This window comes from Pseudomonas sp. H26/SER47-MNA-CIBAN-0231, assembly GCF_040310465.1.
Taxonomy (GTDB): Bacteria; Pseudomonadota; Gammaproteobacteria; order Pseudomonadales; family Pseudomonadaceae; genus Aquipseudomonas; species Aquipseudomonas atacamensis.
Window position 1 is genome coordinate 113,812 of sequence record NZ_JBEOPW010000011.1, and the last position, 81,176, is coordinate 194,987.

General features: G+C 59.8%; 69 protein-coding genes (1 of these 69 running past the window's edge). 38 read left to right on the top strand and 31 right to left on the bottom strand.

The window, feature by feature from the left end; translation table 11 throughout:
- The 4 genes from AAEZ10_RS17760 to AAEZ10_RS17775 all read left to right on the top strand — a co-directional run.
- On the top strand, nt 1-175 hold the end of the coding sequence (locus tag AAEZ10_RS17760) for a CynX/NimT family MFS transporter (RefSeq protein WP_350570306.1). 1,130 nt of this gene lie to the left of the window's left edge; the window shows 175 of its 1,305 coding nt (coding positions 1,131-1,305); its start codon lies off the left edge, out of view; it ends in the stop codon at nt 173-175.
- A 190-nt stretch (nt 176-365) separates the two neighbouring features.
- Entirely contained in the window at nt 366-836 is a 471-nt protein-coding gene (locus AAEZ10_RS17765) for a nuclear transport factor 2 family protein (protein WP_071174467.1), read from the top strand.
- A gap of 40 nt (nt 837-876) precedes the next feature.
- The gene (locus AAEZ10_RS17770) at nt 877-1,179 is read left to right on the top strand and encodes a GIY-YIG nuclease family protein (protein WP_122747666.1); all 303 of its coding nucleotides are present in this window, start codon (nt 877-879) and stop codon (nt 1,177-1,179) included.
- Nucleotides 1,180-1,263: 84 nt separating this feature from the next.
- The gene (locus AAEZ10_RS17775) at nt 1,264-2,199 is read left to right on the top strand and encodes a glutathione S-transferase family protein (RefSeq protein ID WP_110600239.1); all 936 of its coding nucleotides are present in this window, start codon (nt 1,264-1,266) and stop codon (nt 2,197-2,199) included.
- Between the two features lie 83 nt (nt 2,200-2,282).
- On the opposite strand, the gene AAEZ10_RS17780 is transcribed toward AAEZ10_RS17775, so the two are convergent.
- Together AAEZ10_RS17780 and yejK are read right to left on the bottom strand one after the other, a co-directional pair.
- Nucleotides 2,283-2,633: a glutaredoxin family protein gene (locus AAEZ10_RS17780; RefSeq protein ID WP_071174469.1), complete on the bottom strand. Its 351-nt coding sequence runs from the start codon at nt 2,631-2,633 to the stop codon at nt 2,283-2,285.
- On the bottom strand, nt 2,633-3,637 hold the full coding sequence (gene yejK, locus AAEZ10_RS17785) for a nucleoid-associated protein YejK (protein WP_016771572.1): 1,005 nt from the start codon (nt 3,635-3,637) through the stop codon (nt 2,633-2,635). The genes AAEZ10_RS17780 and yejK overlap by 1 nt, the downstream gene beginning before the upstream one ends.
- A 395-nt stretch (nt 3,638-4,032) precedes the next feature.
- On the opposite strand from yejK, the gene AAEZ10_RS17790 reads away from it, so the two are divergent.
- Nucleotides 4,033-4,314, top strand: a complete 282-nt coding sequence (locus tag AAEZ10_RS17790) for an HU family DNA-binding protein (protein ID WP_003221909.1) — start codon at nt 4,033-4,035, stop codon at nt 4,312-4,314.
- A 201-nt stretch (nt 4,315-4,515) separates the two neighbouring features.
- Here the strand turns inward: AAEZ10_RS17790 and rlmF are convergent, their stop codons facing one another.
- The 5 genes from rlmF to AAEZ10_RS17815 all read right to left on the bottom strand — a co-directional run bounded on the left by rlmF (nt 4,516) and on the right by AAEZ10_RS17815 (nt 11,185).
- On the bottom strand, nt 4,516-5,535 hold the full coding sequence (gene rlmF / locus AAEZ10_RS17795; RefSeq protein ID WP_016771571.1) for a 23S rRNA (adenine(1618)-N(6))-methyltransferase RlmF: 1,020 nt from the start codon (nt 5,533-5,535) through the stop codon (nt 4,516-4,518).
- A gap of 233 nt (nt 5,536-5,768) precedes the next feature.
- Nucleotides 5,769-8,615 carry a valine--tRNA ligase gene (locus tag AAEZ10_RS17800; RefSeq protein WP_282384220.1) on the bottom strand — a complete coding sequence of 949 codons (2,847 nt, stop codon included), beginning with the start codon at nt 8,613-8,615 and terminating at the stop codon, nt 5,769-5,771.
- 198 nt (nt 8,616-8,813) lie between these two features.
- A complete protein-coding gene (locus AAEZ10_RS17805; RefSeq protein WP_056783087.1) occupies nt 8,814-9,200 on the bottom strand; it encodes a hypothetical protein in 387 nt (128 codons plus the stop codon).
- A gap of 8 nt (nt 9,201-9,208) precedes the next feature.
- On the bottom strand, nt 9,209-9,637 hold the full coding sequence (locus AAEZ10_RS17810; protein ID WP_350570312.1) for a DNA polymerase III subunit chi: 429 nt from the start codon (nt 9,635-9,637) through the stop codon (nt 9,209-9,211).
- A 57-nt stretch (nt 9,638-9,694) separates the two neighbouring features.
- Nucleotides 9,695-11,185: a leucyl aminopeptidase gene (locus AAEZ10_RS17815; protein ID WP_039759172.1), complete on the bottom strand. Its 1,491-nt coding sequence runs from the start codon at nt 11,183-11,185 to the stop codon at nt 9,695-9,697.
- Nucleotides 11,186-11,481: 296 nt separating this feature from the next.
- Between AAEZ10_RS17815 and lptF the strand changes: the two genes are divergently transcribed.
- The 8 genes from lptF to pdxJ all read left to right on the top strand — a co-directional run bounded on the left by lptF (nt 11,482) and on the right by pdxJ (nt 19,887).
- Nucleotides 11,482-12,603, top strand: coding sequence for an LPS export ABC transporter permease LptF (lptF, locus tag AAEZ10_RS17820; protein ID WP_016771566.1), 1,122 nt, complete (start codon nt 11,482-11,484; stop codon nt 12,601-12,603).
- Nucleotides 12,596-13,657, top strand: a complete 1,062-nt coding sequence (lptG, locus tag AAEZ10_RS17825; protein ID WP_073473630.1) for an LPS export ABC transporter permease LptG — start codon at nt 12,596-12,598, stop codon at nt 13,655-13,657. Before lptF ends, lptG begins: the two co-directional genes overlap by 8 nt.
- Nucleotides 13,658-13,830: 173 nt before the next feature.
- Nucleotides 13,831-15,627, top strand: coding sequence for a translation elongation factor 4 (lepA, locus tag AAEZ10_RS17830; RefSeq protein ID WP_016771564.1), 1,797 nt, complete (start codon nt 13,831-13,833; stop codon nt 15,625-15,627).
- Between the two features lie 9 nt (nt 15,628-15,636).
- On the top strand, nt 15,637-16,491 hold the full coding sequence (gene lepB / locus AAEZ10_RS17835; protein ID WP_016771563.1) for a signal peptidase I: 855 nt from the start codon (nt 15,637-15,639) through the stop codon (nt 16,489-16,491).
- Nucleotides 16,492-16,660: 169 nt separating this feature from the next.
- Nucleotides 16,661-17,350: a ribonuclease III gene (gene rnc, locus AAEZ10_RS17840; RefSeq protein ID WP_024011703.1), complete on the top strand. Its 690-nt coding sequence runs from the start codon at nt 16,661-16,663 to the stop codon at nt 17,348-17,350.
- The gene (gene era / locus AAEZ10_RS17845; protein WP_007909024.1) at nt 17,343-18,245 is read left to right on the top strand and encodes a GTPase Era; all 903 of its coding nucleotides are present in this window, start codon (nt 17,343-17,345) and stop codon (nt 18,243-18,245) included. The genes rnc and era overlap by 8 nt, the downstream gene beginning before the upstream one ends.
- Before the next feature lie 166 nt (nt 18,246-18,411).
- Nucleotides 18,412-19,101, top strand: coding sequence for a DNA repair protein RecO (recO, locus tag AAEZ10_RS17850; RefSeq protein WP_041479514.1), 690 nt, complete (start codon nt 18,412-18,414; stop codon nt 19,099-19,101).
- Between the two features lie 39 nt (nt 19,102-19,140).
- Complete coding sequence (pdxJ, locus tag AAEZ10_RS17855) at nt 19,141-19,887, top strand: pyridoxine 5'-phosphate synthase (protein ID WP_016771560.1); 747 nt, start codon at nt 19,141-19,143, stop codon at nt 19,885-19,887.
- Between the two features lie 80 nt (nt 19,888-19,967).
- Here pdxJ and mltF read toward each other — a convergent pair whose 3' ends face one another.
- Nucleotides 19,968-21,428, bottom strand: coding sequence for a membrane-bound lytic murein transglycosylase MltF (mltF, locus tag AAEZ10_RS17860; protein WP_024011704.1), 1,461 nt, complete (start codon nt 21,426-21,428; stop codon nt 19,968-19,970).
- A gap of 285 nt (nt 21,429-21,713) precedes the next feature.
- On the opposite strand from mltF, the gene purL reads away from it, so the two are divergent.
- The 3 genes from purL (at nt 21,714) to AAEZ10_RS17875 (ending at nt 27,110) form a co-directional block, all read left to right on the top strand.
- The gene (gene purL / locus AAEZ10_RS17865; protein WP_024011705.1) at nt 21,714-25,610 is read left to right on the top strand and encodes a phosphoribosylformylglycinamidine synthase; all 3,897 of its coding nucleotides are present in this window, start codon (nt 21,714-21,716) and stop codon (nt 25,608-25,610) included.
- A gap of 5 nt (nt 25,611-25,615) precedes the next feature.
- Nucleotides 25,616-25,927 carry a YqfO family protein gene (locus tag AAEZ10_RS17870; protein ID WP_122747661.1) on the top strand — a complete coding sequence of 104 codons (312 nt, stop codon included), beginning with the start codon at nt 25,616-25,618 and terminating at the stop codon, nt 25,925-25,927.
- Between the two features lie 829 nt (nt 25,928-26,756).
- Nucleotides 26,757-27,110 (top strand): DUF6124 family protein, encoded by a 354-nt coding sequence (locus tag AAEZ10_RS17875; RefSeq protein ID WP_073473621.1) that lies wholly within the window; start codon nt 26,757-26,759, stop codon nt 27,108-27,110.
- A 63-nt stretch (nt 27,111-27,173) separates the two neighbouring features.
- Here AAEZ10_RS17875 and AAEZ10_RS17880 read toward each other — a convergent pair whose 3' ends face one another.
- The 8 genes from AAEZ10_RS17880 to AAEZ10_RS17915 form a co-directional block, all read right to left on the bottom strand.
- A complete protein-coding gene (locus AAEZ10_RS17880; protein ID WP_350570319.1) occupies nt 27,174-32,891 on the bottom strand; it encodes a membrane-targeted effector domain-containing toxin in 5,718 nt (1,905 codons plus the stop codon).
- A 129-nt stretch (nt 32,892-33,020) separates the two neighbouring features.
- Nucleotides 33,021-34,736 (bottom strand): N-acetylglucosamine-specific PTS transporter subunit IIBC, encoded by a 1,716-nt coding sequence (gene nagE, locus AAEZ10_RS17885; RefSeq protein WP_130930003.1) that lies wholly within the window; start codon nt 34,734-34,736, stop codon nt 33,021-33,023.
- Between the two features lie 23 nt (nt 34,737-34,759).
- Nucleotides 34,760-37,273, bottom strand: coding sequence for a phosphoenolpyruvate--protein phosphotransferase (ptsP, locus tag AAEZ10_RS17890; RefSeq protein ID WP_350570322.1), 2,514 nt, complete (start codon nt 37,271-37,273; stop codon nt 34,760-34,762).
- Between the two features lie 34 nt (nt 37,274-37,307).
- Nucleotides 37,308-38,330: an SIS domain-containing protein gene (locus tag AAEZ10_RS17895; RefSeq protein WP_095180442.1), complete on the bottom strand. Its 1,023-nt coding sequence runs from the start codon at nt 38,328-38,330 to the stop codon at nt 37,308-37,310.
- Nucleotides 38,311-39,417: an N-acetylglucosamine-6-phosphate deacetylase gene (nagA, locus tag AAEZ10_RS17900; protein WP_071174482.1), complete on the bottom strand. Its 1,107-nt coding sequence runs from the start codon at nt 39,415-39,417 to the stop codon at nt 38,311-38,313. Before nagA ends, AAEZ10_RS17895 begins: the two co-directional genes overlap by 20 nt.
- A 24-nt stretch (nt 39,418-39,441) precedes the next feature.
- Nucleotides 39,442-40,173, bottom strand: coding sequence for a GntR family transcriptional regulator (locus tag AAEZ10_RS17905; RefSeq protein ID WP_016771550.1), 732 nt, complete (start codon nt 40,171-40,173; stop codon nt 39,442-39,444).
- A gap of 283 nt (nt 40,174-40,456) precedes the next feature.
- Entirely contained in the window at nt 40,457-40,972 is a 516-nt protein-coding gene (locus tag AAEZ10_RS17910) for a L,D-transpeptidase family protein (RefSeq protein ID WP_024011712.1), read from the bottom strand.
- Between the two features lie 76 nt (nt 40,973-41,048).
- Nucleotides 41,049-41,600 (bottom strand): NUDIX hydrolase, encoded by a 552-nt coding sequence (locus tag AAEZ10_RS17915; RefSeq protein WP_016771548.1) that lies wholly within the window; start codon nt 41,598-41,600, stop codon nt 41,049-41,051.
- A 147-nt stretch (nt 41,601-41,747) separates the two neighbouring features.
- Here AAEZ10_RS17915 and AAEZ10_RS17920 point away from each other — a divergent pair, with 147 nt between their 5' ends.
- The 5 genes from AAEZ10_RS17920 to purT all read left to right on the top strand — a co-directional run bounded on the left by AAEZ10_RS17920 (nt 41,748) and on the right by purT (nt 45,028).
- Complete coding sequence (locus AAEZ10_RS17920) at nt 41,748-42,347, top strand: CoA pyrophosphatase (RefSeq protein WP_016771547.1); 600 nt, start codon at nt 41,748-41,750, stop codon at nt 42,345-42,347.
- 39 nt (nt 42,348-42,386) lie between these two features.
- Entirely contained in the window at nt 42,387-42,911 is a 525-nt protein-coding gene (locus AAEZ10_RS17925; protein ID WP_016771546.1) for a gamma carbonic anhydrase family protein, read from the top strand.
- Entirely contained in the window at nt 42,908-43,123 is a 216-nt protein-coding gene (locus AAEZ10_RS17930) for a DUF1289 domain-containing protein (RefSeq protein ID WP_071174484.1), read from the top strand. Before AAEZ10_RS17925 ends, AAEZ10_RS17930 begins: the two co-directional genes overlap by 4 nt.
- A gap of 155 nt (nt 43,124-43,278) precedes the next feature.
- Nucleotides 43,279-43,746 carry a VUT family protein gene (locus tag AAEZ10_RS17935; protein WP_016771544.1) on the top strand — a complete coding sequence of 156 codons (468 nt, stop codon included), beginning with the start codon at nt 43,279-43,281 and terminating at the stop codon, nt 43,744-43,746.
- 100 nt (nt 43,747-43,846) lie between these two features.
- Nucleotides 43,847-45,028, top strand: a complete 1,182-nt coding sequence (gene purT / locus AAEZ10_RS17940) for a formate-dependent phosphoribosylglycinamide formyltransferase (protein WP_024011715.1) — start codon at nt 43,847-43,849, stop codon at nt 45,026-45,028.
- A 118-nt stretch (nt 45,029-45,146) separates the two neighbouring features.
- On the opposite strand, the gene AAEZ10_RS17945 is transcribed toward purT, so the two are convergent.
- From AAEZ10_RS17945 to AAEZ10_RS17955, 3 genes are all read right to left on the bottom strand, one after another.
- On the bottom strand, nt 45,147-46,463 hold the full coding sequence (locus tag AAEZ10_RS17945; RefSeq protein ID WP_071174485.1) for an MFS transporter: 1,317 nt from the start codon (nt 46,461-46,463) through the stop codon (nt 45,147-45,149).
- Between the two features lie 232 nt (nt 46,464-46,695).
- The gene (locus tag AAEZ10_RS17950) at nt 46,696-47,937 is read right to left on the bottom strand and encodes a CNNM domain-containing protein (protein ID WP_207809054.1); all 1,242 of its coding nucleotides are present in this window, start codon (nt 47,935-47,937) and stop codon (nt 46,696-46,698) included.
- 12 nt (nt 47,938-47,949) lie between these two features.
- Nucleotides 47,950-48,762, bottom strand: coding sequence for a cytochrome C assembly family protein (locus AAEZ10_RS17955; RefSeq protein ID WP_016771539.1), 813 nt, complete (start codon nt 48,760-48,762; stop codon nt 47,950-47,952).
- 210 nt (nt 48,763-48,972) lie between these two features.
- On the opposite strand from AAEZ10_RS17955, the gene ffh reads away from it, so the two are divergent.
- The 5 genes from ffh to rplS all read left to right on the top strand — a co-directional run bounded on the left by ffh (nt 48,973) and on the right by rplS (nt 52,543).
- On the top strand, nt 48,973-50,349 hold the full coding sequence (gene ffh / locus AAEZ10_RS17960) for a signal recognition particle protein (RefSeq protein ID WP_007967791.1): 1,377 nt from the start codon (nt 48,973-48,975) through the stop codon (nt 50,347-50,349).
- Nucleotides 50,350-50,598: 249 nt separating this feature from the next.
- Nucleotides 50,599-50,850: a 30S ribosomal protein S16 gene (gene rpsP, locus AAEZ10_RS17965; protein ID WP_003185073.1), complete on the top strand. Its 252-nt coding sequence runs from the start codon at nt 50,599-50,601 to the stop codon at nt 50,848-50,850.
- 5 nt (nt 50,851-50,855) lie between these two features.
- Nucleotides 50,856-51,392, top strand: a complete 537-nt coding sequence (gene rimM / locus AAEZ10_RS17970) for a ribosome maturation factor RimM (RefSeq protein ID WP_016771538.1) — start codon at nt 50,856-50,858, stop codon at nt 51,390-51,392.
- A 2-nt stretch (nt 51,393-51,394) separates the two neighbouring features.
- Nucleotides 51,395-52,147, top strand: a complete 753-nt coding sequence (gene trmD, locus AAEZ10_RS17975) for a tRNA (guanosine(37)-N1)-methyltransferase TrmD (protein WP_038860625.1) — start codon at nt 51,395-51,397, stop codon at nt 52,145-52,147.
- Nucleotides 52,148-52,192: 45 nt separating this feature from the next.
- Nucleotides 52,193-52,543 (top strand): 50S ribosomal protein L19, encoded by a 351-nt coding sequence (gene rplS / locus AAEZ10_RS17980; RefSeq protein WP_003175895.1) that lies wholly within the window; start codon nt 52,193-52,195, stop codon nt 52,541-52,543.
- A 166-nt stretch (nt 52,544-52,709) separates the two neighbouring features.
- On the opposite strand, the gene AAEZ10_RS17985 is transcribed toward rplS, so the two are convergent.
- Nucleotides 52,710-54,518: a cation:proton antiporter gene (locus AAEZ10_RS17985; protein ID WP_016771536.1), complete on the bottom strand. Its 1,809-nt coding sequence runs from the start codon at nt 54,516-54,518 to the stop codon at nt 52,710-52,712.
- Nucleotides 54,519-54,626: 108 nt separating this feature from the next.
- Between AAEZ10_RS17985 and xerD the strand changes: the two genes are divergently transcribed.
- From xerD to AAEZ10_RS18020, 7 genes are all read left to right on the top strand, one after another.
- Nucleotides 54,627-55,523: a site-specific tyrosine recombinase XerD gene (gene xerD, locus AAEZ10_RS17990; protein ID WP_273528282.1), complete on the top strand. Its 897-nt coding sequence runs from the start codon at nt 54,627-54,629 to the stop codon at nt 55,521-55,523.
- A gap of 366 nt (nt 55,524-55,889) precedes the next feature.
- Nucleotides 55,890-56,621 carry a bifunctional protein-disulfide isomerase/oxidoreductase DsbC gene (gene dsbC, locus AAEZ10_RS17995; protein WP_016771534.1) on the top strand — a complete coding sequence of 244 codons (732 nt, stop codon included), beginning with the start codon at nt 55,890-55,892 and terminating at the stop codon, nt 56,619-56,621.
- A 131-nt stretch (nt 56,622-56,752) separates the two neighbouring features.
- On the top strand, nt 56,753-58,057 hold the full coding sequence (locus AAEZ10_RS18000; protein ID WP_024011722.1) for a homoserine dehydrogenase: 1,305 nt from the start codon (nt 56,753-56,755) through the stop codon (nt 58,055-58,057).
- A 107-nt stretch (nt 58,058-58,164) separates the two neighbouring features.
- Nucleotides 58,165-59,574: a threonine synthase gene (gene thrC / locus AAEZ10_RS18005; RefSeq protein ID WP_110646993.1), complete on the top strand. Its 1,410-nt coding sequence runs from the start codon at nt 58,165-58,167 to the stop codon at nt 59,572-59,574.
- Nucleotides 59,575-59,694: 120 nt separating this feature from the next.
- Nucleotides 59,695-61,068, top strand: a complete 1,374-nt coding sequence (locus AAEZ10_RS18010; protein ID WP_110600197.1) for a transporter substrate-binding domain-containing protein — start codon at nt 59,695-59,697, stop codon at nt 61,066-61,068.
- Between the two features lie 117 nt (nt 61,069-61,185).
- Entirely contained in the window at nt 61,186-61,593 is a 408-nt protein-coding gene (locus AAEZ10_RS18015; protein ID WP_110646994.1) for a response regulator, read from the top strand.
- Between the two features lie 162 nt (nt 61,594-61,755).
- Nucleotides 61,756-62,037, top strand: coding sequence for a DUF3509 domain-containing protein (locus AAEZ10_RS18020; RefSeq protein ID WP_016771530.1), 282 nt, complete (start codon nt 61,756-61,758; stop codon nt 62,035-62,037).
- A 222-nt stretch (nt 62,038-62,259) separates the two neighbouring features.
- Here AAEZ10_RS18020 and AAEZ10_RS18025 read toward each other — a convergent pair whose 3' ends face one another.
- Nucleotides 62,260-63,459 (bottom strand): CaiB/BaiF CoA transferase family protein, encoded by a 1,200-nt coding sequence (locus AAEZ10_RS18025; protein WP_024011725.1) that lies wholly within the window; start codon nt 63,457-63,459, stop codon nt 62,260-62,262.
- 146 nt (nt 63,460-63,605) lie between these two features.
- On the opposite strand from AAEZ10_RS18025, the gene AAEZ10_RS18030 reads away from it, so the two are divergent.
- From AAEZ10_RS18030 to AAEZ10_RS18040, 3 genes are all read left to right on the top strand, one after another.
- The gene (locus tag AAEZ10_RS18030; RefSeq protein ID WP_007908961.1) at nt 63,606-64,148 is read left to right on the top strand and encodes a YaeQ family protein; all 543 of its coding nucleotides are present in this window, start codon (nt 63,606-63,608) and stop codon (nt 64,146-64,148) included.
- 54 nt (nt 64,149-64,202) lie between these two features.
- Nucleotides 64,203-65,912 carry a single-stranded-DNA-specific exonuclease RecJ gene (recJ, locus tag AAEZ10_RS18035; protein ID WP_350570336.1) on the top strand — a complete coding sequence of 570 codons (1,710 nt, stop codon included), beginning with the start codon at nt 64,203-64,205 and terminating at the stop codon, nt 65,910-65,912.
- A gap of 266 nt (nt 65,913-66,178) precedes the next feature.
- Complete coding sequence (locus tag AAEZ10_RS18040) at nt 66,179-67,285, top strand: NADH:flavin oxidoreductase/NADH oxidase (RefSeq protein ID WP_324174969.1); 1,107 nt, start codon at nt 66,179-66,181, stop codon at nt 67,283-67,285.
- A 177-nt stretch (nt 67,286-67,462) separates the two neighbouring features.
- On the opposite strand, the gene AAEZ10_RS18045 is transcribed toward AAEZ10_RS18040, so the two are convergent.
- Nucleotides 67,463-69,091: a glucan biosynthesis protein D gene (locus AAEZ10_RS18045; protein ID WP_110646996.1), complete on the bottom strand. Its 1,629-nt coding sequence runs from the start codon at nt 69,089-69,091 to the stop codon at nt 67,463-67,465.
- A 403-nt stretch (nt 69,092-69,494) separates the two neighbouring features.
- Between AAEZ10_RS18045 and AAEZ10_RS18050 the strand changes: the two genes are divergently transcribed.
- Nucleotides 69,495-69,680, top strand: a complete 186-nt coding sequence (locus tag AAEZ10_RS18050) for a hypothetical protein (RefSeq protein ID WP_016771524.1) — start codon at nt 69,495-69,497, stop codon at nt 69,678-69,680.
- A gap of 178 nt (nt 69,681-69,858) precedes the next feature.
- Complete coding sequence (locus AAEZ10_RS18055) at nt 69,859-70,581, top strand: tellurite resistance TerB family protein (protein ID WP_350570340.1); 723 nt, start codon at nt 69,859-69,861, stop codon at nt 70,579-70,581.
- Between the two features lie 124 nt (nt 70,582-70,705).
- Here the strand turns inward: AAEZ10_RS18055 and AAEZ10_RS18060 are convergent, their stop codons facing one another.
- From AAEZ10_RS18060 to AAEZ10_RS18100, 9 genes are all read right to left on the bottom strand, one after another.
- Nucleotides 70,706-71,050 (bottom strand): hypothetical protein, encoded by a 345-nt coding sequence (locus tag AAEZ10_RS18060; protein WP_071174496.1) that lies wholly within the window; start codon nt 71,048-71,050, stop codon nt 70,706-70,708.
- Nucleotides 71,051-71,234: 184 nt separating this feature from the next.
- Nucleotides 71,235-71,444 carry a barstar family protein gene (locus tag AAEZ10_RS18065; protein WP_323168296.1) on the bottom strand — a complete coding sequence of 70 codons (210 nt, stop codon included), beginning with the start codon at nt 71,442-71,444 and terminating at the stop codon, nt 71,235-71,237.
- A 178-nt stretch (nt 71,445-71,622) separates the two neighbouring features.
- Nucleotides 71,623-72,807, bottom strand: coding sequence for a hypothetical protein (locus AAEZ10_RS18070; protein WP_258717442.1), 1,185 nt, complete (start codon nt 72,805-72,807; stop codon nt 71,623-71,625).
- Between the two features lie 39 nt (nt 72,808-72,846).
- The gene (locus AAEZ10_RS18075) at nt 72,847-73,137 is read right to left on the bottom strand and encodes a hypothetical protein (RefSeq protein WP_122706122.1); all 291 of its coding nucleotides are present in this window, start codon (nt 73,135-73,137) and stop codon (nt 72,847-72,849) included.
- Nucleotides 73,137-73,391 carry an HYD1 signature containing ADP-ribosyltransferase family protein gene (locus tag AAEZ10_RS18080; protein ID WP_350570343.1) on the bottom strand — a complete coding sequence of 85 codons (255 nt, stop codon included), beginning with the start codon at nt 73,389-73,391 and terminating at the stop codon, nt 73,137-73,139. The genes AAEZ10_RS18075 and AAEZ10_RS18080 overlap by 1 nt, the downstream gene beginning before the upstream one ends.
- Nucleotides 73,392-73,488: 97 nt before the next feature.
- A complete protein-coding gene (locus AAEZ10_RS18085; RefSeq protein ID WP_122706125.1) occupies nt 73,489-73,890 on the bottom strand; it encodes a hypothetical protein in 402 nt (133 codons plus the stop codon).
- Nucleotides 73,887-78,542 carry an RHS repeat-associated core domain-containing protein gene (locus AAEZ10_RS18090; protein ID WP_350570345.1) on the bottom strand — a complete coding sequence of 1,552 codons (4,656 nt, stop codon included), beginning with the start codon at nt 78,540-78,542 and terminating at the stop codon, nt 73,887-73,889. The genes AAEZ10_RS18085 and AAEZ10_RS18090 overlap by 4 nt, the downstream gene beginning before the upstream one ends.
- Nucleotides 78,542-79,279 carry a DUF4123 domain-containing protein gene (locus AAEZ10_RS18095; RefSeq protein WP_350570347.1) on the bottom strand — a complete coding sequence of 246 codons (738 nt, stop codon included), beginning with the start codon at nt 79,277-79,279 and terminating at the stop codon, nt 78,542-78,544. The genes AAEZ10_RS18090 and AAEZ10_RS18095 overlap by 1 nt, the downstream gene beginning before the upstream one ends.
- A partial coding sequence (locus AAEZ10_RS18100; RefSeq protein ID WP_350570349.1) for a type VI secretion system Vgr family protein occupies nt 79,269-81,176 on the bottom strand: 1,908 nt, incomplete at its 5' end. The genes AAEZ10_RS18095 and AAEZ10_RS18100, both read right to left, overlap by 11 nt.

The window sequence follows — 81,176 nt, forward strand, 5'->3', positions numbered from 1 at the left end:
TTTTGGCTACACCCTGGCGTCCATGGGGCCTTTCGCCGTGGGTGTGGTCCATGACTGGACCGGCGGCTGGAATGCGCTGGGCTGGATTTTCGGCATTATCGGCGCCGGTGCAATCCTCGCCGGGCTGGGTGCCGGCCGGGCGCTGTATGTGCAGGTGCAAAGCGAAAAGATCTGAATGCACTGACTGCAAATGTGGGAGCGAGCCTGCTCGCGAAAGCGGTGTTTCAGTCAACATGGATGTTGAATGTTGAATTGCCTTCGCGAGCAGGCTCGCTCCCACCAGGGTTTTGCGTAATGCCGATAGTGTTTCTGCGCGCGGCAGATTATGGTGCTGGCAATCTGTATATCTTTCTTTGGAGATTGCCTTGAGCGAAGCCCATAGCGCCCTGATCACCCGCTTCTACCAAGCCTTTCAGCGCCTTGACGCCGAAGCCATGGCGGCCTGCTACACCGATGATGTGGTCTTCAGCGATCCGGCCTTCGGCGAGTTGCGCGGGCGCGATGCCGGCGACATGTGGCGCATGCTCACTACCCGCGCCAAGGATTTCTCCCTGACCTTCGACAACGTCCGCGCCGACGAACGCAGCGGCGGAGCACACTGGGTCGCGACCTACCTGTTCAGCCAGACCGGCAACATCGTCATCAACGATATCCAGGCGCGATTCGTGTTCCGGGACGGCAAGATCTGTGAGCACCACGACCACTTCGATCTGTGGCGCTGGTCGCGCCAGGCGCTCGGTTTCAAAGGCCTGCTGCTGGGCTGGACGCCGCTGGTGCGCAACGCCGTCCGCGCCCAGGCGCGCAAGGGACTGAAGGCATTTCAGGCCGGGCGCTGATAAGATCGCCGCCTGTTTTCCTACACGTTCAGATCCCGAAGTGACCAGTCCTAGCGAACAATCCGTCGATGCTGCCGAGCCAGTGAGCAAATCCTGGTTCGTCTACCTCGTGCGTGCCGCCAATGGCTCGTTGTACTGCGGAATCAGCGACGACCCGGTGCGGCGTTTCGCCAAGCACCAGAGCGGCAAGGGCGCGCGGTTCTTTCTCTCCAGCCCGGCGATGGCGCTGGTCTACACCGAACTGTGCCGCGACAAAAGCGATGCTTTGCGCCAGGAACGGCTGATCAAGAAGCTGCGCAAGAGCGCCAAGGAATGCTTGGTGGCGTCTTATCAATCTGACTGATTGGTTCCCATCAGGCAGATCTGTAGGCTGCTAATCAAATGCACGCTAAGCTGCGGGCTCACTATCTGAGCGGCGGAGCCGAGCATGTCCGAGTTGATTCTGCACCATTACCCGACCTCTCCATTTGCCGAAAAGGCCCGCCTGCTGCTGGGCTTCAAAGGCCTGTCCTGGCGTTCGGTGCACATTTCCCCGGTGATGCCAAAGCCGGATCTGACGGCATTGACCGGTGGCTACCGCAAGACTCCAGTGTTGCAGATCGGTGCTGACATCTATTGCGACACCGCACTGATCGCTCGACGCCTGGAACAGGAAAAAGCCCTGCCGGCGTTCTTCCCCGAGGGTCAGGAAATGACCAGCGCCAGTTTTGCGGCGTGGGCCGATTCGGTGGTGTTCCAGCACGCGGTGAGCCTGGTGTTCCAGCCGGAATCGGTGGCGGTGCGTTTCGGCAAATTGCCGCCGGAAGCGATCAAGGCATTTCTGGCGGACCGCGCCGGTTTGTTCAGCGGTGGCAGCGCCACGCGTCTGTCCGCCGAGCAGGCCAAACATCAGTGGCCGACGATCATGGCGCGACTTGAGCAGCAGTTGCAGCGCGAGCAGGGCGACTTCCTCTTCGGCGAGCCATCGATTGCCGACTTCGCCCTGGCGCATCCGCTGTGGTTCCTCAAGGCGACCCACGTCACGGCGCCGCTGGTGGATGAATATCCGGCGGTCGCGGCGTGGCTGGGTCGGGTGCTGGGGTTCGGCCATGGCGCGGCGAGCGAGATGTCTTCCGCCGAGGCACTGGAGGTCGCGCATAACGCGACGCCAGCGGCATTGCCGGATGAGCGGTTCGTTGATCCGAACGGCTTCAAGGCGGGCCAGCAAGTGGCAATTGCCGCTATCGATTACGGCGTTGATCCGGTGGTGGGCGAGTTGTTGTTTGCCGGCAGCGAGGAGTTGATCATTCGCCGTGAAGACGAACGTGGCGGCGTGGTGCATGTGCACTTTCCGCGTTTTGGGTTCCGTATCGAAGCGCGCTAAAAGCAAAAGATCGCAGCCTTCGGCAGCTCCTACACCGATCTCATGTAGGAGCTGCCGAAGGCTGCGATCTTTTGATCTTGATTTTATTTCAGGGCAGCGAGGATTTCTTCCGGATCGAACCCGCGAATCAAGGTGCCGTTCACATCAATCAGCGGAATCCCGCGTCCACCCAATGCCTCATACGCCTTGCGCGCATCGGCATCCTTCTCGATGTCGAACTCCTTGAACGGTATGCCCTTGCTGTCGAGAAAGCGTTTGGTCTGTTTGCAGTAGCCGCACCAGTCGGTGGCATAGAGCACGACATTGGCTTGCGCCCGGGTTTGCTGCGAGACCATCTGCGAGGGATTGAACACTCGCTCGATCTTGCCCCAGTTCTGATAGACCACGACCACCAGCAGCACCAGGGCGACTTTTTTCAGCACATTGCCGAGCATCAGTTACGCCGCTTCAGCTGGTCGGTCAGCGAAGTCGGCAGGCCTTTGATGATCAGGGTGCCGTTCTCTTCGTCGTACTCGATCTTCGAACCCAGCAGGTGCGCTTCGAAGCTGATCGACAGACCTTCGGCGCGGCCGGTGAAGCGGCGGAATTGGTTGAGGGTACGTTTGTCCGCCGGGATCTCCGGCGACAGGCCATAGTCCTTGTTGCGGATGTGATCGTAGAAGGCTTTCGGGCGTTCTTCGTCGATCAGCTCCGACAGCTCCTCAAGGCCCATCGGTTCGCCGAGCTTGGCCTGGCTGCTGGCATAGTCGACCAGAGTCTTGGTTTTCTCGCGGGCCGAGTCTTCCGGCAGGTCTTCGCTCTCGACAAAGTCGCTGAAGGCTTTGAGCAGGGTGCGGGTCTCGCCGGGGCCGTCGACGCCTTCCTGGCAGCCGATGAAGTCGCGGAAATATTCCGAGACCTTCTTGCCATTCTTGCCCTTGATGAACGAAATGTACTGTTTGGACTGCTTGTTGTTCTGCCACTCGGAAACGTTGATCCGCGCTGCCAGATGCAACTGGCCAAGGTCGAGATGGCGCGAAGGCGTTACGTCGAGCTCGTCGGTCACCGCCACGCCTTCGCTGTGGTGCAGCAGGGCGATCGCCAGGTAGTCAGTCATGCCTTGCTGATAGTGGGCGAACAGCACGTGGCCGCCCACCGACAGGTTGGATTCTTCCATCAGCTTCTGCAGATGCTCGACCGCCACTTTACTGAACGCGGTGAAGTCACGGCCGCCGTCCATGTACTCCTTCAACCAGCCGCTGAACGGGAATGCGCCGGATTCCGGATGGAACAGGCCCCAGGCTTTGCCCTGTTTGGCGTTGTAGCTTTCGTTGAGGTCGGCGAGCATGTTTTCGATGGCGGCGGACTCGGCCAGTTCAGAGTCACGGGCGTGCAGAACTGCGGGCGTGCCGTCGGGTTTTTTGTCGATCAGGTGGACGATGCAATGACGGATCGGCATGGGCTTCTCGGCTGTTGGAAGGGAGGAGGGCAGGCTCCCCCGAAAAAGCGCTCAGTGTACCGCAACCACTGGTTTTGGCGCGGGTTGCAGGGCAAAACCGGGGCGCGCACCCGGCCTTAAGCGGTTTTTTACCGATTTAGCGCAATAAAGCTGACCAAATGGGTAGCTAGAGGCGGATATTTCCTTGTCGCTGTGCTAGTTTTGCCCGGTCTTACGCGAAGTCACTGCGTTAAGCGTGCATTCAGCATTTGTCAGGTCGAACCAAACCCTGATTTCGGCATCTATAACCCGACTCGTCGTGGTTATCGCCGAGGGTGCCAGATCCAGAAGATCGGGCTCGATGGCTGACACTGCACTCTGCAATCCATATGAATTTGATAGGGAAGGAACACTACATGGCTCTTACTAAAGACCAACTGATCGCCGACATCGCTGAAGCTATCGACGCGCCGAAAACCACCGCGCGTAACGCTCTGGACCAACTGGGCCAAATCGTTGCCGATCAGCTGGAAAACGGCGGCGAAATCACCTTGCCAGGCATCGGCAAGCTGAAAGTGACCGAGCGTCCTGCCCGCACCGGCCGTAACCCTTCGACTGGCGCTGCCATCGAAATCCCTGCAAAGAAAGTGATCAAGCTGGTTGTGGCCAAAGGCCTGACCGACGCTGTGAACAAGTAAGACGCAGCGATAAAAAAAACCGTGCTTCGGAGTGATCCGGGGCACGGTTTTTTTGTGTCTGCGATTTGGCGATTGACTCATGAATGCCATAAACCATTGTGGGAGCGAGCTTGCTCGCGAAAGCAGTGTGTCAGTCAACTTCAATGTCACTGATATACCGCATTCGCGAGCAAGCTCGCTCCCACAGCGATCTGCTGTGTCTTAGCGCACCCAGCGCTCACGCCGCCAGATCTGCTGCTCGGACTTGGTCTGGAAGGTCCAGGCGACAAAGCGGCTCTGCTTCTGGCCCTGCGACATCTCCACGACCTGGCTTTCCAGCACGCCGGCCTTCTTCAGTGCCGTCTCGATGGCCGGCAGGTTCGAGGCCTTCGACACCAGCGTGCTGAACCACAACACCTTGTGCTGGAAGTTCGCGCTCTCGGCAATCAACTGCGTCACGAAGCGTGCTTCACCGCCTTCACACCATAGCTCCGCCGATTGCCCGCCGAAGTTCAGCACCGGCAGCTTGCGTTTCGGGTCGGCCTTGCCCAAGGCGCGCCACTTGCGCTCGCTGCCCTTGGTCGCTTCTTCCATCGAAGCGTGGAACGGCGGGTTGCACATGGTCAGGTCAAAACGCTCGCCCGGCTCCAGCAAGCCGATAAGGATGTGCTTGCGGTTTTCCTGCTGGCGCAGCTGGATCACTTTGCTCAGATCATTGGATTGCACGATGGCTCGCGCCGCCGCCACGGCTGTCGGGTCGATCTCCGAGCCGAGGAAGTGCCAGCGGTATTCGCTGTTGCCAATCAGCGGATACACGCAGTTGGCGCCCATGCCGATGTCCAGCACATTGACGATCGCGCCGCGCGGCACCTTGCCGTCGTTCATGCTCGCCAGCAGGTCGGCGAGAAAGTGCACATAGTCGGCACGCCCCGGAACCGGAGGGCAGAGGTAGTCGGCCGGGATGTCCCAATGCTGAATGCCATAGAACGCCTTGAGCAGCGCCCGATTGAACACCCGTACCGCGTCGGGGCTGGCGAAGTCGATGCTTTCCTTGCCGTACGGGTTGGTGATCACGTACTTGGCCAGTTCCGGCGTGGTCTTGATCAGTGCCGGAAAGTCGTAACGACCCTGATGGCGATTGCGCGGATGCAGGCTGGCCTTCTCGCGCGGCTCGACGGCTTTGCTCGGGGACGCGGCGTCAGGCTTCTTGCGCGCAGGTTTGGGTGTGCGGGGGGCGGTCATGGGCGTGGTCGATTCGGGTATGGCTGAAAGTGGCGGGCATTGTCCCACATCTGAAGGCAACACCGTTCAAACTGTGGGAGCGAGCCTGCTCGCGAAGGCGGTTTCACATCCGGCAGATTTGTCGGCTGACACAGCGCTTTCGCGAGCAGGCTCGCTCCCACAGGGGACTCGAGGTTTTGCAGGAATAAAAAAGGGAGGCCACTTGGGCCTCCCTTTTTCAGTGCGGTTTGCCGTTACAGACTGGCAATCCGCGCATGCTGCTCGGCCAGTTTGCCCAGGGCCTGTTCGGCCTCGGCCAGTTTGGCGCGTTCCTTCTCGATGACTTCGGCCGGGGCCTTGTCGACGAAACCTGCGTTGGAAAGCTTGCCGCCAACGCGCTGGACTTCGCCCTGCAGACGCAGGATTTCCTTGTCCAGACGCGCCAGTTCCGCGCCCTTGTCGATCAGACCGGCCATTGGTACCAGCACTTCCATCTCGCCCACCAGTGCGGTAGCGGACAGCGGTGCTTCTTCGCCAGCGGCGAGCACGGTGATCGATTCCAGACGCGCCAGCTTCTTCAGCAGCGCTTCGTTCTCGCTCAGGCGGCGCTGGTCTTCAGCGCTGACGTTCTTCAGGAAGATCGGCAGTGGCTTGCCCGGGCCGATGTTCATCTCGCCACGAATGTTGCGCGTGCCGAGCATCAGTTCCTTGAGCCATTCGATGTCGTTTTCCGCCGCCGGATCGATGCGCTCTTCGTTGGCCACCGGCCAAGGCTGCAGCATGATCGTTTTGCCCTGAATACCGGCCAGCGGCGCGATGCGCTGCCAGATTTCTTCAGTGATGAACGGCATGAACGGATGCGCCAGACGCAGCGCCACTTCCAGCACGCGTACCAGCGTCCGGCGAGTGCCGCGCTGGCGTTCGACCGGCGCGTTCTCGTCCCACAGCACAGGCTTGGACAGTTCCAGATACCAGTCGCAGTACTGGTTCCAGATGAACTCGTACAACGCTTGCGCGGCGAGGTCGAAACGGAACTGATCCAGTTGACGGGTCACTTCGGCTTCGGTGCGTTGCAACTGCGAAATGATCCAGCGATCAGCCAACGACAGCTCGTAGGCTTCGCCGTTCTGGCCGCAGTCTTCGCCCTTGTCCAGAACGTAACGCGCGGCGTTCCAGATCTTGTTGCAGAAGTTGCGATAGCCTTCGACGCGACCCATGTCGAACTTGATGTCGCGACCGGTCGAGGCCAGCGAGCAGAACGTGAAGCGCAGGGCGTCGGTGCCGTAGCTTTCGATGCCATTGGCGAATTCTTCGCGGGTGGCTTTCTCGATCTTCTTCGCCAGTTTCGGTTGCATCAGGCCCGAGGTGCGCTTCTGCACCAGGGTTTCCAGGTCGATGCCGTCGATGATGTCCAGCGGGTCAAGGACGTTGCCCTTGGACTTGGACATCTTCTGGCCCTGGCCGTCGCGTACCAGACCGTGTACGTACACAGTCTTGAACGGAACCTGCGGCGTGCCGTCTTCGTTCTTCATCAGGTGCATGGTCATCATGATCATCCGGGCAACCCAGAAGAAAATGATGTCGAAACCGGTGACCAGCACGTCGGTGGAGTGGAATTTCTTCAGGAACTCGGTCTGCTCAGGCCAGCCCAGGGTCGAGAAGGTCCACAGGCCGGAGCTGAACCAGGTGTCGAGTACGTCGTTGTCCTGTTGCAGCGCAACGTCCGGGCCGAGGTTGTGCTTGGCACGGACTTCGGCTTCGTCGCGACCGACGTAGACTTTGCCCGACTCGTCGTACCAGGCCGGAATCCGGTGGCCCCACCACAGCTGACGGCTGATGCACCAGTCCTGGATGTCGCGCATCCACGAGAAGTACATGTTTTCGTACTGCTTGGGCACGAACTGGATGCGACCGTCTTCAACGGCAGCAATCGCCGGCTCGGCCAGAGGCTTGGTCGATACGTACCACTGGTCGGTCAGCCACGGCTCGATGACCGTGCCGGAGCGATCGCCTTTCGGCGTTTTCTGGTTGTGATCGTTGACACTCACCAGCAGGCCGGCGGCGTCGAACGCGGCGACGATCTGCTTGCGCGCTTCGAAACGCTCAAGGCCGGCGAACTCGGCCGGAATCTTGCCGTCGATGCTCTCGTTCAGCGTGCCGTCGAGGTTGAACACCTGGGCGGCAGGCAGCACGTTGGCGTTCTTGTCGAAGATGTTCAGCAGCGGCAGGTTGTGGCGCTTGCCGACTTCGTAGTCGTTGAAATCGTGGGCTGGGGTGATTTTCACGCAGCCGGTGCCGAATTCAGGATCGCAGTAATCGTCGGCGATGATCGGGATGCGGCGGCCAACCAGTGGCAGCTCGACGAATTTGCCGATCAGCGCTTTGTAGCGTTCGTCGTTCGGGTTAACCGCGACGGCGGAGTCACCGAGCATGGTTTCCGGACGGGTGGTGGCGACGATCAGGAAGTCATCGCCCTCAGCGGTTTTTACACCATCGGCCAATGGGTATTTCAGGTTCCACAGGAAGCCTTTCTCTTCGTGGTTTTCCACTTCGAGGTCGGAAATCGCTGTGTGCAGTTTGGTGTCCCAGTTGACCAGACGCTTGCCGCGGTAGATCAGGCCGTCTTCATGCAGACGCACGAAAGCTTCCTTGACCGCTTCCGAGAGGCCGTCGTCCATGGTGAAGCGCTCGCGGCTCCAGTCGACGGACGAGCCGAGGCGACGGATCTGCCGGCTGATGTTGCCGCCGGACTGATCTTTCCATTCCCAGACTTTTTCGAGAAATTTTTCCCGGCCCAGATCGTGACGATTCTGGCCCTGGGCTTCGAGCTGACGCTCCACCAGCATCTGCGTGGCGATACCGGCATGGTCGGTGCCCGGTTGCCAAAGGGTGTCGCGACCCTGCATGCGGCGGAAACGGATCAACGCGTCCATGATCGCGTTGTTGAAACCGTGACCCATGTGCAGGCTGCCGGTGACGTTCGGCGGCGGGATCATGATGGTGTAGGACTCGCCCGCGCCTTGCGGGGCGAAGTAGTTCTCGGACTCCCAGGTCTTGTACCAGGAAGTTTCAATGGCGTGCGGCTGGTAGGTCTTATCCATGCGCGGCGGGACCCTATTGGCATTTATTCAGGAAAAGCCGGGAAGTATAGCGGGGCATGGTGCCGAGGGCGAGCGGGGGAGGTCTGGCGGAGATCTAAATGTAGGAGTGAGCCTGCTCGCGATGCAGGCACTGCGGTTTTTCAGGAAAACCGAGGTGATGCCATCGCCAGCAGGCTGGCTCCTACAGAGGATTGGGGCTTATTCGTACTGGCTGAGCAGCCGCTCCATCCGCGCATCGAGGCGGCGTTTGATTTCGGTTTCGATGTGCGGGGCGAAGTCGTCGATCACGTCTTGCATGATCAATTGCGCGGCGGCGCGCAGTTCGCTGTCCAGGTGCAGCAAGGCGTCCGGGCCTTTATCGACCGGTGCGGCAGCCGGGGCAGCCGGCGGCGCTGGTGGCGGCTCGACGGCCGCCGGCTGATTGCCGACGGAATCGAACAGCATCGGAATCTGTTCCTGTTCGCCGTCATCGACCGTATCGGTCAAGAGCGGCGGTTGCAGGTTGTCATCGCCGAGCAACTGGCGGATCGATTCAAGATCGTCCAGCAGATGTGCGGACTTCTGTTGCGGTTTCGGAGTGTCCATTGGAGTGCTCAGAGTCGCTGTAAACGGTGGTCTTGCAGAGAATAGCCCTGTTCGCGGTAGAAACGGAAACTCTCCCGCGCCGCTGCGCGGATGGCTGGATCTTCCACCACCACTTCCGCCACGCGGGCGAATTTGCTGGCGAAGGCCGGGACTTTCAGGTCGAGATTGACCAGCAGATCGTGATGCTCACCGCAGTCGTCTCCAAGTCCCAGCACGATCAAACCGTCCGGTTCGCTGTCGGCCGGGCCGTGGGGCACGAAGCTTTCATCCTTGAATGCCCACAGACGCGCATCGAGATCGTCGCGCTGGGCCGCATCGCTGCAATGCAGGTAGATGCGGTGGCCCATGCGCCAGGCTTTCTCGGTGAGCTTGCAGGCGAAATCCAGGCGCGCTGAAGGATCGGCGCTGGGCAGGATATAGAAGTCGACTTTGGTCATTGCGGTTCCAGAGCGGCAAGCGGCGTCACCCGAGAGTGACGCCACCTTTCAGCGGTTTCAGGCCTTGGCGCGATCCAGCAGGTACTGGGTCAGCAGTGGAACCGGACGGCCAGTGGCGCCCTTATCCTTGCCGCCGCTGGTCCATGCCGTGCCGGCGATGTCCAGGTGCGCCCAGTTGAGGTTCTTGGTGAAGCGCGACAGGAAGCAGGCGGCAGTGATGGTGCCGGCCTTCGGCCCGCCAATGTTGGCGATGTCGGCGAACGGGCTGTCCAGCTGCTCTTGATACTCGTCGAACAGCGGCAGTTGCCAGGCGCGGTCGTCGGCAGCTTTGCCGGCGCTGAGCAACTGGTCGATCAGTTCGTCGTTGTTGCCCAGCAGGCCGGACGTGTGTGCGCCCAGGGCCACTACGCAAGCGCCGGTCAAGGTGGCGATGTCGATCACCGCTTGTGGCTTGAAGCGCTCGGCGTAGGTCAGCGCATCGCACAGCACCAGACGGCCTTCAGCGTCGGTGTTGAGGATTTCCACGGTCTGGCCGCTCATGGTGGTGACGATATCGCCCGGCCGCGAAGCATTGCCGCTTGGCATGTTTTCGGCGCAGGCGAGGATGCACACCAGATTGATCGGCAGTTTCAGCTCAAGCACAGCACGCAAGGTCCCGAACACGGAGGCAGCGCCGCCCATGTCGTACTTCATCTCGTCCATGCCGGCGCCCGGCTTCAGGCTTATGCCGCCAGTGTCGAAGGTGATGCCCTTGCCGACCAGCGCGTATGGCTTCTCGGATTTCTTGCCGCCGTTGTATTGCATGACGATCAGGCGCGGCGGCTGGGCGCTGCCCTGGCCCACGGCGTAGAACGAGCCCATGCCGAGGGATTTGATCTTTTTCTCGTCGAGTACTTCGACTTTCAGATCCTTGAACTCTTTGCCCAGGTTCTTCGCCTGTTCGCCCATGAAGGTCGGGTGGCAGATGTTCGGTGGCAGGTTGCCAAGGTCGCGGGTGAAGGCCATGCCGTTGGCGATGGCGGTGGCGTGGTTCACGGCGCGCTGCACTTCGGCTTGCGCAGCCTTGATGGTCAGCAGGGTGATTTTCTTCAGGGCGCGCGGTTCGGCTTTCTGGCTCTTGAACTGGTCGAAGGTGTAGCCGCCGTCGACCAGGGTTTCTGCCAGCAGGCGAGTCTTGCCGTAGCTGTCGCGACCTTTGACGATGACTTCATCCAGCGCCAGCACGGCGTCACCGCCGCCCAGGCCTTTGAGGGTGTTGAGGATGCCGGCAACGATTTTGCGGAACGGACGGTCGCCCAGTTCTTCGTCCTTGCCCACGCCGACCAGCAACACGCGCTCGGCTTTCAGGTTCGGCAGGCTGTGCAGCAGCAGGCTCTGACCGACCTTGCCGGCCAGGTCGCCACGCTTGAGCACGGCGCTGATCGCACCACCGCTCGACTCGTCGACCAGTCTGGCGGCGACACCGAGTTTGCGGCCTTCGCCGACGGCAACCACCAGGGTGGCGGTTTTCAACGTTTCTGGGCTAACGCTTTTTACAACCAGTTCCATGTCCGGATCCCTGAATGAATGGTCAACACGCAGGCGTTCGACGTTGTCCGCAGTCGCCTGCTTATAGATAGAAGAGGCGCAGGCCAAAGCCTGCGACAAGGGCCGCAGTTTGAACCTCGCTCCCCGCGCCTGACAACCCTCAGCAAAGGATTACAGCGATGGATGAGTGTGCGCAGTGACAGGCGCACCCAATCACAGGATAATGCCGCATCTTTTTTCGACCGCTCTGCATGGCGGGCCGGTCGATGTGTTTGCTTGTTTGGCCGCCTTAGCCTGACAACCCTGGAGTGTCTGGTTTGATCGTCTTCCGTTATCTGTCCCGCGAAGTCCTGTTGACCCTCAGCGCCGTAAGTGCCGTGCTGCTGGTCATCATCATGAGCGGTCGCTTCATCAAATACCTGGCGCAGGCTGCGGCCGGTCAGCTCGATCCGGGCTCGCTGTTCCTGATCATGGGCTTTCGTCTGCCGGGTTTCCTGCAACTGATTCTGCCGCTGGGCCTGTTCCTCGGGATCCTGCTGGCCTACGGTCGCCTGTACCTCGAAAGCGAAATGACCGTGCTCTCGGCCACCGGCATGAGCCAGCAGAAGCTGTTTCGCATGACCCTGTTTCCGGCAACGCTGGTGGCACTGGTGGTGGCGTGGCTGAGCCTCGGCCTTGCTCCGCAGGGCGCCAACCAGTTTCAGTTGCTGCTGAACAAGCAGGACGCGCTGACCGAGTTCGATACCCTCGAACCGGGCCGCTTCCAGGCCTTGCGTGACGGTACTCGGGTGACTTACACCGAAACCCTGAGCGACGACCGCGTCAATCTCGGTAGCGTGTTCATTTCGCAGAAGAACCTCGGTGCCGATAAGAAGGACCGCGGGATTTCCGTGCTGGTGGCCGAGTCGGGCCGTCAGGAAATCCGCCCCGATGGCAATCGCTACCTGATCCTCGACAACGGCTATCGCTATGACGGCAGCCCGGGGCAGGCCGATTACCGCGCCATTCATTACGAAACCTACGGTGTGCTGCTGCCCAAGCCGGATGTCAGCGAAGAAGTCACCGATCGCGATGCAATGCCGACTTCGTCCCTGTGGGGCAGTGATGACATCCGTTCGAAAACCGAACTGCAATGGCGCATGTCCCTGCCTTTGCTGGTGTTCATCGTGACCCTGATGGCGGTGCCGCTGTCGCGGGTGAATCCGCGTCAGGGGCGTTTCCTCAAGCTGCTGCCGGCGATTCTTCTTTATATGGCTTACCTGACCATCCTGATTGCCGCTCGCGGCGCCCTCGAAAAAGGCAAGATCCCGCCGGCCCTCGGCCTGTGGTGGGTGCACGCGATCTTCCTGGTGATCGGCCTCGGCCTGCTGTATTGGGAGCCGCTGCGCCTGAAACTGGCCAGCCGTCGCAGCGCCGCGCTGGAGGTGGCCCGTGGTTAAACTCGACCGCTACATCGGCAGCAGCGTGTTCATGGCGATCATCGCCGTGCTGGCGATCATCCTCGGCCTGGCGACGCTGTTTGCCTTCATCGATGAAATGGGCGACGTCAGCGACACCTACACCCTGGTCGACGTGCTCGGCTTTGTATTGCTGACCGCACCGCGCCGGCTCTATGAAATGCTGCCGATGGCCGCATTGATCGGCTGCCTGATCGGTCTCGGCAGTCTGGCCAGCAGCAGTGAGCTGACGGTCATGCGCGCTGCTGGCGTGTCGATCGGCCGTATCGTCTGGGCTGTCATGAAGCCGATGCTGGTGCTGATGCTCGCCGGCGTGCTGATTGGCGAATACGTCGCCCCGGCCACCGAAAGCATGGCCCAGGCCAATCGCTCGCTGGCCCAGGGCAGCGGCGATGCGCAAAGCGCCAAGCACGGTATGTGGCACCGTCAGGGTGAAGAATTCATCCACATCAACGCGGTGCAGCCGAACGGTCTGTTGTACGGCGTGACGCGCTATCACTTCGACAAGGAGCGCCATCTGCTCAGCTCCAGCTTCGCCAAGAAGGCTGAGTTTGACGGCACCAAGTGGCAGCTCACCGACGTTGCCACCACGCTGTTCCACGAGCGCAGCACCGAGGTCGTCAATGCCCCGAGCGAGGAGTGGGACGTGGCGTTGAGCCCGCAATTGCTCAGCACCGTGGTCATGGCGCCGGAATCGCTGTCGATCAGCGGTCTGTGGGGCTACATCCACTATCTGGCCGAGCAGGGCCTGAGCAATGGCCGTTACTGGCTGGCATTTTGGGTCAAGGTGTTGCAGCCGCTGGTGACCGCCGCGCTGGTGCTGATGGCGATCTCGTTCATCTTCGGCCCGCTGCGTTCGGTGACCCTCGGTCAGCGTGTTTTCACCGGCGTGCTGGTGGGCTTCACCTTCCGCATCGTCCAGGATCTGCTGGGGCCATCGAGCCTGGTGTTCGGTTTCTCGCCGCTGTTTGCGGTGCTGGTGCCGGCCGGCGTGTGCGCGCTGGCGGGTGTCTGGCTGCTCAGACGCGCGGGCTGATGAACAAGCTTTCATTCAGCGCTTGAACCATGAAAACGCCTCGGTCGCAAGACCGGGGCGTTTTTGCATGCGATCCGGGTGACAGGCGAACGTGACGCTTGCGCCGTGTATCAGGTACAATTCCCGGCTATTTTTCGGCGGGCCAAGCCTGCAGCCTTTTTGAGTGTTGATCCGTGAGTGATTTGAGTCATATCCGCAATTTCTCCATCATCGCCCACATTGACCATGGCAAGTCGACGCTGGCTGACCGTTTCATCCAGATGTGCGGCGGCCTGGCCGAGCGTGAAATGGAAGCCCAGGTACTGGATTCCATGGATCTTGAGCGTGAACGCGGGATCACCATCAAGGCCCACAGCGTTACCCTCTATTACAAAGCCAAAGATGGCATCACCTACCAGCTGAACTTCATTGACACCCCGGGCCACGTCGACTTCACCTACGAAGTCAGCCGTTCCCTGGCCGCGTGCGAAGGTGCCTTGCTGGTGGTCGATGCGGGGCAGGGCGTCGAAGCCCAGTCCGTGGCCAACTGCTACACCGCCATCGAGCAGGGCCTGGAGGTCATGCCGGTCCTGAACAAGATCGACCTGCCCCAGGCCGAGCCGGATCGCGTCAAGGACGAGATCGAGAAGATCATCGGCATCGACGCCACCGACGCCGTCACCTGCAGCGCCAAGACCGGCCTGGGTGTCGACGAAGTGCTCGAGCGTCTGGTGCACACCATCCCTGCGCCGACCGGCAATATCGAAGATCCGCTGCAAGCGTTGATCATCGATTCCTGGTTCGACAACTACCTGGGCGTTGTTTCCCTGGTACGCGTGCGCCACGGCCGTGTGAAGAAGGGCGACAAGATTCTGGTCAAGTCCACCGGCAAGGTGCACCTGGTCGACAGCGTCGGCGTGTTCAACCCGAAACACACCGCCACCGTTGATCTGAAGGCCGGCGAAGTGGGCTTCATCATCGCCAGCATCAAGGACATTCACGGTGCGCCGGTCGGTGACACCCTGACCTTGAGCTCCACGCCGGACGTGCCGGTGCTGCCGGGCTTCAAACGCATTCAGCCACAGGTTTACGCCGGTCTGTTCCCGGTCAGTTCCGACGACTTCGAGGATTTCCGCGAAGCGCTGCAGAAGCTGACCCTGAACGACTCGTCGCTGCAGTACACCCCGGAAAGCTCCGACGCCCTGGGCTTCGGCTTCCGTTGCGGCTTCCTCGGCATGCTGCACATGGAGATCATCCAGGAGCGCCTCGAGCGCGAATACGACCTGGACCTGATCACCACTGCGCCGACGGTAATTTTCGAGCTGGTGCTGAAAACCGGTGAAACGATTTACGTCGACAACCCGTCGAAGCTTCCGGACGTGTCGGCGATCGAGGACATGCGCGAGCCAATCGTGCGCGCCAATATCCTCGTACCGCAGGAACACCTGGGCAACGTGATCACCCTGTGCATCGAGAAACGCGGTGTTCAGGTCGACATGCTGTTCCTCGGCAATCAGGTGCAAGTGACCTACGACCTGCCGATGAACGAAGTGGTCCTGGACTTCTTCGACCGTCTCAAATCCACCAGCCGCGGCTATGCTTCGCTGGACTACCATTTCGATCGTTACCAATCGGCTAATCTGGTGAAACTGGACGTGCTGATCAACGGCGACAAGGTCGATGCCCTGGCATTGATCGTGCACCGTGACAATTCGCACTTCAAAGGTCGCCAGTTGACCGAGAAGATGAAAGAACTGATTCCTCGTCAGATGTTCGACGTGGCGATCCAGGCCGCCATCGGTGGTCAGATCGTGGCCCGGACAACTGTCAAGGCGCTCAGAAAGAACGTATTGGCCAAATGCTACGGCGGTGACGTCAGTCGTAAGAAGAAACTGCTCGAGAAGCAGAAGGCCGGTAAGAAACGCATGAAACAGGTCGGCAATGTGGAAATTCCACAGGAAGCCTTCCTCGCCGTGCTCAGGTTGGAATAATCAGGTCCTATGTCGCTAAATTTCCCGCTGTTGCTGGTCATCGCCGTGTTCGTCTGCGGCCTGTTGGCGTTGCTTGATCTGCTGTTCCTGGCACCGCGTCGGCGTGCTGCCATTGCCTCTTATCAAGGCAGTGTCAGCCAGCCCGAGCCTGTGGTGGTCGAGAAGCTGAACAAAGAGCCGCTGCTGGTCGAATACGGCAAGTCGTTCTTTCCGGTGCTGTTCATCGTGCTGGTGCTGCGTTCGTTCCTGGTGGAGCCGTTCCAGATTCCGTCCGGCTCGATGAAACCGACCCTGGACGTCGGCGACTTCATTCTGGTGAACAAGTTTTCCTACGGCATCCGGCTGCCGGTGATCGACAAGAAGATCATCGAAGTCGGTGACCCGCAGCGCGGCGATGTGATGGTGTTCCGCTACCCGAGCGACCCGAACGTCAACTACATCAAGCGTGTGGTCGGCCTGCCCGGTGACACGGTGCGTTACACCGCCGACAAGCGTCTGTTCGTCAACGGCGAATCGATTGCCGAGAAGATGGTCGGCGCCGAAGCGGGTTCGCTGGGCAGCGCGGAGCTCTATCAGGAAAAACTCGGCGCAGCCGAGCACCTGATCCGCAAGGAAATGAGCCGTTACCGCGCCACCCCGGACCGTTCGTGGACAGTGCCTGCCGGGCACTACTTCATGATGGGCGACAACCGCGACAATTCGAATGACAGCCGCTACTGGGATGATCCGAACATTCCCAAGGATCTGCTGGGCATGGTTCCCGACAAGAATATTGTCGGCAAGGCCTTCGCGGTCTGGATGAGCTGGCCGGAGCCGAAACTCAGCCACCTGCCGAATTTCTCGCGGGTTGGCCTGATCAAGTAATCAAACACGGCGCTGTTGACCACAGCGCCGAATGCATTTCTGGAGCCGGCACAATCGGCTTCGCAATCGCCAGGATTTATTTTTTGAACACAGCGTTAATTGTCCCAGGCCTGCGCCGTACCCCGGCGATGGCAGTGGAAACCAGCCACGAACTCAGCGTGGGTAAACCGTGAGCGTTTCTCTAAGCCGTCTCGAGCGCCAGCTCGGTTACACCTTCAAGGATCAGGAGCTGATGCTGCTGGCCCTCACGCACCGCAGTTTTGCCGGGCGCAACAACGAGCGTCTGGAGTTCCTCGGTGATGCCATCCTCAACTTCGTCGCTGGCGAGGCGCTGTTCGATCGCTTCCCGCTGGCCCGCGAAGGCCAGTTGTCGCGTTTGCGCGCACGGCTGGTAAAAGGTGAGACCCTGGCCGTACTGGCTCGCGGTTTCGACCTCGGCGATTATCTGCGCCTGGGTTCGGGCGAACTGAAGAGCGGTGGTTTCCGCCGTGAATCCATTCTGGCCGATGCCCTCGAAGCGTTGATTGGCGCGATCTACCTCGATGCCGGCATGGACGTCGCCCGCGAGCGCGTGCTGGCCTGGCTGGCCGGCGAATTCGAAGGCCTGACGCTGGTCGACACCAACAAGGATCCGAAAACCCGCTTGCAGGAACACCTGCAATCGCGCGGTTGCGAACTGCCACGCTACGAAGTGGTGGATATCCAGGGCGAACCGCACTGCCGAACCTTCTTCGTCGAGTGCGAAGTGGTCTTACTGAATGAAAAAAGCCGAGGTCAGGGTGTGAGCCGTCGTATTGCCGAACAGGTAGCGGCCGCCGCAGCACTGATTGCCCTGGGCGTGGAGAATGGCAATGACTGATACAAACGCAACTCGCTGTGGCTACGTTGCCATCGTCGGCCGTCCCAACGTCGGCAAGTCGACGCTGCTCAACCACATCCTCGGGCAGAAGCTCGCGATCACCTCGCGCAAGCCGCAGACCACCCGCCACAACATGCTCGGGATCAAGACCGAGGGCGACGTGCAGGCGATCTACGTCGACACCCCGGGCATGCACAAGGGTGGCGAAAAGGCCCTGAACCGTTACATGAACAAAACCGCGTCGGCGGCGTTGAAAGATGTCGACGTGGTGATCTTCGTTGTCGACCGTACCAAGTGGACCGACGAAGACCAGATGGTTCTCGAGCGTGTGCAATACGTGACCGGCCCGCTGATCGTCGCGCTGAACAAGACCGATCGCATCGAAGACAAAGCCGAGCTGATGCCGCACCTGAGCTGGTTGCAGGAACAGCTGCCAAACGCGCAGATCATCCCGATTTCCGCGCAGCACGGGCACAACCTCGACGCGCTGGAAAAGGTCATCGCCGATCACTTGCCGGAGAATGATCACTTCTTCCCGGAAGACCAGATCACCGACCGCAGCAGCCGTTTCCTTGCCGCCGAACTGGTGCGCGAGAAAATCATGCGCCAGATGGGCGCCGAGCTGCCGTACCAGATCACGGTTGAAATCGAAGAATTCAAGCAGCAGGGCAAGACCTTGCACATCCACGCGCTGATTCTCGTCGAGCGTGACGGCCAGAAGAAAATCATCATTGGCGACAAGGGCGAGCGCATCAAACGCATCGGCACCGAAGCGCGCAAGGACATGGAGCTGCTGTTCGACTCCAAGATCATGCTCAACCTGTGGGTCAAGGTGAAGGGCGGCTGGTCCGATGACGAGCGCGCGCTGCGTTCGCTGGGTTATGGCGACCTGTAAGTAGCGATCTCGAAAACACCGCTACTCACTGTGGGAGCGAGCCTGCTCGCGAAGAGGATGTAACATTCAGCATTGATGTTGACTGTCACTCCGCTTTCGCGAGCAGGCTCGCTCCCACAGTGGTTTTGGGTTGTATGTAAAACCGCGTTTCTTCATCGAGAACTCAATGTCGCAAAACCCGCCTCCCGCCCAACCCGCCTACGTCCTGCATTCGCGCGCCTATCGCGAAACCAGCGCACTGGTCGATTTCCTCACGCCGCAAGGTCGGCTGCGGGCGGTGTTGCGCAGTGCGCGGGGCAAGGCCGGGACGCTGGCGCGGCCGTTCGTGGCGCTGGAGGTCGAGTTCCGTGGCAAGGGCGAGCTGAAGAATGTCGGGCGCATGGAAAGCTCCGGCACCTCGGCATGGCTCAACGGCGAGGCGCTGTTCAGCGGCCTCTATCTCAACGAGCTGTTGATTCGCCTGTTGCCTGCCGAAGATCCGCATCCCGCAGTCTTCGATCACTATGCCGCGACCCTGCTGGCGCTGGCCGAAGGTCGGCCGCTGGAACCGTTGCTGCGCTCCTTCGAATGGCGTCTGCTGGATGATCTCGGCTACGGCTTCTCCATGAATACCGACATCCACGGCGAACCTGTCGCTGCTGACGGCCTCTATCGCTTGCAAGTGGACGCCGGACTCGAGCGCGTTTACCTGCTGCAACCAGGCTTGTTTAACGGTACCGAACTGCTGGCCATGGCCGAAGCCGACTGGTCGGCGCCCGGTGCGCTGTCGGCGGCCAAGCGCCTGATGCGCCAGGCCCTGGCGGTGCATTTGGGCGGGCGTCCGCTTGTCAGTCGCGAGCTGTTTCGCAAGCCCTGATATGCTGTGCGCCGAACCTCTCAATTCAGGAGCGCATCCGTGACCAGCAGCAATCGCATTCTTCTCGGCGTGAACATCGACCACGTCGCCACCCTGCGTCAGGCCCGTGGCACGCGCTACCCGGATCCGGTCAAAGCGGCGCTGGATGCAGAAGAGGCGGGCGCCGATGGCATCACCGTGCACCTGCGCGAAGATCGCCGTCACATCCAGGAGCGCGACGTGCTGCTGCTCAAGGATGTGCTGCAAACCCGCATGAACTTCGAAATGGGCGTCACCGAAGAAATGATGGCGTTCGCCGAGCGTATTCGCCCGGCGCACATCTGCCTGGTCCCGGAAACCCGTCAGGAGCTGACCACCGAAGGTGGTCTGGATGTGGCGGGGCAAGAAGAACGCATCAGGGCGGCGGTCGAGCGCTTGTCGAAGATCGGCAGCGAAGTGTCGCTGTTCATCGACGCCGACGAGCGCCAGATTGCGGCTTCCAAGCGCGTCGGTGCGCCGGCCATCGAGCTGCACACCGGTCGTTACGCCGATGCCGAAACCCCGACTGAAGTGGCCGAGGAATTGAAGCGTGTGGCGGATGGCGTTGCGTTTGGTCTGGCCCAAGGCTTGATCGTTAACGCCGGTCACGGCTTGCATTACCACAATGTTGAAGCCGTGGCTGCGATCAAAGGCATCAACGAGCTGAACATCGGCCACGCGCTGGTGGCGCATGCGTTGTTCGTTGGCTTCAAGTCTGCCGTATCGGAAATGAAAGCGCTGATTCTGGCTGCTGCTCTCAAGGGCTAAGATCAAAAGATCGCAGCCTTCGGCGGCTCCTACAGGTGAACACATAACCCTGGAGCTGCCGAAGGCTGCGATCTTTTGCTTTAGAGCGGGGCGGGCTCTTGCGCGGGTTTCGACTTGTCGATCGCCGGCACATGCAGGTTGCCCTCGGCCACCTGATCGCCTTCAAGCTGCGGCTGGGTTACCCAAGTCAGAATGTCGTAGTAGCGACGAATGTTCGCCACGAAGTGCACCGGTTCGCCACCGCGGGCGTAACCGTAGCGGGTCTTGCTGTACCACTGCTTCTGCGACAGACGCGGCAGGATCTTTTTCACGTCCAGCCACTTGTCCGGATTCAGGCCTTCCTTCGCCGCCAGTTTGCGCGCGTCATCCAGATGGCCGCTGCCGACGTTGTACGCCGCCAGGGCAAACCAGGTGCGATCCGGTTCCTGGATCGAATCGTCCAGCTGATCTTTCATATAAGCCAGGTACTTGGCGCCGCCCATGATGCTCTGCTTGGGGTCGAGGCGGTTCGATACGCCCATCGCCTGCGCGGTGTTCTGGGTCAGCATCATCAAGCCGCGTACGCCGGTTTTCGAGGTCACCGTCGGCTGCCACAGCGATTCCTGATAACCGATGGCGGCGAGCAGGCGCCAGTCGACTTTCTCTTTCTTCGCGTAATTCTTGAAGTGCTGTTCGTATTTCGGCAGACGCTGCTGCAAGTGCTGGGCGAAGGTGGTGGCGCCCATGTAGCCAAGCACATCGACGTGGCCGTAATAGCGATCTTTCAGGCGTTGCAGGGTGCCGTTCTTCTGCACCTTGTCCAGATAGGCGTTGATTTCATTGAGCAGGCTGTTGTCTTCGCCCGGGCCCACCGCCCAGCTCTGACTGCGCGCGTCGCCGAGGTCGAAGGCCACGCGGATGTTGGTGAAGTACACCTGATTCATCGCCACTTCGTTGGAGTCGACCAGTGTCAGGTCGATCTGGCCCTCATCGACCATGCGCAGCAGATCGACCACTTCAACCGCGTCGGATTCTTCGTATTCGATGCCGGGATATTTCTGTTTCAGCGCGGCCAGTTGCTCGGCGTGGGTGCTGCCCTTGAGTACGGTGATCTTCTTGCCGACCAGATCCGCCGGATCGGTGGGGCGCGACTGGCCGTTGCGGTAGATGATTTGCGGGGTGACTTCGAGGTAGGAGTGGGAGAACCGCACCTGCTTCTTGCGTTCATCGCTGCTGACCAGACCGGCGGCCGCGAGTACCGGGCCATTTGGCTTGCCGACCTGGTTGAACAGGTCATCGAGGTTGTCGGCGGTCTCGATCTTCAATTCGACGCCCAAATCGTCGGCGAAGCGCTTCACCAGCTCGTATTCGAAGCCGGTTTCACCGCTGCGATCCTGAAAGTAGGTGGCGGGGCTGTTGCGGGTAACCACGCGCAGCACACCGTCCTCCTTTACGCGCTCGAGTGTGTTGGGTTTATCAACACAGCCACCGAGCACCAGGAAGAGTCCGGTTGCGATCAGCCATTTGGCGTATCGCGGACGCAAAGCCGTTGGGAAAAACATCTGCGCAGTATACGCAAACGGCCACGGGCGCCATATCTCGACAGCGTAGGACTAGTCTGCTAGCGATCACAAAATCGAACGAAATCCCTTGAATACGGGCCTTCAGGGCATTTTGTTACAGTAAAAATAAGCCATGCTGAAACGCTCGATTTACCTGACCCCGAAGGCAGAAACACAGATTGCTACCCGAGTGCAACCGTGCGTAGCGTTTCGGGTGATGTTGAGGTCGGTTTAGGCTAGAATGCACGGCCTCAAAGCACACCCCTTCCCGAGGCTGTCCCGAAGATGTTGATCCTGCGCGGCGCTCCTGCCCTTTCTGCCTTTCGCCACAGCAAACTCCTTGAGCAACTGAGCCAGAAGGTTCCAGCTGTCAGTGGCCTGTATGCTGAATTCGCTCACTTCGCCGAAGTCACCGGCGTCCTGACCGGCGACGAACAGCAGGTGCTAGCGCGCCTTCTGAAGTACGGCCCAAGTGTTCCGGTTCAAGAGCCTACCGGCCGTCTGTTTCTGGTGTTGCCGCGTTTCGGCACCATCTCGCCGTGGTCGAGCAAGGCCAGCGACATCGCCCGCAACTGCGGCCTGAGCAAGATCCAGCGTCTGGAACGCGGTATCGCCTTCTATGTTGCAGGGCAGTTCAGCGAAGCCGAAGCCCAGCTGATTTCGGACGCGCTGCATGACCGCATGACCCAGATCGTGCTGGCCAACCTCGAACAGGCCGCCGGTCTGTTCAGCCATGCCGAGCCGAAGCCGCTGACCGCCATCGACATCCTCGGTGGCGGCCGCGCCGCGCTGGAAAAGGCCAACACCGAGCTGGGCCTGGCCCTGGCCGAAGACGAGATCGACTATCTGGTCAACGCCTTCAACGGTCTGAAGCGCAACCCGCATGACATCGAACTGATGATGTTTGCCCAGGCCAACTCCGAGCACTGCCGCCACAAGATCTTCAACGCCAGTTGGGACATTGACGGCCAGAGCCAGGAAAAAAGCCTGTTCGGCATGATCAAGAACACCTATCAGATGCACAGCGAAGGCGTGCTGTCCGCTTACAAGGACAACGCTTCGGTGATCGTCGGCAACGTTGCCGGCCGCTTCTTCCCGAACCCTGAAACCCGCCAGTACGGCGCGGTGCAGGAGCCGGTGCACATCCTGATGAAGGTTGAAACCCACAACCACCCGACCGCGATTGCGCCGTTCCCGGGCGCATCCACCGGTTCCGGTGGCGAGATCCGTGACGAAGGTGCAACCGGTCGCGGCGCCAAGCCAAAGGCCGGCCTGACCGGTTTCACCGTATCGAACCTGCAGATCCCGGGCTTCGAACAGCCGTGGGAAGTGCCGTACGGCAAGCCTGAGCGCATCGTCACCGCGCTGGACATCATGATCGAGGGCCCGCTCGGCGGCGCTGCGTTCAACAACGAATTCGGTCGTCCGGCGCTGACCGGCTACTTCCGTACCTTCGAACAGTCGATCACCACTCCGCACGGTGACGAAGTGCGCGGTTATCACAAGCCGATCATGCTCGCTGGCGGCATGGGCAACATCCGCGAAGAACACGTCAAGAAAGGCGAGATCGTCGTCGGCTCCAAGCTGATCGTGCTCGGCGGCCCGGCGATGTTGATCGGTCTCGGCGGCGGCGCGGCTTCGTCGATGGCCACCGGCACCAGCTCGGCGGATCTGGATTTTGCTTCCGTGCAGCGTGAGAACCCTGAAATGGAGCGTCGTTGCCAGGAAGTCATCGACCGTTGCTGGCAACTGGGCGACAAGAACCCGATCAGCTTCATCCACGACGTCGGCGCGGGCGGTCTGTCCAACGCCTTCCCGGAACTGGTCAACGACGGCGATCGCGGTGGCCGTTTCGAACTGCGCAACATCCCGAATGACGAGCCGGGCATGGCCCCGCACGAAATCTGGTCGAACGAATCCCAGGAACGTTACGTGCTGGCAGTCGGCCCGGAAGACTTCGAGCGCTTCCAGGCGATCTGCGAACGCGAGCGTTGCCCGTTTGCCGTAGTCGGGGAAGCCACTGCCGAACCGCAGCTTACTGTCACGGATAGCCACTTCGGCAACAACCCGGTGGACATGCCGCTGGAAGTGTTGCTGGGCAAGGCGCCGCGCATGCACCGTTCGGTGGTTCGCGAAGCCGAGCTGGGCGATGACTTCGATCCGTCGAACCTCGACATCAGCGAGTCCATCGAACGCGTTCTGCATCATCCGGCCGTAGCCAGCAAAAGCTTCCTGATCACCATCGGCGACCGCACCATCACCGGCCTCGTCGCCCGTGACCAGATGGTCGGCCCATGGCAAGTGCCGGTGGCCGACGTTGCCGTCACCGCCACCAGTTTCGACGTCTACACCGGTGAAGCCATGGCGATGGGCGAGCGTACTCCGCTGGCTCTGCTGGACGCGCCCGCATCGGGCCGCATGGCTATCGGCGAAACCATCACCAACATTGCCGCCTCGCGCATCAACAAGCTCTCCGACATCAAATTGTCGGCGAACTGGATGTCGGCGGCCGGCCACCCGGGCGAAGACGCGCGTTTGTATGACACCGTGAAAGCGGTCGGCATGGAGCTGTGCCCTGAGCTGGGCATCACCATTCCGGTGGGCAAGGACTCGATGTCCATGGCCACGCGCTGGAATGACAACGGCGAAGACAAGACTGTCACCTCGCCGATGTCGCTGATCGTTACCGGTTTCGCGCCAGTGGCTGACATCCGTCAGACCCTGACCCCGGAACTGCGCATGGACAAGGGCACCACCGACCTGATCCTGATCGACCTCGGTCGCGGCCAGAACCGCATGGGTGCATCGATCCTCGCGCAAGTCCACGGCAAGCTCGGCAAGCATGCGCCGGACGTCGATGACGCCGAAGACCTGAAAGCCTTCTTCGCGGTGATCCAGGGCCTCAATGCCGACGGTCACCTGCTGGCCTACCACGACCGTTCCGACGGTGGTCTGCTGACCTCCGTGGTGGAAATGGCCTTCGCCGGCCACTGCGGTCTGAGCCTGAACCTGGACAGCGTTGCCGAATCCGCTTCGGAAATCGCCGCGATCCTGTTCAACGAAGAACTCGGTGCGGTGATCCAGGTTCGTCAGGACGCCACCCCGGACATCCTCGCGCAATTCAGCGCCGCCGGTCTGGGCGACTGCGTGTCGGTGATCGGTCAGCCGATCAACAATGGCCAGATCAACATCACCTTCAACGGTGACACCGTGTTCGAAGGCCAGCGTCGTCTGCTGCAACGTCAGTGGGCCGAGACCAGCTACCAGATCCAGCGTCTGCGCGACAACGCCGACTGCGCCGAGCAGGAATTCGACGCGCTGCTGGAAGAAGACAACCCGGGCCTGAGCGTCAAGCTCAGCTACGACGTCAATCAGGACATCGCCGCGCCTTACATCAAGAAAGGCATCCGCCCACAGGTTGCCGTGCTGCGTGAGCAGGGCGTCAACGGTCAGGTGGAAATGGCCGCCGCGTTCGACCGCGCCGGTTTCAGCGCGATCGACGTGCACATGAGCGATATCCTCGCCGGTCGTGTCGACCTCAACGAGTTCAAAGGCCTGGTGGCCTGCGGTGGTTTCTCCTACGGCGACGTGCTCGGCGCCGGTGAAGGCTGGGCCAAGTCGGCGCTGTTCAACAGCCGCGCCCGCGATGCGTTCCAAGGCTTCTTCGAACGTAACGACAGCTTCACGCTGGGCGTGTGCAACGGTTGCCAGATGATGTCCAACCTGCACGAGCTGATCCCGGGCAGCGAGTTCTGGCCGCACTTCGTGCGCAACCGCTCCGAGCAGTTCGAAGCGCGGGTGGCGATGGTGCAGATCCAGGAATCGAACTCGATCTTCCTGCAGGGCATGGCCGGTTCGCGCATGCCGATCGCCATCGCCCACGGTGAAGGGCATGCCGAGTTCGCCAGCGAAGAAGCACTGCTGGAAGCCGATCTGTCCGGTTGCGTGGCGATGCGTTTTGTCGACAACCACGGCAAGGTCACCGAAGCCTATCCGGCCAACCCGAACGGCTCGCCGCGCGGGATCACCGGCCTCACCAGCCGTGACGGTCGCGTGACGATCATGATGCCGCACCCGGAGCGTGTGTTCCGTGCGGTGCAGAACTCGTGGCGTTCGGAAGACTGGAACGAAGACGCTCCGTGGATGCGCATGTTCCGTAACGCACGCGTGTGGGTTAACTGATCGTCGTGTACAAGTTGGCGTTTTTTGTTCCTGACAGTCATGTCGAGGTGGTCAAAGGGGCTGTGTTCGCTGCCGGTGGTGGGCGGATCGGTGACTATGACCACTGTGCGTGGCAGGTGCTTGGCCTGGGCCAGTTTCGACCGTTGGACGGCAGTCAGCCGTTTATCGGTCAGGCGGGGCAGGTCGAGCGGGTTGAGGAATGGAAGGTTGAGCTTGTCGTTGCGGATGAGTTGATTGTGGCTGTTGTGGCGGCGTTGAAGCTCAGTCATCCGTATGAGACGCCGGCTTATGAGGTGTGGCGGCTGAAGGATTTCTGATCTTCTTGGCTGCTTGAACGGGAAACCCGCAGATGAGTGATTGTCTGCGGGTTTTTTGTTGGCCTTGGTTTTGTCTTGATTTGGGTGAATATCCGTTGCTTCGGGTGTGGCGGCTGGCGGTTTCGCCCTTACGGCGACTTACTTTTTTACAAGCACCCCCGTGTCAGCCTACCTGTCACCTCTGTTGATTGACTCAACCATTCATGGGGGCGAAGGTGTCTAGCAATGCCGAAGCGTTATGACGTCGCCGGTGGATCAAGATCAAGAGCAGGCGAGCTGACACTCGGCCTATTGAGTGGTGAAAAGCGTGTGTGTCCGGCTTTTGATTTGTGTTGTTGCTGCCCCTCACCCCAGCCCTCTCCCGAGGGAGAGGGGGCCGATTTTGTGTGGTTTGCAAATCCTGAGTTCAACTCGGACTTTCACGTCGGCGTACCTCGCCTGAACAACTCGGTCAGTCCCCTCTCCCTCTGGGAGAGGGCTAGGGTGAGGGTGGCGATCTGGAGTGTGTTTAAAGCGGTATCTGAGTTCGCAGAACCTTCCCACAAGGTTTTCAGGTTGTCCGTCGGACGTGCGATCTCTAGTCTTTTCCCGTCGCTGCTAATCAGCGATCGGGAGTGAGATCCCCGGATAGCTTGCAACTGGCGCCAGCACCACGATAATTGGCGCCAGCTCAATCTGCTGCCTGCTTTATGGCGGCTGTGTGCGGGCAGACTTCGGTCTGGCCGGTTGCCTGCTCCGGTGGATCTCACCTCGCACATAGCTGCCACCTATTCGCCGCGTGAGATCCGGCGATCGATGGCTGCCCATCAGCATCAGCAGGAGAAGCATTGTGGATAAAATCGTTCCCGATCCACCATACGAACCCACCCCCCTCGAACAAACCATCCGCGCCGACGACCTCGCGAAAAACCGCGAAGCGATCAAGCGCGCTCTGGATTTTTACCTGTGCCCACAGCCGAGCAAGGCGCGCCCGCCCGGCACCATGTTCCTCGTCCAGCCCGACGTCGACACCGAAACCCTGCTGGCCCACGCCTGTGAATCCCTCGCTTCAGCCAACACTCTGGCCAGTGATTTCGCCGATCAGTTGGGGCGACCGCAGCGCAATACGGCGCTGGCGATTCAGCAGATCATCATGCTTGCTGAGCTGGCGGTGAACCGTGCGCTGGATCGGGTTGATCCGTAGGCGTAAAAAAACCACCGGGCCGTCGAGCCCGGTGGTTTTCCACGACGTGCAATCGCGTGGATGTCACGTCACCTGTGTCAGCTTGACGTCCGTTACAAGCATGTCGACCAAGGTTCGCAGGTATTTGAAGCTCTGGTCTTTTTTCCCCCAGCGATCAATGAAGAACAGACCTTTGTCATTGATCTGAATCGGCGTCTCAACGATCTCGCCGGACCTGGATCTATGCACCACACTGGCGTTGCGGGTATCTGCATTTTCGATCAGGAATTGGCCCTGTCGAGTCAGTCTGCTGCGACTGACAGAAGGCGTCGCAGCAGGCTTTTTCGTGCCGGGGACGGCCACCTCCATCACAAAGTCGCTGCTCAAGGCCCTCACGTTGGCCTCGTGCTGGCCGCTGACAAATTCCCATGTACCGCGATGAATATCCCTGGCCAGCTCGGGGGCGGTGTCGCGCACGTGCAGGCTGACGGCTGAAAGTGTATCGGCCAGACCTGGCACGCCGAGGTTGTAATTGGTGTGCGCACTGCCGATGAGGGCCACCCATTTATGCGGGCCGTTGGCCAGTTGATCAGCCTCGATCACTCGGGTTGCAAAATAGCTGAACATCTCGTTTCGCGAGACTGCTTTGTCATGCAGGCCCTTGAGGTGGTAGGACGCTGTGCAATCGATCGCTCTGATGCGGATGTTGTATTTGGCTGCTGCCTGGTAGAGCTCCGTGTAGGTATCGCTCCCACCGTAAGCGATCATGTGCCCCCGGTCCTGACGATGCAGGTACGCCTTCAGCCTGTCCGGCATACGTTGGGTTCGCAAAAAAATGTCGAGATCGGCCTGGTGCAGATCGGTGAACAGGTGCTCGACATACAACGTGTCATAGCCTGCTTTCTTGAGCGCTTTCATGTGCTTTTTCAGCAGCGCTTTGCTCGCTACATCGGCATGGGCTTCGCCGATCAGCAGATTCAAGCGTCCGTCGGCCAGCTGCCGCAAAAAAGCCTCGAATGTGCAGTCGGAGGTGAGCACCGGCAGGATCGGCGCATCGGGAGGGACGTAGTCGGTGAAAGCGTCTCTGGCGGTTTTTTCCAGGCGCTTGCGCTGGGCGATGAAAGCCTCGTAGGCCGTTCTTTCACTGGAGATCGTCGGGGTGTAATTCGAGTCCATGGAGTAGGGCTTATGCAACATTTCAGCGATATCGTCGCGCAGCGGCAAAGCCACATCGAAATCGCTGAAGTGATCAACGGCGCTAGCTGCGGCGGGTGGCCTGGAGACGGGTAGAGGTGCCTTGTAGGTGCTCGGCATCTGTACCAGGAAATCACCTTGCGCAGTCGCATCGCCGGCGATGGCGCCGGGTGTATCCCTGCTTATGCGTGCGGGTTGGTACAGGTCGATGTCCTCAACACGTATGGCTACGGCCTCGTGCAGGTCGGCCAGGCCCGGCGTGTTGTCGAACGTGGTCATGCGCGACTGTTCGGTCAGGGCAATCCAGCGCTCTTCGCCGACGTCGGCCATATCACTGGCAAGCGCCTTGTGCGAATAGAAGTTTCTGATGGAGTTGTTTCGCGGGGTCAAAGGCGAGACCTCGGACATCACCATGATCCCTTCGAGTTTATAGCTGGCCGAGCCGTCTAGCGCATGGATGCTCATGCCTTTTTCCCGGGCCCTGCGCACCAGCGCCAGGTAAGAAAAAGCTGCGTCCGGCGCATACCCCATGGCTTTGTCGAGCGCCTTCAGATGTTTCTTGATATGAAACCAGGAGCCGTTCCTGTTGAGCTTTTCCAGTTTGAGATGAAACACGTCACCCGGCAGGTATTCGAGAAACAGATGCTTGTAGCCGTTCGCCACGAGGACGTCGAGATGCTCGATCAATAACTGTTTGCTGGCGATCGAACCAGGTTGTGCACCGATCACCAGGTTTTTTGCGGCGAATGCATCGCTGCCGATCAACTGTGCGAATGAGGTATTGGCGGCAACCGCCGGCACTTCGGCACGGGCGGGCAGCGGTGCGAGCCGGGCAAAATGGCGCGTGGCATCTTTGGTGAGTTTTTCGACCTGTTCCAGATAGGCTGTGCGTACATCGCTCAACTGATCGACCACCCGGGCCATGATGGTCTGCCGCGGGATACCCATGTCGCTCAGTTGCAGCAATGCCTCGCGCGATTGCGGAACCAGCAACGTTTCGACGCGCTCGCGGTAGTCGATCGCGACTCCATAATCTTTGTGCGGACCGGGTGTATCGGGCACAGCTTCGTATTTCGGTGCACCGCCGGACAGGCCGCTGCGCACCATCACCCCGTCGGAATTGCGTACGGTCAGAATGCCGGTCGAAAGCAGTCCGGAGCCATTCGGATCCGGGCGGTAGAGCAAATAACGGCCCAGCGCGTCCGGGTTGTTACTGGCGTAATACGACTGTCCTCTGAAAGCGACCGCCTGCATATCGTCCCAGACGGGTTCAGTGGCCATTTGATCGACCAATGCCAGAGCACTCTGTTGCTCATCGCCGGCAGTGGCGACAGCCTGACGCAACGGGCGCCGGACGGGCTTGAGTGACCGTAGCGCCGGACGCAGATCCGTCAGCACCGCGCCGGCACTGTTGAACAGATAACCGAGCAAGTGCCGGAACGCTTCGTTGTTGTTGCCCTGACGATAGGCATGCAGGGCGAGCATCGCGTCCTTGAAGGCCAGCAACAGGCCGGTGCTCAGGCTCAACAGCGGGAAGGGCGCGGTGGCGATGGCCGCGACCCACTCAACGCTCGTCCAGATCAGGCCGGCGATCATTTCGATACGACTGGTGGTGGTCGCGTGGACGTTGTCGATCCGCCGTTGCAGCTTCATGTCATAGAGCGCGGTAGGCAGGTCGCTGACGGCGTCAGCCGGTCGCATCGAGTCGTAGCGGGCGGGGCTGGGGGTGGTTTTGTTGAGGTCTTTGGGCAGCTTCTTGCGGATGTTGTCCAGGTGCGTGCGCACCCGGGTCTGGGCGCTGATACCCACGCGCGAGGTGAAGTACTCGACCATGCCCGATTGCAGCAGCAGATAATTGAACAGGCGCGCTTCACGAAAACGCACGCCGTCCGGCGCGTCCGGCGTATACAGCAGAACCGGATTACTGCCATGGCTGAACAGCCAGGTATCGATCACCCATTCGCCGTCGATCATCAACCGGTGGATCGGGTACTTCGTCCGCGTCTGCCCCGACGTTTGATCCATGCTGGTGATGCTTTGCTGGAGCCATTGCAGGTCGCTGCTGGCGATATGTCCTTGCAGCTGGCATTCCAGCGCGGCGCTTTGCATCTGGCGCTGAGTGATCGCCAGCGTCGCGTTGCGGCGGAACGCGTAGCCTTCGCTCTGGGAATTCTGCAGCTCCTTTTTAACTTTGTCGGTATAGCGTTGGCCGATCCATACCCCTGTGACCGAGCGCGCGACATTCTGCGCGGTCAGGCTGCTGATATCGATGCCTTGCGGACCTCTGAAGCGCGCCGAGCGTGAGAATTTCTGCTCGAGAAAACCCACGCCGTCGGCATAGCCGTCGCGATACAGCCGGGTATAGGTCAACGGCTCTGGTGTCCATGAGGGCACGATCGATTTTGGCGAGTAGGCCCAGACGGTGTCAGGATCGACGTCATTGGCCGCACGTTTGAGCAAGCGGTTCAGGCTGAGCTTCGCTTGCTCGTGCACGTAGGCGTCAAATGTCTGGAAACGCCCGCCCGACAGCGGATGTTGCTTGAATGCGAGCAGTGCACCCTCGGCGTCGTCGCTCAACGTCGTCAGTTGTCGGCGATTGGCCGCAGTGGTCGAGCGGTACCACACCGGTGTACTGAAATCATAATCATCGATGCGTGTGGCGAGCATGTGTTCAGCCATCGCTTTGAGGCAATCGAGATGGTTGCCGAGGTGATCGAAAGTCACCTTCTGGTGCTCCGCTGCTTCCGGCTTGAAGCTCAGCCCCGACAAGACTTTGCGCAGAGCAGGACGAAAGCGCATCGGTGCGCGGCTGACCAGGTAACCGGCCATGGTTTGGGCGGCGTCACTCTGCTTGGCCCACGACAACACATGGGCCTGACATTCGCGCTCACTGTCAAAGGCCTCGAACTGGCGATCGCGTGGGGCTTGTGGCGTGCATAGCAGAACGCGTTTGAGCGCACCGGACTGATCGTTCTGACGCAGCACCCAAAGGTCTTGGAGTTGCGCACCGTGCAAGCACAGCGTGGCGGCGCGCAACTGTGAATCGCTGCCGCTGCGCAGGCGCTGGATCATTTGCAGGTCGCTGTCGAGCAGGTGCCCTTGCAGCGCTGCGGTGTGGGCGAGCGCGACGATGCGCTGATCGAGCATTTGCTCAATGGCAGGTTTGATCGCGGAGCTTGCCTGCATCTGCGTTTGCAAACGTGCGAAGTCGACGCGCGGTTCCAGCTCCAGTGCCTGCTTGATCACCCAGGCGGGCGTCACGTCCGCGTACTCGTCGGCTAGCGGCAGGTCGTTGTAAGTCAGCCGGGTGTGGCTGAGAAACTCCGAGCCTGGCAACTCATCGCCGGTGTGCGGGCCGCGCAGGGTCAGCTCGAGCAGGTTGCGCTTGTGCACATATACGCCGTATCCCGGTACCCGCCGGTCGGTGGTGATTTGCAGGTTGTCCGGTTGCAGATCGTCGATTTGCAGATCATCACTCAGACGCTCCAGCCATTGCTGGCGGGCCACGGCCATCAGACTGACCGCCGGGCCCATCAGGTCAAGCAGGTTTTGCCGGGCCTGATTGTAGTTGCCCAGGTGCAACGCCAGTTCGGCCCGCTTGGCCGCGTCGGCGCTGCGGTACCAGTCCGGGGCGCTGTTGCGCAGGTGCCGTTCGAACAGGGTTTGTGCCTGAAGGGCCAGACGCGGAGTGAGATCCGGCAACGCAGCGCCGATGGCGCGCTCCAGCTCGGCGATCAAGCGAGCGGGATCCTGCTGCGGGTTAGCGGCGAAACTCAGTGCATATTCGATATCCAGGGTGCGTTTTTCGATCAAGGCATCGTAGATGTGTTCGAACAGCGGTTGGCTGTCGATGGGCGCCAGCTGCAATGGCCAGATTCCTGCTGTACCGACATCGTGGTAGCGGCTGGGCAGCAGCTGCATCAACTCGCTACGGCTGATGCTGTGCTTCATGGTCTCGAGCAGATGGGCATTGAGATCAGCCAGCGAATTGAACAGCTCCAGGCCCCTGGCGGGCGTGAACAACACGACGAAACCCGCGCTCTGGTCGGTCAGCAGATCGCTGACTTTCGGGGTGTCGTTTTGCGTAACGACAAAGGCCCCGGCGAGCTCGACAGTGGTTTGCTGATAAGTGAACTGCAACGCATACATGGCCGGACGCAACAGCGGGCCCAGCGCCAGTTTCTTCATCAGCTCACCAGCCTGCGGGTGCAACAGGCGATCCTTGACGGCTTGTTGCGCCTCGTACTCGAGCGCGGTGAAACCGGCGTCGTATTTAAGGAAGGTTTTTGCCGGTTTGCCGTCGATCTGGTCACGCAGATCCATGTTGATCAGTTGCGTGCTGAGGCGCACCTTCAGCGTGGCGATCAGTTGCTCGCCTGCCTCGCTTTGCAGGTCGCTGGTTGCCAGCGCCTGATAGAGCGCGCGACTGCGTTGCAGGTAGCCGTCGCGATAGGTTTTCAGCTGCTCTTCGAGGCGTTTGAGATGAGCCTGCTCGGTGCTCGGTTTGTGCTCGGGCAGCAGCGGGGTTTCGGTGTTGAAGAGCAGACGGCCGATCTGGTTGAGATCGTTTTTGATCTCATCGGGTGTGGGTGCGTTGGGGGTGCTCATGGGCACGATTTCCATGCTGGGGATGAAGGGCCAGCATGGCGAGCGGGGCGTGGAGGAGGGTGGTATCCATGTATCGTGCGCGGGCCGGATTTTCCCCGCCCGCTCCAGCCCTCCCGTTACCCGCGCAGATCAAACCTGCGCGCTGACCTCCCCGCGACTCAGCAATGCCTCGATCGCCCCGCTCAAACTCGCGGCCTTGTCCCCCACCAGCAAATGCCAGACGCCACCGTCCAACTGGCTGACACCCAGACAGCCGAGCGCTTTGAGCTGCGCATCGGACAACACCTTGGCATCGGCCAGTTGCAGGCGAATGCGGGTCATGGCGATGCAATCGAGTTGCAGCACATTGTCGCGACCGCCCAGTGCATCCAGCCATTGCTGCGCCTCGTTGCGGGTAAGCGCAACGCTCTTCGGCTCATCGGTAATGACTGCGGTTTCCACCAACGCTGTTCGGCCCAGCGCAGGCATGGCCAAGCGAATTTCATCGGCAATGCTGTCAGCCAACGGCCCGACCACGACCTGCAAGCTGCCGCCCTTGCCCGGGCGCACCACCGCCATCGCGCCCAACGCTTTCAGCTCGGCGTCCGAGGCCTTGTTGCGATCGACCATCTCCAGGCGCAGTCGGGTCGTGCAGGCGCCGACGGTGAGCAGATTCTCGGCGCCGCCCAAGGCTTTGATATACGCACTGGCGCGTTCGGTTTCCGAGAGCACGGCTTTTTCGGCGCTGGCGACGTCTTCGCGCCCCGGCGTCTTCAGGTTGAAACGACGGATACAGAAGTCGAAAACCAGGTAATAAATGACCGCGTAAGCCAGCCCGACCGGCACCACCAGCCAGCCATTGGTCGACTTGCCCCAGCCGAGAATCATGTCGATGAAGCCACCGGAAAAGGTGAAGCCCAGATGAATGTTCAGGCCGTTGGTGATCGCCATCGACAGCCCGGTCAGCAGCGCGTGCAGGAGGAACAGCAGCGGCGCGAGAAACATGAAGGCAAATTCGATCGGCTCGGTCACACCGGTGAGAAACGAGGTCAGCGCCATCGACAGGAAGATCCCGCCCATCACCTTGCGCCGCTCCGGCAGTGCGTTGCGGTACATCGCCAGGCAGGCGGCGGGCAGGCCGAAGACCATCATCGGGAACATGCCGGTCATGAACTGGCCGCCCTTCGGATCGCCGGCAAAATATCGCGACAGATCGCCGGTCACCAAGGCGCCCGTGGTCGGGTCGGTGAAGTTGCCGAAGACGAACCACGCCATGTTGTTGAGGATGTGGTGCAGGCCGGTGACGATCAGCAGGCGGTTGAACACGCCGAAGACGAAGGCGCCGATGCTGCCGCTTTCCATCATCAGCGCGCCGAACGCGTTGATGCCCTGCTGGATCGGCGGCCAGATATAGCCGAACAGCACGCCCAGACCCACCGCCGCGAACCCGGTGACGATCGGCACAAAACGCCGGCCACCGAAGAACGCCAGATACTCCGGCAGCTTGATGTCCTTGAAGCGGTTGTACAGCGCACCGGCCATCAGGCCGCTGACGATCCCGGCGAGCATGCCCATGTTGATGGTCGAATCGAGCACCTTGAGCGTGGAGATCATCACCAGATAACCGATCACCCCGGCGAGGCCGGCGGTGCCGTTGTTGTCCTTGGCGAAACCGACGGCGATGCCGATGGCAAAGATCATCGCCAGGTTGGCGAAGATCACTTGCCCGGCATCGTGAATGATCGCGATGTTCAACAGGTCCGTGTCGCCCAAACGCAGCAGCAGGCCGGCAATCGGCAGGATCGCGATCGGCAGCATCAGCGCGCGGCCCAGGCGTTGCAGGCCTTCGATGAAGAGTTGGTACATGGCGTTTGTCCTTTTTGTTTTTGTTAGCGCAGAGGCCAATGTTGATGACAGGCGTGGCGAACGGCAGCGGCGCTGGCCAGCTTGAGCAGGTCGCGGCTCAGGCGCTGACATTCGGCTTCATGCAGCTGACGCACGCGGTCCTTGATTTCACCGATCTGCACCGGGCTCACCGACAGTTCGGTGACGCCGAGGCCGATCAACACCGGCGTCGCCAGCGGGTCGGAGGCGAGGGCGCCGCAGACACCGACCCAGCGCTTGTGCACCGCCGCGCCTTCGCAGGTCATGGCGATCAGGCGCAGCAACGCCGGATGCAGGGCATCGACCCGTGCCGCCAGCCCGGCGTGGTCGCGGTCCATGGCCAGGGTGTATTGCGACAGATCGTTGGTGCCGATCGAGAGAAAGTCGGCGTGTTCGGCCAGTTGTTCGGCTTGCAGCGCGGCGGCGGGGACTTCGATCATCACGCCGATTTCCGGGCGCTCGGTAATGCCCAGCTCAAGGCGCAAGGCATCGACGCGCTGGCGGATGTGCAGCAGTTCGTCGACCTCGGTGACCATCGGCAACAGAATCCGGCAACGCGACAACGGCTTGACCTGCAGCAGCGCGCGCAGTTGCTGATCGAGAATGTCCGGGCGCGCCTGGGCCAGCCGAATGCCGCGCAGACCGAGCACCGGGTTGGCTTCGGCCGGCAGTGGCAGATAGTCGAGTTGCTTGTCGCCACCGACGTCGATGGTGCGGATGATCACTGACTTGTCGCCCATGGCATCGATCACCGCTTGATAGGCGCTGCGCTGTTCTTCAACGTCCGGTGCCGTCTGGCGATCGACGAAGAGAAACTCGGTGCGCAACAGGCCGACGCCATCCGCACCGTTGGCAAAAGCGTCCGCCGCTTCGTTGCTTGAGGCGACATTGGCGACCACTTCGATGTGCACGCCATTGCGGGTTTCAGCGGGCAAATGGGCCTTGGCCTGTTGGCTGTCGCGGCGCTGCTGGCGCTGGATTTGTGCCTGTTGCACTTCGCTCAGGCGCTCGGCGTTTGGGGTCAATTCGAGGCGCCCGCCATCAGCGTCGAGCACCACGGCCTGATCTTGCGGCTGCTCAAGCAATTGCGCGCCCAAAGCGACGATGCACGGCAGACCTTTGCCGCGCGCCAGAATCGCTACGTGCGAGGTCGCGCCACCCTCGGCCATGCACAACCCGGCGACGCCTTGCGCGCTGAGTTGCAGCAGATCCGATGGCGTCAGTTCGTGGGCGGCAACAATGGCGCCGGCCGGCACCTGGTATTGCCAGGCCTGGCCAAGCAGGGCACGCAGCACGCGTTGCTTGAGGTCGCGCAAATCGTTGGCCCGTTCGGCCAGCAGCGGACTGCCGGTGCCTTGGAGCATGTCGCACTGCGTGTCGATCGACTGACTCCAGGCGTGCGTCGCAGCGGTGCCTTGCGCGATGAATTGCTGCGCGGCGTCGAGCAGGGCCGGGTCTTCGAGCAGCGCCATGTGTGCGGCGAAGATCGCTTCTTCGTCGGCGTTCTTGTGCTTTTTCGCCTGGGCGAGGGTGGCGGCGATTTCGCTGCGCACCGCGTTCAATGCCGTTTCAAGTGTCTGCTGCTGTTGCTCTGGATCGTGTTGGCCCGCATCCGCCGGCAAGGTGATCGCGTTCAGGCGAAACAACGGCCCGGCGACCAGCCCTGGCGCGGCGCAAACACCATGCAACACCCCAGCCTCGGCCGGGCGTTTCAGCGCCGCAGTGGAGGTCGGCGCTTGCCCGTGATCATCGTCCGGCAGCGCCGTGGCCAATGCGCTGAGCAGAGCTTGCAATGCGGCATCGGCGTCCGGCCCCTGACAACTGACCTGCACTTCATCCTGCTCACCAATCGCCAGCCCCATCAAACCGATCAGACTGTTGCACGGCGCCGATTTACCGTTGAAGTGCAGCTGTGAATGGCTGCTGAAACCCTGGGCGGTCTGGCGGATCAGCGCAGCCGGGCGCGCATGCAAGCCGCCGCGATGAGCGACCCGCGCCTGGCCACGAACCTCAGGCCCTCCGCTTGTATCGGCATTCGCCGCGACAACATTGCGCGCAATGATGTGCAGCAACGGCTCGCCGACTTTCACCGCTTTGAGGGTGATCGGCCGCACCTGAAAATCCGCGCTGTTGGTCAGGATCAACAGGCTGACCAGGCTTTTGCAGTGCTGGCCGACCTTGTCCAGGTCATAGCGCAGCAGCGGCTGACCAAGGCTGACGCGATCGCTTTCCTTGACCAGCATGGCGAAACCTTCGCCGTTCAATTCAACGGTGTCGAGGCCCAGGTGCAGGAGGATTTCCGCACCGTTGTCGGCACGCACGGTCACCGCGTGGCTGCTGCGCGCGACGTGGATGACCACGCCGGCGCAGGGCGAATACAGCGTGTCGTTGAGCGGGTCGATGGCGATGCCGTCGCCCATCGCGCCACTGGCGAACACTGCGTCCGGGACGTTGGCGAGCGTCAGCACCGGGCCGCTGAGCGGGGCGCTGAGGGTCAGCTCTTTATTGTTGTCGGGCATGGCTGGGTCTCATCAGATGTGCAGTCAGTCGGACTTAATGCGTGCGGGTCACTTTGCTCAAATGGCGCGGCTGATCCGGGTCCATGCCCCGCGCCACGGCCAGGCCTGCGGCCATCACGTAAAAGCTCTGGATCGCCAGAATCGGGTCGAGGGCCGGGTGTTCGGCGCGGGTCAAGGTCAGGTCGCGTTCGTTGACGTCATCTGGCGCGGCGAGCAAGACCCGGGCGCCGCGCTGGCGCATTTCCGCCGCCAGGCTCAGCAGGCCGGCCTGCTCGGCACCGCGCGGGGCGAAAACCAGCAGCGGATAGTGTTCGTCGATCAGTGCCATCGGCCCATGACGGACTTCGGCACTGCTGAACGCTTCGGCCTGAATCGCCGAGGTTTCCTTGAACTTCAGCGCCGCTTCCTGGGCAATCGCGAAACCGGCGCCACGGCCGATCACCATCAGGCGCTCGCAATCGCGCAGGGCTTCGATGGCCACGCTCCAGTCCTGTTTCGCCGCTTCGCGCAGGCCTTCTGGCAGCGCATCGTGGGCTTGCAGCAATTCGCTGTCCTCTTTCCAGTGCGCGATCAAACGCGCGCTGGCGCTGAGAGTGGCGATAAAGCTTTTGGTCGCGGCGACGCTGCTTTCAGTCCCGGCAAGCAGCGGCAGGCTGAATTCACACGCTGCCTCCAGTGGCGAGTCGGCAGCGTTAACCATCGACACGCTCAGCGCGCCACGCTTGCGCAACAGGCGCAGGCTGTTGACCAGATCCGGGCTCTGTCCCGACTGCGAAAACGCGAACGCGACCTGACCGCTGACTTTCAGCGGCGCCTGCTGCATGGTCACCACCGACATCGGCAACGAGGCCACCGGCACGCCCAGTTGCTGCATGGTCAGGTAGGCGAAGTAGCTCGCCGCGTGGTCGGAGCTGCCACGGGCGACGGTCATCGCCACTTGCGGCGGCTGCCGGCGCAGGCGCCCGGCGATCTCGATCATCGGTGCGTCGAGCTGTTGCAGTTGGGCTTGCACGGCCTCGAACGAGGACAGCGCCTCCTCAAGCATTTTTGAAGTCAATGTCTTCTCCTTCGACCATGACGGCGGTCAGTGTGAGTGAGCGATCGAGCCGCACGCAGTCGGCCCAGGCGCCGGGGGCAAGGCGCCCGCGTTCGGTGATGCCGAGATAGTCGGCGGGAAATTGCGACAGACGCTGCGAGGCTTCGGCGATCGGCAGACCGATCTTCACCAGATTGCGCAGGGCCTGATCCATGGTCAGGGTGCTGCCGGCCAGCGTGCCGTCGGGCAGACGCACGCCGCCCAGGCATTTGGTCACGGTGTGGCTGCCAAGCTTGTATTCACCGTCGGGCATGCCGGCGGCGGCGGTCGAATCGGTGACGCAATACAGGCACGGGATCGAACGCAGGGCCACGCGGATGGCGCCGGGATGCACGTGCAGCAGATCGGGAATCAGCTCGGCGTATTTGGCGTGGGCCAGTGCTGCGCCGACGATGCCCGGCTCGCGGTGATGCAGCGGGCTCATGGCGTTGTAGAGGTGGGTGAAACTGCTGGCACCGGCAGCCAGCGCAGCGACGCCTTCCTCGTAGCTGCCGAGGGTGTGCCCGATCTGCATGCGGATGCCACGGCTGCTCAGCTCGCGAATCAATGCATCGTGACCGGCGATTTCCGGGGCAATGGTGATGACGCGGATCGGCGCCAGCGCCAGATATTCTTCAACTTCGGCCATCAACGCGGTGTGGGCGAAGTTCGGTTGAGCGCCGAGTTTTCCCGGGTTGATGTACGGGCCTTCAAGGTGCACGCCGAGAACACGCGCGGCGCCTTTCGGACGCTGTTCGCAGAATTGTCCTACCTCTTTCAGGACATTTGAGATCTCCGCACTCGGCGCAGTCATGGTCGTGGCCAACAGCGAAGTGGTGCCGAAACGCACGTGGGTTTTGCTGATGGTTTCGAAGGCTTCGGCGCCTTCCATGATGTCTTTGCCACCGCCGCCATGCACATGCAGGTCGATGAAACCCGGCAGCAGATAGGGCAGATCGTTAGTGGCCGGGTCGCAGGGCACGCCTTCGATCGACACGACCTTGCCGTGTTCGTGAATCAGCCGGCCGCGAACCCAGCCGCTGGCGGTGAGGATGTTGTCTTCGGACATTTTCGTTCTCGCTTGGGGCCGCGCTCAGCGGCGCAGCTCTGCCACAAAGTCGTAGTAGTCGTTGCGGCAATAGGTGTCGGTGACTTCGATCGGCGTGTTGTCTTCCAGATAGCCGACCCGGGTCATCAGCAGCATGGCGGTGCCGGGGGCGATGCCGACCAGCGCGGCGAATTCGTCCGAGGCGTTGATTGCCTGGATGTGCTGAAGGGCGCGGACGATCGGTTTGCCGATGCCGTCGAGGTATTCGTAAAGCGAATCGCCCACCGCTTGCGGCCTGGGCATGATCGACGCGGGCAGGGTACTCATTTCGATCGCCATGACCGTGTCATCGGCTTTGCGCAGGCGCTTCATGCGCGCCACCTTGTCATTCGGCGACAGGCCGAGGCGGATCAATTCTTCGTGGGTCGGCAGGGTGATCTCCCGCTCCAGCCATTTCGAGCTCGGCACGAAACCTTTCAGGCGCAGCATTTCGCTGAAGCCGGACAGACGCGACAGCGGTTGTTCCAGGCGTGGGGTGATGAACGTGCCCGAGCCTTGCAGGCGGCGGATCAGGCCTTGCTCGAGCAAAACTTCCAAAGCCTTGCGTGCGGTGACCCGGGAGATGCCGAGCTGGTCGCTGAGGTTGCGCTCGGACGGCATCGCCTGTTCGGCCTTCCACTGCCCGGCATGAATCGCCGCTTCCAGATTGCGCGCCAGTTGCAAGTACAGCGGCGTCGGCTGGGAGTCATCGGGACGTAGGGTTTGAAGGTCGTTCATGTAGGTCGTTTCCGTCGCGAGTATAGGATTGTTGTGGCTCGCTTGTGCGACGGAAGCTAATACCACTTGAATACCATGTCAACGCGATGAAATGGCGTCTGACCCAATGGATTGGCGGGTTTCAGGGGGCAGTGTTTAAAGTGGTATTAGTGATGGCCTATAAAAAGCAAAAGATCGCAGCCTGCGACAGCTTCTACAGTTGAGAGTGGTATCACCCCTGTAGGCGCTGTCGCAGGCTGCGATCTTTTGAATTATTTTTTTTGCGGGTGACCAGCGGTCGAGGTTACGGACGAATCTCGATCATCGTGCCGTCCGGTACCAGATTCCACACTTCACGCATGTCGACGTTGCGCATGGCGATGCAGCCGTCGGTCCAGTCGAGGGTGTGGAACAACTGCTCAGGGTTGTCTGCCGAATCCGGAGTGCCGTGGATCATGATCATCCCGCCGGGCTCGACGCCTTCACGACGCGCGCGGGCGGCATCGCTGATGTTCGGGTAGGAAATGTGCATCGACAGGTTGAATTTGTCGCTGGTCTTGCGCCAGTCGATCCAATAGAAACCTTCGGGTGTGCGTTTGTCACCCTCGATCAGTTTCGGGCCTTTCTTCGCGCCCTTGCCCAAGGAGATGCGATAGGTCTTCAGCGGCTTGCCGTCGGCAATCAACTGCAATTGGTGGGCCGATTTCAGTACCAGGACTTTTTCGATCAATGGAGTGTTCGAGGGCGTCACGGTGGTCACGAATGACGCTTGCGAAACGCTGACGAACGACAGGCACAACAGGGCAAGCAACCAACGCATTGAAACGATTCCCCAAGAATGACGCAGAAACATAGTGATAGATGCAGGTGTGGTTATCGGCAGGGTGCCGCGAAGCTCAAGTGATCGCCGGCTGCACCAGTGGCGGAATCGACTCCGAACGCACCGGATAAACCTCGCTGCGCCGATCGGCAAAGAAGCATTCCAGCGTGCGCCCGACCGTGCGGAAAGCCAGCTCGTCCCAGGGAATGTCGGCTTCTTCGAACAGCTGCACTTCAAGGCTTTCCGGCCCGGCCGCATACTGCAGATCGGCCAGTTCGGCGCGGAAGAACACATGCACCTGGCTGATGTGCGGCACGTCGATCAGCGTGTAGATGCTCAGGTTGCGCACCCGGGCGCAGGCTTCTTCGGCGGTTTCGCGGATGGCGGCCTGCTCGATGGTCTCGCCGTTTTCCATGAAGCCGGCAGGTAGCGTCCAGTAACCGAGACGCGGCTCGATGGCGCGGCGGCAGAGCAGCACTTTCGTCCCCCAGGTCGGCACGCACCCGGCGACGATATTGGGGTTCTGGTAGTGAATGGTCTGACAGCTGTCGCAGACAAATCGCAGCCGCGAGTCGCCTTCGGGAATGCGCTGGGTGACCGGGTTACCGCAGTGGCTGCAAAATTTCATGCTCGGGTTCCTGAATGCTGCGCCTATCTTGGCGTGCAGCGGGGCCGGTCGGCAAGTTGTCGTTTCGCGACACGACGGGTTTCGGGGGCTTGGGCGCTCGCTTTGATTGGTGCATGATGCGGAGCAAGGCACCGATCGAGAACACTCATGCTGGACGAGCTACTGCATAGGGTAAGCAACCACACACCGCGCACGCTGGAGACCGACGCACGTTTCCCCGAAGCCGCCGTGCTGGTGCCGATCACCCGCAGTGACGAACCGGAACTGGTCCTGACCCTGCGCGCCAGCGGGCTTTCGACCCATGGCGGCGAGGTCGCCTTCCCCGGAGGGCGACGCGACCCGGAAGATCCGGACCTCATATTCACCGCGCTGCGCGAAGCCGAGGAAGAGATCGGCCTGCCACCGGGTCTGGTCGAAGTCATCGGCCCGCTGAGTCCGCTGATCTCCCTGCACGGCATCAAGGTAACGCCGTATGTCGGCGTGATTCCCGACTTTGTCGAATACCAGCCCAATGATGCCGAGATCGCCGCCGTCTTCAGCGTGCCGCTGGAATTCTTCCGCAAGGACCCGCGTGAGCATACCCATCGCATCGATTATCAGGGCCGCAGTTGGTACGTGCCGAGCTATCGCTTCGGCGAGTACAAGATCTGGGGCCTGACGGCGATCATGATCGTCGAGTTGATCAACCTGCTCTATGACGCCAAAATCAGCCTGCACCGACCGCCGAAAAGCTTTATCGATACCTGAGCCGTCGTTCGAACGGCCGTGAGCCCCGAGGAAAACAAAATGAAATACCGCCTGGGCGACGCCCGTGTCGAAACCCATCCACAGAGCTGGGTCGCGCCCAATGCCGTGCTGGTGGGCAAGGTCCGCCTGGAAGAGGGCGCCAACGTCTGGTTCAACGCTGTGTTGCGCGGCGACAACGAACTGATCCTCATCGGCAAGAACAGCAACGTGCAGGATGGCACGGTGATGCACACCGATATGGGCTATCCACTGACCATCGGTACCGGCGTGACCATCGGCCACAACGCCATGCTCCACGGCTGCACGGTCGGCGATTACAGCCTGATCGGTATCAACGCGGTGATTCTCAACGGCGCGAAGATCGGCAAGAACTGCATCATCGGCGCCAATTCGCTGATCGGCGAAGGCAAGGAAATTCCCGACGGTTCGCTGGTGATGGGCTCGCCGGGCAAGGTCGTGCGTGAACTGACCGAGGCGCAAAAGAAGATGCTCGAAGCCAGCGCCGCGCACTATGTGCATAACTCGCAGCGTTACGCCCGCGATCTGGTCGAGCAGGAACAATGACGACTGTTGAACGACCAGTCGCCTCGCCTTGCGTGAATATCTGCGCGCTGGATGAAGATGACGTTTGTACCGGGTGCCAGCGCACGGTCGCAGAGATCACCCGCTGGGGCCGCATGAGCAATGACGAGCGCCGGGTGGTGCTGGGGTTGTGTCATGAACGGGCGAAGGCGAGTGGATTGGTCTGGATGATTCCCGCGAAGTCAGGCGTCTGAACCACCGCTTTCGCGAGCAGGCTCGCTCCCACCTTGAAAATCCATTCCACTGTGGGAGCGAGCCTGCTCGCGAAGACGTCGGTCCTGTCACCGCACCTATTGGCGCAATACCAGCGCTCAAGTAACCTGTGCGCCACATTTACAGGCCGCCCCCCATGATCTTCCTCATCGCCTACATCAGCAGCGTCGTGCTGATCAACTTCGCCTTTTCCACCGCACCGCACCTGGACATCATCTGGTCGGCCTGGGGCGGGCTGGTGTTTGTGCTGCGCGACATGGTGCAAACGCGCTTCGGTCATGGCGCGATCGTGGCTATGCTGGCGGCGCTGGTGCTCTCCTACATCACGTCCGACCCATCCATCGCGCTGGCCAGCGCCACGGCGTTCGCGGTCTCCGAGTGCATCGACTGGCTGGTGTTCAGCATCACCAAGCGGCCGTTGCGTGATCGACTGTGGATCAGTTCGGCTCTGAGCATTCCGCTGGATACCTTCATCTTCTTCGGCATGATTGACGCCTTGACGCCGCCGGTGATCATCACCGCGCTGGCCTCCAAGTTTGCCGGCGTCACCGCCGTCTGGCTGATCATGGCCTGGCGTGATCGCAAACAGGCTGTCGCCAGCTGAAGCCAAACCCTCGGGTTCATGTAAAATGCCGCGCTTTCTCCCCATGGAAAGCGCACCTGCGTGGCTTTCCTCGATGATCCGCTTCCTTTGAGGACCTGAGATGACCCGTATCGGAACTCCATTGTCGCCAACCGCGACCCGCGTATTGCTGTGTGGCTGTGGTGAGTTGGGCAAGGAAGTGGTAATCGAACTGCAGCGCCTGGGCGTTGAAGTGATTGCCGTCGACCGCTACGCCAACGCGCCGGCCATGCAAGTCGCCCATCGCAGCCACGTGATCAACATGCTCGACGGCGCTGCTCTGCGTGCAGTGATCGAAGCCGAGAAGCCGCACTTCATTGTGCCGGAAATCGAAGCCATCGCTACCGCCACGCTGGTCGAGCTGGAAGCCGAAGGCTTCACCGTGATTCCGACCGCGCGTGCGGCGCAGCTGACAATGAACCGCGAAGGCATCCGTCGTCTGGCTGCCGAAGAGCTGGATCTGCCGACCTCGCCGTACCACTTTGCCGACACCTTCGAGGACTACAGCAAAGCCGTTCAGGACCTGGGTTTCCCTTGCGTGGTCAAGCCAGTGATGAGTTCGTCAGGCAAGGGCCAAAGCCTGCTGCGCAGCGCCGATGATGTGCAGAAGGCCTGGGATTACGCGCAAGAGGGCGGTCGCGCCGGCAAAGGTCGGGTGATCATCGAAGGCTTCATCGACTTTGACTACGAAATCACCCTGCTGACCGTGCGCCACATTGGCGGCACCACGTTCTGCGCACCGGTCGGCCACCGTCAGGAGAAAGGCGACTATCAGGAATCCTGGCAGCCGCAGGCCATGAGCCCGATTGCTCTGGCTGAATCCGAGCGCGTTGCCAAAGCAGTCACTGAAGCACTGGGTGGCCGTGGTCTGTTCGGCGTCGAGCTGTTCATCAAAGGTGATCAGGTGTGGTTCAGCGAAGTCTCGCCACGGCCGCATGACACCGGTCTGGTCACGCTGATTTCTCAGGACCTGTCGCAATTCGCCCTGCATGCCCGCGCCATTCTCGGTCTGCCGGTACCGCTGATCCGTCAGTTCGGCCCGTCGGCGTCGGCAGTGATTCTGGTTGAAGGCCAGTCGACCCAGACTGCATTCGCCAACCTGGGCGCTGCGCTGAGCGAGCCGGACACCGCGCTGCGTCTGTTCGGCAAGCCGGAAGTGAACGGTCAGCGCCGCATGGGCGTGGCGCTGGCGCGTGATGAGTCGATCGAGGCCGCACGTGCCAAGGCGACCCGTGCGTCGCAGGCGGTTGTTGTCGAGCTGTAAACCGGGTCGCGGCAGCTATTCGCGAGCAGGCTCGCTCCCACATGGGACTGGGTGAACACAGAATCTGTGACCAATCCCAAAACCCTGTGGGAGCGGGCTTGCCCGCGATAGCGATCTGTCAGGCAACCTGATTCAGATCGTTATTGCGCGTCTCCTTCAAACAGAGCACCGCAATCAGACTCAACACCGCCGCCGCCGACACATACCCGCCGACATAGCTCAACCCACCCATCGCCACCAGTTTCTGCGCAAAGAACGGCGCCGCCGAGGCCCCGACGATCCCGCCCAGGTTGTACGCCGCTGAAGCGCCGGTATAACGCACGTGGGTTGGAAACAGCTCAGGCAACAGCGCGCCCATCGGTGCGAATGTCACGCCCATCAAAAACAGCTCGATGCACAGAAACAGCGCCACGCCCCAGGTCGAGCCCTGCGTCAGCAACGGTTCCATCAGGAATCCGGACAGAATCGCCAGCACACCACCGATGATCAGCACCGGTTTGCGCCCGTAACGGTCGCTGGCCCAAGCGGATAATGGCGTCGCTGCAGCCATGAACAACACAGCAAAGCACAGCAGGCCGAGGAACGTTTCGCGGCTATAACCCAGCGTGGCCACGCCGTAGCTCAGGGAAAACACCGTCGAGATATAGAACAGCGCATAGCACACCACCATCGCCGCCGCCCCGAGCAGGGTCGGCGCCCAGTATTGGCTGAACAACTCCACCAGCGGCACTTTCACTCGCTCCTGACGGGCGATCGCATTGGCGAACACTGGCGTTTCATGCAATTTCAGGCGCACATACAGGCCGACCATCACCAGCGCCGCGCTGAGCAGAAACGGAATGCGCCAGCCCCAGCTGCGGAACTGTTCATCATCCAGCGTCATCGCCAGGGCCAGGAACAGACCGTTGGCCGCAAGAAAACCAATCGATGGGCCGAGCTGCGGGAACATGCCGAACCAGGCGCGTTTGCCCTTCGGCGCGTTTTCCGTGGCCAGCAGCGCCGCACCGCCCCATTCGCCGCCAAGGCCCAGGCCCTGACCGAAACGCAGCACGCACAGCAGAATCGGCGCCCAGGCCCCAATGCTGTCGTAGCCCGGCAACACGCCAATCAAGGTGGTGCACACGCCCATCAACAGCAGCGAGGCGACCAGCGTCGATTTGCGCCCGATGCGGTCGCCGAAGTGGCCAAATAGTGCCGAACCCAGTGGTCGGGCGAGGAAGGCAATGCCGAAAGTAAGAAACGCCGAAAGCATCTGCGCCGTGCCGGAGGTCTGCGGAAAGAACACCGGCCCGATCACCAGCGCCGCAGCAGTGGCATAAACGTAGAAGTCGTAGAACTCGATGGCGGTGCCGATGAAGCTTGCCGTGGCCACGCGGGTGGCGGAATTGGTCGGCTGGGCAGGCGCGGTTTCGCTGTAAGCGGTATGGGTCGTCATGCGGTGATCCCTGACAGTCATGAGCTCCAGTGGAGCGAATTATTATGGTCGAACACCCAGGGATGTGGGGTAGGGCGCGAGCGCTGTTTCGAGTAGGAACAGTCGTCGGTTTGCAGCGGAAACAGTCAGGATCCGGGCAGTGCCGGGTAAGCACAGGGATCGACGGCGCTTGGGTAAGCGCCTCGATTATAGGAAGGGGGCTAACGATCAAACAAGCGCAAACAATGCAGCTTTATCGAGCAGGCACCAGAGCAGGCACCGATGAGGTCAGCCAGATCAGCACCTTGCTCACCCGGTTCTCTTCGGTCTCGAGGATTTCCAGTCGATAACGCCCGATCTTCAGGCACACCGCGCTTTCCGGAATGGTTTCCAGCGCTTCGGTGACCAGGCCGTTGAGTGTCTTCGGCCCGTCGCTCGGCAGGTGCCAGCCCAGGCACTTGTTCAGGTCGCGGATCGATGCGGCGCCATCGATCACCATACGCCCGTCGGCCTGGGGATGGATGTGCGGGTTGTCGAGGCTGTGCTCGCTTTCGAATTCGCCGACGATCTCTTCGAGAATGTCTTCAAGGGTGACGATGCCCAGCACTTCGCCGTATTCATCGACGACCATGCCGAGGCGGCGTTGCTGCTTGTGGAAGTTCAGCAGTTGCAGTTGCAGCGGCGTGCTTTCCGGGACGAAGTAGGGCTCGTAGCTGGCGGCCAGCAGTGCCTCGCGGGTCAATCCACCGTTGCTCAGCAAATGGCCGATCTGGCGGGTGTTGAGCACCGCTTCGACCTGATTGATGTCGCTGTGAAACACCGGCAGACGCGTGCGCTTGTTCTCGCGCAGTTGCTCGATGATCTCTTCGATCGAATCGTCGAGGTTGATGCCGTCGACATCACTGCGCGGCACCAGAATGTCATTGACCGTGATGTTGTCCAGCGCATGAATGCCCGATACCGGATGGCTGCGGACCGGATGCTCGTGATCCTCATCGTGATCGGTCGGCAACTCGTCCTCGCTCTGTTGCACCACCTGAGCCTTGCGCGTGAACGGGGTTATCAACAAAGCGCTGACCCGGCTGAACAGCCACGCGAACGGGTAGACGATTTTCATCGGCACGGTCAGCAGGGCATTGCCGAACGCCAGCACAGCGTCGGGATAGCGCCGAGCCACTGTGCGCGGGAAATAATCAGCGAACACCAACAGGATGCCACCGGCGCCAAGGCAGGCCGCCCACGGGCCGTTTTCTTCGCAGAGGAAAATCGCCAGCAGCGTCGCGATGATCACTGCGAGGGCGCGGCACAGGGTGTTGCAGAGGATCAGGCTGTCGAGCGGGAAGCTCAGCTTCGCCAGCGGTTTATCGCTGGCGCGCGAGGCGATACGTTGCGCGAGCAAGTGTTGCTGCGCGATTTCGACGGCGGTAAACAGCCCTGACCATAAAATCAGCAGGACAAATACCGCGAGCATCGGCCCTATGGGCAAACCGTCCATTTATGCCGCCCGTCAGATGTGCAGAATGTATTCACGAACCAGTTTGCTGCCGAAGTACGCCAGCATCAGCAGGCAGAAACCGGCGAGGGTCCAGCGAATCGCCTTGTGGCCGCGCCAGCCCAGACGGTTGCGGCCCCACAACAGCACGCTGAAGACGATCCATGCCAAACAGGCCAGCAAGGTCTTGTGCACCAGATGCTGAGCGAACAGGTTCTCGACGAACAGCCAGCCGGAAATCAGCGACAGCGACAGCAGCGTCCAGCCGGCCCAGAGAAAGCCGAACAGCAGGCTTTCCATGGTTTGCAGGGGCGGGAAGTTCTTGATCAGCCCGGACGGGTGCTTGTGCTTGAGCTGATGGTCCTGAACCAGCAGCAGCAACGCCTGGAACACGGCGATGGTGAACATGCCGTAGGCGAGGATCGACAATAGAATGTGCGCGAGGATGCCCGGCTCTTCATCGATGATCTGCACCGTGCCGGTCGGCGCGAACTGCGCCAGCAATACCGTGATCGCGCCCAGAGGGAACAACAGCACCAGCAGGTTTTCCACCGGGATCCGCGAACAGGCCAGCAGAGTCAGGGCAATCACCGCAGCGGCAATCAGGCTGGACGCACTGAAAAAGTCCAGGCCAAGGCCGATCGGGGTCAATAGATGTGTAAGCAGGCTGGCGCCGTGGGCAAGCACGGCGAAGACGCCGAGGCTGACCAGCAGGCGCTTGTTCGCCTTGGCGCCGGTGGCCAGGCGGGTGCTTTGATAGACGGTCGCAGCGGCATAGAGCAGGGCGGCGGCGAGGGTGGTCAGCAAACTGGGTGACAAGGGGAGCATAAATCCTGTTAGGCGAGCCCGAAAGGCGCTGAGTTTGGCATAGAACCGCCACGGCACGAAAGACTCCGCAAGCTGACGGCGAGGTGTCCGCCGGCCGCAGTCTTCGCTATAATCCGCGACCTGCCCACGCCGCAGGCTCGCCGAGCACATGTTGATTCCGGTCTGGGCCGCCATTATCCCGGTTCGTACAGGGCCTGAAAGGATCGCGCAATGTTTGAAAACTTAACCGACCGTCTCTCGCAGACGCTGCGCCATGTCACCGGCAAGGCCAAGCTGACCGAGGACAATATCAAAGACACCCTGCGTGAAGTGCGCATGGCGTTGCTCGAAGCTGACGTCGCACTGCCGGTGGTCAAGGACTTCGTCAATTCGGTCAAGGAGCGCGCTGTCGGCACCGAGGTGTCGCGCAGTCTGACGCCGGGCCAGGCGTTCGTGAAGATCGTCCAGGCCGAACTCGAAAGCCTGATGGGGGCGGCCAACGAAGACCTCAACCTGAGCGCTGTTCCGCCAGCCGTGATTCTGATGGCCGGTCTGCAGGGCGCGGGTAAAACCACCACCGCCGGCAAACTGGCGCGCTTCCTTAAAGAGCGCAAGAAGAAGTCGGTCATGGTTGTTTCGGCGGACATCTACCGTCCGGCGGCGATCAAGCAGCTGGAAACCCTGGCCAACGACATCGGCGTGACGTTCTTCCCGTCCGACCTGAGCCAGAAGCCGGTCGACATCGCCAACGCAGCTATTAAAGAAGCCAAACTGAAATTCATCGACGTGGTCATCGTCGACACCGCCGGTCGTCTGCACATCGACGAAGAGATGATGGGCGAGATCAAGGCGCTGCACGCCGCGATCAACCCGGTCGAAACCCTGTTCGTGGTCGACGCCATGACCGGTCAGGACGCCGCCAACACGGCCAAGGCCTTTGGCGATGCGCTGCCGTTGACCGGTGTGATCCTGACCAAGGTCGACGGCGACGCCCGTGGCGGTGCCGCGCTGTCGGTGCGCGCCATTACCGGCAAGCCGATCAAGTTCATCGGTATGGGCGAGAAGAGCGAAGCGCTCGATCCGTTCCACCCTGAGCGTATCGCCTCGCGGATCCTCGGCATGGGCGACGTGCTCAGCCTGATCGAGCAGGCCGAAGCGACGCTGGACAAGGACAAGGCCGACAAACTGGCCAAGAAGCTGAAGAAGGGCAAGGGCTTCGACCTCGAAGACTTCCGCGATCAGCTGCAACAAATGAAGAACATGGGCGGCCTCGGCGGGCTCATGGACAAACTGCCGAGCATCGGCGGCGTCAACCTGTCGCAGATGGGCAATGCCCAGAACGCCGCAGAGAAGCAGTTCAAGCAGATGGAAGCCATCATCAATTCCATGACCCCGGCCGAGCGCCGCGACCCTGAGCTGATCAGCGGTTCGCGCAAGCGCCGGATCGCCATGGGTTCCGGCACGCAGGTGCAGGACATCGGCCGCTTGATCAAGCAGCACAAGCAGATGCAGAAGATGATGAAGAAATTCACCGCCAAGGGCGGTATGGCAAAAATGATGCGCGGCATGGGCGGTATGTTGCCCGGCGGCGGCATGCCGAAGATGTAAAGACTTCGCCGGTCGTCGCACCGGCGCAGACCCTGCAAGGACGCAGGATCAACAGCAAACCCGCACTCGGCGGGAGCTGACTGGCCGTTTTTATCGACGGCTCTCTATGCAAATCTGCACGGCATGCCATGGGCGCCGGAAAAAGTCATTTGCAAAAGTCCGGATATTCCTTAGAATATGCGGCCTTTCGGGCACCCATGCCCGCTGTGCATTTAGATTTGCAGCACCGACTACAGGAACGATGTTCACATGCTAACAATCCGTCTTGCCCTTGGCGGCTCCAAAAAGCGCCCGTTTTACCACCTGACCGTAACCGACTCGCGTAACCCGCGTGACGGCTCCCACAAAGAACAGGTTGGTTTCTTCAACCCTGTTGCCCGTGGTCAGGAAATCCGTCTGTCCGTGAACCAAGAGCGCGTTGCCTACTGGCTGAGCGTTGGTGCACAACCTTCTGAGCGCGTTGCTCAGTTGTTGAAGGAATCTGCCAAGGCTGCGGCCTGAGCAATATGAACGCGACGCCAGCCCCTGCCGATGATTTGATCGTTATTGGCAAAATTTATTCTGTTCATGGCGTTCGCGGCGAAGTGAAGGTTTATTCCTTTACTGATCCGACTGAAAACCTGTTGCAGTACAAAACCTGGACGCTCAAGCGCGAAGGCAATGTCAAACAGGTCGAGCTGGTCAGTGGACGCGGGAGCGACAAGTTCCTGGTCGCCAAGCTCAAGGGTCTCGATGATCGTGAAGAAGCTCGTCTTCTGGCCGGTTATGAGATCTGCGTGCCGCGCAACCTGTTCGCTGAATTGACCGAAGGCGAGTACTACTGGTACCAGCTGGAAGGTCTGAAGGTCATCGATACCCTTGGGCAACTGCTCGGGAAAATCGATCATCTTCTGGAAACCGGCGCCAATGATGTAATGGTCGTCAAGCCTTGCGCTGGCAGCCTGGATGATCGCGAACGCCTGTTGCCCTATACGGAGCAATGCGTGTTGGCCGTCGACCTGGAAGCGGGCGAGATGAAGGTGGATTGGGACGCGGACTTCTGAACGTGGCTAACTTGCGCGTAGAAGTGATCAGTTTGTTTCCCGAGATGTTTTCCGCCATTGGCGATTACGGCATCACCAGTCGTGCGGTCAAACAGGGGCTCTTGCAGCTGACCTGTTGGAATCCGCGAGATTACACGACGGATCGGCATCACACTGTGGACGATCGCCCGTTTGGCGGTGGTCCGGGCATGGTGATGAAGATCAAGCCCCTGGAAGATGCGCTGGCTCAGGCCAAGGCAGCAGCCGGGGAGGCGGCGAAGGTGATTTACCTGTCCCCCCAAGGCCGTCAACTGACTCAGTCGGCGGTACGCGAGCTGGCACAATCGGATGCATTGATCCTGATTGCCGGCCGCTACGAAGGCATTGACGAGCGCTTTATTGAGGCTCATGTCGATGAAGAGTGGTCGATTGGCGACTATGTACTGTCTGGCGGCGAGCTGCCGGCCATGGTCCTGATCGATGCGGTTACACGACTGCTGCCTGGAGCTTTAGGGCATGCGGATTCCGCTGAGGAAGATTCCTTTACGGATGGTCTGCTGGATTGCCCGCACTACACCCGACCGGAGGTGTATGCGGATCAGCGTGTTCCCGACGTGTTGCTGAGTGGCAATCACGCGCATATCCGGCGTTGGCGTTTACAGCAGTCCCTTGGTCGGACCTATGAACGACGCGCCGATCTTCTGGAAAGCCGCTCGCTTTCTGGAGAAGAGAAGAAGCTGCTCGAGGAATACATCCGCGAGCGGGACGATAGTTAACAACGTATCGATGGTAGATCGAACGATTTACCTTAGGAGCACAGCATGACCAACAAAATCATCCTTGCACTCGAAGCAGAGCAGATGACCAAAGAAATCCCTACCTTCGCCCCAGGCGACACTATTGTCGTTCAGGTGAAAGTGAAGGAAGGCGATCGTTCCCGTCTGCAAGCGTTCGAAGGCGTTGTAATCGCCAAGCGTAACCGCGGCGTGAACAGTGCGTTCACCGTTCGTAAAATCTCCAACGGTGTTGGCGTAGAACGTACTTTCCAGACCTACTCCCCGCAGATCGACAGCATGGCTGTTAAACGTCGCGGTGACGTACGTAAAGCCAAGCTGTACTACCTGCGCGACCTGTCGGGTAAAGCAGCACGCATCAAGGAAAAACTGGCTTAAGCCCAGCTTCCGATGCAGAAAAAAGCAGCCTACGGGCTGCTTTTTTGTTGCCCGGGATTTGTGCTGCAAAGATCTTCAGTCTGTCCGTGACCCAGTCGCGGCCTTCGCGAGCAGGCTCGCTCCCACAGGAATACAGTGGGAGCGAGCCTGCTAGCGAATCGATCCATCAGGCGCTGGAACCTTGCGGTTGAATCAACGCCAGCAACGTCCACCCAGCTCCCGGCTTCAACGCCGTTTCCGGCGTCACCACATGCACCCAGCCGCTGTCATCACGCATGAACAGCAGCGTCGCGCGATTGCCGTGCAGCGCTTGGTAATCCTCCCAGCCAAACCCATCCGTCAAGGTTGTGCTGTACAGCTCGGCACCCTGGCCCATCTGGCCGGCCAGTTTCGAATAGGTCAGTGCCTCACTGCCCAACTGATTGCCCCGGTGTTCCAGGCTCGCCCGATGTTTATCGCTGCGGCGGCTTTCATGGCCGCTGGCCAGACCGAACAGGCGCTGATGACCGAAGTCATGACGAAAGCGCATCGCCGCCAGTGTGTTCAGCTCGCCTGACGGTGACAGCGCCAGCAAATGCCCCAACCCCACCAGATCCAGATGCGCGTCGGCATGCTGCGACGCCGGGTTGCCGAAATAGGTCGGCAAGCCTTCCATGCGTGCCGCGCGGATATTCTCCCAGCTCGAATCGGTCAGCAGCACGCGGCTGCCCAGCTGTTGCAGCGACTTGCCCAATTCCCGGGCCGGGCCATTGGCTCCAACGATCAGAAAACCGCTCGGCGCCGGTTCGGCGACCTTTAACAGCCGTGCCAGCGGTCGCGCCGTTGCGCTTTGCAAAACCACGGTGCCGATGATTACCGCAAAGGTCAGCGGCACCAGGAGCAGGGCGCCTTCATGTCCGGATTCATCCAGGCGAATCGCGAAAATCGCCGAGACAGCCGCAGCGACGATCCCGCGCGGCGCGATCCAGCACAGCAGCGCCCGTTCACGCCAGCTCAGACTGGAACCGGCGGTGCTGAGCAAAACATTCAACGGACGGGCGATCAGCTGGATCACCAACAGCAGAATCAACACCAGCGGTCCCAGACCAAGCAAAGCGTTCAGGTCCAGGCGCGCCGCGAGCAGGATGAACAGCCCGGAAATCAGCAATACGCTGAGGTTTTCCTTGAAGTGCAGGATGTGCCGCACGTCCACGCCTTTCATGTTGGCCAGCCACATGCCCATCAGGGTCACCGCCAGCAGTCCGGACTCATGCATCACCTGGTTGGCACCGATGAAGATCGCCAGCACGGCTGCCAGGGAGGCCAGGTTATGCAGGTATTCCGGCAGCCACTGACGCCGGATCACCGTCCCCAGCAGCCAACCCCCGACGACACCAAACACGGTGCCGCAGAGAATCACCCCGCCGAAGGTGAAGAGGCTTTGCTTGAGGCCATGGCCTTCAGCGCTGGCGATGATGAAGCTGTACACCACGACGGCGAGCAGAGCGCCGATCGGATCGATGACGATGCCTTCCCAGCGCAGGATGTTGGCAATCGAAGCTTTTGGCCGCACCACCCGCAGCATCGGCACGATTACGGTCGGACCGGTGACCAGCGTCAGGCTGCCAAACAGAATCGCCAGCATCCAGTCGAAGCCCAGCAGAAAGTGCGTGGCGACCGCGATGACGATCCAGGTCGAGATCGCACCGAGGGTCACCAGGCGATGGACGACGCTGCCGATCTCTTTCCATTCCGACAGGTGCAGGGTCAGGCTGCCTTCAAACAGGATCAGCGCCACTGCCAGCGACACCAGTGGCATCAGCAGCGGGCCGAACATTTCCTGCGGGTCGAGCCAACCCAGCACCGGGCCGGCCAGAATGCCGGTCAGCAGCAGAAACAGAATGGCCGGCAGCTTCAGGCGCCATGCCAGCCACTGACAACCCAGCGCGGCCGCGCCGATCCCGCCAAATGCCAAGAGAATTTGCTGCTCGTTCATTGATGCTCCCTGTTCCTTGATCTGGCTGGCTATGAAAGACTAGCGGCCATTCCCGTCGTTCACTGTCTATTTGCGCGCAGTGTTAAAAACTGCCTGCCCCGAGCACCCATGCCTGCCATCGACCATCCGCTGATTGATCAATTCCTCGACGCTTTATGGCTGGAGAAAGGCCTGTCCGACAACACCCGCGACGCCTATCGCAGTGACCTCGCACTGTTCAACGGCTGGTTGCAGGAGAAAAATCTCGAGTTGATCAATGCCGGCCGCGAATTGATCCTCGATCATCTGGCGTGGCGGCTGGAGCAAAACTACAAGCCGCGCTCCACCGCGAGATTTCTCTCCGGGGTGCGTGGCTTTTATCGCTATCTGTTGCGGGAAAAACTGATCAGCGTCGACCCGACGTTGCGCGTCGACATGCCGCAACTGGGGCGGCCGTTGCCCAAATCGCTGTCGGAAGCCGATGTCGAAGCGCTGCTCAAGGCGCCGGATCTGAGCGAAGCCATCGGCCAGCGCGACCGCGCGATGCTGGAAGTGCTGTACGCCTGTGGCCTACGGGTGACCGAACTGATCAGCCTGACGCTGGAGCAGGTCAACCTGCGCCAGGGCGTATTGCGGGTGATGGGCAAGGGCAGCAAGGAGCGTCTGGTGCCGATGGGCGAGGAGGCGATTGTGTGGGTCGAGCGCTATATGCGTGATGGTCGTGGCGAGTTGCTCGGTGGCCGCCCCAGCGATGTGCTGTTCCCCAGTCAGCGCGGCGAGCAGATGACCCGGCAGACGTTCTGGCATCGGATCAAGCATCAGGCCAAGGTCGCCGGGATCAACAAGTCGCTGTCGCCGCACACCTTGCGCCACGCGTTCGCCACACACCTGCTCAACCATGGCGCGGACTTGCGCGTGGTGCAGATGCTGCTCGGCCACAGCGACCTGTCTACGACGCAGATATATACCCATGTCGCCCGCGCCCGATTGCAGGATCTGCACGCCAAACACCACCCTCGCGGCTGACACATCCCATAATGTTGAAACACTGACCTGTGGCGAGGGGATTTATCCCCGTTCGGCTGCGCAGCAGTCGCAAACCCGGCTGGCTCGATTTTGACTGAAAGATCGCGGTGGATGGTTTAGGACTGCTTCGCAACCCATCGGGGATAAATTCCCTCGCCACAATAATGTGTGTCAGCCACATGTGGTTGTGGGTCAGTTGTACAAGCATGAAGATGTGTCAGTTGCACATGAGTGTGTGGCGACAGGCGCATTCGGCCCTCGTGACCTTATGTGTTAGGCTTTGCCGGTTTGCACGATGGACGGTTATGACCCGGTGTTTCGCACGGGCGTTCTGACCGTTTCATTGGCCCGCCCTCAGGAGTACTCATGCGTCTGACCCAGATTTTCGCTGCCGCCGCCATTGCGTTGGTGAGCACCTTTGCCGTCGCCGACGACGCGGCTGACAAAGCCATTCGTCAAAGCCTGGAAAAACTCGAACTCGAGGTTCCGGTCGAAAGCATCAGTGCCAGCCCGTTGCCTGGCATGTACGAAGTCAAACTCAAAGGCAGCCGCGTGCTGTACGCCAGCGCCGATGGCCAGTACATCGTGCAGGGCAACCTGTATCAGCTGGCGAATGGCAAACCGGTCAACCTGACCGAGAAGACCGAACGCCTGGGCATTTCCAAACTGATCAATGCCATCCCGGTGGCCGAAACCGTTGTCTACCCGGCCGTGGGCGAGACCAAATCGCACATCACCGTGTTCACCGACACCACCTGTCCGTACTGCCACAAACTGCATGCCGAAGTGCCCGAGCTGAACAAGCGCGGCATCGAAGTGCGCTACGTGGCGTTCCCGCGCCAGGGCCTGAATTCGCCGGGTGACGAGCAGCTGCAAGCAGTGTGGTGCTCGAAAGACAAGAAAGCCGCCATGGACAAAATGGTCGATGGCAAGGAAATCAAGGCCGCCAAGTGCGATAACCCGGTTTCCAAGCAATTCGCCCTCGGTCAGTCGATCGGCGTGAACGGTACACCGGCCATCGTTTTGGCCGACGGCCAGGTCATTCCGGGCTACCAGCCGGCGCCACAAGTCGCCAAACTGGCGCTGGGCGCGAAGTAATTCGCATCGTCACGGGCAACCGTTGACGATCGTGGTCCGGCGGCAACAGCGCCGGGCCATCAACAGAGAGCCGCGAGCACGCGGTTGTTTTCCGGCCGACCCTGTGTCGGCCGTTTCATGGGGAGTTCACAGTGAATCCGGTCAAAGTAGGCATCTGTGGGTTAGGGACCGTCGGTGGCGGTACCTTCAACGTACTTCAGCGCAACGCCGAGGAAATTGCTCGTCGTGCCGGGCGTGGAATCGAAGTGGCACAAATTGCCACGCGCACGCCAAAGCCTCAGTTCCAGACGACCGGTATTGCGATTACCAACGATGTCTTCGAAGTGGCCACGAACCCTGAGATCGACATCGTCATAGAGCTGATGGGCGGCTACACCGTTGCCCGCGAGCTGGTACTCAAGGCCATCGAGAATGGCAAGCATGTGGTCACCGCGAACAAGGCGCTGATAGCCGTTCACGGTAATGAGATTTTCGCCAAGGCACGCGAGAAAGGCGTGATCGTGGCATTCGAAGCAGCGGTGGCCGGTGGCATTCCGGTGATCAAGGCGATCCGCGAAGGCCTGTCCGCCAACCGCATCAACTGGGTTGCCGGGATCATCAACGGCACCGGCAACTTCATCCTCACCGAAATGCGCGAGAAGGGCCGTACGTTTGAAGACGTACTCGCCGAAGCGCAAGCGCTGGGTTACGCCGAAGCCGACCCGACCTTCGACGTCGAAGGCATCGATGCCGCGCACAAGCTGACCATTCTGGCGTCGATTGCCTTCGGCATTCCGCTGCAATTCGACAAGGCTTACACCGAAGGCATCACCAAACTGACCACCGCCGACGTCAACTACGCCGAAGCGCTGGGCTATCGCATCAAGCACTTGGGTGTGGCGCGCAGCACTGACGCCGGCATCGAGTTGCGCGTGCACCCGACGCTGATTCCGGCCGATCGCCTGATCGCCAACGTCAACGGCGTGATGAACGCAGTGATGGTCAATGGCGACGCCGCCGGTTCGACGCTGTTCTACGGTGCCGGCGCTGGCATGGAGCCGACCGCTTCGTCGGTGATCGCCGATCTGGTCGACGTGGTTCGCGCGATGACTTCCGACCCGGAAAACCGTGTGCCGCACCTGGCCTTCCAGCCGGACTCGCTATCGGCCCATCCGATCCTGCCGATCGAAGCCTGCGAAAGCGCTTACTACCTGCGCATTCACGCCAAGGATCATCCGGGCGTACTGGCGCAGGTGGCGAGCATCCTGTCGGAGCGCGGCATCAATATCGAATCGATCATGCAGAAGGAAGTCGAAGAGCATGACGGCCTGGTGCCGATGATCCTGCTGACCCACCGCGTGGTCGAGCAGCGCATCAACGATGCGATCACCGCGCTGGAAGCACTGGCTGGCGTTGACGGCCCGGTTGTACGGATCCGTGTCGAACATTTGAACTAAAAAGCAGCGGCAAGCTTCGAGCGGCAAGTGGCAAGAGAGAAGCAGTCTGGCTTTTACTTGCGACTTGCAGCTTGCAGCTTGCAGCTCAAACCGAAGGTTTGAAAAAAATGCGATATATCAGTACTCGCGGCCAGGCCCCGGCCCTGAATTTTGAAGAGGTCCTGCTGGCCGGTCTGGCGACCGATGGCGGTCTGTACGTCCCGGAAAACCTGCCACGTTTTACTCAGGAAGAGATCGCTTCCTGGGCTGGCCTGCCGTATCACGAACTGGCCTTCCGGGTGATGCGCCCGTTTGTCACCGGCAGCATTCCGGATGCCGATTTCAAGAAGATTCTCGAAGAAACCTACGGTGTGTTCGCCCACAGCGCCGTGGCGCCACTGCGTCAGTTGAACGGTAATGAATGGGTGCTTGAGCTGTTCCACGGCCCGACCCTGGCGTTCAAGGACTTCGCCCTGCAACTGCTCGGTCGTCTGCTCGATTACGTGCTGGAAAAGCGCGGCGAGCGCGTGGTGATTGTCGGTGCCACCTCTGGTGACACCGGTTCTGCGGCCATCGAAGGCTGCAAGCACTGCGAAAACGTCGACATCTTCATCCTGCACCCGCATCAGCGCGTATCGGAAGTGCAGCGTCGGCAGATGACAACGATCTTCGGCGAGAACATCCACAACATCGCCATCGAAGGCAACTTCGATGACTGCCAGGAAATGGTCAAGAACAGCTTCGCCGACCAGAGCTTCCTCAAAGGCACACGTCTGGTGGCGGTGAACTCGATCAACTGGGCGCGGATCATGGCCCAGATCGTTTACTACTTCCATGCGTCCCTGCAGTTGGGCGGTCCGGCGCGTTCGGTGTCGTTCTCGGTACCGACCGGTAACTTCGGCGACATCTTCGCCGGTTACCTGGCGCGCAACATGGGCCTGCCGATCAACCAGTTGATCGTCGCGACCAACCGCAACGACATCCTGCACCGCTTCATGAGCGGCAACCAGTACGTCAAGGAAACCCTGCACGCAACGCTGTCGCCGTCGATGGACATCATGGTCTCGTCGAACTTCGAGCGCCTGCTGTTCGACCTGCACGGGCGTAACGGTGCGGCGATTGCCGGCCTGATGGACTCGTTCAAAAAGGACGGCAGTTTCAGCGTCGAGCAAGAGCGCTGGACCGAAGCACGCAAGCTGTTCGATTCGCTGGCGGTGGACGATGCGCAGACCTGCGAAACCATCGCCGACATCTACGAGCAAACCGGTGAGGTGCTCGACCCGCACACTGCCATCGGTGTGAAAGCCGCGCGCGAATGCCGTCGCAGCCTGGATATTCCGATGGTCATTCTGGGTACTGCCCATCCGGTCAAGTTTCCTGAGGCAGTGGAGAAAGCGGGTGTAGGAAAAGCGCTCGAACTACCTGCACATCTTTCTGATTTGTTTGAGCGAAACGAGCGCTGCACGGTTCTGCCAAACGACCTGAAAGCCGTGCAAGCCTTTGTCAGCCAGCATGGCAACCGCGGCAAGCCGCTCTAAGCCAGTAAAAGCTGTCACATTTTGAAGCCCGTCTCCTGACGGGCTTTTTTGTTTTCGCTGCCACACTGCTCGGGTTTTCACCCACGAAGGACGGGTGAGTCGATCACGAAGGAAATGGCAATGCTGTTTTACAGAGGTTTGAAACCGGCACTGGGCTGGTTGTTTTTGTTGGCGGTGCTGGGGTGGACACACAGCGGCATGGCAGCGCAAATGGCACTCGATCAGGCCAATGCGTCAGCCAGTGTCCAGGCTATCGAGCTGGATGCGCACGAGCAGCAATGGATACGTGACAACCCCAGAGTGACGGTGGCATCGGTGCAATATCCGTTGTACCTGTTTCAGGACGAACATGGCCAGTGGAGCGGTCTGAACAACGATGTGCTCAAGCGCGTCAGCGCAATGACCGGCCTGCAATTCGAGCACCAGGAATCGTTTTCTACCGACCATATGCTCGATCGCCTGCAAAGCGGGGTCGCGGACATCAGTACGACCTTGGCCATGAGTGATGATCGCAAGGCGTTTCTCGATTTCAGTCATGCTTTTGGAGGGGCAGGCTGGGTGTTTGTCGGACATGCCAATACCCCGCGGGTGGAGTCTTTCGAGCAACTGGCCAAGCGTGTTCTGGTGCTGCCCGCCCGTCATGCCCTGGAGGATGCGATTCGGCGCGATTATCCGTCGATTGAAATACGCTCGGTGAAAACCTACGCCGAAGCGCGGGCGCTGGTCGAGAGCGGTGAAGCCTACGCAACCATCGAAAACGAAATCGGCGCGCAGCTCTATCCGTTGGGCATGCTCAAGGTCGGTGCCCTGGTAGAGGGCAAGTGGGAAGCCGATCATCTGGCTGTACGAAAAGGCATGCCGCAACTACTGAGTATTCTCAACAAGGCGCTGGAAGCGTTCCCTGCGGCGGAGTTGCGGGCGATGCGTCTCAAGTGGCTGGCAGGCGTTTCGCCGCCGCCCGTGCCCTCCGTCTGGGAACGGCTGGTCGAGTGGGCATGTTGGGCGATGGGGGTAATCGGCGTTTTCGGAATGCTGTCGCTGGTGTGGAACAGGCGTCTGGCAGCCGTAATCAAGCTGCGCTGCGCAGCGGAAAAGGAGCTGGGTGATCAACTGGCCTTTCAGCACGCCCTGATCGATTCGATGCCGGATCCGGTGTTTGTCCGTGATCTGCACGGGCGCTTGATCATCTGCAATCGCAGTTACGAGGAAGCACTGTCGGTGCGCCTGGACCAGATGCAGGGGCGCCTGCTGATCGAAGTCGATGCGTTTCCGGAAACCACTGCGCGGATGCTGCACGATGAATTCATCGCCCAGTTGCAGACCCGCAAGTCGCGCTTCAGCAAACGACAGCTGCTGTTCAAGGGCGGGTCTCGCGAGGTGTATCAGTGGACCGTGCCGTTTTACAGCGGTGACGGTAAATTGCGCGGCCTGTTGGGTGGCTGGACCGATATCACTCAGCGCAGGACCGAGAGCGGGTGTCGCTGTCTGCCGTAAAGAAGGGAAATGTCCTGCAAGACGCGGCTACTTTTCTGATGGGAGGCTTAAGACGCCTGCCCTAGAGTGAACGACAACTGCGGTGAGAGTCCGCGATGATCGCTCCAGAGGTCGCCCATGCGCTCGCTTAAAGTCCTGATTCTTGAACCCAACCCGTTCCAGCTGATGGCATTGCATCAAATGCTCAATGCCATCGGCATCTACGATGTATTGACCGCGCCTTCGCTGGCGTCAGCCTTGAGTTCACTGGGGCATCGCGGCGCGGTCGATATCGCCATTTGCGATCCGCAGCTCAAAGGTGGCGATGGGCTGGCTTTGATTCATCACCTGGCGGCGCACCATGAGGCGCGTGCCCTGATTCTGCTGGGCTCGGTCGCGCAGAGTCTGATGAGTGATCTGGAGCCGCTGCTCCGCCAGCAACGCCTGCGCCTGCTGGGACGGCTGCAAACGCCGGTTTCGGCGGTGTTGATGAGAGGTCTGCTGGACAGTTATCTGATCACCCCGCACGAGCTCATCGAGGCCTGAAACCGGCGAATATTTTTCTGTCATCTTCGCCGTGCATGCTCTGTCAGACGCGGAGCCGCAAGGTCGGGACGCGACAGGCAGAACTTTCTTCTCGGGCCGGTGGTCATTTAATGTGAACACGCCCCAGGCACTGTGTTTTCGGACTATTGAGTGGAGATCGAGATGGAAAGTATCAGTCTATTGCTCGGTGAGGCTCTGAGCCCGTATCAGGTGACGCTGACCCCTCGCGGCAGCCATGGTGAATGTCTGGTGACGCTGAAGAACAGCAGCGGCGCCATTGTGGTGGAACGCGAATTCAATCAGGCCCAGTTGAGCGACAAGCGCTTGCTGACCGACGTGGTGGACGGCCTGCACCGTGACGTGATGATCGCCGAAGGGCGGCTGGAACCCTGCGTCATTGCGGCGTTGCGCAATGCAGCTCTGGACAAGCGTCCGGCCCTGTAAAGATGAAATATTTTTTGTGGGAACCTTCCTGCATCCCTGTCAGTCAGAGCCCATAACAGCAGGATCAAGCATTGTGCTCCGGTGCTTGTCGCTTGCTGCTACGGGTCTCGAAGCAGACCCCGTTTAACCCCGAGTTGTCTCCCCACTTCTCGGGGTTTCTTTTGCCCGGCGTTTGCGCAGTGCGCGGCTTGTTGCTTGAAAAACCGAAGCACCCGGCGCTGCTCAGATGGCCCCGTCTTCACGCAGCCGAGCGATTTGCGCCGCGTCGTAGCCCAGATCGCCAAGCACCTGCGCATTGTGTTCGCCAAGCTGCGGTCCGACCCACTCGGAGGACCCCGGCGTTTCCGACAGCTTCGGCACGATGCCGGGCATCTTGAAGTCCTTGCCGTCCGGCAGCTTGGCATGCAGGAACATCTCCCGCGCCAGGTATTGCGGATCGTTGAACATGTCCTCGGCGCTGAAGATCCGGCTGACCGGTACGTCGGCCTGATTGAGCAAGTCGAGAACGGTCTGCAGCGGTAAGGAATTGACCCAGCGATCAATCACGCCATACAACTCGTCCCGGCGACTGTCACGCCCGTCGTTACTGGCCAGCAGTGGGTCGTTGGCAAGATCTTCGCGGCCAATCACGAGCATGAAGCGTTTGAAGATTGCATCACCATTGGCGCCGATCTGTACATGCTTGCCGTCGGCGCTGGTGTGGATCGAAGAGGGCGTGATGCCCGGCATGATGTTGCCGCTGCGCTCGCGGATGAAACCGAACACGTCGAACTCCGGCACCATGCTTTCCATCATCGCGAAGATAGCTTCATACAGCGCAACGTCGACCACTTGGCCCAGCCCGCCGTTGACCTCGCGATGACGCAGCGCCATCAGCGCACCGATCACGCCCCACAGCGCGGCAATCGAATCACCGATGGAAATCCCGGTACGCACCGGTGGCCGGTCTTCGAAACCGGTGATGTACCGCAGGCCGCCCATGGATTCGCCGACCGCGCCGAAACCTGGCTGGTCCTTCATCGGCCCGGTCTGACCAAAACCGGAGAGGCGCACCATCACCAGTTTCGGGTTCAGGGCGTGCAGGGTTTCCCAGCTCAGACCGAGTTTTTCCAAGACGCCGGGGCGGAAATTCTCGATGAGGATGTCGGCTTCGCCCAGCAGTTGTTTCAGGATCGCCAAACCGTCGGGGTGTTTCAGATTGAGGGTCAGCGACTTCTTGTTGCGCGCCTGGACGAACCACCACAACGAGGTGCCTTCGTACAACTTGCGCCACTTGCGCAGGGGATCGCCGCCGTCCGGCGATTCGATCTTGATCACCTCGGCGCCGAATTCGCCGCAAATGCGCGAGGCAAACGGCCCGGCGATCAGCGTACCCAATTCAATGACTTTCAGACCCGAGAGCGGTTTGCTGGTGAACGGCATGCGAAATCCTGTAGGACAAGGCTGAACGGATACAGGGTTTTAACATAGCCGGCTGTCAGACGCCGCAGCTGGATTGCCATCAATTCGATGATTGCCTGCGGCATCGGTTAGACTTGCCGACTTTCCTCGTATCAAGAAGCCCGTTCATGGCACAGCCGTCCACTACCTACAAATTCGAACTGAACCTCACCGACCTCGACCGCAGCGTCTACGAAAGCGTCAAGCAGACCATCGCCCGTCATCCTTCGGAAACCGAAGAACGCATGACCGTGCGGCTGCTGGCCTACGCGCTCTGGTACAACGAGCAGCTGTCGTTCGGCCGTGGTCTGTCAGACGTGGATGAACCGGCCTTGTGGGAAAAGAGCCTGGACGACCGTGTCCTGCACTGGATCGAAGTCGGTCAGCCGGATGCCGATCGCCTGACCTGGTGCTCGCGCCGCACTGAACGCACCAGCCTGCTGGCCTACGGCAGCCTGCGTGTCTGGGAAACCAAGGTTATCCCGGCGATCAAGAACCTGAAAAACGTCAACATCGCCGCCGTCCCGCAGGAAGTGCTGGAGACCCTCGCCAAGGACATGCCGCGCGTCATCAAGTGGGACGTGATGATCAGCGAAGGCACGATCTTCGTCACCGACGATCGCGGTCAGCACGAAGTCCAGTTGCAATGGCTGCAAGGTGAGCGCGGCTGAGGTCGTGACACCGCTGATATTTCCCACGAATCAAAGAGAAGCCTCCGTCGCCCCATGCGTATCGAACCTCGTCAACTGCCTGCCACGCTGCCTTTCCTTGGTGATCTGCCGCCACTGCTGACCCGCCTGTACGCGGCGCGGGGCGTGCAATCGGAAGCGGAGCTGGACAAAAGTCTGGCGCGCTTGATCCCGTTCCAGCAGCTCAAAGGCATTGATGCGGCGGTTGACCTGCTGGTGACGGCATTGGAGCAACGCCAGCGCATTTTGATCGTCGGCGACTTCGATGCGGACGGCGCCACCGCCAGCACCGTCGGTGTACTCGGCCTGCGCCTGCTGGGCGCTGCGCATGTCGATTATCTGGTGCCGAACCGTTTCGAATACGGCTATGGCCTGACACCGGAAATCGTCGAAGTCGCGCTGACCCGTGAACCGCAACTATTGATCACCGTCGATAACGGCATCTCCAGCGTCGAAGGCGTCGCGGCGGCCAAGCGCGCCGGACTGAAAGTGTTGATCACCGACCACCACTTGCCCGGCGATGAACTGCCGCAGGCCGATGCGCTGGTCAATCCGAACCAGCCGGGCTGCGAGTTTCCGAGCAAGGCGCTGGCCGGCGTCGGAGTGATCTTTTACGTACTCATGGCGTTGCGTGCGCGTCTGCGCAGCCTCGGCTGGTACGAGAGCAAACCGCAACCGAACATCGGCGAACTGCTCGATCTGGTGGCGCTGGGCAGCGTCGCTGACGTGGTACCGCTGGATGCCAACAACCGCATTCTTGTGCATCAAGGGCTGGAGCGGATTCGCGCCGGCCGGGCGCGGCCGGGGATCAAGGCGATCCTCGAAGTCGCCAAGCGAGAGGCTGCGCGGATCACTTCCACCGACTTGGGTTTTATCGTCGGCCCTCGCCTGAACGCCGCCGGACGTCTGGACGACATGAGCCTGGGCATCGAATGTCTGCTCACCGCCGACGCCAATCTGGCGCGGGAAATGGCTGCGCAACTGGACGGCATGAACCAGGATCGCAAATCCATCGAGCAGGGCATGCAGCGCGAAGCGCTGGCGCAGCTCAAGGATCTGCCGGTCGAGTCGATGCCGTTTGGTCTGTGCCTGTTCGACCCGGAGTGGCACCAGGGTGTGATCGGCATTCTCGCTTCGCGCATGAAAGAGCGCTATTTCCGCCCGACCATTGCTTTTGCCGATGCCGGTGATGGTCTGCTCAAGGGCTCCGGTCGCTCGGTGCAGGGCTTCCATATTCGCGATGCGCTGAGCGTGGTCGCGGCGCAGCATCCGAACCTGATCGCCAAGTACGGTGGCCACGCGATGGCCGCTGGTCTGACCTTGTCGCAGGAGAATTTTCCGTTGTTTGCCGAGGCTTTCGACGCTGAAGTGCGTAGGCAACTTCGCGAAGAAGACCTCACCGGGCGCATGTTGTCGGACGGCACGCTGGCCGTCGAAGAATTCCACCTCGAACTGGCCCGCGCCTTGCGCCACGCCGGGCCGTGGGGGCAGCATTTTCCCGAGCCGCTGTTTCACGGTGTGTTTCAACTGGTCGAGCAGCGTGTGGTCGGCGAACGGCATTTGAAAGTGGTGCTGAAAAGCGAATGCGGTTCGGTGAAGCTCGATGGCATCGCGTTTGGCATTGATCGCGATGTGTGGCCGAACCCGACGATTCAATGGGTTGAACTGGCTTACAAGCTCGACGTCAACGAGTTTCGTGGCAACGAGACTGTGCAACTGATGATTGCTCATATCGAACCGCGTTAAGCCATTCGCGAGCAGGTTCGCTCCCACAGGTACGGTGCAGTCTTGTGGGAGCGAGCTTGCTCGCGAAAGTGTCCTTTCACACACTGAATTACTCTGAACCCTCCGTCATTCCCGGTTGTCGACTAGGCTCTAAGCACTGCTTGATTGGCCTTGTGACGTTTTGTCGTTTTTTTGCCCGCGGGGGCGGGTGCTGCACCCTTTTTCTGTCACTCGTCGACTTTTCAAACAGAACCCTGGAGCCTGCCCACTGATTCGAGAGGTGCCCCATGAGTCTGCTGCTTGAACCCTTTACCCTGCGCCAACTGACCCTGCCCAACCGCATCGCCGTGTCGCCGATGTGCCAGTACTCCAGCGTCGACGGCTTGGCCAACGACTGGCACCTGGTGCACCTGGGCAGTCGCGCGGTGGGCGGTGCCGGTCTGGTTTTCACCGAAGCCACGGCGGTGACCGCCGACGGGCGCATCACCGCCGAAGACCTTGGACTGTGGAACGACGAACAGATCGAACCGCTGCAACGCATCACTCGCTTCATCACCGCCCAGGGCGCGGTCGCTGGCATTCAGCTGGCCCACGCCGGGCGCAAGGCCAGCACCCACCGGCCGTGGATCGGCAAGCATGGCAGCGTCAAGCCCGAGGACGGCGGCTGGACGCCGGTCGGGCCATCGCCGATTGCCTTCGATCCGCAGCACACGCAACCGAAACAGCTCGATGAAGGGCAGATTGCCGACGTGATTCAGGCGTTCGTCGACGCGGCCAAACGCGCGCTTACGGCCGGGTTCAGCGTGGTTGAAGTGCACGCCGCGCACGGCTATCTGCTGCATCAGTTTCTTTCGCCGCTGAGCAACCAACGTCGCGATCAGTACGGTGGTTCGTTCGAGAATCGCATCCGTCTGGTGCTGCAAGTCACTGAAGCGGTGAGGGCGGTATGGCCGGAGGAATTGCCAGTGTTTGTCCGTGTCTCGGCGACTGATTGGGTCGAAGACGGCTGGAATCCGGACGAAACCGTGGAACTGGCGCGTCGCCTTCACACGCTGGGCGCCGATCTCATCGACGTGTCTTCAGGAGGGACAGCTGCAAACGCGGAAATTCCGGTCGGACCCGGTTATCAGACGCGCTTTGCCGAGCGGGTACGCAAAGAGTCAGGCATTGCCACCGGTACTGTCGGAATGATTACCGAGCCTGCCCAGGCCGAGCACATTCTGCGCACCTGTCAGGCCGATATCATTTTCCTTGCGCGCGAACTGCTGCGCGATCCGTACTGGCCGCTGCACGCCGACGATGATCTGGGCGGACGCAAAGCAGTGTGGCCTGCACAGTATCAGCGCGCGACCCATCGGGATCAGCCGATTCATGAATCGGATTTGCGCGATTGATTGAAGGCTGGAAAGCAAAAGCCCCGAACCAGTGATGGTCGGGGCTTTTCTATTCGGCACAAGTTTGCGTTGTCAGGCGGGCCTCTTCGCGAGCAGGCTCGCTCCCACAGTAGGAATGCGGATCTCTGTGGGAGCGAGCCTGCTCGCGAATGACGCCAGAACAGCCGCCTTAGAACCTCAAGGGTATTTACGCTTGTCCGGCGCCGGCGGGAAATACTGGTACAACCAGGTTTCGCTCAGCGTGCGATCGTTGGTGCGAATGAACAGGCGCAGTTCCACCGGCTCGACGCTGTCATTGGTCGGGTACCAGTCGAACAGAATCCGATAACCCTTGATGTCATCCAGCACCAGCACGCTGAAGTCCTGCACCTTGCCGTTGGAACAGGTAATCACCGGCTCGATCCCGGTGCCCTGTGGCAGGCGCTCAAGGCCGCCACCGGTGAAGTCCACGGCGAAGCGCCGCGCCCAGACTGGCGGGTAGTGTTCACCCGGCGCCCAACCTTCGGTGAAGCCGCCCATGCCCGAACGCGTCGCGTGCACCCGTGCCAGTGGCGTGCCGACCGGTGGCAGGGCGCTCCAGTACAGCTTGTACCCGTAATTCAGCGAATCACCGGCAGCCACGGGTTTCTTCGGCGTCCAGAACGCGACGATGTTATCCAGCGTCTCGCCGGTCGTGGGAATTTCCAGCAGATCAATAGAGCCTTCGCCCCATGCGGTTGTCGGTTCTACCCACAGGCTCGGGCGCTTGCTGTACCAGTCGACAGTGTCTTGATAGTTGGCGAATTCGTGGTCGGTCTGCACCAGGCCGAAACCTTTCGGGTCCTTGTCGGCAAATGCGTTGAATTGCAGCTTTGCCGGATTGTTCAACGGACGGCAGATCCACTCGCCATTGCCGCGCCACATGGCCAGACGGTCGGAGTCGTGGATCTGCGGGTGGATGGTGTCGCACATGCGCCGTTCGTGGGTGCCGCAACTGAACATGCTGGTCATCGGCGCCACGCCGAGTTGTTCGATAGTGGTGCGTGCGTTGATGTGCGCGTCGATTTCCATGACCACGCGCTCGGCCTGGCAATCAATGTCGAAGCGATAGGCGCCGGTCGCGCTCGGCGAGTCGAGCAGGGCGTAGACCACAAAACGCGTGGCGTTCTTGTCAGGCGTCTCGAACCAGAACTTGGTGAAGTCGGGAAACTCTTCGCGTTTCTTCGCGTAGGTATCAATGGCCAGGCCGCGCGCGGAGAGGCCATATTGGCCAGTGGCATCGACCGCACGGAAATAGCTGGCGCCGAGAAACGACACCACATCATGCCGATCCAGCTCCGGCGCCTTGAACAGTTTGAAGCCGGCAAAACCCAGGTCGCCCTTGAGCTGCTGAGTGTCGACCGAAGTGTTTTCGTAATTGAACAGCGCCGGGCGGAAATGCACCTCGCGCGCCATGCGCGTCTTCGGATCAACGCTGTACATGCGCACCGGCTGACGGAAACCCATGCCGACGTGGAAAAACTGCACGTCCAGCTGACCTTTGTTTTCCTTCCACAAGGAATGCTCGCCGTCGTAGCGGATCGCGTTGAAATTCTGCGGAGTCATGGTCGCCAGGGTTGGCGGCAACACCTGTTTCGTATCCTGATAGGCATTGCCGGCGAGCTGCTTGGCCTGACGCTTCAACGCCTCGAAATCGAAGGCCTGAGCCTCGCCATCGGCGGCGCCACCATTGGCCGCCCAGGCGCGAGCAGCCAACAGGCCCGACGCGGAAAGACCGGTATAGGCCGCAATGGCCATGGACGCTTTGAGCAAATTCCTGCGGTGCATAAATACAACCTGTCGTGTGCAATCCAGCGCCGTTCCTGGCACCTGTCGGATCGGAAATTACGGTTCGGTCATGCCTTCGGCCAAACGCAACGGACTATAAACAGATGCCCGCTAGCTTAATCGGTTCGATTGTCGGGCAAAAAGGCTTGTTTGCGTTGCGCCATCTGGCAATGAAACAAGACATGTCTGTAATTTTTCTGACAGGGCCCTCTGATTTAGAGGGCATATCTGCTTTTTTCGATTAATTACTCTAAAAACCACTTTTCAACGCCGATTTAATTCCTATTCTATGAGCAAGACCGGATACAAGCCTTCGTGCCGGCGGGGCACACGACGCTGCTCGAAGAGGCAGGGCGATGTGAGGTTCAGCAGTTTCTTGACTCAATAGAGAAGGACATCGTCCATGGCAAAAATACAGGGCATCACCGAAATGTTGGGCATCTTTCCTTGCTTGGGCGGCGGGCGCAGAAGACGCCGTCTCAATTCCGAGGAATTGAAACTGGTGGAACGTTATCGAGAGCTATCGGAAAGCGACCGGATCGCCATGCGCTATCTGGTGGATGCGATGCGGAGTGTTTCGCGGTTTTAGGGAGGAGGGGAGAAGGGGGGCAGGTCGAAAGGCCTGCCCCTTTTCATTGGGTAACGCTCGGAACGAGCCCTTTTGAGTGGCGAGCAACATCTCGAAGCACACTCGCGGGGCGGGTCCGGGCACTTTCGAACTAGGCTGAGGGCCTTAGATCCGGATAACCCTTGTTTGGAGACGGAACATGAACACCCGTGGATTGCTCGATCAACTGCTCAAGTCCGGGCAGGAAATGCTGCAGAACAAGACTAGTGGCGCTTCCAACAAGTCGGCTGCCAGCGGACTGGGCGGTTTGCTCGGTGGCTCGTCTGGCTCCAGCGGCCTTGGCGGCCTGCTCTCCGGCGCGGGTGGCGGCGCATTGGCCGCAGGCGCGATGGGCCTGCTGCTCGGCAATAAAAAGGTCCGCAAGGTCGGCGGCAAAGTCGCCCTCTACGGCGGCCTCGCCGCGCTGGGCGTACTGGCCTACAAGGCCTACGGCAACTACAACGCCCAAAAAGGCAGCGCACCACAACGCGAACCACAAACCCTCGACCGCCTGCCACCCGCGCAAGTCGAGGAGCACAGCCAGGCAATCCTCAAAGCCCTGGTCGCCGCCGCCAAAGCCGACGGCCACATCGACGAGCGCGAGCGCGAACTGATCGAAGGCGAATTCACCAAACTCGACAACGACCAGGAGCTGCAACACTGGCTCCACGCCGAACTCAACAAACCCCTCGACCCCACCGACGTCGCCCGCGCGGCCAGCACGCCGGAAATGGCGGCGGAGATGTACATCGCCAGTGTGATGCTGGTGGATGAGGAGAATTTTATGGAGAAAAGCTATCTGGATGAACTGGCGCGGCAGTTGAAATTGGAGCCGGGGTTGAAGGTGGAGTTGGAGAGGCAGGTGCGGTTGGCGGCAGATTGATTCTATGGGGTGAGAAATCGCAGTGTTGTGCTGCGATTTTTCCTGTGTCGCTTATTGAGGCGTCAATACAGATTTAGCTCGGAAAGCCGTTTTTAATCTTTTTGATTCGTGAACAATGATGTAATCAAGCCTCAATCATAAAATCTTCAATTCTTTCAATGAATTCGATTTTGCTTTTGGTTCTGAATTCACCTAGAAACTTTTCGGAGTTTTTGATTGGCTCACCTCTTCTATCGTATTCGATCGTTAGCATATCAATCACAAATTCTCCGTCGGGATCCCCTTCGGGCTCGACTCTCGTGTCAAAGCAATGGCCGGTACTCTGGCGGACTCCTCCGATCAGTACCGAACTAGAGAACCAGTTGCAAGTCTCCGGTGTCAGCTCCACCTCAAACAGATTGTTGATTGTTATTGTCCAGCCGCTTGGTACTCGGATGGGTTGGAGTTTGTATTCGAGTTTTGATCTCATTGGGTCTCTCCGAATCTTTGCATTCGTGAATACTTTGCTCTGATCATTTAAACGATAATCGTGCTTACTGCAGCGTTGAATAAATGCGCTGGCAAGTATCAATTTTTTTACTTTAGTTTGTATTCGAGTTTTTCATCTAAGCCCAGGGATATGTCCTGATTTTTTGTTCGCTCGAATATAAATATTATTTTTTAAAAGTTTTGCCCATGCTTTGTTCAGATTCTTTCGAATTTTTCCACACTATTTCAATCGGACGCTCCACGTCCGTACTGAGCAAATCCCACAGAGAATTTAGGTTGTTTTCATAGTACTGAGCCCAAGAAAATGCAGAAGCTATCCGCTTGTGGAAATCCTGCTCGGAAGAAATGGATAGGCCGTCAAGTTCAATTATCATTCAGGTTATTTCCACTTTCCTATTGGGCTGACAGCGCCCATCCGCTCTGAGCAGCCTGCCTTAAGAAAAGGGGACAGATTTATATTCAGTTTGAAGAAAGAAATCTGTCCTCTTTTACTCAGTCCCTTTTGCTCAGAAGACAAAGCGACCACATGATCGCTCTGTCTTCAGAGATGAATTAGACCTCCTGCCGCCAAGCGGAAAACGTGATCACTGTGCCGGCTTCTTTTCTGTTGGTGATTTCTACTTTATAGGTACCACCATTGATGCGGCCTTCAACGAGCGCTTTGCGCTCGTTGCCGCTGACTTCGGCGTCCTTTGCATGTTGCTGATAGAAGTCGATAACATCCGCGTATTCGGTAAAAGTCCTGAGAATGACCTCATATTCATGCTGAGGGCGTCCGGCTATTTTGTCCCAGTCACCGTCAATTGACGTGCCCTCCATACCCGGTGTCGTAAAGACACCGTGAGCGCCGGCGCCAATCAAGTGAGCTCGCTGCGGAAGCAACGGCAGCATCGCTTTTGGAAAATCGGAAGGTAATTGAGCCGCAGTCCAGGCTCCCTGTTTCGGCTGAGTCACGATGTACTCAACGTGGGCAATCTTCTGCGCAGCGGCTCGGCGTTCTGGATCGTCACTCTCCGCCCACAGCGCCATCATAGGAGGTAGTTGCTTACTCCAGGGGATCAAAGCATCGGCGTCAGACTTGCCGGCGCCTTCTGGCTGGAAAATAGTCAGCACGGTTTCCGGCGCATCGTTACAAGTCAATGGTTCCTCGCGAGACTTGACGGTGCAGTGGCCATTGACCAGTCCTACGGCGAGCAACTGCCCCTTGTCGTCCAGCAGCAATGCGGCGCGCTCGAACCCGTTGTTACCGTCGTCCATGGCAGTGATCATTTTTCTGCCGGGAGGCACACCATCAACAAAAGTCGACATTTCTGAGTCGAGCGCTTCAAGAACCTGCTGCACGATCATCGTATTGTCATTGGTGTAACTTCCGGTTTGGTAGCCAAAAAAATCAACGAGTGCAGAACGAACCGCCGGGTCTTGGTTGAGCTTGTGAGCCCGTTCTGGACTGGCTTCGTTTGTAAGCAACAAGACAGTTGTGCCGTCGGAACGTTGTTCGGATCGTAGTGACAGCGCGATTGCGCTTAGGGAGAAGGTGAAGGCTAAAAGCAAGGCGAGAGTGCGGCTCAAGTGTTTCAAGATAACAGTCCTTTGGTTATTTAATCCGTGAGAGTGGTCGCAGAGATGTGATCTGGTGATTATGCGTTGAGCATAAGTTTTCTGTTTTTCATTATTCTTGAATGGAGAGTTTAAGTTGACAGTCGCCTTGAAGGTTTCAGTGACGTGTTTTTCACGCATATCAGGCGGCCCAGCAGATTTCTTCGTACAGCTAAGCATTCAAGGCTTCCAGAATTCAATTCCCTCCACATGACGCTCTATGTCATCCATGTCATCCTCGCCAAGAGTTGAGTCAAAGTTTTTGCTGATAATTGTTCTGATTTTTGCTAGTCGCTGAGTTACGTTTTCATTGTCAATGAACTCGGTTGTAGCTTTTCGATATTTTTCAACCGGTTTGTCGCTATAGTAACTTCCCATTTTATGTAGAGAAATCATGATGAATTCAATATTTGCGAGTGCTTCCAGAGCATCTTCGCCAGTCAGTATGATTTTCTTGTTTTTTTCTAACATTATTCTCTCCGAGTAAAAGTTGGGTTCTCTAATTTTAAGTTTCCTTTAATGGTCAGCTCCATAGTTCCATGCCTAGGGTTTTTAACCCATTCGAGCTGCGAGTCAGGTACGTCTGTCTCAATGTAATCCCGGCCGCGGCCTCTGCCAATTTGGTATTTTTCTTCAGCATCAAGCTGGCTCAGCGGCTTCTTGTTGGCGGGTTCGACGTAAACACGATTGTTATCCTGAGCTTGGATTTCTCCCCGATTGCTCAATTCGATGATTATTTAGAGATTCAACTACGGGCAGCCTGCGTATAACGTTTGAGGATATGATCTATTCTGATTTGAAGGGCTGCATTTTTCTTTGTTTCTAATCAGTGCTGTTACTGATATGGATGCAGTCATGATCATCCATGTAGATTAGAACGTTAAAAAGATCGTCGGCTATCCAAAAAGGGAATCCAGTTGTTTCGGAAAATAATTTTTTTAGATCTAAGGAGCTTTCGAGTTTCCAAGCGTGTATGTTGCTGTCTTGAACTATAAGGAGCGGGTGTTCAAGATTTTCGAGTGTGTCAACTTTTTTCCAAAACTCTGGGTCGTGGTGTTTTTTGTTTGACTTTAATTGGTACGGGTCAAGATATTTAGCTTTAGTAGAAAAAAATACGGTCGTCAGTTTAGTGATCAAATCAGATAGTTCATCGTCACTTAGTTTTTCATGCGGTAAGGCATGCAGCACTAACGTTGAATCGATCTCTTTTTCTAGGTAGTTCATTGCGGATCTCCAATTCTTGCGCGTGATACGGGTAAGGATTCCAATAAAATGTGGCCTCTAACAGCTCCACCTGTACCCCGTTTGCCTGGCGTTTGGTAACCGACATGGGGATCAGCCGGGCCATCACCAGAAGGAACGAGACGAGGATCATCCATGTTAACTTCTGCGCCTTTATTTCTGCCTTCTAATACTCGCCACTCTGTAGGATAAGATTTTCCATATTGGTCTTTGCCCCACTTAGTAACTGTAAATTCGTTTTTCGACACGCCTGTTCGAGTAAATGCTTCGTCCACTCCTTTATGCATTTGCTGGTATGACGTCCCAGGTGTATCTCTCCAGTCTAAATCAACCTCAGAATTGAACTTCCATGTTCCGCCTGGGACAGGCTGTGGACAATTTGTGGGGCCGCTAGATAAACCTAGAGGATCCACCCACCCCGTAGGGTTAGGCACGTACTGGTAGCTATTCAACCCACCCGCAAGCTTGATCGGATCCGGGGTCAAGAACCGTCCAGTCCCCGGATTGTAGTAGCGGTGGCGGTTGTAATGTAAGCCTGTCTCGGCGTCGAAATACTGACCCTGAAAACGCAGCGGATTATCGATTTCGCTCACATCCAGCGCCGCGAGATTGCCGTAGGCGCGGTATTTTGCCGACCACATGATTTCGCCACTGTAGTCGGTCAGTTCCTGCGGCGTGCCGAGGTGGTCGAGTTGGTAGTAGAACGGGGCCGCTTTTAGCGGGCCTTCGCCGTCGAGCATTGCCAACGGGCGGAAGGTGCCCGGTTCGTAGATGTAACTGCGGTAGCGGTTCTCGGCGCTTTCAGCGATGAGGCGTTCGCCTTGCCACAGAAACTCGGTGGTGTGACCGTCGACTGACTTTTCAATGCGGCGGCCAAAGGCGTCGTATTTGTAGGTTGCTGTGCTGCCGCCCGGCAGGCTGACGCCGATCAGACGGTGCTGGCAGTCGTAGCGGTATTCGGTGACAAGTTTTTGGCCTGTTCCTCGACTCTCGCGGACTAGGTTGCCGTAGGCGTCGTAATCGTAGTGGCGGTCGCCTTGCATGAGCAGGCGATTGCCTTTGACGTTGGCGAGGTTGGCTGCGGGCAGGTCATTTTGTCCGAGGAGGTTGCCTGCCGGGTCGTGAGCGAAGCTCTCTGGCATGGCGCCGCGTACGCTGATCAGTCGGTCGAGTGGATCGTAGTGATAGCTGCGGTTGCCTTTGCGGCTGTCGTTAATACCGGCGAGGTTGCCGTTGGCATCGTAGTTGTAGCGACGCTGGAACAGGTGTTTGTCCCGTTGGCTGACGCTGTGCGCTTGCAGACGTCCCTGTTCATCGTATTGGTATTGGCTAAGCAGCAGACCTTGTTGGCGCTGTTGCTCTCGACCGGCGTTGAACTGATGAGAGGTCAGGCGAGAACCGTTGAGGTCGATGCTGGTGAGTTGCCCGCCAGGCTGGTGGCGGTAATCGAGTTTGCTGCCATCGGGCAAACGGCAGTGCTTGAGCTGGCCAACGCTGTCGTATTCGTAGCGCAGAGTACCCCAGCCTTGGTGTTCCTCGATGAGCCGGTCTTGCAGATCGTATTTATAGGCGAGCGGCCAGTGGCCGTCGTCGACGTTAACGAGGCGACCAAGTGCGTCGTAGCTGTAGTGAATCTCCTCACCATCGGGTAGCGTTTTTACCAGCAAGCGGCCTGCGGCATCACGCTGGTATTCGGTGACCAGTTCGCTACCGTCATCGCCGAATTCGGTTTTCTTCAGTAGTTGGCCGTTGAGGTCGTATTCGTACGCGGTGCGACGACCGTCGAAGCCGGTTTCCTGCTGGATCAGACCGTTGGCGTAGTAATCGAGATGGTAATGCTCGCCGCGCTCGTTTTCGATTTCAGTGAGCAGCAGGCGCGAGTTGTCGTAGCGGTAGCGAAGTTGGCTACCGTCGGGATTGATGCGGCGGCTGACGAGGTGCAGATTGTCGGCGTATTCGTAGCGGGTGATGCGACCCAGTTCATCGCGTTCGGCGGTGACATTGCCATAGGCGTTGTAGCTGAATGCGCGAGTGGCGCCGCCGGGCAGCGTAACTTGGGCAAGGCGATTGGCAGCATCCCATTGGTAATGAGTGATCGCGCCGGACTCTTCCTGGCGAGTGATCTGCCTGCCTAGTGCATCGTAACGGTACTTGCGCTGACCGCCGTCGGGAAGACGTTCTTCAAGCAGTTGACCGAGATTGTTCCAACCGAGTTGATGACGGCTGCCGTCCGGGTGACGGATTTCCAACAGACGACCCTGCGGGTCATAGCTGTAATGGGTGGCATTGCCGTCCGGGTCAATCTGCGCAGTGACATCACCCTGTCGGTTGCGTTGATACTTCCAACTGGCTTTGCCGCGACGAACGTCGCTGACGAAGCCGTTGATATATTCGTAAGTTGTAGCTTCGTCTTCTGGGGGGATGACAGCGGTCATCAGTCCGTTGTCGTCGTAGCGGTATTCGGTAACGGCGCCCAATGGGTCCTTTTCCGCGATCAATTGACCCTTGTCGTTATAGGCTTTTTGATGCTCGGCACCATCGGGATCAATTTTGCTGATCAGTCGCGCCTGATCATCGTGGGTGTAGACCTCTTCGCTACCATCGGCGTTGGTAACGGTAACGCTGCCTTTGTCGTCCCAGGCGTATTGCGCTTCCATCTGGGAAAAGTTGGCCCAGTGACGTGTACACCGAGACAGTTTGCCTTCGTTTTCCCACTCCCAGTAGAACGCCGCGCCGCCTGCCAATTGCCGCTCGAGAATGACGTGCTGGTCGTTGTAGCGATAGCGTTCGGCTTCGTCGGCGGCATTCTTCGCCTCGATCAGGCGATGCTGCGTGTCGTAGCTGTAAGTGACCAGCGTCTGCACTGTGTTCCATGCGGCCTCAAGATTGTCCGCTGGCAGGAACTGTTGATAGTCGACGGCGATGATGTGCTTGCGATCGTAGCGCAGGAGCAGGGCGCGGCCGGCACCGTTGTCGAGACGTTTGATGCGCCCATGGATGTCTCGAGTAACGTGCAAGCGGTTGCCATAGCTATCGCTGATGGCGATCAGGGTCGCGTCTTTGCTGTCGAAGCGGAAGTGATAGAACGATGGTCGCTTGCCAGCCTGCGCGAGAATCAGCTCGGATGGATCGTCACCTAGAAAAATGGCCGCGTGCGATAGGCTGTTGGTGATGGCGGGACGCTGCTCGCTCGGAAGTGGGAAAACGGTGGAGCGGTTTTCCTGATCGGTCCAGATGACTTCATCGCCATTGATCTCGATGCGGTGGGCGAGCGCGTGGCTCCAGCCATAGCCGAGACCGCAGTCGATTTCCACAGCGCTGGTGCGATAGAGACGGGTCCATTCGAATGGCAGCAGGCCGTCGAGTTGGCCGTCAGTTAACGTCAATAACTCTTCGCCAGTGACCATCGAAACAGGGCACCCGTTAGTGCAAGTCTTTGCAGCAGGTTCTGCGCTCTTTTCGGCGGGATTCGTCGCCTGGTTCGATACGTCATCAGCGACTTTACCGTCAGCAAGTCTGGCGTTTTTCTTGCCATCAAAACGCAACTCGGAAATCCCGTTCCTGACCTTCGCCGTCACCCCTCGGGCCGCCACTGCGGTGTACTTGGCGACATACTCCATAAAGCCGTTGATGATCTTGAACACCGACTTCACGAAGCCGATCACAGCCTTGATGACAAGCTCTCCGTACTTCTTGAGTCGGGCCGCAAGGTAGATGACGCCGGTACCTTCTGCCGCGATGGTCAATACCACGCCGATCACGATGTCGATCGCAATGCCTACGACAATGGCCGTGGTCATCTTCGCTACGTCGCCCGCCATCTTCATCGGCGGCAAGCCCGCGAGCCAGATCACCGCACTGCGCACCAGCAAAAACAAAGCCGCCTCGTCGCTGGCCAGCAACATGGCCTTTTTCATGATGTCCGGCGAGCTCTTGGCGACTTTGATCAGCTCGTCTGCGCCAGCGCCGAGATCCTTCGCAAACTTTCCTGGGTCCTGAAGGATGTCGAGCACGAGACTGATGCCGTCCCATACGCCCTTGATCGCTTCCCAGCCACCTTCAAGAATGCCGTTGCCGATGGCCATGGCTGTGCCGGAGGTCGAAAGATTCGACCATTGCGGTTTGAAGCCGGCCCATTCCTTGCGCAGGAAACCTTCAAGGTCCGCAGTCACGCCGCTGTAAGAACTGAAGAGGGCGTCGATCTGCGCCGGGGTCACTTCGTTATGGACGCGAATCGTGTAGAACTTGCCGGGCACACCGCCGGTCCATGCGGCTTTGCCTTGGGCGTCGAGTTTGACCTTGCTGACCGCACCACCGTCCACGGCCACGATTTCGACTTCGATATCGCCGACGGGAATGTCGTAAACCGATTCGAATTTGCTCTCGATCAGCAACGGACCCTTGAGCGGACATTGAGCCACGTTCGAGGTGAAGTTACCGTCGGTCATGCTCACCGTTTTACTGGTGTTGCCCGCCTTGATGACACGCTCCATGCCCAACAAGGACGGCATGTCCGCGGCACGGCTACCCTTGTCGAGGGCCTGTGCATACCAGGTTTTGGTTTGTTCCTGATACAGCTTCAGACTGTCCTTGAAGGTGTTCAGTTGGTTGTCAACAAAGGCAACGCGATCCATCAGCCTTGCTCCAGAATCAGGTGGTTTATCAATGCTTCTTTAAGATTTTGCGGCGCATCCGGGCGGCGCACGAAGCGGGTGATTTTCAGCTTCAGATTGTTCTCGGGCCACGCGGTGTAGAGGTCCGGGCGGTCTTCTTCCAGCCATTGCATCAGGTTGCTGACCAGCGTCGCCGGATTGTCCTTGCTCAACCCTTCCAGCAACCCCTTCGGCACCTCCCACCACGGCCAGTCCCTGACCTTCGCCGCCACCCGCGTGCCCACTTCCAGCGCCTGCCCATTGATCAGATACCGCTCAAACACCGGCAGCACTTCTCCAGCCTTCTCCCCAAGCCCCCGCAGAATCGGATAAATATGCCGCCCATCCCAAAACCGGAAAAACACCTCGGTGCCATCCGGCATTTTTACCTGCGTCAGGCTGCGCAGATGCTCGAACACTTCGTTCGGTTCTGAACGCGACACCGCCAGCCAGCCCCAGTCGAGGGCGTCGGTTTCGGCGATCCAGGGCAGGAAAGCGGAGTTGGCTTTGAGTTCGGTGAGGTAGGGCATCACCGGTTGCCAGGTGGAGTAGGGCGTGCCGCCCCAGATCGGGATGAGCTGGGCGGTGGGTTCGGTGAGGTACAGGGTTTTCAGGGCGTCGGCGTCGCTGGCGGCGCTGACGATCAGGTACAGGCGCTCGCCGCTTTGCAGCGGCTGTTGCGCCAGCCAGTCCTTGGGGGAGATTGGTTCAGATGGCACAGGCACCTGCCTTGCATTTTTCGCATTCTTCACAGAACGGCGCGTTACGTTTTAGGGTGTTGATTTGCGCCGGGGTCAGGACCTGGCCAGCCTTGTCGGCATCCGCCTGTTTCAGCACGCCGGGCATCAATGGCGCGGCGCCCGTACCAACGCCGGGGCTGCCGCCGGAGTTCATGTTGATCACCGGCCCACTCATGGTCACGCCACCAGCGTCGATCTTGATGAAGCTGCCACCGCCGACCAGGGTCAGCTCTGCACCAGCTTCCATCACCACTTTCATGCCGCTGCTCAGGTGGATTTCCTGGCCTGCGTCGATGAACTGGCCCGTGCCGATCTTGATGTGCTGGTTCACGCCGACGGTGAGGTGGTCGTTGGCGCGGGTTTCGACTTTGCGGTCGGCGTAGACGGTGTGGTGTTCTTCGGCCTTGAATTCGCTGTAGCTGTTTTGCTCGACGGTGTCGTGGCGTTCGTTGCCGACGCGGATTTTCTGGTCGTGCTCGATGTTCTCGTCCCAGTCGCGCTGGGCGTGCAGATAGATCTGTTCCTGACCTTTCTTGTCTTCGATGCGCAGTTCGTTGTAGCCGCCACCACCCATGGAACTCAGGGTCTTGAAAGTGCTGCGGGTCTTGTTCGCCGGCAGTGGATAGGGGACGGTGTTTTCCTTGTGGTACAGGCAGCCGCTGATCAGCGGTTGATCGGGGTCGCCTTCAAGGAACGTGACCAGCACTTCCATGCCGATGCGCGGGATGGCGATGCCGCCGTACTGGGCGCCGGCCCAGGCGCTGGAGACGCGCAGCCAGCAGCTGGTCTTGTCGTCGGCCTGACCCTCGCGATCCCAGTGGAACTGGACTTTGACTCGGCCGTATTCGTCGCAGTGGATTTCTTCGCCTTTCGGGCCGGTGACCACCGCGCTCTGGCTGCCGAGAATGCGCGGTTTCGGGTGGCGTAGCGGCGGGCGGTTGGGCACGTCCCACGGCGTGGCCTGGAAGCGGTTGCGATAACCCTGATGGAAATCGTCTTTCAGCGCGGTGGTGTCGCTGGTCACCGACTCTTCGAGCACTTGCGGCTGCTTGCCTTCGTGCAGGACTTCAGTGAGCAGCCACAGGTCGTTCCATTTGGCTTTCGGGTGTTCGGTCAGGGCGAGAAAGTGGCCGCTGACCAGCAGTGGCTGATCACTCGTGCCTTCGGCCAATTGGAAGTCGCTGCGATGGCGTTCGAGGGCGCGTTTGGCTAGGTGCTTGCCGCGCTCGCGGTCGATGAAGCGGCCCGGGTAATCGTAGTCTTCGAGGTCGGGCAGGGCGTCGCCACGGTTTTCGCTTTCCAGGGTCAGACGCGGTTTTTCGAAGTCGTAGTCGCGACGGGTGGTGCGGCTGGTGCGGGTTTCCAGGCGCAGGTCGAAGCGCTTGATCACCGGGTTGCTGGCGACCATGCCGGAGTCTTGCTGATAGGGCACCGGGGCCAGTTTCGGGAACACCGTCTGGTCATCGCCGAAAACGAGCTTGTGCGCGTTGGCGCTGTGCTGGAAGTGGAAGTGAATGCCTTCTTCCTCGCACAGGCGCTGGATGAAGTGCAGATCCGACTCGTCGTATTGCACGCAGTAGATGCGCTCGGGATAGATCGAGCCGGTCTTGAATTCGTAGGCGTTGCCTTGAATGCCGTGCTCTTCCAGCACCTGGCCGATGATTTTCGGCACGCTGAGGTTCTGGAAGATACGCTGGTTGATGCGGTGCGCCAGATACGCCAGTTGTGGGCGCAGCGTCACCGCATAACGGGTCAGACGCTTGCCGGAATCGCCTTGCGCGGCGCGATAGATCTGGCCATGAATGCCGCTGCCGTCAGGCGACAGCTGCAGAAAGGCCGGTTTGTGCAGCAGGGTTTCGAGGTCCAGCGACGGCTG

Excerpts from the sequence above, each read along its gene's own strand:
- AAEZ10_RS18045 (WP_110646996.1), bottom strand. The coding sequence starts at position 69,091 with ATGCACCGCAGGAATTTGCTCAAAGCGTCCATGGCCATTGCGGCCTAT.
- rplS (WP_003175895.1), top strand. The coding sequence starts at position 52,193 with ATGACCAACAAAATCATCCTTGCACTCGAAGCAGAGCAGATGACCAAA.
- AAEZ10_RS18015 (WP_110646994.1), top strand. The coding sequence starts at position 61,186 with ATGCGCTCGCTTAAAGTCCTGATTCTTGAACCCAACCCGTTCCAGCTG.
- rlmF (WP_016771571.1), bottom strand. The coding sequence starts at position 5,535 with ATGACCGCCCCCCGCACACCCAAACCTGCGCGCAAGAAGCCTGACGCC.
- thrC (WP_110646993.1), top strand. The coding sequence starts at position 58,165 with ATGCGATATATCAGTACTCGCGGCCAGGCCCCGGCCCTGAATTTTGAA.
- AAEZ10_RS18010 (WP_110600197.1), top strand. The coding sequence starts at position 59,695 with ATGCTGTTTTACAGAGGTTTGAAACCGGCACTGGGCTGGTTGTTTTTG.
- AAEZ10_RS18065 (WP_323168296.1), bottom strand. The coding sequence starts at position 71,444 with ATGATAATTGAACTTGACGGCCTATCCATTTCTTCCGAGCAGGATTTC.
- AAEZ10_RS18090 (WP_350570345.1), bottom strand. The coding sequence starts at position 78,542 with ATGGATCGCGTTGCCTTTGTTGACAACCAACTGAACACCTTCAAGGAC.
- AAEZ10_RS17955 (WP_016771539.1), bottom strand. The coding sequence starts at position 48,762 with ATGCTCCCCTTGTCACCCAGTTTGCTGACCACCCTCGCCGCCGCCCTG.
- AAEZ10_RS17930 (WP_071174484.1), top strand. The coding sequence starts at position 42,908 with ATGACGACTGTTGAACGACCAGTCGCCTCGCCTTGCGTGAATATCTGC.
- dsbC (WP_016771534.1), top strand. The coding sequence starts at position 55,890 with ATGCGTCTGACCCAGATTTTCGCTGCCGCCGCCATTGCGTTGGTGAGC.
- AAEZ10_RS17915 (WP_016771548.1), bottom strand. The coding sequence starts at position 41,600 with ATGAAATTTTGCAGCCACTGCGGTAACCCGGTCACCCAGCGCATTCCC.
- AAEZ10_RS17800 (WP_282384220.1), bottom strand. The coding sequence starts at position 8,615 with ATGGATAAGACCTACCAGCCGCACGCCATTGAAACTTCCTGGTACAAG.
- AAEZ10_RS17910 (WP_024011712.1), bottom strand. The coding sequence starts at position 40,972 with ATGCGTTGGTTGCTTGCCCTGTTGTGCCTGTCGTTCGTCAGCGTTTCG.
- AAEZ10_RS18050 (WP_016771524.1), top strand. The coding sequence starts at position 69,495 with ATGGCAAAAATACAGGGCATCACCGAAATGTTGGGCATCTTTCCTTGC.
- AAEZ10_RS18025 (WP_024011725.1), bottom strand. The coding sequence starts at position 63,459 with ATGCCGTTCACCAGCAAACCGCTCTCGGGTCTGAAAGTCATTGAATTG.
- ptsP (WP_350570322.1), bottom strand. The coding sequence starts at position 37,273 with ATGCCCGACAACAATAAAGAGCTGACCCTCAGCGCCCCGCTCAGCGGC.
- AAEZ10_RS17775 (WP_110600239.1), top strand. The coding sequence starts at position 1,264 with ATGTCCGAGTTGATTCTGCACCATTACCCGACCTCTCCATTTGCCGAA.
- AAEZ10_RS17985 (WP_016771536.1), bottom strand. The coding sequence starts at position 54,518 with ATGAACGAGCAGCAAATTCTCTTGGCATTTGGCGGGATCGGCGCGGCC.
- AAEZ10_RS18020 (WP_016771530.1), top strand. The coding sequence starts at position 61,756 with ATGGAAAGTATCAGTCTATTGCTCGGTGAGGCTCTGAGCCCGTATCAG.
- AAEZ10_RS17925 (WP_016771546.1), top strand. The coding sequence starts at position 42,387 with ATGAAATACCGCCTGGGCGACGCCCGTGTCGAAACCCATCCACAGAGC.
- AAEZ10_RS17950 (WP_207809054.1), bottom strand. The coding sequence starts at position 47,937 with ATGGACGGTTTGCCCATAGGGCCGATGCTCGCGGTATTTGTCCTGCTG.
- AAEZ10_RS17790 (WP_003221909.1), top strand. The coding sequence starts at position 4,033 with ATGGCTCTTACTAAAGACCAACTGATCGCCGACATCGCTGAAGCTATC.
- AAEZ10_RS17920 (WP_016771547.1), top strand. The coding sequence starts at position 41,748 with ATGCTGGACGAGCTACTGCATAGGGTAAGCAACCACACACCGCGCACG.
- recO (WP_041479514.1), top strand. The coding sequence starts at position 18,412 with ATGTCGCAAAACCCGCCTCCCGCCCAACCCGCCTACGTCCTGCATTCG.
- AAEZ10_RS17805 (WP_056783087.1), bottom strand. The coding sequence starts at position 9,200 with ATGGACACTCCGAAACCGCAACAGAAGTCCGCACATCTGCTGGACGAT.
- ffh (WP_007967791.1), top strand. The coding sequence starts at position 48,973 with ATGTTTGAAAACTTAACCGACCGTCTCTCGCAGACGCTGCGCCATGTC.
- AAEZ10_RS18030 (WP_007908961.1), top strand. The coding sequence starts at position 63,606 with ATGGCACAGCCGTCCACTACCTACAAATTCGAACTGAACCTCACCGAC.
- AAEZ10_RS17880 (WP_350570319.1), bottom strand. The coding sequence starts at position 32,891 with ATGAGCACCCCCAACGCACCCACACCCGATGAGATCAAAAACGATCTC.
- AAEZ10_RS17815 (WP_039759172.1), bottom strand. The coding sequence starts at position 11,185 with ATGGAACTGGTTGTAAAAAGCGTTAGCCCAGAAACGTTGAAAACCGCC.
- AAEZ10_RS17935 (WP_016771544.1), top strand. The coding sequence starts at position 43,279 with ATGATCTTCCTCATCGCCTACATCAGCAGCGTCGTGCTGATCAACTTC.
- AAEZ10_RS18055 (WP_350570340.1), top strand. The coding sequence starts at position 69,859 with ATGAACACCCGTGGATTGCTCGATCAACTGCTCAAGTCCGGGCAGGAA.
- xerD (WP_273528282.1), top strand. The coding sequence starts at position 54,627 with ATGCCTGCCATCGACCATCCGCTGATTGATCAATTCCTCGACGCTTTA.
- nagA (WP_071174482.1), bottom strand. The coding sequence starts at position 39,417 with ATGTCCGAAGACAACATCCTCACCGCCAGCGGCTGGGTTCGCGGCCGG.
- AAEZ10_RS17945 (WP_071174485.1), bottom strand. The coding sequence starts at position 46,463 with ATGACGACCCATACCGCTTACAGCGAAACCGCGCCTGCCCAGCCGACC.
- AAEZ10_RS18040 (WP_324174969.1), top strand. The coding sequence starts at position 66,179 with ATGAGTCTGCTGCTTGAACCCTTTACCCTGCGCCAACTGACCCTGCCC.
- AAEZ10_RS17780 (WP_071174469.1), bottom strand. The coding sequence starts at position 2,633 with ATGCTCGGCAATGTGCTGAAAAAAGTCGCCCTGGTGCTGCTGGTGGTC.
- recJ (WP_350570336.1), top strand. The coding sequence starts at position 64,203 with ATGCGTATCGAACCTCGTCAACTGCCTGCCACGCTGCCTTTCCTTGGT.
- nagE (WP_130930003.1), bottom strand. The coding sequence starts at position 34,736 with ATGTACCAACTCTTCATCGAAGGCCTGCAACGCCTGGGCCGCGCGCTG.
- mltF (WP_024011704.1), bottom strand. The coding sequence starts at position 21,428 with ATGTTTTTCCCAACGGCTTTGCGTCCGCGATACGCCAAATGGCTGATC.
- yejK (WP_016771572.1), bottom strand. The coding sequence starts at position 3,637 with ATGCCGATCCGTCATTGCATCGTCCACCTGATCGACAAAAAACCCGAC.
- AAEZ10_RS17810 (WP_350570312.1), bottom strand. The coding sequence starts at position 9,637 with ATGACCAAAGTCGACTTCTATATCCTGCCCAGCGCCGATCCTTCAGCG.
- AAEZ10_RS18060 (WP_071174496.1), bottom strand. The coding sequence starts at position 71,050 with ATGAGATCAAAACTCGAATACAAACTCCAACCCATCCGAGTACCAAGC.
- AAEZ10_RS18070 (WP_258717442.1), bottom strand. The coding sequence starts at position 72,807 with ATGCGTGAAAAACACGTCACTGAAACCTTCAAGGCGACTGTCAACTTA.
- AAEZ10_RS17905 (WP_016771550.1), bottom strand. The coding sequence starts at position 40,173 with ATGAACGACCTTCAAACCCTACGTCCCGATGACTCCCAGCCGACGCCG.
- purT (WP_024011715.1), top strand. The coding sequence starts at position 43,847 with ATGACCCGTATCGGAACTCCATTGTCGCCAACCGCGACCCGCGTATTG.
- AAEZ10_RS18075 (WP_122706122.1), bottom strand. The coding sequence starts at position 73,137 with ATGTTAGAAAAAAACAAGAAAATCATACTGACTGGCGAAGATGCTCTG.
- era (WP_007909024.1), top strand. The coding sequence starts at position 17,343 with ATGACTGATACAAACGCAACTCGCTGTGGCTACGTTGCCATCGTCGGC.
- rpsP (WP_003185073.1), top strand. The coding sequence starts at position 50,599 with ATGCTAACAATCCGTCTTGCCCTTGGCGGCTCCAAAAAGCGCCCGTTT.
- rimM (WP_016771538.1), top strand. The coding sequence starts at position 50,856 with ATGAACGCGACGCCAGCCCCTGCCGATGATTTGATCGTTATTGGCAAA.
- AAEZ10_RS18085 (WP_122706125.1), bottom strand. The coding sequence starts at position 73,890 with ATGAACTACCTAGAAAAAGAGATCGATTCAACGTTAGTGCTGCATGCC.
- lepB (WP_016771563.1), top strand. The coding sequence starts at position 15,637 with ATGTCGCTAAATTTCCCGCTGTTGCTGGTCATCGCCGTGTTCGTCTGC.
- purL (WP_024011705.1), top strand. The coding sequence starts at position 21,714 with ATGTTGATCCTGCGCGGCGCTCCTGCCCTTTCTGCCTTTCGCCACAGC.